Annotated in this window: 100 protein-coding genes and 3 pseudogenes (1 of these 103 cut by a window edge); 46 read left to right on the forward strand and 57 right to left on the reverse strand. The window is 61.6% G+C overall.

Going from position 1 to position 114,199, the window contains the following annotated elements; genetic code table 11:
- A partial coding sequence (locus Q8O69_RS16720; RefSeq protein WP_305593354.1) for a metal-dependent hydrolase occupies positions 1-526 on the reverse strand: 526 nt, incomplete at its 3' end.
- Between the two features lie 390 nt (positions 527-916).
- On the opposite strand from Q8O69_RS16720, the gene Q8O69_RS16725 reads away from it, so the two are divergent.
- From Q8O69_RS16725 to Q8O69_RS16745, 5 genes are all read left to right on the forward strand, one after another.
- On the forward strand, positions 917-1,936 hold the full coding sequence (locus Q8O69_RS16725) for an AraC family transcriptional regulator (RefSeq protein WP_305593355.1): 1,020 nt from the start codon (positions 917-919) through the stop codon (positions 1,934-1,936).
- A 2-nt stretch (positions 1,937-1,938) separates the two neighbouring features.
- Positions 1,939-2,586: an MBL fold metallo-hydrolase gene (locus Q8O69_RS16730; RefSeq protein WP_305593356.1), complete on the forward strand. Its 648-nt coding sequence runs from the start codon at positions 1,939-1,941 to the stop codon at positions 2,584-2,586.
- A gap of 108 nt (positions 2,587-2,694) precedes the next feature.
- On the forward strand, positions 2,695-3,351 hold the full coding sequence (locus Q8O69_RS16735) for an OmpA family protein (RefSeq protein ID WP_275960849.1): 657 nt from the start codon (positions 2,695-2,697) through the stop codon (positions 3,349-3,351).
- Between the two features lie 171 nt (positions 3,352-3,522).
- Positions 3,523-7,287, forward strand: coding sequence for a response regulator (locus Q8O69_RS16740; protein WP_305593357.1), 3,765 nt, complete (start codon positions 3,523-3,525; stop codon positions 7,285-7,287).
- Between the two features lie 71 nt (positions 7,288-7,358).
- Entirely contained in the window at positions 7,359-9,509 is a 2,151-nt protein-coding gene (locus Q8O69_RS16745) for a bifunctional diguanylate cyclase/phosphodiesterase (protein WP_305593358.1), read from the forward strand.
- A 175-nt stretch (positions 9,510-9,684) separates the two neighbouring features.
- Here the strand turns inward: Q8O69_RS16745 and Q8O69_RS16750 are convergent, their stop codons facing one another.
- The 4 genes from Q8O69_RS16750 to Q8O69_RS16765 form a co-directional block, all read right to left on the reverse strand.
- The gene (locus Q8O69_RS16750) at positions 9,685-10,596 is read right to left on the reverse strand and encodes an acyltransferase (protein WP_305593359.1); all 912 of its coding nucleotides are present in this window, start codon (positions 10,594-10,596) and stop codon (positions 9,685-9,687) included.
- Positions 10,597-10,796: 200 nt separating this feature from the next.
- Complete coding sequence (gene pta / locus Q8O69_RS16755) at positions 10,797-12,890, reverse strand: phosphate acetyltransferase (protein ID WP_305593360.1); 2,094 nt, start codon at positions 12,888-12,890, stop codon at positions 10,797-10,799.
- A 59-nt stretch (positions 12,891-12,949) separates the two neighbouring features.
- Positions 12,950-14,137, reverse strand: coding sequence for an acetate kinase (locus Q8O69_RS16760; protein ID WP_305593361.1), 1,188 nt, complete (start codon positions 14,135-14,137; stop codon positions 12,950-12,952).
- Positions 14,138-14,509, reverse strand: coding sequence for a DUF3565 domain-containing protein (locus tag Q8O69_RS16765; RefSeq protein WP_305593362.1), 372 nt, complete (start codon positions 14,507-14,509; stop codon positions 14,138-14,140).
- Here Q8O69_RS16765 and Q8O69_RS16770 point away from each other — a divergent pair.
- The 3 genes from Q8O69_RS16770 to Q8O69_RS16780 all read left to right on the forward strand — a co-directional run bounded on the left by Q8O69_RS16770 (position 14,478) and on the right by Q8O69_RS16780 (position 16,428).
- Positions 14,478-14,963 carry a peptidylprolyl isomerase gene (locus tag Q8O69_RS16770; protein ID WP_305593363.1) on the forward strand — a complete coding sequence of 162 codons (486 nt, stop codon included), beginning with the start codon at positions 14,478-14,480 and terminating at the stop codon, positions 14,961-14,963. The genes Q8O69_RS16765 and Q8O69_RS16770 overlap by 32 nt on opposite strands.
- Before the next feature lie 149 nt (positions 14,964-15,112).
- Positions 15,113-15,595 (forward strand): glutathione peroxidase, encoded by a 483-nt coding sequence (locus Q8O69_RS16775; protein ID WP_275960857.1) that lies wholly within the window; start codon positions 15,113-15,115, stop codon positions 15,593-15,595.
- Between the two features lie 95 nt (positions 15,596-15,690).
- A complete protein-coding gene (locus tag Q8O69_RS16780; protein ID WP_305593364.1) occupies positions 15,691-16,428 on the forward strand; it encodes a nitroreductase family protein in 738 nt (245 codons plus the stop codon).
- 106 nt (positions 16,429-16,534) lie between these two features.
- Here Q8O69_RS16780 and Q8O69_RS16785 read toward each other — a convergent pair whose 3' ends face one another.
- From Q8O69_RS16785 to Q8O69_RS16815, 7 genes are all read right to left on the reverse strand, one after another.
- Positions 16,535-17,866, reverse strand: coding sequence for a DUF58 domain-containing protein (locus Q8O69_RS16785; RefSeq protein ID WP_305593365.1), 1,332 nt, complete (start codon positions 17,864-17,866; stop codon positions 16,535-16,537).
- Positions 17,867-17,906: 40 nt separating this feature from the next.
- Positions 17,907-19,001, reverse strand: a complete 1,095-nt coding sequence (locus tag Q8O69_RS16790) for a MoxR family ATPase (RefSeq protein WP_305593366.1) — start codon at positions 18,999-19,001, stop codon at positions 17,907-17,909.
- Positions 18,998-20,248, reverse strand: coding sequence for a DUF4350 domain-containing protein (locus Q8O69_RS16795; protein ID WP_305593367.1), 1,251 nt, complete (start codon positions 20,246-20,248; stop codon positions 18,998-19,000). The genes Q8O69_RS16790 and Q8O69_RS16795 overlap by 4 nt, the downstream gene beginning before the upstream one ends.
- Positions 20,245-21,822, reverse strand: coding sequence for a DUF4129 domain-containing protein (locus Q8O69_RS16800; RefSeq protein WP_305593368.1), 1,578 nt, complete (start codon positions 21,820-21,822; stop codon positions 20,245-20,247). Before Q8O69_RS16800 ends, Q8O69_RS16795 begins: the two co-directional genes overlap by 4 nt.
- Positions 21,809-22,789: a stage II sporulation protein M gene (locus Q8O69_RS16805; protein ID WP_305593369.1), complete on the reverse strand. Its 981-nt coding sequence runs from the start codon at positions 22,787-22,789 to the stop codon at positions 21,809-21,811. Before Q8O69_RS16805 ends, Q8O69_RS16800 begins: the two co-directional genes overlap by 14 nt.
- Positions 22,786-23,508, reverse strand: a complete 723-nt coding sequence (locus tag Q8O69_RS16810; RefSeq protein WP_305593370.1) for an RDD family protein — start codon at positions 23,506-23,508, stop codon at positions 22,786-22,788. Before Q8O69_RS16810 ends, Q8O69_RS16805 begins: the two co-directional genes overlap by 4 nt.
- 101 nt (positions 23,509-23,609) lie before the next feature.
- Positions 23,610-24,371, reverse strand: coding sequence for a hypothetical protein (locus Q8O69_RS16815; protein ID WP_305593371.1), 762 nt, complete (start codon positions 24,369-24,371; stop codon positions 23,610-23,612).
- 170 nt (positions 24,372-24,541) lie between these two features.
- Between Q8O69_RS16815 and sbcB the strand changes: the two genes are divergently transcribed.
- Entirely contained in the window at positions 24,542-25,972 is a 1,431-nt protein-coding gene (gene sbcB, locus Q8O69_RS16820; protein ID WP_305593372.1) for an exodeoxyribonuclease I, read from the forward strand.
- Between the two features lie 101 nt (positions 25,973-26,073).
- On the opposite strand, the gene mvaT is transcribed toward sbcB, so the two are convergent.
- Complete coding sequence (mvaT, locus tag Q8O69_RS16825) at positions 26,074-26,448, reverse strand: histone-like nucleoid-structuring protein MvaT (protein WP_305593373.1); 375 nt, start codon at positions 26,446-26,448, stop codon at positions 26,074-26,076.
- Between the two features lie 303 nt (positions 26,449-26,751).
- Here mvaT and purU point away from each other — a divergent pair, with 303 nt between their 5' ends.
- From purU to Q8O69_RS16840, 3 genes are read left to right on the forward strand one after another with little or no spacing between them, the layout of a single operon-like run.
- A complete protein-coding gene (purU, locus tag Q8O69_RS16830; protein ID WP_275960869.1) occupies positions 26,752-27,603 on the forward strand; it encodes a formyltetrahydrofolate deformylase in 852 nt (283 codons plus the stop codon).
- A gap of 45 nt (positions 27,604-27,648) precedes the next feature.
- Positions 27,649-28,074, forward strand: coding sequence for a CBS domain-containing protein (locus tag Q8O69_RS16835; protein ID WP_160013327.1), 426 nt, complete (start codon positions 27,649-27,651; stop codon positions 28,072-28,074).
- 27 nt (positions 28,075-28,101) lie between these two features.
- Entirely contained in the window at positions 28,102-28,287 is a 186-nt protein-coding gene (locus Q8O69_RS16840) for a hypothetical protein (protein WP_305593374.1), read from the forward strand.
- A gap of 43 nt (positions 28,288-28,330) precedes the next feature.
- Here Q8O69_RS16840 and Q8O69_RS16845 read toward each other — a convergent pair whose 3' ends face one another.
- Positions 28,331-30,208: a methyl-accepting chemotaxis protein gene (locus Q8O69_RS16845; RefSeq protein ID WP_305593375.1), complete on the reverse strand. Its 1,878-nt coding sequence runs from the start codon at positions 30,206-30,208 to the stop codon at positions 28,331-28,333.
- A 129-nt stretch (positions 30,209-30,337) separates the two neighbouring features.
- On the opposite strand from Q8O69_RS16845, the gene Q8O69_RS16850 reads away from it, so the two are divergent.
- Positions 30,338-31,837, forward strand: a complete 1,500-nt coding sequence (locus tag Q8O69_RS16850; RefSeq protein WP_305593376.1) for a helicase HerA-like domain-containing protein — start codon at positions 30,338-30,340, stop codon at positions 31,835-31,837.
- Between the two features lie 58 nt (positions 31,838-31,895).
- On the opposite strand, the gene Q8O69_RS16855 is transcribed toward Q8O69_RS16850, so the two are convergent.
- Both Q8O69_RS16855 and Q8O69_RS16860 read right to left on the reverse strand, forming a co-directional pair.
- A complete protein-coding gene (locus tag Q8O69_RS16855; RefSeq protein WP_304863260.1) occupies positions 31,896-32,108 on the reverse strand; it encodes a hypothetical protein in 213 nt (70 codons plus the stop codon).
- A gap of 243 nt (positions 32,109-32,351) precedes the next feature.
- Positions 32,352-33,107 carry an ABC transporter substrate-binding protein gene (locus Q8O69_RS16860; RefSeq protein WP_305593377.1) on the reverse strand — a complete coding sequence of 252 codons (756 nt, stop codon included), beginning with the start codon at positions 33,105-33,107 and terminating at the stop codon, positions 32,352-32,354.
- A gap of 363 nt (positions 33,108-33,470) precedes the next feature.
- On the opposite strand from Q8O69_RS16860, the gene Q8O69_RS16865 reads away from it, so the two are divergent.
- On the forward strand, positions 33,471-33,767 hold the full coding sequence (locus Q8O69_RS16865; protein ID WP_305593378.1) for a hypothetical protein: 297 nt from the start codon (positions 33,471-33,473) through the stop codon (positions 33,765-33,767).
- Between the two features lie 9 nt (positions 33,768-33,776).
- On the opposite strand, the gene Q8O69_RS16870 is transcribed toward Q8O69_RS16865, so the two are convergent.
- Positions 33,777-34,319 (reverse strand): tetratricopeptide repeat protein, encoded by a 543-nt coding sequence (locus Q8O69_RS16870; protein WP_305593379.1) that lies wholly within the window; start codon positions 34,317-34,319, stop codon positions 33,777-33,779.
- A 229-nt stretch (positions 34,320-34,548) separates the two neighbouring features.
- On the opposite strand from Q8O69_RS16870, the gene Q8O69_RS16875 reads away from it, so the two are divergent.
- Positions 34,549-35,682, forward strand: coding sequence for a M14-type cytosolic carboxypeptidase (locus Q8O69_RS16875; RefSeq protein ID WP_305593380.1), 1,134 nt, complete (start codon positions 34,549-34,551; stop codon positions 35,680-35,682).
- 92 nt (positions 35,683-35,774) lie between these two features.
- On the opposite strand, the gene gcvT is transcribed toward Q8O69_RS16875, so the two are convergent.
- From gcvT to gcvH, 5 genes are all read right to left on the reverse strand, one after another.
- On the reverse strand, positions 35,775-36,896 hold the full coding sequence (gene gcvT, locus Q8O69_RS16880; RefSeq protein WP_305593381.1) for a glycine cleavage system aminomethyltransferase GcvT: 1,122 nt from the start codon (positions 36,894-36,896) through the stop codon (positions 35,775-35,777).
- 112 nt (positions 36,897-37,008) lie between these two features.
- Positions 37,009-38,385, reverse strand: coding sequence for an L-serine ammonia-lyase (locus tag Q8O69_RS16885; protein WP_305593382.1), 1,377 nt, complete (start codon positions 38,383-38,385; stop codon positions 37,009-37,011).
- A 123-nt stretch (positions 38,386-38,508) separates the two neighbouring features.
- Complete coding sequence (gene glyA, locus Q8O69_RS16890; protein ID WP_305593383.1) at positions 38,509-39,762, reverse strand: serine hydroxymethyltransferase; 1,254 nt, start codon at positions 39,760-39,762, stop codon at positions 38,509-38,511.
- A gap of 118 nt (positions 39,763-39,880) precedes the next feature.
- Complete coding sequence (gene gcvP, locus Q8O69_RS16895; RefSeq protein ID WP_305593384.1) at positions 39,881-42,733, reverse strand: aminomethyl-transferring glycine dehydrogenase; 2,853 nt, start codon at positions 42,731-42,733, stop codon at positions 39,881-39,883.
- A gap of 9 nt (positions 42,734-42,742) precedes the next feature.
- Entirely contained in the window at positions 42,743-43,126 is a 384-nt protein-coding gene (gene gcvH / locus Q8O69_RS16900; protein WP_090248917.1) for a glycine cleavage system protein GcvH, read from the reverse strand.
- 572 nt (positions 43,127-43,698) lie between these two features.
- Between gcvH and Q8O69_RS16905 the strand changes: the two genes are divergently transcribed.
- The 5 genes and pseudogenes from Q8O69_RS16905 to Q8O69_RS22260 all read left to right on the forward strand — a co-directional run.
- Positions 43,699-45,450 carry a DUF1302 domain-containing protein gene (locus tag Q8O69_RS16905; RefSeq protein WP_305593385.1) on the forward strand — a complete coding sequence of 584 codons (1,752 nt, stop codon included), beginning with the start codon at positions 43,699-43,701 and terminating at the stop codon, positions 45,448-45,450.
- A gap of 29 nt (positions 45,451-45,479) precedes the next feature.
- Positions 45,480-46,850 (forward strand): DUF1329 domain-containing protein, encoded by a 1,371-nt coding sequence (locus Q8O69_RS16910; RefSeq protein ID WP_305593386.1) that lies wholly within the window; start codon positions 45,480-45,482, stop codon positions 46,848-46,850.
- 927 nt (positions 46,851-47,777) lie between these two features.
- Positions 47,778-49,232: pseudogene (locus Q8O69_RS22250) on the forward strand (helix-turn-helix transcriptional regulator); the annotation flags it as partial.
- A gap of 35 nt (positions 49,233-49,267) precedes the next feature.
- Positions 49,268-49,321: pseudogene (locus tag Q8O69_RS22255) on the forward strand (hypothetical protein); the annotation flags it as partial.
- A 40-nt stretch (positions 49,322-49,361) separates the two neighbouring features.
- Positions 49,362-49,547, forward strand: a pseudogene (locus Q8O69_RS22260) (response regulator transcription factor); the annotation flags it as partial.
- A gap of 269 nt (positions 49,548-49,816) precedes the next feature.
- Here the strand turns inward: Q8O69_RS22260 and Q8O69_RS16920 are convergent.
- On the reverse strand, positions 49,817-50,620 hold the full coding sequence (locus Q8O69_RS16920; RefSeq protein ID WP_305593388.1) for a transglutaminase family protein: 804 nt from the start codon (positions 50,618-50,620) through the stop codon (positions 49,817-49,819).
- A gap of 152 nt (positions 50,621-50,772) precedes the next feature.
- Between Q8O69_RS16920 and Q8O69_RS16925 the strand changes: the two genes are divergently transcribed.
- Complete coding sequence (locus Q8O69_RS16925) at positions 50,773-51,792, forward strand: Glu/Leu/Phe/Val dehydrogenase dimerization domain-containing protein (RefSeq protein WP_305593389.1); 1,020 nt, start codon at positions 50,773-50,775, stop codon at positions 51,790-51,792.
- 66 nt (positions 51,793-51,858) lie between these two features.
- Here the strand turns inward: Q8O69_RS16925 and Q8O69_RS16930 are convergent, their stop codons facing one another.
- Positions 51,859-52,119: a YebG family protein gene (locus Q8O69_RS16930; RefSeq protein ID WP_108485834.1), complete on the reverse strand. Its 261-nt coding sequence runs from the start codon at positions 52,117-52,119 to the stop codon at positions 51,859-51,861.
- A gap of 268 nt (positions 52,120-52,387) precedes the next feature.
- Here Q8O69_RS16930 and Q8O69_RS16935 point away from each other — a divergent pair, with 268 nt between their 5' ends.
- Complete coding sequence (locus Q8O69_RS16935; protein WP_305593390.1) at positions 52,388-52,894, forward strand: phosphate-starvation-inducible protein PsiE; 507 nt, start codon at positions 52,388-52,390, stop codon at positions 52,892-52,894.
- Positions 52,895-52,901: 7 nt separating this feature from the next.
- Here the strand turns inward: Q8O69_RS16935 and Q8O69_RS16940 are convergent, their stop codons facing one another.
- The 5 genes from Q8O69_RS16940 to Q8O69_RS16960 form a co-directional block, all read right to left on the reverse strand.
- The gene (locus Q8O69_RS16940) at positions 52,902-55,538 is read right to left on the reverse strand and encodes a DEAD/DEAH box helicase (RefSeq protein WP_305593391.1); all 2,637 of its coding nucleotides are present in this window, start codon (positions 55,536-55,538) and stop codon (positions 52,902-52,904) included.
- A 175-nt stretch (positions 55,539-55,713) separates the two neighbouring features.
- Positions 55,714-56,592, reverse strand: coding sequence for a helix-turn-helix domain-containing protein (locus tag Q8O69_RS16945; RefSeq protein WP_305593392.1), 879 nt, complete (start codon positions 56,590-56,592; stop codon positions 55,714-55,716).
- A gap of 86 nt (positions 56,593-56,678) precedes the next feature.
- Positions 56,679-57,437, reverse strand: coding sequence for an ABC transporter substrate-binding protein (locus tag Q8O69_RS16950; protein WP_305593393.1), 759 nt, complete (start codon positions 57,435-57,437; stop codon positions 56,679-56,681).
- A gap of 174 nt (positions 57,438-57,611) precedes the next feature.
- Positions 57,612-58,685 (reverse strand): ACR3 family arsenite efflux transporter, encoded by a 1,074-nt coding sequence (arsB, locus tag Q8O69_RS16955; protein ID WP_305593394.1) that lies wholly within the window; start codon positions 58,683-58,685, stop codon positions 57,612-57,614.
- Between the two features lie 51 nt (positions 58,686-58,736).
- Entirely contained in the window at positions 58,737-59,810 is a 1,074-nt protein-coding gene (locus tag Q8O69_RS16960; RefSeq protein WP_305593395.1) for an ArsO family NAD(P)H-dependent flavin-containing monooxygenase, read from the reverse strand.
- A gap of 116 nt (positions 59,811-59,926) precedes the next feature.
- On the opposite strand from Q8O69_RS16960, the gene Q8O69_RS16965 reads away from it, so the two are divergent.
- The 7 genes from Q8O69_RS16965 to Q8O69_RS16995 all read left to right on the forward strand — a co-directional run bounded on the left by Q8O69_RS16965 (position 59,927) and on the right by Q8O69_RS16995 (position 65,747).
- Positions 59,927-60,700: a metalloregulator ArsR/SmtB family transcription factor gene (locus tag Q8O69_RS16965; protein ID WP_305593396.1), complete on the forward strand. Its 774-nt coding sequence runs from the start codon at positions 59,927-59,929 to the stop codon at positions 60,698-60,700.
- A gap of 24 nt (positions 60,701-60,724) precedes the next feature.
- Entirely contained in the window at positions 60,725-61,435 is a 711-nt protein-coding gene (gene arsH, locus Q8O69_RS16970) for an arsenical resistance protein ArsH (RefSeq protein ID WP_305593397.1), read from the forward strand.
- Between the two features lie 18 nt (positions 61,436-61,453).
- The gene (locus tag Q8O69_RS16975) at positions 61,454-61,948 is read left to right on the forward strand and encodes a cyclin-dependent kinase inhibitor 3 family protein (protein ID WP_305593398.1); all 495 of its coding nucleotides are present in this window, start codon (positions 61,454-61,456) and stop codon (positions 61,946-61,948) included.
- Between the two features lie 7 nt (positions 61,949-61,955).
- Positions 61,956-62,282 (forward strand): YnfA family protein, encoded by a 327-nt coding sequence (locus tag Q8O69_RS16980; RefSeq protein ID WP_104739579.1) that lies wholly within the window; start codon positions 61,956-61,958, stop codon positions 62,280-62,282.
- 24 nt (positions 62,283-62,306) lie between these two features.
- A complete protein-coding gene (locus Q8O69_RS16985) occupies positions 62,307-63,311 on the forward strand; it encodes an ArsJ-associated glyceraldehyde-3-phosphate dehydrogenase (protein ID WP_305593399.1) in 1,005 nt (334 codons plus the stop codon).
- Between the two features lie 168 nt (positions 63,312-63,479).
- Positions 63,480-64,700 carry an organoarsenical effux MFS transporter ArsJ gene (arsJ, locus tag Q8O69_RS16990; protein WP_305593400.1) on the forward strand — a complete coding sequence of 407 codons (1,221 nt, stop codon included), beginning with the start codon at positions 63,480-63,482 and terminating at the stop codon, positions 64,698-64,700.
- 147 nt (positions 64,701-64,847) lie between these two features.
- The gene (locus Q8O69_RS16995) at positions 64,848-65,747 is read left to right on the forward strand and encodes a DMT family transporter (protein WP_305593401.1); all 900 of its coding nucleotides are present in this window, start codon (positions 64,848-64,850) and stop codon (positions 65,745-65,747) included.
- 92 nt (positions 65,748-65,839) lie between these two features.
- Here Q8O69_RS16995 and Q8O69_RS17000 read toward each other — a convergent pair whose 3' ends face one another.
- Complete coding sequence (locus Q8O69_RS17000; protein ID WP_305593402.1) at positions 65,840-67,000, reverse strand: AAA family ATPase; 1,161 nt, start codon at positions 66,998-67,000, stop codon at positions 65,840-65,842.
- Between the two features lie 48 nt (positions 67,001-67,048).
- The gene (locus tag Q8O69_RS17005; protein ID WP_305593403.1) at positions 67,049-69,418 is read right to left on the reverse strand and encodes a DNA polymerase II; all 2,370 of its coding nucleotides are present in this window, start codon (positions 69,416-69,418) and stop codon (positions 67,049-67,051) included.
- A 153-nt stretch (positions 69,419-69,571) separates the two neighbouring features.
- Between Q8O69_RS17005 and Q8O69_RS17010 the strand changes: the two genes are divergently transcribed.
- The gene (locus Q8O69_RS17010) at positions 69,572-71,569 is read left to right on the forward strand and encodes a U32 family peptidase (RefSeq protein WP_305593404.1); all 1,998 of its coding nucleotides are present in this window, start codon (positions 69,572-69,574) and stop codon (positions 71,567-71,569) included.
- A 93-nt stretch (positions 71,570-71,662) separates the two neighbouring features.
- Here Q8O69_RS17010 and Q8O69_RS17015 read toward each other — a convergent pair whose 3' ends face one another.
- The 17 genes from Q8O69_RS17015 to yaaA all read right to left on the reverse strand — a co-directional run bounded on the left by Q8O69_RS17015 (position 71,663) and on the right by yaaA (position 92,185).
- Positions 71,663-72,622 (reverse strand): fatty acid desaturase, encoded by a 960-nt coding sequence (locus Q8O69_RS17015; RefSeq protein WP_305593405.1) that lies wholly within the window; start codon positions 72,620-72,622, stop codon positions 71,663-71,665.
- A gap of 96 nt (positions 72,623-72,718) precedes the next feature.
- Positions 72,719-73,105: a hypothetical protein gene (locus Q8O69_RS17020; RefSeq protein ID WP_305593406.1), complete on the reverse strand. Its 387-nt coding sequence runs from the start codon at positions 73,103-73,105 to the stop codon at positions 72,719-72,721.
- Positions 73,106-73,132: 27 nt separating this feature from the next.
- A complete protein-coding gene (locus Q8O69_RS17025) occupies positions 73,133-73,963 on the reverse strand; it encodes an SDR family oxidoreductase (protein ID WP_305593407.1) in 831 nt (276 codons plus the stop codon).
- Between the two features lie 33 nt (positions 73,964-73,996).
- Positions 73,997-74,461 carry a multidrug transporter gene (locus tag Q8O69_RS17030; RefSeq protein WP_305593408.1) on the reverse strand — a complete coding sequence of 155 codons (465 nt, stop codon included), beginning with the start codon at positions 74,459-74,461 and terminating at the stop codon, positions 73,997-73,999.
- A 110-nt stretch (positions 74,462-74,571) separates the two neighbouring features.
- Complete coding sequence (locus tag Q8O69_RS17035) at positions 74,572-76,011, reverse strand: mannose-1-phosphate guanylyltransferase/mannose-6-phosphate isomerase (RefSeq protein ID WP_305593409.1); 1,440 nt, start codon at positions 76,009-76,011, stop codon at positions 74,572-74,574.
- 166 nt (positions 76,012-76,177) lie between these two features.
- Positions 76,178-76,822 carry an alginate O-acetyltransferase AlgF gene (locus Q8O69_RS17040; RefSeq protein WP_305593410.1) on the reverse strand — a complete coding sequence of 215 codons (645 nt, stop codon included), beginning with the start codon at positions 76,820-76,822 and terminating at the stop codon, positions 76,178-76,180.
- A 61-nt stretch (positions 76,823-76,883) separates the two neighbouring features.
- A complete protein-coding gene (locus Q8O69_RS17045) occupies positions 76,884-78,026 on the reverse strand; it encodes an alginate O-acetyltransferase (RefSeq protein ID WP_305593411.1) in 1,143 nt (380 codons plus the stop codon).
- 11 nt (positions 78,027-78,037) lie between these two features.
- Positions 78,038-79,525, reverse strand: a complete 1,488-nt coding sequence (locus tag Q8O69_RS17050) for an MBOAT family protein (protein ID WP_305593412.1) — start codon at positions 79,523-79,525, stop codon at positions 78,038-78,040.
- 145 nt (positions 79,526-79,670) lie between these two features.
- The gene (locus Q8O69_RS17055) at positions 79,671-80,771 is read right to left on the reverse strand and encodes a mannuronate-specific alginate lyase (RefSeq protein WP_305593413.1); all 1,101 of its coding nucleotides are present in this window, start codon (positions 80,769-80,771) and stop codon (positions 79,671-79,673) included.
- Positions 80,772-80,788: 17 nt separating this feature from the next.
- Positions 80,789-82,213, reverse strand: coding sequence for an alginate O-acetyltransferase (locus Q8O69_RS17060; protein ID WP_305593414.1), 1,425 nt, complete (start codon positions 82,211-82,213; stop codon positions 80,789-80,791).
- 11 nt (positions 82,214-82,224) lie between these two features.
- A complete protein-coding gene (gene algG / locus Q8O69_RS17065) occupies positions 82,225-83,814 on the reverse strand; it encodes a mannuronan 5-epimerase AlgG (protein WP_305593415.1) in 1,590 nt (529 codons plus the stop codon).
- Positions 83,815-83,826: 12 nt separating this feature from the next.
- Positions 83,827-85,311 (reverse strand): alginate export family protein, encoded by a 1,485-nt coding sequence (locus tag Q8O69_RS17070; protein ID WP_305593473.1) that lies wholly within the window; start codon positions 85,309-85,311, stop codon positions 83,827-83,829.
- A gap of 14 nt (positions 85,312-85,325) precedes the next feature.
- The gene (algK, locus tag Q8O69_RS17075; protein WP_305593416.1) at positions 85,326-86,711 is read right to left on the reverse strand and encodes an alginate biosynthesis TPR repeat lipoprotein AlgK; all 1,386 of its coding nucleotides are present in this window, start codon (positions 86,709-86,711) and stop codon (positions 85,326-85,328) included.
- Between the two features lie 11 nt (positions 86,712-86,722).
- On the reverse strand, positions 86,723-87,889 hold the full coding sequence (locus Q8O69_RS17080) for an alginate biosynthesis protein Alg44 (RefSeq protein ID WP_305593417.1): 1,167 nt from the start codon (positions 87,887-87,889) through the stop codon (positions 86,723-86,725).
- 34 nt (positions 87,890-87,923) lie between these two features.
- Positions 87,924-89,411, reverse strand: a complete 1,488-nt coding sequence (gene alg8, locus Q8O69_RS17085; protein ID WP_305593418.1) for a mannuronan synthase — start codon at positions 89,409-89,411, stop codon at positions 87,924-87,926.
- 82 nt (positions 89,412-89,493) lie between these two features.
- Positions 89,494-90,804 carry a nucleotide sugar dehydrogenase gene (locus Q8O69_RS17090; RefSeq protein WP_305593419.1) on the reverse strand — a complete coding sequence of 437 codons (1,311 nt, stop codon included), beginning with the start codon at positions 90,802-90,804 and terminating at the stop codon, positions 89,494-89,496.
- Positions 90,805-91,405: 601 nt separating this feature from the next.
- Complete coding sequence (yaaA, locus tag Q8O69_RS17095; RefSeq protein WP_305593420.1) at positions 91,406-92,185, reverse strand: peroxide stress protein YaaA; 780 nt, start codon at positions 92,183-92,185, stop codon at positions 91,406-91,408.
- 244 nt (positions 92,186-92,429) lie between these two features.
- Here yaaA and dmeF point away from each other — a divergent pair, with 244 nt between their 5' ends.
- The 6 genes from dmeF (at position 92,430) to Q8O69_RS17125 (ending at position 97,650) form a co-directional block, all read left to right on the forward strand.
- On the forward strand, positions 92,430-93,434 hold the full coding sequence (gene dmeF, locus Q8O69_RS17100; protein WP_305593421.1) for a CDF family Co(II)/Ni(II) efflux transporter DmeF: 1,005 nt from the start codon (positions 92,430-92,432) through the stop codon (positions 93,432-93,434).
- Between the two features lie 301 nt (positions 93,435-93,735).
- A complete protein-coding gene (locus Q8O69_RS17105; RefSeq protein ID WP_275960946.1) occupies positions 93,736-95,127 on the forward strand; it encodes a PhoH family protein in 1,392 nt (463 codons plus the stop codon).
- 248 nt (positions 95,128-95,375) lie between these two features.
- On the forward strand, positions 95,376-95,852 hold the full coding sequence (gene moaC / locus Q8O69_RS17110; protein ID WP_275960947.1) for a cyclic pyranopterin monophosphate synthase MoaC: 477 nt from the start codon (positions 95,376-95,378) through the stop codon (positions 95,850-95,852).
- Positions 95,849-96,091, forward strand: a complete 243-nt coding sequence (locus Q8O69_RS17115; RefSeq protein WP_160013380.1) for a MoaD/ThiS family protein — start codon at positions 95,849-95,851, stop codon at positions 96,089-96,091. The genes moaC and Q8O69_RS17115 overlap by 4 nt, the downstream gene beginning before the upstream one ends.
- 46 nt (positions 96,092-96,137) lie before the next feature.
- Positions 96,138-96,596: a molybdopterin synthase catalytic subunit MoaE gene (gene moaE / locus Q8O69_RS17120; RefSeq protein ID WP_304864816.1), complete on the forward strand. Its 459-nt coding sequence runs from the start codon at positions 96,138-96,140 to the stop codon at positions 96,594-96,596.
- 277 nt (positions 96,597-96,873) lie between these two features.
- The gene (locus tag Q8O69_RS17125; RefSeq protein WP_305593422.1) at positions 96,874-97,650 is read left to right on the forward strand and encodes an ABC transporter substrate-binding protein; all 777 of its coding nucleotides are present in this window, start codon (positions 96,874-96,876) and stop codon (positions 97,648-97,650) included.
- Positions 97,651-97,690: 40 nt separating this feature from the next.
- On the opposite strand, the gene Q8O69_RS17130 is transcribed toward Q8O69_RS17125, so the two are convergent.
- From Q8O69_RS17130 to Q8O69_RS17145, 4 genes are all read right to left on the reverse strand, one after another.
- Positions 97,691-98,860 carry a GGDEF domain-containing protein gene (locus tag Q8O69_RS17130; RefSeq protein WP_305593423.1) on the reverse strand — a complete coding sequence of 390 codons (1,170 nt, stop codon included), beginning with the start codon at positions 98,858-98,860 and terminating at the stop codon, positions 97,691-97,693.
- Positions 98,861-98,991: 131 nt separating this feature from the next.
- The gene (locus Q8O69_RS17135) at positions 98,992-100,374 is read right to left on the reverse strand and encodes an aspartate aminotransferase family protein (RefSeq protein WP_305593424.1); all 1,383 of its coding nucleotides are present in this window, start codon (positions 100,372-100,374) and stop codon (positions 98,992-98,994) included.
- A gap of 65 nt (positions 100,375-100,439) precedes the next feature.
- On the reverse strand, positions 100,440-101,870 hold the full coding sequence (locus Q8O69_RS17140; protein ID WP_305593425.1) for an APC family permease: 1,431 nt from the start codon (positions 101,868-101,870) through the stop codon (positions 100,440-100,442).
- 157 nt (positions 101,871-102,027) lie between these two features.
- The gene (locus Q8O69_RS17145; protein WP_305593426.1) at positions 102,028-103,521 is read right to left on the reverse strand and encodes an aldehyde dehydrogenase; all 1,494 of its coding nucleotides are present in this window, start codon (positions 103,519-103,521) and stop codon (positions 102,028-102,030) included.
- A gap of 267 nt (positions 103,522-103,788) precedes the next feature.
- On the opposite strand from Q8O69_RS17145, the gene Q8O69_RS17150 reads away from it, so the two are divergent.
- The 4 genes from Q8O69_RS17150 to Q8O69_RS17165 all read left to right on the forward strand — a co-directional run bounded on the left by Q8O69_RS17150 (position 103,789) and on the right by Q8O69_RS17165 (position 107,325).
- Positions 103,789-104,703, forward strand: a complete 915-nt coding sequence (locus Q8O69_RS17150; protein ID WP_305593427.1) for a LysR family transcriptional regulator — start codon at positions 103,789-103,791, stop codon at positions 104,701-104,703.
- Between the two features lie 236 nt (positions 104,704-104,939).
- Positions 104,940-106,256 (forward strand): type II toxin-antitoxin system HipA family toxin, encoded by a 1,317-nt coding sequence (locus Q8O69_RS17155; protein WP_305593428.1) that lies wholly within the window; start codon positions 104,940-104,942, stop codon positions 106,254-106,256.
- A gap of 5 nt (positions 106,257-106,261) precedes the next feature.
- Positions 106,262-106,762 carry a helix-turn-helix domain-containing protein gene (locus Q8O69_RS17160; protein WP_305593429.1) on the forward strand — a complete coding sequence of 167 codons (501 nt, stop codon included), beginning with the start codon at positions 106,262-106,264 and terminating at the stop codon, positions 106,760-106,762.
- Between the two features lie 65 nt (positions 106,763-106,827).
- Positions 106,828-107,325 carry a hypothetical protein gene (locus Q8O69_RS17165; RefSeq protein WP_305593430.1) on the forward strand — a complete coding sequence of 166 codons (498 nt, stop codon included), beginning with the start codon at positions 106,828-106,830 and terminating at the stop codon, positions 107,323-107,325.
- Positions 107,326-107,344: 19 nt separating this feature from the next.
- Here Q8O69_RS17165 and Q8O69_RS17170 read toward each other — a convergent pair whose 3' ends face one another.
- From Q8O69_RS17170 to Q8O69_RS17185, 4 genes are all read right to left on the reverse strand, one after another.
- Positions 107,345-107,581 (reverse strand): cytoplasmic protein, encoded by a 237-nt coding sequence (locus Q8O69_RS17170; protein WP_305593431.1) that lies wholly within the window; start codon positions 107,579-107,581, stop codon positions 107,345-107,347.
- Between the two features lie 110 nt (positions 107,582-107,691).
- Positions 107,692-107,970, reverse strand: a complete 279-nt coding sequence (locus tag Q8O69_RS17175) for a Rho-binding antiterminator (protein ID WP_305593432.1) — start codon at positions 107,968-107,970, stop codon at positions 107,692-107,694.
- A gap of 10 nt (positions 107,971-107,980) precedes the next feature.
- Positions 107,981-108,235: a DUF2024 family protein gene (locus Q8O69_RS17180; RefSeq protein WP_305593433.1), complete on the reverse strand. Its 255-nt coding sequence runs from the start codon at positions 108,233-108,235 to the stop codon at positions 107,981-107,983.
- 57 nt (positions 108,236-108,292) lie between these two features.
- On the reverse strand, positions 108,293-108,523 hold the full coding sequence (locus tag Q8O69_RS17185; protein ID WP_305593434.1) for a thioredoxin family protein: 231 nt from the start codon (positions 108,521-108,523) through the stop codon (positions 108,293-108,295).
- A 116-nt stretch (positions 108,524-108,639) separates the two neighbouring features.
- Here Q8O69_RS17185 and Q8O69_RS17190 point away from each other — a divergent pair, with 116 nt between their 5' ends.
- The 3 genes from Q8O69_RS17190 to Q8O69_RS17200 all read left to right on the forward strand — a co-directional run bounded on the left by Q8O69_RS17190 (position 108,640) and on the right by Q8O69_RS17200 (position 110,989).
- Entirely contained in the window at positions 108,640-109,209 is a 570-nt protein-coding gene (locus tag Q8O69_RS17190; protein ID WP_305593435.1) for a MarR family winged helix-turn-helix transcriptional regulator, read from the forward strand.
- Positions 109,206-109,907: an MOSC domain-containing protein gene (locus tag Q8O69_RS17195; protein ID WP_305593436.1), complete on the forward strand. Its 702-nt coding sequence runs from the start codon at positions 109,206-109,208 to the stop codon at positions 109,905-109,907. Before Q8O69_RS17190 ends, Q8O69_RS17195 begins: the two co-directional genes overlap by 4 nt.
- 113 nt (positions 109,908-110,020) lie before the next feature.
- Positions 110,021-110,989, forward strand: coding sequence for a helix-turn-helix domain-containing protein (locus Q8O69_RS17200; protein WP_305593437.1), 969 nt, complete (start codon positions 110,021-110,023; stop codon positions 110,987-110,989).
- Here Q8O69_RS17200 and Q8O69_RS17205 read toward each other — a convergent pair.
- On the reverse strand, positions 110,976-111,359 hold the full coding sequence (locus Q8O69_RS17205; RefSeq protein ID WP_304864782.1) for a helix-turn-helix domain-containing protein: 384 nt from the start codon (positions 111,357-111,359) through the stop codon (positions 110,976-110,978). The genes Q8O69_RS17200 and Q8O69_RS17205 overlap by 14 nt on opposite strands.
- Before the next feature lie 227 nt (positions 111,360-111,586).
- Between Q8O69_RS17205 and Q8O69_RS17210 the strand changes: the two genes are divergently transcribed.
- The 3 genes from Q8O69_RS17210 to Q8O69_RS17220 all read left to right on the forward strand — a co-directional run.
- Positions 111,587-112,705 (forward strand): SMP-30/gluconolactonase/LRE family protein, encoded by a 1,119-nt coding sequence (locus Q8O69_RS17210; protein ID WP_305593438.1) that lies wholly within the window; start codon positions 111,587-111,589, stop codon positions 112,703-112,705.
- A 145-nt stretch (positions 112,706-112,850) separates the two neighbouring features.
- Positions 112,851-113,675 (forward strand): alpha/beta fold hydrolase, encoded by an 825-nt coding sequence (locus Q8O69_RS17215; RefSeq protein WP_305593474.1) that lies wholly within the window; start codon positions 112,851-112,853, stop codon positions 113,673-113,675.
- Between the two features lie 34 nt (positions 113,676-113,709).
- On the forward strand, positions 113,710-114,199 hold the 5' portion of the coding sequence (locus Q8O69_RS17220; RefSeq protein WP_305593439.1) for a cysteine hydrolase family protein. The gene runs 65 nt beyond the window's last position; only the first 490 of its 555 coding nucleotides appear in the window; the start codon lies at positions 113,710-113,712; its stop codon lies beyond the right edge, outside the window.

Raw genomic sequence — 114,199 nt, forward strand, 5'->3', positions numbered from 1 at the left:
CGAAGGACACCTCCTTGTGCTCAGTTTCCTCCATAGCGAGCCAGCGCCAAAGGCGCACCATGGTGGGGTGAGCGCCTTCCAGGAGTTTCGGGTACTTGAGCAGGCAGTCGGACATGATCGCGGTGATATGTTCCAGCGCGGCCGTGGCTGCCAGTTGCCTTTGCGGTGAGAACTTCTTCTGGGTGTAGCGAATCCGTGCCTGGGCGCGCTTTTCGATACGGGTGATGTTGTAACCCAGGTCGCGCAGGCGGTTGCTGTATTCCAGATGCTCGCGGCTGTGGTGGCCTTCCTGGCCGATAAAGCCGCGGATCTGCTCTTTCAGCACTGGGTCGTCGATCTGGTCGCGGAAGTGCCGCACCGAATCGATAAAGAAGCGTTCGCCGTCGGGGAATAGCACCGACATGGCATCGAACAGATGGCTTTTGAAGGCATCGCCGCTGTGCCAGTGACGCGGCAGCGGATTGGGGAAATCGAAATCCATATGCCGTGGACGAATCTGCAAACCTTCCGGGGTAGTGCTGACCATGCTGACTCCCTGAGTCTGTGACTAAAGCGTGACTTCACTATGGATTCGCCAAGCGCTTCGGCAAAGGTTCACAACAGCCAATATTTCGGTCATATATGGCCAATATTGCACGGGTGTACCAGGCTTTATGGCTTGTCAGCGCCGTGCCTGGGTTAGCAAATCTGCGTGCTAGAGCGCTTGCCTGGACGTGGAAGACACCCGCGCCATGCATGCGCCCAACCTTCGGTTGTGGTGATCGGCCGATTAAGTCCTGAGTATGGCTAAAGCCTTCGCACAAACTACGCAGGCGACTGACCTGGCCCTACGGTGCAGGGATGCCCTTGTCGGCTTTTGCCGAACAGGGTTATCGTCGCTGCCAGTGGTCATATCTGGCCAGATAATAAGAAGCCCATGAAGCCATCATTGAATTTCTCTGCCGAACTGGTTCCCGTCGCCTACGCCGCCGCCTTGCTCGACCTGGTCGAGGAGCTGGGCGTACCGCGCGCGCAGCTGTTTGCTGAGGCGCGGGTGCGGCCCGAAGTGCTGGGCAACCCGCAGGGACGCTTGTCCTTTATTGATTTCACCCAACTCACCAGCAGCGCCTTGCGCCTGTGTGATGAGCCGGCGCTGGGCCTGTTGCTCGGTCAGCGGCTGAATGTCTCAACCCACGGCATCCTCGGTTATGCGGTGCTGTCCAGCGCCAATCTGGGCAAGGCCATGCAGTTCGCCCTCAAGTACTACCGCGTACTGGGCCTGACCTATGAGCTGGAAATGGTCGAGCTGGGCACCCGGATCGAACTGCGCGCCAGTGAAACCATGCCATTGGGCCCGCTCAGTCGCTTCGCCGCCGAAGGTTTACTGACCAGCCTCTACACCATCGCGCGCTTTCTGGTCGGCGAGCGGCTGCAGGAGGTCGAGGTGGGCTTTGCCCATGCCGCGCCGCACTACGCCGAGCGCTACGAGCGGCTGTTTGGCGTAGCGGTAGCGTTTGATCAGCCTTATCACCGCCTGAGTATGCCGATCAGCTATCTGGACCGGCCGATGGCTTTGGCCAACCCGGCCACGGTGCAGATGTGCGAGCAGCAATGCGAGGCCCTGCTGGCCAGCCTAGATGTGCAGGACGGCCTGCTGACCCGCGTGCGCCGCTTGCTGTTGGCGCGCCCCGGTGACTTCCCCGACCTGGCCAGCGCCGCCGATGCCCTGCACACCAGTGGCCGCAGCCTGCGACGGCACCTGTCGAATATGGGCACCAGTTACCAGCAAGTGCTCGATGAAGTGCGCAAAAGCCTGGCCCTGCAATACCTCACCACCACCCACCTGCCGCTGTATGAAATCGCCTACCTGCTGGGCTTCAGCGACCCGTCGAATTTTCGCCGTGCGTTCAAGAAATGGACGGGTAAACTGCCCAGCGATTACCGCGCTGAGGAATAACCATGAGTTCTGCCGCAACCCCGACCCTGATCCGCGAAACCTTCCCCGTCGGGCCTTTGCAGTGCAACTGCACGATCATCGGTGACCCCGTTACCAAGAAGGCCATCGTCGTTGATCCGGGTGGCAACCCCGAGCTGATCATGGCGCGTCTGGAGGCGCACGGGTTGAAGGTGGTGAGCATCATTCACACCCACGCGCACCTTGATCACTTCCTCGCCTCCGGGCAGATGAAGGAGAAGACCGGCGCGACCCTGCACCTGCACAAAGAAGATCAATTTCTCTGGGATAACCTGGAGATGCAGTGCCGCATGTTCGGTGTGCCTTACACGCCGGTGCCGGCACCGGATCAGTGGTTGAGTGATGACGAGGAGCTGGCCTGCGGTTGCGGCGTGGCTTTGCATACGCCGGGGCATACCCCTGGCTCGATGAGTTTCTGGTTCCCCCAGGACAAGTTGCTGATCGCTGGCGATACCCTGTTCAAGCGCGGTATCGGTCGCACCGACCTGTGGGGCGGCGATTACTCGACCATCGAGCGCTCGATCAAGCAGCGCCTGTATACCCTGGACGAAGACGCCACCGTGGTGACCGGCCATGGCGCCGATACGCGCCTCGGTGATGAGATGCGTGATAATCCGTTTGTTCGTGCTTAGCAGGCTGTAGACCTGCTCAATCACCCCGGAAAATGAACTTTAACCACGTATCGGGCTCGAAAACCCAGGTGCAAACCTGTCCCGATCCGATATTCAAAGGAAGTACGCATGAAGCTGTGGCGAAATCTGGCTGTTGTTACCCTCGGTCTTGGCGTACTCGCCGGCTGTACCACCAACCCCTATACCGGTGAGCGTGAGGCAGGCAAAGCGGGCATCTACGGCGGTGTCGGCGCAGTGACCGGTGCGGTGATTGGTGCAGCCACATCGAGCAAGAAGGATCGCGGCAAAGGTGCCCTGATCGGCGCGGCAGTCGGTGGTGCGGCCGGTGGTGGTTACGGCTACTACGTCGACACCCAGGAAGCCAAGCTACGCCAGACCCTACAGGGCACGGGCGTGCAGGTGCAGCGCAATGGCGATGACCTGAAACTGATCATGCCGGGCAATATCACCTTTGCCACCAACTCGGCGGATATCTCCAGCGGGTTTTACCCAACCCTCAACTCCCTGGTTACGGTGTTCAAGGAGTTCAACAAGAACGGCATCGATATCGTCGGCCATACCGACAGCACCGGCTCGTTCGAGTTGAACCAGAACCTCTCCAACCGCCGTGCGCAGAGCGTCGCCTCTTACCTGAGCGCCAATGGCGTTCCGGCTTCGCGGCTGTCGTCTTATGGCGCCGGCCCGAGCCAGCCGATTGCCAGCAATGCCAATGAAGCAGGTCGCGCCCAGAATCGCCGGGTAGAAATCAACCTGCGTCCGTTGTAACCGCAGGCTGCAAAAAAGCCGCGCATTGGTTCGAATGCGCGGCTTTTTTATGCCTGCAATTTAGGTTCGGCCAGCGGTTCAAATCGTGACTAGACTGCTGGCAGTGGTTCCAATAACCCTGCCGCATCGGTGCGCCGCCCGCACCGGACATGGACGACAACTGGAGCAATCATGGACGACAGGCATGTTTCTTCCTCGCGTAAACCCTGGTTGCCGTTGTGGGTCACCCTGGCCTTGTCGCTTGGCCTGGGGGCGTTGATCGTCTGGCAATGGCAGGTCTTCGAGCAGCGTGAGCGCGAGCAGAACCAGCAGCGTTTCGAGCTGGAAGCTCAGGACATCGGCCAGCGTGTAAAAAGCCGCATGCGCGCTTATGAAATGGTGCTGCGTGGCGTTTCCGGGTTGATGACCGGCAGTGATCATGTGTCCCTGACCGAGTGGGATCGCGCCCTCGATCAGCTGCAGCTGCAGGACCGTTATCCGGGCATCCTGGCCCTGGCATGGTCGCGGTATCTGCGTACCGAGCAGCTCGATGCTTTTCTGGCTGCGCAGCAAAGCCAGGGGCGAGCGGACTACCAGATTTCCCCAGCAGGCGCGCGCGAGCATTACCTGTTGATCGATTACATCAGCCCGCTGGACTGGCGCAACCGAAGGGTGCTGGGTTACGACATGCTCAGCGAAGCCGTACGGAATGCCGCAGTTGAGCAGGCCATCGACAGTGGCCAGGCAATTCTCAGTGCGCCGGTCACCCTGCGCCAGGAAACCGAGGCCAATGTGCAGGGCGGGGTGCTGTTGTTTCTGCCGGTGTACCAGCCCGGCATGCCGCAGAGCACGGCCGAGGAACGCCGTACTGCCTTGCTCGGCATGGTGCATGGGGCGTTTCGCAGCCATGAGCTGATGGAAGGCATTCTCGGTGCGCAGAGCCAGCGCTTTGATGTGGTGATCAAGGATCAGCAGGCTCTGCAAACCCCCTTGCTAAGCGCCGAGGCGCAGGGTGTTGCCCTGCAGCCAGGCTTTCAGCATGAGTTGGAATTACCCTTGTATGGGCGCAACTGGGTGCTGCAGGTAACCAGCACGCCAGCCTATGAAGCGGCCTTTTCCAGCCGCGGCGGTATCAGTTTATGGATCGGCCTGGTGGCTGCGGCGCTGCTGGCCTTGCTGGTCGGTGGCTATCTGTATCTGCGCGAGCGCGAGCTGCACGCCAACCACCTGGCCACCGACAAACTGCGTGAGCGCGAAGAGCGCTTCCGCCTGCTGGTCGAGCGGTTGCCGGTGGCGACTTTGCTGTGCAACGCCCAGGGGCGGATCGAGATGGCCAACCGCAGCGCCGCCGACTTGCTCGACTCGACTCCCGAGGGCTTGGTCGGTGAACGGGTTAAACGCTTTTTACCGAGTGTTGAGCAGCTCAGCGCCCTGGCCATCGATCACGACACCTCTGAGCTGTCCAACGAATACCTGGCGCGCCGCGATCTTGGCGAGGAAGTGCCGGTGGCGCTGAGCCTGAGCGTGCTAGGCGATTCCGGCGGGGTCAATTACCTGATCAACCTGATTGACCTGCGCGCGCGCAAAGGCGCTGAAGAGCGCTTTCGCCTGGTGGTCGAAGCGTCGCCCAATGCCATTGTGCTGGTCGACAATCAAGGCTGTATCGCCATGGTCAACCGCCAGACCGAGCAGATGTTTGGTTATGGCCGCGAGGAGTTGCTCTCTCAGCCGGTAGAGATTTTGCTGCCCACGGCCTTGCGTGGCAGCCATGTGCCGATGCGCCAGGGCTACCAGAAAACCCCGGAACCACGGCGCATGGGCAATAACCGCGAGCTGTTCGGCCAGCACCGCGATGGTCGGCAGATTCCTCTGGAGGTGGGCCTGTCGCCGATCCGTGGTGGTGAAGATGCCCTGGTGCAGGCGGTGATTATCGACATCAGCGAGCGCAAGGCCGCCGAACAGCGCCTGCGCGACCAGGCCGAGCAACTGATTTTGGCCAACCGCTACAAGTCGGAATTTCTCGCCAATATGTCCCATGAGCTGCGCACGCCGCTCAACAGCATCCTGATTCTCAGCGACCAGTTGCGCCTGAACAGCGCCGGCAACCTGACCGAGAAGCAGGCCAAGCATGCCGATATCGTCCACCGTGCCGGCAGCGACCTGCTGCAGTTGATCAACGATGTGCTGGACCTGGCCAAGGTCGAGTCCGGGCGTATGCAGCTCAAGCTCGAACCGCTGAACATGCAGGATGTGCTGGTCGAGCTGGATGCCAGCCTGCGGCCGATGGCCGAGATCAAGGGCCTGCGCTTGCATACCCAGCTGGAGGCCGGGGTGCCGCGGGTGATTCACACAGACCGCATCCGCTTGCAGCAGATCCTGCGCAACTTGCTGTCCAACGCGCTGAAGTTTACCGAGCACGGTGAGGTCAGCCTGAGCGTGTCCTGCGCCAGTGGTGAGCCCGAGGAGGGCCATGAGCTGCTCAACTTCAGCGTGCGCGACAGCGGCATTGGCATTGCGGCCGAGCAGCATGAGCAGATCTTCCAGGCCTTCCAGCAGATCGACGGTTCCACCAGCCGGCGCTTTGGTGGCACCGGGCTGGGGCTGGCGATTACCCGCCAGTTGGTGTTGGCGATGGACGGCGAGATCAGCCTGCAAAGTGCGTTGGGTGAAGGCTCCTGTTTTACCGTGCAGCTGCCGGTGCGGGTGGTGGCGCAGGTGCAGGAGCATGCAGAACCGGCCGCCGACGCGCCGCAGCGCAGCGGCGAAGGTCCGGCGGTGCTGATTGTTGAAGACGATGTGAATTTTGCTGCGGTACTGGCCGAGGAGGCGCACGCTCACGGCTTTGCCAGCGTGCATTGCCGCTCTGGGGTGCAGGCGCTCAACCTGCTGCACAGCGAGCGTTTCAGTGCGGTGATCCTGGATATTCTGCTGCCGGATATCAGCGGCTGGCAGCTGTTTCGCCGCCTGCGCAGCCAGGCCAGCCACCGCAGCACCCCGGTGCATATCATCTCCTGCGTACCGCAACCGGTGGACTGGAGCGATGACGGTACGCGCTATCTGGTCAAGCCGATTCAGCGTGCGGACCTGGAGCAGGTGTTTGTCGACCTGCAACAGCTTGACCAATCGCCGGCGCAGCGCCTGTTGCTGGTCGAGGATGTTGAGGTTGAGCGCGAGCATTACCGTGAGCATCTGCAGCAGTTGGGCTTTGATGTGCAGGCCTGCGCGCGCGCCGATGAGGCGCAGCAGGCTTATGCCGCCGGGATGTTCAATGCATTGGTGATCGATCTTGATCTGCCCGATCAGGATGGCTTTGAGCTGCTGGAAACCCTCAACCGCCAGCGCCCGCTGAATGGCACGCGGGTGGTGATCAATACCGGTGTTGATGTCACCCGCCAGGCCCTGCAGCGCCTGCGCCGTTACAGCGCGGTGGTGGTGCACAAGCACGGCGAGGACATGCAGGAATTGAGCGAAGCGGTGCAGGGCTTTCTGGGCAGCGTGCGTGACCCCGCGCGGGCCGGAAGTCCGAGAATCGAGAATCCGCTGGAAGGCCGGCGCGTGCTGCTGGTGGATGATGACGTGCGCAATGTCTATGCCCTGACGGCTTTGCTGGATGAAGTAGGGCTGATCATCAGCTCGGCCAAGGACGGTCAGGAGGCCATCAACTGTTACGAGCGCGAACCGTTCGACCTGATCCTGATGGACATGGCCATGCCGACCATGGACGGCTACACCGCCACCCGGCTGCTCAAGACCGAGCACGGTTGCAGCATCCCGATCATCGCCCTGACTGCCCACGCGATGAAAGGCGACCGGGAGAAATGCATCACCGCTGGCGCTGATGACTACTTGGCCAAACCGGTCAGCCGCGAGGCCTTGCTTGAGCTGCTGGTGCGTTGGCTGGCCACTGCCGACCCGCATACGGGCTCATTCGGGGCATCCGCCGCAGCGCCGCAGTAGTTTCGCTGCGGCCTGCTAACCTCAACCGCAACAGGAGTCGCAAGGCGCTCGCCAGGGACAAGGGAGGAGATATGGCACATGTGCAGCTGAAGAGCGTGTCCAGCACGCAGATTCTGCTGGTGGTGGATGACCGCCCGGAAAACCTAGTGGCCATGCAGGCTCTGCTGGAGGAGGGTGACTGGCAACTGCGTTGTGTCGACTCGGGCGAAACGGCCCTGCAGTGCATGCTCGAAGAGGATGTCGGCCTGGTGCTGCTGGACGTGCAGATGCCGCACATGGACGGCTTTGAGGTCGCCCGCCTGATGCGTGGCAACCCGCGTACCCGCTTTACCCCGATCATTTTCGTCTCCGCCATCGCCCAGACCCAGGACTCGGTGATCAAGGGCTACGCCACCGGTGCGGTGGACTTTATGCTCAAGCCGTTCGACTCCAATGTACTGCGCCACAAGATTCACGCCCTGCTCGAACATGAGCGCAACCGCAGCGAGCTGCTGCAACTGACCCAGCAACTGGACACCGCGCGGGCGTTCAACGCCTCGGTGCTGGACAACGCCGCCGAAGGCATCATGGTGGTGGGCGAAGATGGCCGGATCAACTTCGCCAACCCGGCCATGGCACGCATGCTTGAGGGCTCGATCAGCGATCTGGAAGGCAGTGAAATGCTTTCCTATCTGGTCAGCCCGCAAGTCACCAGCGAATGGCGCCTGTCCGAGTTTTACCTGCAGTGGCGGCGCGGTGAAGCCTATCGCCTGCATGACGCCAACCTGCGCACGCTGAACGGCGGGCAGGTGCCGGTGGCGCTGTCCTGTTCCCCCTTGCCGCGCCTGCAGCACGCCATGGTGGTGATGGCCCTGGATATGTCGGTGGTGCGCCACCTGCATCAGCAGCTGGAGTCCCAGGCGATTACCGACGCCCTGACTGGCCTGCTCAACCGCCGTGGTTTTTATCAGGCGCTGGAGTCGGCGCTGTCGCGGATCAATCGCAGCGGCCAGCGCATGGCGGTACTTTATCTCGATCTGGATGGCTTCAAACGCATCAACGACTCCCTCGGTCATGACGTTGGCGACCGCTTGCTCAAACTGGTCGGCGAACAGCTTAAGGCCAGCCTGCGCCCCTATGACAGCCTGGCGCGGATTGGCGGCGATGAGTTCACCGCTTTGCTCGACAGCCTGGAACACCCGGAAGACGCCGCGCGCATCGCCGAGAAACTGATCGAGCAGGTGTCGGTGCGGCATAACCTCGACGGCATCGAGGTAACCCTGGGCGCGAGCGTAGGCATTGCCTGTTTCCCCGAATGTGGGCAAAGCGTGGAAGGCTTGCTGCGCGCCGCCGACATGGCCATGTACGAGGCCAAGCGCACGGGCCGCCAGCAATACCGCTTCTTCTCCCCGGAAATGAACGGCCGTGCACGCTCACGGTTGATGCTTGAGGAAAGCCTGCGCAACGCCATCGAGAATGATGATTTCGTCCTGGTCTACCAGCCGCAGATCTACCTGGAGAGCGGGCGCCTGCGCGGCTTCGAGGCCTTGCTGCGCTGGCAGCACCGGGTTGCCGGCACTGTGGCGCCGGGGGTGTTTATTCCGCTGCTGGAAGAGACCCGTCTGATCAACCGCCTGGGCAGCTGGATTTTCCAGGCTGGGATCGAGAAGTGCCAGCAACTGAGCCAGCAGTACGGCGACGAACTGGTGCTCAGCCTGAATGTCAGCCCGGTGCAGTTTGGTATGCCGCAGCTGGTTAATGACCTGCGCCGGGTGCTTGAAGAGCACCAGTTGAACCCCCGGCAGCTGGAGGTTGAAGTCACCGAAAGTGCGCTGATGCAGGACCTGGAAACCAGCCAGGAGCAGCTGCGCCAGCTGCGTCAGCTGGGGGTGAAGATCGCCATCGATGACTTCGGCACCGGTTACTCATCGCTGGCTTACCTGCGTCATTTCGAGCTGGATACGCTGAAGATCGACCGCCTGTTTATCTCCAATATGCTCGACTCGCCGCGTGATGCGGCGGTGGTTAGCACCATCATCGACCTGGGCCGCAACCTGGGCCTGGAAGTGATCGCCGAGGGCGTGGAAACCATGGCCCAGCGCGATTGGTTGGCGGCGCATAACTGCGCAATCATGCAGGGCTTTCTGGTCGCGCCGGGGCTAAGCGCCGAGCAGGTCAAAACCTTCCCCGCGCAGCTGGATTGGCACAATTTGCCGTCTGCCAATGAAAAGCCCGCCAGTTAGGCGGGCTTGAGGTTGCGGCGATACGACGTAGGGTGGATGACGCTCTTTTCATCCACCGCCCAGCCGGCATTCGGTTGTGGTGGATGGGTAAAGCGTCATCCACCCTACGGCTCAAAATGTAAAAAATGCCGCTTGCCTGTAACAGGCAAGCGGCATTTTTCTTAACCGAACAGTATTACGCTGGCTTGGCGGGATAGCGCTGCTTTAGCTCTTCGAGCTGCGCATCCTTATCCAGCCATAGCTGGTTGACCCACTGCTGGAACTGCAGGCGGTAGGCTTCGTCCTGATCGTAGTTGCCGCCAATAAATTCCTCGGGAATCTGCACCTGATCGAAACGCACCACCACCTGGTCAATCCGTCCGCACAGCAGGTCCCAGAATCCTGGTGTGCCCTGCGGGTAATGGATGGTGACGTTGACTAGGCTGTGCAGCTGTTCACCCATCGCATCCAGTACAAAGGCAATGCCGCCAGCCTTGGGCTTGAGCAGGTGCTTGAACGGTGACTGCTGCTGCGCATGCTTGGCGGGGGACAGGCGCGTGCCTTCGAGGAAGTTGAACACCGACACCGGGTTGGTCTTGTAGCGCTCGCAGGCCTTGCGCGTGGTGGCCAGGTCCTGGCCGCGTTTTTCCGGGTGTTTGGCCAGGTACTCCTTGCTGAAACGCTTCATAAACGGGAATTCCAGCGCCCACCAGCACAGGCCTATTACCGGCACCCAGATCAGCTCCTGCTTGAGGAAGAACTTGAGAAATGGGATGCGCCGGTTGAGCTGGTATTGCAGTACCAGGATATCTACCCAGCTCTGATGGTTGCTGGTCACCATGTAGGAGTGCTGCATGTCGAAGCCCTTGAGTCCTTCGACATTCCACTCGGTCTTGCCTACCAAATGCATCCAGAATTTGTTGACGGAAATCCAGAACTCGGCAGTCGCATGCATGGCCGCGCGTAGCGCGCGCTGCACTTTCGGAATGGGCAGCAGAAATTTCAGCAGGGCTCCGATAAATAGCGGCCAGCAGCAGATAAGGGTGTTGAGGGCGAGCAGCAGGCCGGCAAGCAGGCCGCGTAATGGAGCAGGCAGAAAATGCAGCATGGGGACAGATGCCTCCAAAAAGGGGCGTAGGCCCCGACTTATCTATGTCTGTGGTTTTCCACCACAGATCGGTCGGCGCACAGGTTAACGCCTGTGCACCGAACTGCAACCCCTCGAAATGCGGGTGATCGCCGTTGATCGCCACCTTTTGCCGCTATTTTTTGCGGCAGGCCGGTTTGACCCGGCCTGACAGGCGCGGCTTACTCGGGCAGGTTGGCAGCCTGGATCGCGGTCAGGGCGATGGTGAAGACGATATCGTCGACCAGTGCGCCGCGTGATAGGTCGTTCACCGGCTTGCGCAGTCCCTGCAACATCGGGCCGACGCTGACGCAATCGGCGCTGCGTTGTACCGCCTTGTAGGTGGTGTTGCCGGTGTTCAGATCGGGGAAGATAAATACCGTGGCGCGGCCGGCGACCGGGCTGCCAGGGGCCTTCTGCCGGCCGACGCTTTCAATCGCCGCCGCGTCATATTGCAGCGGGCCGTCGAGCAGCAGATCGGGATTGCTGGCCTTGGCCAGGCGGGTAGCCTCGCGGACTTTTTCGACCTCTTCGCCGCTGCCGGAATCGCCGGTGGAGTAGCTGAGCATCGCCACCCGAGGAATGATGCCGAAAGCGCTGGCCGAGGCTGCGCTTTGCAGGGCGATTTCCGCCAGTTCCACCGCTGTTGGGTCAGGGTTTACCGCGCAGTCGCCGTAGACCAGCACCTGGTCGGGCAGCAGCATAAAGAACACCGACGACACCAGCTTGTAGCCGGGCGCGGTTTTGATCAGCTGCAGCGCCGGGCGGATGGTGTTGGCGGTGGTGTTGATCGCCCCGGACACCAGGCCGTCGACCTCATCCAGGGCGAGCATCATGGTGCCCAGCACCACGGTGTCTTCCAGTTGTGCGGCGGCCATCGGTGCGTTCAGCCCTTTGCCTTTGCGCAGCTCGACCATCGGCTCGACATAGCGCTCGCGAATCAGGTCCGGGTCGAGGATTTCCAGGCCTTCCGGCAGGTCGATGCCGTGGGCATGGGCTACTGCGTGAACATCTTCCGGCTTGGCCAGCAGCACGCAGCGGGCGATGCCGCGCGCCTGGCAGATGGCGGCGGCCTGTACAGTGCGCGGCTCGCTGCCTTCCGGCAGAACGATGCGCTTATTCGCTGCCTTGGCGCGTTGCACCAGCTGGTAACGGAACGCCGGTGGAGACATGCGCAGCTCGCGCGGCGTGCCGCAGCGGGCGAACAGCCACTCGTGATCGATATGACTGGCGACAAAGTCGGCGACTTTTTCCGCGCGCTCCTTGTCGTCGACCGGGATTTCCTTATTCAGGCGGTTGAGGTTGGTGGCGGTGTCGTAGGAGCCGGTGCTGACCGTCATCACCGGCAAGCCGCCCTGCAGCGCGCCACGGCACAGCTCCATGATCCGCGGATCGGGGGCAAAGTCGCTGCACAGCAGCAGGCCGGCCAGCGGCATGCCATTCATCGCCGCCAGGCTGGCGGCGAGGATGATGTCGTCGCGGTCCCCCGGTGTCACCACCAAGGTACCGGGTTTGAGCAGTTGCACGGTGTTGGCCACGGCGCGGGCGCAGAGCACGATCTTCAGCATACGCCGCTGCTCGTAATCACCGGCATTCAGCACCCGCGCGCCGAGCAGGTCGGCGATATCGCGGGTGCGCGGGGCGTTCAGTTCGTCTTGCCAGGGGATGCAGCCGAGCAGGCGGAAGTCATCGCCCTTGAGCAGTGGCGAGAGTTCTTTCAGGCGATTGGCGAAGGCTTCGATACCATCGTCACTGCGTACCTTGTTGAGGATCACCCCGAGCACTTTCTCGTCTTTTGGCCCGCCAAACAGTTGGGCCTGAATTTCCACTCGGTCGCTCAATTCGCTGAGGCTTTCCTGTTCCGGGGCGGAAACCAGAATCACCTCGGCATCCACGCTCTTGGCCAGGTGGAAGTTGACCCGCGCGGCGTAGCTGGCCTGACGCGTCGGCACCATGCCTTCGACGATCACCACGTCTTTGCCTGCAGCCGCCTGCTGATAGAGGCTGATGATTTCTTCCAGCAGCTCATCCAACTGGCCGTCGCCGAGCATGCGCTCGACATGCGCCAGGGCCAGTGGTTTTGGCGAGTGCAGGCCATGGGTGCGGGCGATCAGCTCGCTGGAACGCTCCGGGCCCATATCGCCCTGATGCGGTTGGGCGATGGGTTTGAAGAAGCCGACCTTGAGGCCGGCACGCTCCAGTGCACCGACCAGGCCCAGGCTGATCGAGGTAAGGCCGACACCGAAACCGGTGGGGGCAATAAAGAAGGTGTGCATGCTGTCTCCATGTGTAGGTTGGCGCTGAGCGCAGCGAAGCCCAACGGGATGCGCGTCGCTCAGGCTTCTAGTAGCGCCAGGGTGTCGAGGGCAATCTGTCGTTCTTCATTGGTCGGTACGACCAGCACGCGCGGGTGCCCGTCAGCCTGGATCGGCCCAGCCGCACCGCGCACGGTGCGAGCGTTGGCCTGATCGTCGAGGGCCAGGTTGAGCAATTTCAGGTGGGCAACGGTCTTGCTGCGGATCAGTGCCGAGTTCTCGCCGATGCCGCCGGTAAAGACCAGGCCGTCGAGTTGTGGCAACGCGCAACTCATGGCCGCCAGGGATTTGGCCAGGCGGTAGCAGAACACCTCGATGGCCAAGGTGGCACCGGCATGGCCCTGCTCACGGGCTTGCTCCAGGGTGCGCATGTCATTGGACAGGCCGGAGAGGCCCTGCAGGCCGCTGTCTTTATTAAGCATCGTTTCGATCTGTTCCAGGCTCCAGCCCAGGGTGCGCGCCAGGTGGCTGTGCAGATTGGGGTCGACATCACCGCTGCGGGTGCCCATCACTACGCCTTCCAGTGGCGTCAGACCCATGCTGGTGTCGCGGCTCTGCCCATCGACGATGGCGCAGGTTGAACAACCGTTGCCCAGGTGCGCCACCAGCCAGCTGCTGGCGTTGACCGGCAGCCCGGCCATTTCCGCGGCGCGCTGGCTGACAAAACGGTGGCTGGTGCCGTGGAAGCCATAGCGGCGTACGCCGTGTTCGCGGTACAGGTGCTCGGGCAGGGCGTAGCGGTAGGCGTGTTCGGGCAGGGTCTGGTGAAAGGCCGTGTCGAACACTGCAACCTGAGTCAGGTCGGGGAACAGCTTGATCGCCGCTTCGATGCCCAGCAGGTTGGCCGGGTTATGCAGCGGAGCCAGCGGCGCGGTGGCGCGAATTGCGGCGAGGCTCAACGTATCCAGGCGACAGGCCGCAGTGAAATGCTCGCCGCCATGCACCACGCGGTGGCCGATGCCGTGCAATTGGCCGCCCGCGGCTGACTGCACCAGAGGCAACACCTGGGCGAGGGCGGTGCGGTGGTCGGCGTGGGGCAGAATCAGGCTGTCTTTGTTGTCGCCCTGCTGCCAGTGCACTTGCGCATCCGGGCTGCCCAGGCGCTCGGCCAGGCCGCTGAGAATAAAGGCATCTTGGTCTTCGTTGATCAGGGCAAACTTGATCGATGAACTGCCGCAGTTGATCACCAGAATATTGCGTGCGGGCATTTACCGCTCCTTGTGCAAATCTTTGTTCGGGCGCTCTGTCAGCGCCTCGCTTGCTGCATGTTCAGTTGCGCACCAGCCGCAGAGGAAGGGTTTTTCCAGCTGCGCCTGGCGTTGCTGCGCATCCAGCACCCAGGCGCGATTCTGCCAGGGCGGCTGGTGGCGCAGGTGCTGAGTATGGCCGCAGGACAATACTGCCAGCCAATCGCCGTGCTCATCCTGACGAAAATCAAGCACGCGCACTAAGGCCACGCTTGGCCGTCCGTCTGTGTGCGGTTCGCTTTCGCGCGTGCCCTTGGGTAAACTTGCCCGCTCTTTATTTCCAAGCAAAAGGTCTCGCCCCATGCTGATCGCCGCCAATAAGGCCGTCTCCATCGACTATACCCTGACTAACGATGCCGGTGAGGTGATCGACAGTTCTGCAGGCGGCGCGCCGCTGGCTTATCTGCACGGTGCCGGCAACATCATCGGCGGCCTGGAAAAAGCCCTGCTGGGCAAGCAAGCCGGCGACGAGCTGGAAGTTGCAGTCGAGCCGGAAGACGCCTACGGCGAATATAGCGCCGAGCTGGTAGCCACCCTCAACCGTTCGATGTTCGAAGGTGTGGATGAGCTGGAAATCGGCATGCAGTTCCACGCCTCCGGCCCGGACGGCGGCATGCAGATCGTTACCATCCGCGAACTGGAAGGCGACGACGTAATCGTTGACGGCAACCACCCACTGGCTGGCCAGCGCCTGCACTTCAAGGTCAAGGTCATCAGCGTGCGTGATGCCAGCGAAGAAGAAGTCGCGCATGGCCATATCCATGGCGAAGGTGGCCATCATCATTGATGGTTTAGCCTTATGTGGTCGCCACGAGTCGACTTATGGTCGTATCAACCACTGGCTCGACTGCTAAGCTGCAACAGAAGAAAGGCGCCTTCAGATAGGCGCCTTTTTTGTCCGCTACGTGTAACCCGTGTGTTCTCAAGGAGTTAGCCATGAGTGCCTTTCACGACCTCAACCTGCGTGCACTGGATGGCCATGAGCTGCCGCTGGCACCCTTCAAGGGGCAGGTGGTGTTGGTGGTCAATGTGGCCTCCAAGTGCGGCCTGACGCCGCAGTACGCCGGCCTGGAAAAGCTCTATCAGCAGTACAAGAGTCAGGGTTTCAGCGTGCTGGGCCTGCCGTGCAACCAGTTTGCCGAGCAGGAGCCCGACAGTGAGGAAGCCATTCGCGAGTTTTGCAGCCTCAATTACGGAGTGACCTTTCCCCTGGGCAGCAAGCTTGAGGTGAACGGCCCGGAGCGTCATCCGCTGTATCGCCTGCTGGCGGGCGAGGGTGCCGAATTTCCGGGCGATATCACCTGGAACTTCGAGAAATTTCTGGTTGGCCACGACGGTCGCGTGCTGGCACGCTTCTCGCCGCGCACCACGCCGGATGATCCGAGCATCATCCAGGCTATCGAAAAGGCCTTGGGCTAAGGTCATATACGCCAAGGCTGCGGACTAAGCTTGTACACGGCTTGTTCGCAGCCAGGCATCGCGGCTTAATCGGGCGACCTGCCGAGGATGCCCTGATGAGCCTGTTTCCCGCCGACCCCGCAATCTCTCCCGCTACCCCCGCCGCGCTGCGCGAGCTGATCGAGAGTCGCCGCGCGGTGCGTCGTTTTACTGCCGAAGCGGTGCCCGACGAGGTGGTGCGTGACTGCCTGGAACTGGCGGTGCTGGCGCCCAATTCCTGCAACCTGCAGCCCTGGAGTTTCCAGGTGATTCGCGACCCAGCGTTGCTGGCCCGCTTGCACCCGGTGTGCATGAGTCAGAACGCGGCCAAGGCGCCGCTGATTATTGCCGTGCTGGCGCGCCCGGACACCTGGAAACAGGCTTGCCAGAACATCATCGACTACTGGCCGGAGCCGGATGTGCCGGCGCGGATTCGCCGCTTCTACAACAAGACCGCACCCTTTCAGTACAACCAGGGACCATTCGGTCTGTTTGGGCTGTTCAAACGTCAGCTGCTGCGGGTGGCAGCCTGGCGCAAACCGTTGATGCGCGCGCCCAACAGCCAGGCCCAGATGCGCATCTGGGCTGTGAAGTCCACGGCGTTGGCGGCGCAGAACTTGATGCTGGCCTTCCAGAGCCATGGCTATGCCACCTGCCCAATGGAAGGCTTTGATGAAGTACGCCTGCGCAAAACCCTGAGCATCCCGCGCCAGGCGTTACCGATCATGCTGCTGGCGGTAGGTAAGCAGGATGAGAAGGGCGTGTACAACCCGCGCCTGCGCTTTCCGCTTGAACAGCACGTAACCTGGCTATAGCCGTAGGTTGGGTTGAGGAGCAAAGCGACGAAGCCCAACGAGACATGTCAATGCCTGTTGGGCTTCGCTGCGCTCAACGCCAACCTACCCATGCCAATACATGCTTTTACAGCACGCCGGCTTTTTTCCAGGCTAGATAACTGCTTACCAACTGCGGTCCCAGCTCGCTAGGCCGTGCATCGAGCACCGGCACCTTGTTGGCAATCAGGCGTTCGTGCAGGCCGGCGCGGGCGTTCAGGTAGTCCAGGGTGCCGCAGTAATCCAGGGCGCTGGAGAGGTCCTGCACCGGGGTGTGGCGCAGAGTATCCAGCACTTCCTCACGCAGGCTGGCGACCAGCACGCGGTGCTGGCGGCTCAGCCGTTTGACCGCACCGAGCAGTGCCTGATCATCCTCATCACGCAGGTTGGTCACCAGTACCACCAGGGCGCGGCGGCGCTGGCGGCTGAGCAGGTTTTCCACTGCGGCGGTGAAGTCCGCCGGTTGCTGGGTGCTGCGCAGGTCGTACAGCGCATTGAGCAGGACATTCAGCTGCGCCTGGCCTTTGACCGGAGCAAGGAAGCGGTTCTGCTCGCCGGCAAAGGTCGACAGGCCCACCGCATCGCCCTGGCGCAGCGCCACGTAGCTGAGCAGCAGCGAGGCGTTGAGAGCATGATCGAAATGCGACAGCTCGCCATCCTGGCTGCGCATGCGCCGGCCGCAGTCGAGAAGAAAGACGATCTGCTGGTCGCGCTCGTCCTGATACTCGCGGGCAATCGGTGTGCGTTTGCGTGCGGTGGCCTTCCAGTCGATCTGCCGCAGGGTGTCGCCGTCGCGGAATTCGCGCAGCTGGTGGAATTCCTGACCCAGGCCGCGACGTTGCTGCTGGCGCACACCAAGCTGGCTGAGCCAGTCATCCACCGCCATCAGTTGCGCGCCGTACAGACGGGCGAAATCCGGGTAGACGCGGGTTTCACCGGCCACTGGCAGATAACGTCGGGCACGCCACAAACCCATGGGGCTGGGCAGGCTGACTTCGCACTGGGGGAAGTGAAAGTGTCCACGCAGCAGCGGGCGCACCCGGTAACTGACCTGGGTCTGTTCGCCGGGATGCAGATCGACCTTGAGCGGCAGGTGCTCGAAGGCCATATCGCCGGGCAGATGGTCGAACACTTCCACCTGCAGCGCACGGGTGTAGCTGTGGTGAAGATTCAGCCGCACTTCGCTCCAGCGCCCCAGCGGCAGGTTGCCGGGTAGCTGGCGCTCGATGCGCGGCGAGGGCACTTGGCGCAGCAGCAGGGCGTCGATCAGTGTCAGGCCGAGCAGCACCAGCAGCAGGCCCCAGTAAATCGGGGTGAAGCTGCGCGGCACGGCAACGCCCAGGGCGCTGCAGATACCCAGAGCAATGCCGAGAACGAACAGGCCGGCGAGCAGCGCCAGCAGCGCGCGCGAGGGCTTCATGCGGGGGCGCCTTTCAATGCGGGCTTTTGCCGAGTACGGGTCATAGACGCGGTGCCGGAACCTGATCTAGCAGTTGTTGCAGCACCTGATCCACCGACAGGCCTTCGATATCCAGTTCCGGCGACAGGCGCACGCGGTGGCGCAGTACGGCCAGGGCGCAACCCTTGATGTCATCCGGTAGCACGAAATCACCGCCGCGCAGCAGGGCGCGGGCACGGCCGCAGCGTACCAGGGCAATCGAGGCGCGCGGCCCGGCGCCAATGGCCAGGCCTGGCCAGGTGCGGGTGGCGCGGGCAATGCGCACGGCGTAGTCGAGCACTTGTTCGTCAATCGGCAGGTCGCTGGCAATTTTCTGCAGCGCCAGTACATCGCGGGCCTGCAGCAAGGTGCGCAGTGGGGTGACTTCGAGCATGTCGGCTTTGCTCGAACGCGCCACCTGACGAACCATGTTCAGCTCTTCGCTCTGCTCGGGGTAATCCATGCGCAGCTTGAGCATAAAGCGGTCAAGCTCGGCTTCCGGCAGCGGGTAGGTGCCTTCCTGTTCGATGGGGTTCTGCGTGGCCAGCACCATAAAGGGCTGCGGTACATTCAGGGCGCGGCCTTCCAGGGTGACTTGGCGTTCCTGCATGACTTCCAGCAGCGCGGCCTGGGTCTTGGCCGGGGCGCGGTTGATTTCGTCCGCCAGCAGCAGGTTGGTGAACACCGGGCCCTTGCGCAGTTTGAACTGCTCGCTCTGCAGGTCGTACACGGCGTGGCCGGTGACGTCGCTGGGCATCAGGTCCGGGGTGAACTGGATGCGTGCGAACTCGCCGCCAAAGCAGCGCGCCAGGGCGCGTACCAGCAGGGTTTTGCCGAGGCCGGGCACGCCTTCGACCAGCACATGGCCGCCAGCGATCAGGGCGCTGAGCACGTCATCAATCACCGCCGTCTGGCCGATCAGGGCTTTCTGCAACTCCGCGCGCAGCGCCTGAGCCAATTGGCTGGCGCGCTGGCGCTGGGCATTCGGATTGGCCGCAGCGACTGCTGGTGCTGGTGCCGCAACGGGTGCCGCAGCCGGGGCCTCGGTGACGGGCTCAGTGGTTACGGCAGCAGGTTCGATTGCGCTTTCCGGTTGTTCGGGTGTGTGCTCGCTCATAGGGCATTCCTGAGGGTTTGCAGGTTGGCGACCTGGCGGGTGAAGTCGGCGGCGGCCAGTCGCTGTTTGGGCAACGGCCGCATGGCTTGGCTGATAACGCTGGAAGGCTGGCGGGTCAGGCGGCTAAGCACCTGCCACTGCTCGGCCACGGCGAGGCGTTCGAAACCGGGGTGACGGTGGCGCGCGCGGCGCTGAATATCTTGCTGCAGGCCTTGTAACAGGCTGTGCTGGCCGTTGTGGCGCAACAGAAAATCGGCACTGCCGCGCAGGTGTTCCTGCAATTGGCGGCGATTGCGGCTGGCGGGCAGCAGCAGCGGGCCCTGGCGCATGCCCAGATGCCATAGGCCGAATGCCAGCAACAGCGCCAGCGCGACCAGCGCCTGGGGGAAGTGTTCGAGCAGCAGGCTAAACAGGTCATCGCGGTCGGCGCGGTAGAGCAGGGTGACCTGGCTGTCCTGGGTCATGTACCAGAGCAGCCAGGCGTTATCGTATTCGCCGATGCCCTGGTTCTGCCAGATCCAGCTGTCGCTGACTACGCTGATCAAACCATCGCCATGGTAGAGCTGCAGCAGGTGGGTGGCGGCATCGCTGTTGGCCCAGGCGTGGGCGCGGTTTTCGGCATCGTAGAGGTGGAAGTCGGTGTCGAAGTTGAAGTAGGCCGGCGCCTCTTCGTTTTCCAGATACAGCTGGGTCAGTTCCGGGTAGGCGTTGCCTTCGTCTGCCGCGGCCTGGGCTTCTTCTGGCATGGGCTCGGTTGGCTGCTCGGCGTCGTGTTCGTCCTCTGCTGCGGCCTCTTCATCCGCCGCTTCGCTGGCGTCCTCATCGAGCTCTTCGCTCTCGTATTGCTGGATGCCCAGGCTGTCGAGCAGCAGATCGCCGCTTTTGCCTTCCTCTTCATCCCACAGCCGTTCGGCGACAAATAGCAGGTGGCCGCCCTTGGCGGTCCAGGCCAGCAGGCGTTCGGCCTGTTTGGGTGTCATGCGGTTGCGATCACCGAGCAGCAGCAGGGTCTGGCCGGCGCTCGGCAGGTCTTTTATGACTTCCAGGCCATCGGCGCGCTGCACCTGCAGGCCTTGCTTGCGCAGGAAGTGCTCGGCGGCGAGATAAGGGTTGGCCCGGGCCTCGGGATCGGGGCCGTGTTTGAGGGTTTCCTGATAGGGCGTGAGTTTGCCCAGCAGGTAGATACCGAGCAGGCCGAGTACCAGCAGCAGACCCGCGCCGAGGAAAAACTGGATGCGCCGGTTCATGCCTGCGCCCCTTGTTCGAACAGGCGCCGCCAGGCATTACACAGGCCCTGTTTGAGCGCCGCCGGCGGTAGGCGATGGCCGTAGGCGAGGTTCTGCCAGTGGCGAGTCAGGGCCTGGCTGAAGTGGCTGAGGTCTTTCTGCTGCAGTGCCTGCACCAGTTGCAGCACTTCGGCTTCGGTGTGCGAGCTTTTCAGCGGCAGGCGCTGTTCATGCAGCATGCGGCTAAGCAGGGCACGGTAGAGCAGGCCGAGGGCGGCGCGCGGCTGTTCATCCCAAAGCCGTTCAACCTCGCCTGGAATATCGGCGGGCAGGCTTTGTGGCGCGACTTCCAGGCCGAACAGCTGTTCTGGCGGCTGATAGGTGCGCGCTTGCGGCAAACGCAGGCGCCCGGCAAAGGTGCTCAACCAGTCGCGGTAACGCCACAGCAGCCAGGCGATCAGGCTGAACAGCGCGGCCCACAGCAGCACTTCGAAGAACAGCGCCACGCCATCGACGCTTTTCCAGAACTCGGTAAGTTTGAAGAATTTTTCCAGCAGTTCGATCAGGGCCTTGGCGTCTTCCTCGCTTGGTTCTTTGGGCTCTTCGCCGAGGCGCCAGCGGGTAACGGTTTCGCGGTGTTCGAAGGGCGGCTGGTCGAGCAGTTGGCCGATGCTTTCCTGCGCTTCCAGGCTGGTCAGCGGTTGTTTGAGCAGGCGTTCGGCCTCTGGCCCCATAGGGTCTTCAATCGGCAACGGGCAGCTGTTTGCGGTTGTGGCGGCCATGGCGCTGCTTGGCACTTGCATCAACAGCAGGCCGCAGCCCAGCAGCAGGGCATACGCCACGCCGGTCAGGCGCTGGCGCAAGCGGCGGAATACCAGTTCGATATCCCAGGCTTCCAGGGCGGTGCGGCGGTTCAGGTAGAGGGTGAAGCCGCAGGCGACGTAGATCGGCTCCCAGAGGATTAGCAGCAGGACATAAATCAGGTTGGACAGGTGCTCCAGCCACAGCCATTCGCCAGAAGCGGCATTGATCAGGCTTTCCCAGGTCCAGTTCAGCTCTATCTGTGCCGGCAGGAGCATGTAGAACAGGCTGATGATGCCGAACCACAGCGCCATTTCCAGGTGTACGCCGACGATGGTGAGCCAGCTGGCGCCGCCGGCATCGCGCTGGCCGAGGACGATCAGGCGTTGGCTACGGGCTTTGCCGGACAGCCCTTCGAGCTGCATCACCGGCAGGTCGAAACTGCGCGTAGGGCTTAGCCGGCGCCAGGTCAGGCTGGCCAGCAGTTGTGGTTTGAGCAAGCCGGGCAGGGCTTTCAGCGCTTGCTTGAGGCTCGGCGTGGCGCCGAACAGGGCGTGCGAGAGGATATACAGCGGCAGGCGCTCGTAAGCCGGTTTCAGCCACCAGAAAATCAGCAGGGCGATGCTTGGGTAATCCCACAGCAGCAGGCACAGCAGGGCAAAGATTGGCACGGTCACCAGCGCCCAGCTGGCCATTAGCAGGCCGGCGTGCTGCTTGGCCAATAACACGCCGAGGTCAACGGCTTCCCAGGCGCTGCGCGGGCGAATGGCGACGCTGGCATCAGTCAGGCGCATGCACACCTCGGCCAGCCAGCAACAGATAGCTCAGCACTAACAGCCAGAGTGCGCCGCCGACTGCGTATTTGATCGCGGGGCTGGCCAGGTCCATGGATGACCAGTAGGCCTCGATAAACGCCGCCAGCAGCAGAAACACGATCACCCCGCCGACCAACCGCACGCTGCTGCCAGCCGCTACGCGCAGGGCCTCGCCGCGTGGCAGGCGCCCCGGCACCAGCAGTGCCCAGCCGAGTTTCAGGCCCGCCGCACCGGCCAGAGCAATGGCGGTCAGTTCGAACGCGCCGTGGCCAACGACGAACGACCAGAAGGTTTCGCCATAACCAATCTGCGTCAGGTGGCCGGCTACTGCGCCAATCATCAGGCCGTTGAACAGCAGGAAGAACAGGCTGCCCAGACCAAACAGCAGGCCACTGGCAAAGGTCTGAAAGGCGATGCCGATGTTGTTCATGATGTAGTAGCCGAACATCATCCAGTCATCGCCGGAGTCGCGTTCGCTGAAGCGGCCGATGCGTCTGGCGTCGGGGTCGTACATCTTTTCCATCTCGGCCACTTGGTCGGGCGCCATCACCCCGTAGACCAAGTCGGGGAAGCAATACACCAGCGTGCCCATCAGCAGCAGGCTGCCGAAGAACAGCAGGCTGGCGGCCACGACAAAACGCCACTCGGCGCGCACCAGGCGTGGAAATCCGGCGAGGATAAACCCGAGTAGTTGCGCCCCCAGCGGGCTGCGGTGGCGATAGAACTGCTGATGGCCGCGCATGGCCAGCAGCTGCAACTGCTCGATCAGGTGGCTGCTGTAGCCGCGGCTCTGTGCCAGGGCCAGGTGCTGGCACAGGCTGCGGTAGTCGGCGGCAAAGGCCTTGCACTGCTGGCTGTCGGCCTTGCCGCGCTCAAGCGCTTCGAGCTGCGTATTAAAGGCTTGCCAGTCGGCCTGGTGCTGGTTCTCAAACAGGCTCTGTTTCATGTCGGCCCCAACAAACCACGGGCAATACCGTGGATCTGCTGCTCGGCCTGCTCGGCAGGTACCTGCAAAGGTTCAGCAAGGATGCTTGCCAGCTCCTGACGCCGTGCACTGGACAGGCTCTGCGCGCGCTCGGCAAAGCTGAGCAGGGCGCGCTGTTCACTCAGGCTCATGCTGAAGGGCGCGCGCAGGGCTTCAGCTTGCGGCAGTTCTGGGGTTGTTGGGGCGTTATCGCGATAGACCACCAGCGTGCCCGCGGCGATATCACCCAGGCGTTTGAACGCCGGGTGATTAAGGCAGCTGAGAATGCCCAGGGTGTAGCCAAACGGCAGGATGTCGACGAAACGCAGCAGATTGCGCGTCAGTGAGGCGGCCCAGCCAATCGGTGTACCGTCGTCATGGATCACCCGCAGGCCCATCATCTGCTTGCCGGGCGAGCGGCCCTGGTTGAGCACTTCAAACAGCACCATGTACCACCAGGTCACAAGAAACAGCAGGATGGTGCCCAGGCCCATACCGAACTGGCCGAGCAACGCCAGCACGGCAAACATCGCGCCGAGCAGCGCACCGCGAATCAGCAGGTCAATGCTGAATGCCAGCGCGCGCGGCACTACACCCGCCGGGCGCAGGATCAGGTCGATGCCTTCCGGTGTTTCCACCTTATAGCGGGTATCCAGCAGCGGGCGAGCGGCGACTGAAGCAGGGGTTGGCGTGGGCGACATCGGCAGACTGCGTCGAGGAAAGCCCGATGCTAGCCAGCAGCAGGCAGGGAAGCAACCGGCTCAGTGATCTGAACCGGCGCAACGGGGCTATTTAGTGAGGATTATTGCGGCGCGGGCAATACGCCGAAGATGGTGCGATAGAGCACACCCATGGCGATGACAAACAATGGAATGGTCCAGACCAGGCCAACCCCCAGCGGGATTGCGCTGACCAGTGTGATCAGGCCGAGCAGCAGGAACAGGCCAAAAACCTTGAACCAGCGCTGGGTAATCGCCTTGCGCGAGGCCTCCAGGGCTTGCCACGGCGTCAGGCCGCGTTCAACCACCAGCGGAATGGCCAACATATAGGCGATGGCCAGGTACATGCCGGGGATGATCAGCAGGAACATGCCGAGATAAATCAGCAGCATGCTGATAATCGCGGTAATCACCAGCGGTACGGTGCGACCGAAGTGGCTGAAGATGTCATTGAAGCTGATCGGTTGGTCGGCGGCGCGACGGATACCGATCATGTTGATCCCGGCCATAAAGGGGTAGGCCAGGGCCGAGGCCAGAATGCCGATGACCAGTTCGGCCACGACCGCGAGCATCGGGCTGTCGCTGACCACGCCCAGCAGGCCGAAGAATCCGCCAATCAGGAAGGATGCCGTCAGTAGCACGGCGTAGAACACCAGAAAGCCGCCGATTATGATGCCTTTGGTGCCTTTTACCCGCTGCCAGGCTTCGCTGAGCAGGTCGCTGATGTTGAAGTCGTAGCCACGGCTCAAGGCTTCTTCGATGCTTGGCACCTGGCTGTCGCGTGGCGCTTCCTGCAGTGCGCTGGCAGGGGCTGCGTAGGGATTGCTGGGGTTGATATCACTCATGGGGCGTCCTTGTGCAGAGTGGTTATTCGAGTTTCCCACTTTAGTCGTCGCCAGGACACCCTACAAGGCGCGGACCCCACGTGGGGCGTGCGCTGGCGCAAGGTTTTGCGCTTATCTGCGTGATGTTGCAGGGTGGTAGACTGCCTGCGCCTCAGCATCAGGACATAACTGTGACTTCCAGCCTCTTTTGGTACGACTACGAAACCACCGGCATTGACCCGCGGCGCGACCGGCCGCTGCAAGTCGCGGGGATTCGCACCGATGAAGACCTCAATGAAATCGCTGAGCCGCTGAATATCTACTGCCAGCCCAGCGACGACATCCTGCCGCATCCGGCAGCCTGCCTGGTGACCGGGATTACCCCGAGCAAGCTGGCGCAGCATGGCCTGGATGAAGCCGAATTTATGAGCCACGTGCATGCTGAGCTGTCGCAGCCCGGCACCTGCGGGGTGGGCTACAACAGCCTGCGTTTCGATGATGAGGTGACGCGCTACAGCCTATACCGCAACTTCTTCGATCCCTATGCCCGTGAATGGCAGGGCGGCAATAGCCGCTGGGATCTTATCGATCTGGTGCGTACGGCTTATGCGTTGCGCCCGGAAGGGATCGTCTGGCCGGAAGAAGAGGGGCGGGTGACGCTCAAGCTGGAGCGCCTGACCGCGGCCAACGGCATCGAGCATGGCCAGGCCCACGATGCGCTGTCCGATGTACGAGCCACCATCGCCCTGGCGCGACTGCTGCGCAGCAAGCAGCGCAAGCTCTATGACTATCTGTATCAACTGCGCAGCAAACAGCGCGTGCAGGATCAAATACGCCTGTTGCAGCCTCTGGTGCATATCTCCGGGCGTTACGCCGGGGTGCGACATTATCTGGCGGTGGTGTTGCCGCTGGCCTGGCATCCGCGTAACCGCAATGCGTTGATCGTCTGTGACCTGCAGGCCGATATTTCGCCGCTGCTCAATGAATCCGCTGAGACATTGCGCACGCGCCTGTACACACGGCGCGATCAATTGGCTGAGGGTGAGTTGCCGGTGCCGCTGAAGTTGCTGCATATCAACCGTTGCCCGGTTGTTGCGCCGATGAATGTATTGCGCGCGGAAGATATTCAGCGGCTGCAACTTGATGTGCCGGCTTATCAGGCGCAGGCCGAACAATTGCGCGGTAATCCTGGGCTGTGGCAGGACAAACTTGCCCAGGTGTATGCCGAGGAGCAGTTCGCTGCCACTCAAGATCCTGAGCAACAGTTATATGACGGTTTTATTGGTGATCGTGATCGCCGGCTGTGCGAGCAGGTGCGACGTGCCGAGCCACAGCATTTGGCCGAGGCAGTTTGGCCATTTGATGATGGGCGTTTACCGGAGCTATTGTTTCGTTACCGGGCGCGCAACTTTGCCGCGAGCCTGAATGCGGAAGAGCAACAACGTTGGTGGACATTCTGCCAGCAGCGTTTGAGCCGGCCCGAATATGGTGCGCCGAACACGCTCGAACAGTTCAGCCAGGCGCTTGCCGCGGCACTTCCGGATATTGGTGCGGAGCAGCAAGCTGTTTTGCTGGAGTGGCGGGAATATGCAGAGCAGTTACGCCAGCGTTACGCCCTGTAATTTGTGGGGATAAATACCAAGTGCGCTGCTGAAACAGCGCCCATAAAAAACGCCAGCATCGCTGGCGTTTTTATTTAGAGCGTGTCGCTTGCGCGGCAGGCTTAGCCCAGCAGGGTTGCCCAGCCTTCAACGACGTCACCGCCCCACTTGGCTTTCCACTCTTTCAGAGTCTTGTGGTTGCCGCCGTTGGTTTCGATAACTTCACCGGTGTTCGGGTTTTTGTACTGCTTAACTTTACGTGCACGCTTGGTGCCAGTGGTTTTGGTGGCGCGTGTGGCTTTGCTGCCTTTGGCGTCCGGGTCGAGCATGGCAATGATGTCGCGCAGCGACTTCTGGTACTCACCCATCAGGGCGCGCAGTTTGCCTTCAAATTCCAGTTCTTTTTTCAGTTTGTCGTCTTGCGACAGGTTCTTCAGGCGGTCTTGCAGTTCTTTGATGGCTTCTTCGGTGGCGCGATATTCATTGATCAACGACATGTTGGGGTACCTGTATTCGGGATTGGCGATTAAGTGATAGCAATAGTAGTCAGGCACTTTTCACAAGTAAACCGCTTTATCGGTATTTTTTATGAATTGTATTGTTAAGTAACTTGTAGCAGGCCTTTTCTTTTGTTGTATGCCTAGTTATTCACCAGTTATCGCTGTGGTGTTTGCGCTATTTGCCTGGTGAGCACTGTTCGATCTTGCGCTATTGCTGTGCTGGCAAGCGCTGTTTGAGTACTGCAGTTTTTTCTGGCTGTGACTAGAATGGCCGACTTTATTTGAGTGCTGGAGCCGTTGATGCGTACTTTTCGATTGGTCATTGCCTGTCCGGACCGGGTCGGCATTGTGGCCAAGGTCAGTAACTTTCTGGCCACCTATAACGGTTGGATTACCGAAGCGAGCCACCACTCGGATAACCAGAGTGGTTGGTTCTTTATGCGTCACGAGATTCGCGCCGATTCGCTGCCCTTTGATCTGGATGGTTTCCGTCAGGCTTTTGCGCCGATTGCCCGTGAGTTCTCCATGGAGTGGCGGGTGACCGATTCGGCGGTTAAGAAGCGTGTAGTGCTGATGGCCAGTCGCGAATCGCACTGCCTGGCCGATCTGCTGCACCGCTGGCACAGCGATGAGCTGGATTGCGATATCCCCTGTGTGATTTCCAATCACGACGACCTGCGCAGCATGGTCGAGTGGCATGCCATTCCGTACTTCCATGTACCGGTTAACCCGCAGGATAAGCAGCCAGCATTTGATGAAGTGGCGCGCCTGGTGAAAGCCCATGCGGCTGACGTGATTGTGTTGGCGCGTTATATGCAGATTCTGCCTGCGCCACTTTGTGCGGAGTTTTCCCAGCGGGTGATCAATATTCATCACAGCTTTTTGCCGTCGTTTGTCGGGGCCAAGCCGTATCACCAGGCGTCGCTGCGTGGGGTCAAGCTGATTGGTGCGACCTCGCATTACGTGACCGAGGAGTTGGACGCCGGGCCGATCATCGAGCAGGACGTGGTGCGCGTCAGCCACCGCGATAGCATCGAAGAGATGGTGCGCCTGGGGAAGGATGTAGAGAAGATGGTGCTGTCGCGTGGTCTACGCTATCACTTAGAGGACCGAGTGCTGGTGCACGATAACAAGACAGTGGTGTTCGACTGAGGTGCATGTTGCGGTTCGGTTCAGTACAGAAAGAGGGATTTACTGATGCTCAAGTCAATCAAAGTACGTGATTACATGACCCGCAATCTGGTGACTTTCCGTCCTGAAATGAACCTGTTCACCGCCATCAATCGTTTGCTTGAACACCGTATCTCCGGCGCGCCGGTGGTCGATGGGCAAGGGCATCTGGTGGGTTTGTTGTCGGAGGGCGATTGCTTGCGCGGCATTCTCTCCGGCGCTTATTACGAGTCGGCGGGCGGTGATGTCAGTGCCTATATGACCACCGAGGTGGAAGTGATATCGCCCGAGGCGGACATTATCGAAATCTCCGAGCGCTTTCTGCGCGGTCGGCGTCGGCGTTTGCCGGTGGTCGAAGAGGGCCGTTTGATCGGGCAGGTCAGCCGCAGTGATGTACTGCGTGCGGTCAAGGAGTTTGCCCAGCATGATGAAGGCCACCTGGCGCTTAACTGAAGACTGGCGAAGCACGTTGGAGGTGTTATGACAGATCCGCTTGCGCGTGGAACATCCAGCGCGCCACCGGTGCTCGGCGAGGGTTGTACGCAGCGCTATGACCCCCAGGCGCTTACCCCCGAGGACGGCACCGAATTTGCCGAGGCCGCCGAGCTGTGGCGGCAATTGCAGCAAGACCAACAACCGCGAGTGAATAGCGACAAGCAGAAATAAAAACGGGGCGCTCAGTGAGCGCCCCGTTTGTTTACCGCTGGGGTTAAATGCGGAAGCTATCGACCAGTTGTTTCAACCGGCTGGCCTGTTGCTCCAGATCACCACATGCACGCAGGGTGGCATTAAGGTTTTCCACGCCTTCCTGATTGAGGGTGTTGATTTCGGTGATGTCGACGTTGAGCGATTCGATCACCGAGGTCTGTTCCTCGGTCGCGGTGGCCACTGACTGGTTCATGCCGTCGATCTCGCCGATACGTTCGGTCACGCTGCTCAGGCGCGCGCCGGCCTGGTTGGCGATCTCCACGCTTTCTTCGCTGTAACGCTGGCTTTCGGTCATGGTGGTGACCGACTCGCGGGAGCCGACTTGCAGCTCCTCGATCATCTTCTCGATTTCTTGCGCCGACTCCTGGGTGCGGTGGGCCAGGTTGCGGACTTCATCGGCAACCACGGCGAAACCACGGCCGGCTTCACCGGCGCGCGCGGCTTCGATGGCGGCGTTGAGCGCCAGCAGGTTGGTTTGCTGGGAGATGCTTTTGATCACCTCAAGAATCTGTCCGATGTTCACCGTCTTGCTGTTGAGGGTTTCGATATTGCTGCAGGAGGCGCTGATCTTGCCGGACAGTTCATTCATCGCCTGGATGGTTTTTTCCACAACCTGGCGGCCGTCTTCAGCTAGGTGACGCGCGTCAGAGGCTTGATTTGACGCGTCGGCAGCGTTGCGCGCGATCTCCTGAGCGGCGGCGCCCAGTTCGTTGATCGCTGCGGCCACGCTGTTGGTGCGGCTGGCCTGCTCGTCGGAGTTGATCATCGACGAGTTGGAGGCGCCGACCACCAGTTTGGCCACTTCATTGACCTGGCTGGTGGCGGATGACACTTCGCGGATCGAACTGTGGATACGTTCGACGAACTGGTTGAACGCGCTGGCCAGGCGGCCGAACTCGTCGTTGGACTGAATGGTCAGGCGCTTGGTCAGGTCGCCCTCGCCCTGGGCGATGTCCTCCATGGCTTTACCCATGACATTCAGCGGTTGCATCAGCACGCTGATCAGCATGCTCAGCAGCAGCATGATCAGCACTACGGCGATGATGGTGGCGACGATAGCCGAGGCGCGGAACTCGCTGAGCATCGAGTAGGCCTTGGCTTGGTCGATGGACAGGCCGACATGCCAGTTGACCGAGGGTAGGCCTTTGACCGGAGCGAAGGTGAGAATGCGCGTCTCGCCATTGAGCTCCGCCTCGCTGAACTCGCCGCTGATCCGTGGCGTGTTTTTCGGGTAGACCTCGCTGAGGTTCTTCATCACCAGGGACTTGTCCGGGTGCACCAGGATCTTGCCGTCAGCGCTGATCAGAAAGGCATAACCCATGCCGGCAAAGTCCAGCGAGTTGATGATCTCGACCAGGGTATTGAGGCTCAGGTCGCCACCGACCACCCCGGCTGCTTTGGCGGGCGTGGCGATAGTAATGATCAGTTCGCTGGTGGCGGCGTCGACATAGGGCTCGGTGAGGGTGCTACCGCCTGCGGCCATGGCGTCCTTGTACCAGGGGCGCTGGCGTGGGTCATAGCCATCGGGCATGTCTTCGTTCGGGCGCATGGTGAAGCTGCCGTCGGCGCTGCCCAGGTAGGTGAAGGCAAAGGTGGAGGCCAGCACCTTCTGTTCCAGCAGGCCGGTCAGGGCGTCGCTGGAAGAGTCACGGGCGACCGATTGGGCGACGTTTTCCACCAGCAGGATGCGACCTGACAGCCAGTTGGCGATGTTGCTGGCGGTGACATTGCCCATTTCGTGCAGATAGCTTTCCAGATCATCACGGATGGCGTTGCGTTGCAGGTAATCGTTGTAAAGCGTGAACAGCGAGAATGCGGCAATCACCACCAACGAGGCGGCGAGCAGAATCTTGTGGCTGAACTTCAGGTTGTTGGTCATGGCTTCTTGCGTCCGGTGAGTTCTGGCATCAGTCTTGAGCTGATGTAAGGCAATGGCACCGCCGACAGTGCGGCGATGCTGACTATGTCGGCTTAGTTGCAGTAAAGCTTTAACCATGGAGATAACAAGATGGCGCAAACCGATCAGTTTGTTGTAGGGGCCGATCTTGAGGGGCTACCGGTGGGGCAGGCGTTGCGCCTGGCGAACCGTCACGGGCTGATTGCTGGCGCGACGGGCACTGGCAAAACGGTGACTCTGCAACGCTTGATCGAAACCTTCAGTGATGCCGGTGTGGCGGTGTTTGCCGCTGATGTAAAGGGCGACCTCTGCGGCCTGGGTGCTGCCGGCGCGCCGCAAGGCAAGGTGGCCGAGCGTATCGCCAGCATGCCCTGGCTTAACCATCAGCCCATGGCCTACCCGGTAACCCTGTGGGATGTACATGGCCAGAGCGGCCATCCGCTGCGCACCACGCTCAGTGAGATGGGGCCTTTGCTGCTCGGCGCGCTGCTGGAACTGACCGACAGCCAGCAGGCGGCACTCTATGCCGCGTTCAAGGTGGCGGATCGCGAAGGTTTGTTACTGCTCGACCTGAAAGACCTCAAGGCGTTGTTGGCTCATCTGAAAAGTCACCCCGAGGTGCTGGGCGAAGACAGCGCGTTGTTTACCTCCACCTCATCGCAGGCCTTATTGCGCAAGCTGGCCGGTCTGGAGCAGCAGGGCGCCGAGGCGCTGTTTGGCGAGCCAGCATTGCAGCTGGAAGACATTCTGCATCCGGACCGCGATGGTCGTGGTCGCATTCACCTACTCGACGCCAGCCGCTTGGTGCATGAAGCGCCGAAGGTCTACGCGACCTTCCTGCTCTGGCTGCTGGCTGAGCTGTTCGAGCAACTGCCGGAGCGCGGGGATGCCGACAAGCCGCTGCTGGCGTTGTTCTTCGATGAGGCGCACCTGTTGTTTGCCGGAACGCCGAAGGCTTTGCAGGAACGCCTGGAGCAGGTGGTGCGGTTGATCCGCTCGAAAGGCGTGGGGGTGTACTTCGTCACCCAGTCGCCGGGCGACTTGCCGGACGATGTGCTGGCGCAGCTTGGCCTGCGTATTCAGCACGGCTTGCGCGCTTTTACCGCCAAAGAGCAGAAGTCGCTGCGTGCGGTGGCTGATGGCTTCCGGCCCAATCCGGCCATCGACACGTTGACGGTGCTCACCGAGCTGGGTATCGGCGAAGCCCTGGTTGGCGCGCTGGAGGCCAGAGGCACACCGGCCATGGTGCAGCGTGTAGCCGTTGCGCCGCCGCAATCGCGTATCGGCCCGCTGAATGATGCTGAGCGCGCCGCCTTGATTCAGCAATCGCCGTTGCGGGGACGCTACGACAAGCCGATTGATCGTGAGTCCGCCTATGAATTGCTGACCGCCCGCGCTGAGCAGGCTGCGCAACAGGCAGGGCCAAGCAAACCGAGCGCTGCCGGCAAGCAGGCAGAGGCAGGCGGTGGGATTGGCGGTGCGGCGGGTGAGTTGCTTGGCGGCCTGGCCAGTCAGGTGATGAAAACAGCCATGCGCCAGGCGGCCAATCAGATCGGTCGGCAACTGGTGCGTGGTCTGTTGGGTTCGCTGATGGGCGGTAAGGGGCGCTGAGTCAGCGGCCATCCCGATCTGGGATGGCCGCCTGCTCTGACATCAAGGTTGCGGGGCGTCAGCCAGAGGCCTCGTCGGCCTTGGTTTGCAGCTCTTTTTCGATTTTTACCAGCTCTTTTTCAAACGCTTGGTCGAGAAGGTTAGCCTTCTTGCGCCACGGCTTGCGCTCGGGGTCCGGTTGAGCGGCGTAGGTAATTACTTCCCCGCCGTATACATCCTTGTAACGCTGCGCCTGGCGCTCGAGTTCGGCGCGCAGTTCGTCTTTCGTCACGTAGTTACCCATGGTCTTGAACAGAATATTGGCTGGATGCCAGGCATATGACCTGGGCACCTGAGACGGCCAAACATTTTTAGCTCACGCATTTATTGCGCGTGGCGAATAGTTTCAATGACTATTGCCGCGCTGGTTTGCCCTTTAATTGTGGATTACCTGAACGAATTGTCAGGTTTGTTAAAGGGCTAATTAGGTTGCGCCCGGCAATTATGGCGAAGCCAAGTTAAATGTCCAGCCTGCTTAATTGGCAGGTTGTAGACCGTAGCGCTGCAAAATGGTTGCAAGCTGGCCGTTATTGCGCAGCGTACCCAGCCCGCGATTGAATGCCTGAAACTGCGCAGGGCTGACTTTCTTGCGGGAAAAACCAATGCCGTATGAAATTGACGTCAAATGCCCGGCGTTGCGCAGCGCATAGAGGTATTCATGCTCAATCAAATGCCGGGCAACATCGCGGTTAAGCACCACAACACCTTGTTCACCAAAACGCCCAGCATTGAGCATCAATAACAGCCGATGGTTATTGGTCACCAGTTTAACCTCGACATCCGGTGTGTTTTTCAGGCTTTCCTGGAGTACGAATGAGGTGCCTGACGGGCCATACACGCCGACTTGGCGGCCGCGTAAATCCTCTGGTTGGCGGTAATGGAAGTTATTCGAGCGCAGGGTGTAGAAGTCGTAACCGGAGGTCACCAGCATGGGCGTAATCAGAAATGCCTGATGCCGCGCAGGAGATTGAATCACGGTGAAGATGCCATCCACTTCGCCATCTTCGGCCTGCTGCAGCGCGCGGCGCCAAGGCAGTACTTCAATTCGGCAGCGCCACTGCAAGAGTAGGCAGGTGGCGTCGACTATTTCCGGTAGGGCGCCGCTGGCAATTGCTCCGCGTGAATAACTGAAGGGTGGGAACTCCTCGGTTACAAAGTGCAGGTTCTCGGCCGCTGAGTTACTGGCCGCAATCAAGGCCGTCAGTGCGAACAGTGCATGGCGTAACAACACGACTTAATCCTTTAGTTGCGATGAACGCTTGCAGGGGCTGCATGACCGGAGTGTGGCTAATTGGTCTGCACGGTGCTCGTTATTATTAGCCTTGTGTCAGCCTATTTGCCTAGTAGCTGTTTGCGCCTGGTGGCGTGCATGCAGGTTGTGCTCAGAGCGCCTTGCGTTTTCAGTGCGCGCGCCCGCCTGCTCGGTAATACCTTGCAAACTCTATGCAATTGAGTAAACCAGCGTGCCTCCCTACATTTGCGCCCGCAGCGGTGAGACCTCTGCACGGTTGATTAGCTGGGTTGCTCAATCATGGCGGTGGTCACTGGGCCGCTGCTGCCAATCAGGCCGCCAACGGCTGTTACGGAGAACGTTATGCGTAAGTCGATGCAAATGGGTGTACTGGGGTTGGTACTGATCGGCCTGGTCGGTTGCGAGGCGGCAGAGCAGTCGGCGCAGAAACTCGCTGAGAAGGCCGAACAGGCAGTGGTGGACGTCGCCCGCGAAGCGATTGATGAAACCGTGAAAGAACTCAACAAGCAGGTGGACGAGGTGCAGCAGTCGACCAATGAGTGGCTGGGCAAACCCACTGAAGAGGCTGAGTCGCAACAGCCCGAGCAGCCGCAGGCAGAGCCGGATGACCAGGCTGCTACCAAGTCCATCGAGACCTGATTCGAGGTTTCAGGGCATTTCCTGCAGCGCTGTGCAGCTGGCGCTGTAGTTCTGCTGGCAGGCGCTGGTGAACAGGCGCCGGGCCTGGTTGGCGTCCAACGGCACGCCTTGTTCGCCGCGTAGGTAGAGGTTGCCGAGGATGTGCTGGGCCATCGGGTTGCCGCCGGCGGCGGACTGGTTGAGGTACTTGAGCATCTGTTGCGGGCTGTTGAAATCCGGGTTGTCGCGCCCGGTATACAGGTAGGCCAGGCTGACGGCGGCCATGGCGTGGCCTTTGTCGGCGGCGAGCTTCCACCAGTACTCGGCCTGTTTGAGGTCCTTGTCTGGCTTGCCGACGAAGTACAGGCTGCCGAGCTGGAACTGGCTATCGAGGTCGCCGCGGTTGGCCTGGCTGCGCAGGTTGGCCTCGGCTGCGTTGTTTTCGCGGGGCGCATCGGCTTGCTGGGCGGGCTGTTCGGTCTGGCTTTGTTCCGGCTGGCTGGCGCAGCCGCCCAGCAGCAGGCCTGCGCAGAGCAACAACAGTGGGCGGTGGCGTAGTGGCGCAATATTCATGCGGATTGCTGCTCCCTTGATATGGCGTTGAGCGTTAAGTCGAATCTGTAGCGGGTACACACAAGACTACAGGCATGCTGGCAAGTTGCGCGGCGGTCGAGCTGTCGGCAGCCCGGGGGGGCGCAGAATCCATATCAGTTTGTCGCCTGCAGCGTTTCGCCCGCGCGCCAGAGCTGCGATTCTTGCTCATCTTCGCGTCTCTCCATGCATCCAGGCCTTCGAGGTATCCATGCAGATCAGCTCCAACTTCGACAGCGGCAATATTGAGGTCATCGACGCCAGCAACCCGCAGCAGGTGCAGCTGACGATTCGTCCGGACCTCAACAGTGGGCATTTCCAGTGGTTCCACTTCAAAGTTGAAGGTTTGCAGCCTGGGCAGCGTTACGGCTTTAGCCTGGGCAATGCCGGGCAGTCGTCTTACCCGAATGCCTGGAGCGGTTACCACGCCGTGGCCTCTTACGATCAGCGCGATTGGTTTCGGGTGCCCAGCCGCTTTGCAGAGGGCGCGCTGAGTTTCGATATTGAGCCGCAGCACGGGCAGATCTGGTTCGCCTATTTCGAGCCCTACAGCCGCGAGCGTCATGCTCTGCTGATTGAGGATGCGCAGCGCCTGGCCGGTGCCGAGCTGTTTGCCACGGGTAAGAGCATCGAGGGCCGACCTATCGAGTTGCTGCGCATCAGCCGTAACCCGCAGGCGCAGCACAAGATCTGGCTGATCGCCCAGCAGCATCCCGGCGAGCATATGGCCGAATGGTTTATCCAGGGGCTGCTGGAGCGTCTGCAGCTGCGTGATGATGCCGAGCTAAATAACCTGCTGGAGCAGGCCGATCTGTACCTGGTGCCGAATATGAATCCGGACGGCGCCTTCCGTGGCCATCTGCGTACCAACGTCGCTGGGTGTGACCTTAACCGCGCCTGGCAGTCGGCTAGTGAGACGGACAGCCCCGAGGTGTATTTCGTCCAGCAGCAGATGCGCGCGGTGGGCGTCGATCTGTTTCTGGATATCCACGGCGACGAGGAAATTCCTCATGTGTTTGTCGCCGGCTGTGAAGGCAACCCCGGCTATAGCCCGCGTCTGCAACGTCTGGAAAACCAGTTCAAGCAGTTGCTGATCGATAACGGCGCCGAGTTCCAGACCGCCTTCGGCTACACCCCCGATCAGTTCGGCCAGGCCAACACCAGCCTGGCCTGCAACGCCGTCGGCATGGAGTTCGATTGCCTGGCCTTTACCATCGAAATGCCGTTCAAGGATCACGATGATCGTCCCAACCCGCACACCGGCTGGAGTGGTGCGCGTTCGATGCAGCTGGGCAAGGATGTACTGAGCGTGGCCGCCGCCATGGTTGGGCAGCTGCGCGAGTAGCGAAGCGGTTAACGAGTAGCCCGGATGCAATCCGGGGATGGCCGAATGGCCACCACCGATGCCCCGAATTGCATCCGGGCTACGTGCGAGCTTTAGCCGCGGTAGTAACGCTGCGGCACAAACGGGGTTTTGGCTACTTTCATCGCCACGCGCTTGCCGCGCACCATGGCCCATACCTCGGTATCCAGGGCGATATGGCTGCTCTGCAGATAACCCATGGCCACTGGGGCTGCGAGAGTTGGGCCGAAGCCGCCGCTGCAGACGGTGCCGATCACCGTGCCGTCGGCATCGACGATTTCTGCGCCTTCACGTACCGGTACACGTTCCTGCGGCAGCAGGCCGACGCGCTTGCTGGCAACGCCTTGCTGTTGCTGGGCGAAGATTCGCTCTGCACCGGGGAAGCCGCCAGCCCGTGCACCATCGGCGCGGCGGGCCTTGGAGATGGCCCACAGCAGGCTGGCCTCGATCGGCGTGGTTCTGGTGCTCATGTCGTGGCCGTACAGGCACAGACCTGCTTCCAGACGCAGCGAGTCGCGCGCGCCGAGGCCGATGGCGGCGACTTCCGGTTCGGCCAGCAGGCTGCGCGCCAGGGTTTCGGCGTGGGCGGCCGGCACCGAGATTTCGAAGCCGTCTTCGCCGGTGTAGCCGGAGCGGCTGACGTAGCAGTCGACGCCCAGCAGACGCACCGGGGCGAATTGCATAAAGGTCATCTTGGCCACTTCTGGAGCCAGGCGCGTCAGTACGTCGACGGCTTTCGGGCCTTGCAGGGCGAGCAGGGCGCGGTCGAAACAGGCTTCGATCTGGCACTGGCTGGAGATCTGCAGTTGCAGGTGCATCAGATCCTTGTGCTTGCAGGCCGCGTTGACTACCAGGAACAGGGTGTCGTTACCCAGGTTGGCGACCATCAGGTCGTCGAGGATGCCGCCTTGGTCATCGGTGAACATGGCGTAGCGCTGCATGCCAACGGGCAGGTCGATGATATCCACTGGCACCAGGCGCTCCAGGGCCTGTGCCGCCTGCGGGCCGCGCAGAATGATCTGGCCCATATGCGACACGTCGAACAGGCCGGCAGCTTCGCGGGTGTGCAGGTGTTCCTTCATCACCCCGAGCGGGTATTGCACCGGCATGTCGTAGCCGGCGAACGGCACCATGCGCGCGCCCAGTTCGAGATGCAGGGCATGTAGCGGGGTTTTCGCCAGGGTTTCAGTGGTCATGCGGTTCTCCATGTTTGTGTAAATCGCTTTTGTAGGAGCGAGCTTGCTCGCGATTTGTTGCGAAAAGCATCGCGAGCAAGCTCGCTCCTACAGGGTTGTATGGTTGTTGGCTTTAGCACTCGACAATATTCACGGCCAGGCCGCCGCGGGCGGTTTCCTTGTACTTGTTGTTCATGTCGGCACCGGTCTGGCGCATGGTGCGGATCACCTTATCCAGCGAGACGAAATGCTGACCGTCGCCGCGCAGGGCCATGCGTGCGGCGTTGATCGCCTTGACCGAGCCCATGGCGTTGCGTTCGATACAGGGCACCTGCACCAGGCCGCCAATGGGGTCGCAGGTCAGGCCTAGGTTGTGTTCCATGCCGATTTCGGCGGCGTTCTCCACCTGGTTGACGCTGCCACCGAGCACTTCGCACAAGGCCCCGGCGGCCATCGAACAGGCCACGCCGACCTCGCCCTGGCAGCCGACTTCGGCACCGGAGATCGAGGCGTTTTCTTTATAGAGGATGCCGATGGCGGCGGCGGTGAGCAGAAAGCGCACCACGCCGTCGTCGTTGGAGCTGGGGATAAAGCGGCTGTAGTAATGCAGCACCGCCGGCACGATACCAGCCGCGCCATTGGTCGGTGCGGTGACTACGCGGCCGCCGCTGGCGTTTTCCTCGTTCACCGCCAGGGCGTAGAGGTTGACCCAGTCGAGTACGCTGAGGGCATCGCGCAGCGCGGCTTCGGGGTTCTTGCACAGTTGACGGTGCAGAGCGGCGGCGCGGCGTTTGACCTTGAGCCCGCCGGGCATGATGCCCTCGTTACGGCAACCGGCTTCGACGCAATCCTGCATCACCTGCCAGATATGCAGCAGGCGCGCGCGGGTCTCGGCTTCCGGCCGCCAGGCGGCTTCGTTGGCCAGCATCACCTGGCTGATCGACAGCTTGTGTTCGGCGCAGTGGGCCAGCAGTTGCTTGCCGGTGGTGAAGGGGTATTGCAGCACTGTGCTGTCTTCGACGATACGGTCGGCCCCGGCGGCCTGTTCATCGACGACGAAACCGCCGCCTACCGAGTAGTACTCGCGCGAACGGATCTGCAGGCCGGCGGCGTCGAAGGCGCGAAAGATCATGCCGTTGGGGTGAAAGGCCAGCGGTTTGCGGATCATTGCCAGGTGCTGCTTCTCGACAAAGCGGATGGCTTTTTCGCCGAGCAGATTAAGTTCGCCGCTGCTGCGAATCGCTGCCAGGCGTGCGTCGACGTTACTGGTGTCGACGCTGTCCGGCTGTTCGCCTTCTAGGCCGAGCAGCACGGCTTTGTCGCTGCCATGGCCCTTGCCGGTGGCGCCGAGGGAGCCGTATAGCTCCACTTTCACGGTATCGGTGGCGGCCAGTAGCTCATCGCGGCGCAGGCCTTCGGCAAAGCGCACGGCGGCCAGCATCGGACCGACGGTGTGCGAACTGGACGGGCCGATGCCGATCTTGAAAAGGTCAAAAACGCTAAGTGACATGCTTGCTCCGACTTCTGGTCTGATCGCGGTATAGCTGTGTGTAGGAGCGGGCCATGCCCGCGATACGCGGTGACATTCGCGGGCATGGCCCGCTCCTACGGTCCGTCTGAACCAGTGCGTTATCTAGTCAGCGTAGACCGGGAAGCTGGCGCATAGGTTCGCAACCTGACCACGAACGCGCTCAATCACCGCCGGATTTTCCAGGTCATCGAGGATGTCGCAGATCCAGCCAGCCAGGGTGCGGCACTCGCCCTGCTTAAAGCCGCGTGTAGTGACTGCTGGAGTGCCGATGCGGATGCCGGAGGTGACAAACGGCGACTGCGGGTCATTCGGCACGGCGTTCTTGTTCACCGTGATATGCGCTGCGCCCAGGGCTGCGTCGGCGGCCTTGCCGGTGAGGCCTTGCTTGATCAGGCTGACCAGCATCAGGTGGTTGTCGGTACCGCCGGAGACCACGTCATAGCCGCGGCCGACAAATACCTCGGCCATGGCCTGGGCGTTGTTGATCACCTGCTGCTGGTAGGCCTTGAAGCCAGGCTCAAGCGCTTCCTTAAAGCACACCGCCTTGGCTGCGATCACATGCATCAGCGGGCCGCCCTGGCTGCCGGGGAACACGGCGGAGTTGAGCTTTTTCTCGATCTCTTCATTGGCCTTGGCCAGGATCAAGCCACCACGCGGGCCTCGCAGGGTCTTGTGGGTGGTGGTGGTCACCACATCGGCAAACGGCAGCGGATTGGGATACAGACCAGCGGCCACCAGGCCAGCGACGTGAGCCATATCGACAAACAGCAGCGCGCCGACCTTGTCGGCGATGGCGCGGAAACGGGCGAAATCCAGGGTGCGCGAATAGGCGCTGAAGCCTGCGACGATCATCTTCGGCTTGTGTTCGATGGCCAGGCGCTCGACCTCGGCGTAATCGATCAGGCCCTGCTCGTCGATGCCGTACTGCACCGCGTTGTACAGCTTGCCGGAGGACGACACCTTGGCGCCGTGGGTCAGGTGGCCGCCGTGGGCCAGGCTCATGCCGAGGATGGTATCGCCGGCATTGAGCAAGGCCAGGTACACCGCGCTATTGGCGGAAGAACCGGAATGAGGCTGCACGTTGGCGTAATCCGCACCGAACAACTGCTTGGCGCGCTCGATGGCCAGGGCCTCGACCTTGTCGACATGCTCGCAACCGCCGTAGTAACGCTTACCCGGATAGCCTTCGGCGTACTTGTTGGTCAGGCCGCTGCCCTGGGCCTGCATCACCCGCTGGCTGCAATAGTTCTCCGAGGCGATCAGTTCGATATGGTCTTCCTGACGCTGCTCTTCGGCGTTGATCGCGGCGAGCAGGGCGTCATCGTAGCCTTGCAGTTGGTCGTGCTTGCTAAACATGGTGAGGCCCTCTGGTTTTTATATGAGGTGCAGCTAACCCGCCTCGGGTAGAGGTGAGTCGAAAATTGGGGAGAAAGCAGTCCCGCGGCCCGGAGGTGTTCCGGGCCGCGGGCTGTTATCACGCGTCCTGATACGCCTCGATGGACGGGCAGGCGCAGATCAGGTTGCGGTCGCCGAACACGTTGTCCACGCGGCCGACCGGCGGCCAGTACTTGGCCTCGATCAGGCTGGCCACTGGGTACACGGCTTGCTCGCGGCTGTAGGCGTGGGTCCACTCGCCGACCAGTTCCAGGGCGGTGTGTGGGGCGTTTTTCAGCGGGTTGTCGTTGGCATCCAGCTGGCCAGCTTCCACCGCACGAATCTCGTTGCGGATGGCGATCATGGCGTCGCAGAAGCGATCCAGTTCTTCCTTGGATTCGCTTTCGGTCGGCTCGATCATCAGGGTGCCGGCGACCGGGAAGGACATGGTCGGGGCGTGGAAGCCGAAGTCGATCAGGCGCTTGGCCACGTCGTCGACGCTGATGCCGCAGCTGTCCTTGATCGGACGGATATCCAGAATGCACTCGTGCGCCACCAGGCCGTTGCTGCCCGAGTACAGCACGGGGTAGTGCTCTTCCAGGCGGCGGGCGATGTAGTTGGCGTTGAGAATGGCCATTTGCGAGGCGCGCTTGAGGCCTTCGCCGCCCATCATGCTGATATACATCCAGGTGATCGGCAGGATGCTAGCGCTGCCGAACGGCGCGGCGCTGACCGCACCTTCCTTGCGGGCCATATGACCGTGGCCGGGCAGGAACGGAATCAGGTGCGCTTTCACGCCAATCGGGCCGACGCCTGGGCCGCCACCGCCGTGCGGGATGCAGAAGGTCTTGTGCAGGTTCAGGTGCGACACGTCGCCGCCGAACTTGCCCGGGGCGCAGAGGCCGACCATGGCGTTCATATTGGCGCCGTCGATATACACCTGGCCGCCGTTGTCGTGGACGATCTGGGCGATCTCGCGGATGCCTTCCTCGAACACGCCGTGGGTCGACGGGTAGGTGATCATGATCGCGGCCAGACGCTCTTTGTGCTCTTCGGCCTTGGCCTTGAGGTCGGCAATGTCGACGTTACCGCTGCTGTCGCAGGCGGTCACCACCACGCGCATACCGGCCATGCTGGCGGTCGCTGGGTTGGTGCCGTGGGCCGATTGCGGGATCAGGCAGATATCGCGCTGATCATCGCCGCGGCTCAGGTGGTAAGCACGGATAGCCAACAGGCCGGCGTACTCGCCCTGTGAGCCGGCGTTCGGCTGCAGGGAGATGCCGTCGTAACCGGTGGCCGCGCAGAGCATGGCTTCCAGTTCGGTGGTCAGCTGGGTGTAACCCTCGCTCTGTTCGACCGGGGCAAAGGGGTGCAGGCTGCCGAACTCGGCCCAGGTCACCGGGATCATTTCGCTGGCGGCGTTGAGCTTCATGGTGCAGGAGCCCAGCGGGATCATGCTGCGGTCCAGCGCCAGGTCCTTGTCAGCCAGCTTGCGCAGGTAGCGCATCAGCTCGGTTTCGCTGTGGTAACGGTTAAACACTGGGTGAGTGAGGATTTCGCTTTCGCGCAGCAGGCCTTTTGGTAGCTGGGCGATTACACCGGCAGCCAGCTCGGCGAAGACTGGAACGGCCTTGCCTTCGGCGAATACTGCCAGCAGCGCTTCAACTGCGGCCTGGTCGCTGGTCTCGTCGAGGGACAGGCCCAGGCGCTCGCCATCGATTTCACGCAGGTTGATGCCGGCCGCACGGGCAGCTGCATGCAGGGCTGCCGTTTTGCCGCCGGTAGCCAGGGTCAGGGTGTCGAAGAAGAATTCCTGCTCAACCGTGTAGCCCAGAGCGCGCAGGCCCTTGGCCAGAATTGCAGTGAACTGGTGCACGCGCTGGGCGATCTGGGTCAGGCCTTTCGGGCCGTGGTACACGGCGTACATGCTGGCGATGTTGGCCAGCAGTACCTGAGCGGTACAGATGTTACTGGTGGCCTTCTCGCGGCGGATATGTTGCTCGCGGGTCTGCATGGCCAGGCGCAGGGCCGGCTTGCCGAAGCGATCAATGGACATGCCGACCAAGCGGCCCGGCATATCGCGCTTGAACGCATCGCGGGTAGCGAAATAGGCGGCATGCGGGCCACCGAAGCCCAGCGGCACACCAAAACGCTGCGCGCTGCCCAGGGCCACGTCGGCACCGAACTCGCCCGGCGGTGTGAGCAGGGTCAAGGCCAGCAGGTCAGCGGCGACGGCAACCAGGGCACCGGCGGCGTGGAAGCGCTCGACCAGTTCGCGGTAGTCGAAGATGTCGCCATTGCTTGCCGGGTATTGCAGCAGCGCACCGAAGTAGGCGCTGGCGTCGGTAATCGCAGCTTCGTCGCCGATCACCACTTCGATGCCCAGCGGCTCGGCACGGGTGCGCAGCACGTCGAGGGTTTGCGGGTGGCAATGCTGGGAGGCGAAGAAGGCGTTGCTGGCCTTGTTCTTCGACAGGCGTTTGCAGAAGGTCATGGCCTCGGCAGCGGCGGTGGCTTCGTCCAGCAGGGAGGCGTTGGCGATCTGCATACCGGTGAGGTCGCTGATCAGGGTCTGGAAGTTCAGCAACGACTCCAGGCGGCCCTGGGAAATCTCTGGCTGGTACGGGGTGTAAGCGGTGTACCAGGCCGGGTTTTCCAGCAGGTTGCGCAGAATCGGGCTCGGCGTGTGGGTGCCGTAGTAGCCCTGGCCGATAAAGGTCTTGAGCTGCTGGTTTTTGCCGGCGATGGTCTTGATCTTGGCCAGGGCGTCGGCTTCCGACAGGCCCGGCTGAGCACCCAGCACGCTGGTGCCCTTGATGCTCTCGGGGATGACGTTATCGGTCAGCGCGTCGATGCTGGCGTAGCCGAGCAGTTCGAGCATGGCCGCGGTATCGGCGTCACGTGGGCCGATATGGCGGGCGACAAATTCGTTCTGGGTGGTCAGCTTGGTCATCACAATCTCTCAGGCGTCAGCATTGGCGTTGAGCAGGCGCTCGTAGGCGGCCTGGTCGAGCAGGTCGGCTACCGCGCTGGCATTGGCCGGACGGAAACGGAAGAACCAACCCTTGCCCAGGGGATCTTCGTTGACCAGCTCAGGGCTGGATTCTAGCTCGCCATTGACCTCGACCACCTCACCGTCCAGCGGCATGGCGATATTGCTCGCAGCTTTTACCGATTCCAGCACGGCCACTTCGTCACCCTCGGCGTAGCTCTGGGCTTCCGGCAGCTGCACGAACACCACGTCACCCAGGGCTTCCTGGGCATAGGCGGTGATGCCCACGGTAACCAGACCATCGGCATCCTGACGCAGCCATTCGTGCTCAACGGTAAAACGCAATTCGCTCATGTGAACTCCTCAAGGGTGGTGACTCGCCCTTTCTGCTGGGGGCGATGTGCTGGACGCACGTGCTGGGCACGAGCGGAAGGTGAAAAGACCATAGCAAGGTAGGTGCCATTGTTATTTTTATCAATAAAAACAATAACTTAACTTGTTTTCATGTGTTCGTCTTTGCCGCTTATGTAGCGATTTCGATACGCACATGGTCGATTCATCCATAAGGCACAGCGCAAAGGCTCTGGCGCCGCGGGCTGAACGCTTTGTGTCGCTTTCATTACGGTGTATTTAAATCGATACGATGTCTTGGCGGAGCCGGCGATCAGGCCCGGCGCAGCTGCTGTAGCGCTGCCTTCGTTGCAACGCCTGCAGCGGCCAATTGCCTTGCTGAGCCGCCGTGGCCATTCACCCACCCTATAAAGCGCCATTGAAACGGTCCATGGGCCGGCGGGAGAGCGGCTTTCCAGAGGCGTATTCACTCTTTCGGCTGACAGGGCAAATACCTCTTTCGGGCGCTTATCCGCTGGCGGGGGGCTGGGTAGCGTGTGGGCCTCAACACGAAACCCGCTTTCCAGGAGAGCCGCATGAGAACAACAACAAGACATGCCATCTTCCAGCCCAGCGTTTTGGCGATTGCCATTGCTGTTGGCTGTGTCGCGCCTGTCCAGGCTATTACATTCAATATCGGTGAGGTCGAAGCGCAGTTCGACTCATCGCTTTCTGTGGGGGCCAGTTGGAGCGTGCGCGGTGCCGATCCTGACTTTATCGGCACGCGCAACGGTGGCAAGGCGTCTTCTCAGACCAACGATGACGGCCGCCTGAACTTCAAGAAAGGTGAAACCTTTTCGAAGATCTTCAAAGGTATTCACGACCTTGAATTGAAGTACGGCGATACCGGCGTGTTTATTCGCGGCAAGTATTGGTACGACTTCGAGACCAAGGACGAAAGCCGGCTGCTGTATGACATCGATGACCACAACCGCAAGACTGCGGCACAAGCCTCCGGCGCGGAAATTCTCGATGCCTTCATCTATCACAACTACAACCTGGGCAGCATGCCGGGCAGTGTGCGGGTCGGTAAGCAAGTGGTCAGCTGGGGTGAAAGTACCTTTATCGGTAACTCGATCAACTCGATCAATCCCGTGGATGCTGCAGCGTTCCGCCGGCCTGGCGCAGAGATCAAGGAGGGGCTGATCCCGGTCAACATGCTCTATGTGTCGCAGAGTTTGACCGACACCATCAGCATGGAGGCGTTCTACCAGCTGGAGTGGGATCAGACCGTTATCGATAACTGCGGAACGTTCTTCGCGCCCAGCGACACGGCTGCCGATGGCTGTAATGACCGCCTGGTTGTAGCCGGGGCTGATGTTGCGCCGGACGCGTCAAACAACACCGGTGCGCCGGGCAATCCCGTCTTCATTCCTCGCGCGGGCGACCGTGATGCTCGTGACAGCGGTCAGTTCGGCGTTGCCTTGCGCTGGTTTGCCGAGTCGTTACATGACACTGAGTTCGGCCTGTACGCGATGAATTACCACAGCCGTACCCCGAGCGGCAGCATCATTGTAGGCACCGGGGCGCCACAGGCTGCCCGCTACTTTCTGGAGTACCCGGAAGATATCCGTCTGTATGGCGTAAGTTTCCAGACCAATATCGAAGGTACGGCGTTGTCGGGTGAACTCAGTTACCGGCCGAACATGCCAATCGGCATTAACTCCACTGACATGACCTTTGCATCCCTGCGCCAGGGTTTTTCACCGGTATTTACCAGCGGTCATGGACGCAATGCGGTGGGTGAGGAAGTGGCCGGCTACGTGCGCAAGCCGGTGACCCAAGCGCAAGTATCGGCGGTGCAGTTTTTCGACCGAGTGCTGGGGGCCAGTCGCCTGACCCTGGTGGGCGAGGTGGGGTACAACCATGTCAGCGGTATCAATGATGATGTTGGTGAGCTGCGCTTCGGTCGCGATCCGGTCTATGGCATTGGTCAGCTCAACCCCAACACGACCTGTACTGCAGGGGTGAACGCTGCCAACCCAGATCAGTGTAATGACGATGGCTTCTTCACCAGCAGCTCCTGGGGCTACCGCCTGCGTGCTAGCGCCGAGTACAGCAACGTTTTCGCCGGGGTCAACCTGACGCCGAGCATTGCCTGGTCGCATGACGTCGATGGTTATGGCCCCAACTTCAGCGAGGGCAGTAAGGCGGTGAGCCTAGGCCTGAACGCTGACTACCAGAACACCTATAACGCCAGCCTCAGTTACACCGACTTCTTTGGTGGTGATTACAACACCAACGTCGACCGTGACTTTGTTGCCCTGAGCTTTGGTGTGAACTTCTGATCAACGCAGTGCAAAAGGATCCGTACACCATGAAAAACACAAGAATCCTGCAAACTGGTGCGCTGCTGCTGACTTTGTTAGCCAGCAGCGTGATGGCCGCAGTCTCTGAACAAGAAGCGGCTCAGTTGGGTACCAGCTTGACGCCGCTGGGCGGGGAAATGGCCGGCAATGCTGATGGCAGTATCCCTGCCTGGGATGGCGGTCTGTCTACCAGTGCCGCGACTGTCGATGGCAAGGGGTTTCTCGCTGATCCGTATGCCAGTGAGCAGCCTCTGTTTACGATTACCGCAGCCAATGCCGAGCAGTACAAAGACAAGCTCTCAGCCGGTCAGATGGCCATGCTCAAACGGTACTCGGATAGCTACAAGATCCCGGTTTACCCCTCGCATCGAACCACCGCCGTGCCTGCAGCGATTGGCGATGCCGCCAAGGTCAGTGCGGTCAATACCACGCCCGTAGACGGTGGTAACGGCCTGCAGAACTTCAATGCCAGCCGTTACTACGCCTTTCCAATTCCCAAGACAGGCGTTGAGGTGATCTGGAACCACATCACCCGTTACCGGGGTGGTAACACCCGACGCGTGGTGACTCAGGCGACGCCGCAGACCAATGGCTCTTACAGCCTGGTTAAGTTCGAAGATGAAGTGGCCTTCCCGGCGGATATGCCTGATCTTGATCCGGCCAAGGGCAGCAATGTCTTGCTGTACTTCAAGCAGCGGGTGACTGCACCGTCGCGCCTGGCCGGTAACGTGCTGCTGGTCCACGAGACTATCGACCAGGTCAAGGAGCCGCGCCTGGCGTGGATTTACAACGCCGGTCAACGCCGCGTGCGCCGTGCTCCGCAGGTGGCCTACGATGGGCCGGGTACCGCCGCTGACGGCATGCGTACGGCCGATAACTTCGATATGTTCTCCGGGGCGCCTGATCGCTACGACTGGCAACTGGTCGGCAAGAAGGAAATGTACATCCCCTATAACAGCTACAAGCTGGATTCGCCGTCACTGAAGTACGACGACGTGCTTAAAGCCGGGCACATCAATCAGGACCTGACGCGCTACGAGCTGCACCGGGTTTGGGAAGTGGTTGCCACGCTGAAGAGCGGTGAGCGGCATATCTATGCCAAGCGCCACATGTATGTCGACGAGGACAGCTGGCAGATAGCGCTGGTTGATCATTACGATGGCCGTGGTCAGCTTTGGCGTGTTGCCGAAGGTCATGCGCAGCACTACTACAACCATCAAGTGCCGGGCTACACCCTTGAAGCGCTGTATGACCTGGTGGCGGGTCGTTACCTGGCTCTGGGTATGAAGAACGAAGAAAAATCGGCTTATAACTTCGGCTTCAAGGCGACGGCTGCAGACTACACGCCAGCCGCACTGCGCAGCTCCGGCGTTCGCTAGGCCAATAACCTGCACGTGTTACTCCGTAATTGGGCGGCCTTCGGGCCGCCTTTTTTATCGCCCGGCATCACCTGTGGTGATAGAGCTGTGAGCGATAGGCATTGAGGTTTAGCCTGCAATGATCCGGTTCCTGCAAGAACAATAAATCGAGCCGTCATGAACGCATTAGCGCCTTTCCCGCAAAGCGCCGCAGCGTCGTCCTGTGGCAGCGTACAGCGCCCGCCGCCTGGGCATATCTCCCGGCTATCCCTGCAACAGCGACTGCTGGCGCACGACTGTCGCCTGCGTTTGCTGGTTGGCCCGGCCGGTTTTGGCAAAACCGTGTTGTTGGCCGACTGTGCCCGCGAATGCCCGGCCAATTACCGCCTGCTCTGGCTGAACTGCGCTGCTGAAGGCCTGCATGCCGAGCAGCTGGCTCAGCAGCTGGGCAAACTGCTCGATTACCCCACAGGCCTCAGCAGTGGCGAGCTGCTGGCGACCCTGGCGCAGGAGTCGCGGCCGCTGTGGATCATGCTCAATGACTACCCGGCGCAGCCGAATCACGCCCTCGATGGCTTTCTCAATCAACTGCTGATGGTCACCCCGCCTGGCATCTGCTGGTGGCTGGGTAGTCGGCGGAGGCCAGCGTGCAACCTCTCGCGCCTGTTGTTGGAAGGCGAGCTGCTCGAACTGGGCACCAGCGAACTGGCCTTTAGCGAAGCAGAAGTGCTGGCCTGGCTGCAGCAGCTGGACCCAACCCGCAGCACCTGGGCGCACGATCTGCATGAGTTAACCCAGGGCTGGCCAGCGGCTTTGCGCCTGCGTCTGTTGGCGGCGCAGGCCGAGCCGGCTGCGTTGAGCGCGCCGCAGGATGGTGAGCATGATCAGCTGCTCGCCGAGTATGTCGAACGCGAAGTGCTGCAAGGGCTGCCCGATGAGCTGTTGCAGATGCTCCAGCAACTGGCCCAGCTGCCACGCTTTAACCCGGCGCTGTGTGATCACCTGTTTGGTGTGGGCGAAGGTGCGCAGTGGTTACGCGCGCTGATCGAGCGCGGCGTGTTTATCCAGGAGTTGGACGCGGCCAAGGGCTGGTATGTGCTGTTTCCGCCGCTGGCCCGGCTGCTGCAGCGACAGTCGCAACACCTGCCGTGCAGCGCCCTGCATGTGCATGCCAGCCAGTGGTTTGCCGGCTATGGCGATATTCGTGCGGCGGTGGAGCACGCCTTGTTGGCGGAACAGCCGGAAGTGGCGGGCAGTTTTCTTGAGCGTTTTACCGAGGAGCAGGTGCTGCAGGGGCAGGACCTGGCACTGATTCTGCGCTGGCGCAGCGAGTTGCCGGACAGCCTGCTGTGCAGCACGCCGCGGCTGATTCTGCTCAACGCCTGGGTGTTGCTGCTGGTTGGCCGCCTGGATGAAGCACAGAGCTGTATTAACCAGCTGGCACGCTTTCAGCCGCGCAGTGATGGTGCGCGGACTCGCGAGCTGTTCGCTCACTGGCAGGCCATCCAGGGCATTATCGCCTACGGCCGAGTCTGTGCCGTGGATGCCCGCAGCCATCTGCATGACGCCCTGCAGGGGCTGCCACAAAGCGCGTGGGCGCAGGCGCTGCTGTGTCGTTCGGCTTTGACCCTGGTGGCCATTGGTGAAGGTCAGCTGGAGGTGGCGCAGAAGCTGAGTTTCGAAGCCTTGAAGCAGGCGCGCCTGCATGGCAATCCGGTGTTTGAAGCCTTATTGGAGCTGGACCATGCCTTACTGCTGGAGACGCGTGGCGAGTTTGCCCGCGCTGAAGCGCTGCTGCAGCGGGTGCTGACGGCAACCGCGCCGACTGCCTTGCGCAATACGCCGGTACTGGCACGCCTTGAACTGCGCCTGGGGCGTCTGCAGCTGCGCCAGGGCCGTGCGGATGCGGCTGCTACGGTGCTGCAGCGCGGGCTTGAGCATGCACTGGCCTGTGGTGATCCGGGGGCGTTTCATGGCTACCTCGGTTTGGCCGAGTTGGCGATGGGGCAGGGCGATATGGCCACAGCCTTTGCTCATCTTGGACACGCCGAACGGCAGATGCAGCGCCAACGCGTCAGCGAAACCCTGTACCGCGGCACTCTGCTGTTGGCCAGCAGTCACCTGTGGGTTGCTCAAGGCCACCATGCGCGGGCGCGCGTCGCCGCGACGCGGGTATTGGGCTACGAGCAGCGGGTTAAAGCGGTGCTGCCGACGCCGAATTTCCCCGAGCTGATTCCGCGTTTTCAGGCGCTGTTGCTGCAATTGGATCGTGTGCAGGGCGAAGATGTGCGTGAGCCTCTGCGCCAGTTGCTGGAGCAAGTATCAGCTCAGGGCCGGCAGGCGTTGCTCAGCGACTTGTGGCTCAGCTATGCCGAAGCCTGCGCAGCCTGTGACGATAAAGTGGGTGCCGAACAGGCCCGACAAACCGGCCAGGCGCTGCAGCGGCGCTTGGGTTATCTGCGCCCGTGGTTTCGCGTCGCCAGCCAGGTTGACAACGCGGTGAATGCGCCGCCTACCGCCAGCGCCAATGCTTTGAGCAGTCGCGAACTGGCGGTACTCGGTTTGATCGCCCAGGGGCTGTCCAATCAGGAAGTGGCCGAGCAGCTGTTTATTTCTCTGCATACGGTGAAAACCCATGCCCGCCGGATCAACGGCAAACTGGGCGTGGCGCGGCGCACTCAGGCGGTGGCCAAGGCCAAGGCGTTGGGATTTTTCTAGGCTATGTACCCGTTATGTGTTGAGTCGTTCCGAGCAGCTATAAGATGCATGAGGCGTGGTAATACCTAGGGTGGGTTAGGCGCGAACCGGGATCAGACAAACACCATCGACTCTCAACGCGCCGTAACCCACCATGGCGGTCTACCGGCAAGCCGCAATGGTGGTTTAGGCGGCGCTCGAATTGCGTGGCGTCCCCATAACCGCCCCCCCGCGCCGCTAACCCACCTTACAAAAGCGGCTCGCAACACATAATCGGCACATAGCCTTTTCTAATGCAGCGCTGGGCTGGCGCTGAGCAGGCGTAGACGCTGGCTGAGTTGCAGGTGCTGCGCCGGGTCATCGCTGAGCAGTAGGGCGCACTGCAGGTCGAAGCGCTCGCCCTGCGGACAGTCAAGCACTTGATAAATCTCCGCGCGGGCCAGGTGGTCATGCAGGGTCGGCGTGCCGAGCAACAGCACACGCTCGGCATCGCGCAGCGCGGCCAGCGGCTCATCATCCAGTTGATGCAGTTGCCGCAGGTTGCGCGACAGGCGCTGCAGCATGCTGCGCGCATCGCAGGGCTGCAGCTGGCTGGCGCTCAATTCGGCAGTCGGGCCGAGATGGCGCTGCAGCAGCTCGCGGCATTCACGGGTGTACAGACGGCGGCCGCTGCACGGGTCGAGCAGGTGATCGGCGCCCGGCACGCGCAGCAGAAAATGCCCCGGGAAATTCACTCCCTGCAGCGGAATCCCTAAGCGCCTGGCCAACTCCAGCGCGAGCAGGGCCAGGGATAGCGGCTGGCCACGGCGGCGCAGCAACAGCTGATCAAGCAGCGCCGCCCTCGGCCGCAGCGGACGTTCATCGTCCTCGTGAAAGTCCAGTTCGCTGAGTCTGCGCAGCAGCGGTTGCGCCAGTTCCGGCAGCGGCAAATTGGGCAAACCCTGGCTGACCTGCTGCTGCAAACCGTTAAGCCGTTGCAGCACTTCGGCCGGTTGCAGCGTTGGCTGGTGCTCCACGGCAATCCACAGCGCTGCCTCGAACAGCGCAGGCGGTTGTTGCTCCAGGCAGGCAAGGCAGGCGGCGCGTGGGTCCATGGCAATCTCCAAGTCTCTCTGGCTTTGTAGTCAAGCGCCGGTGCTTCGTCCAGTGGATTGTTTTGTGGGCGCCATGGCGCAACTGACCGCCGGAGGGGTGCGGGCAAAGCCACTGCCTATACTGATCTGCAAATCAGTACGGGAGCCACAGCATGTTCGCCATGATGGAAACCGCCCGGCTGGAGTCGTTGCACTTCGCCGTGGACCCGCTGACTGGCCTGCAGGCCATTATCGCCATCCACAACAGTCGTCTCGGTCCCGCGCTGGGCGGCTGCCGTTACCTACCCTACGCCGACACGCAAAGCGCGATTGAAGATGTACTGCGCCTGGCCAAGGGCATGAGCTACAAGGCGGCGCTGGCCGGCCTGCAACAGGGCGGCGGCAAGGCGGTGATTATCCGGCCCGCGCATGTCGACAATCGCGGCGCGCTGTTTGAAGCCTTCGGACGGTTTATTGAAACCCTTAACGGCCACTACATCACCGCCATGGACAGCGGCACCTCCAGCGTCGATATGGACTGCATCGCTCAGCATACTCAGCATGTCACCAGCACCACGGCCGAAGGTGATCCGTCGCCGCACACGGCGCTGGGGGTGTTTACCGGTATTCGCGCCACCGCTCTGGCACGCCTCGGCAGTGACAACCTGGAAGGCTTGCGGGTGGCGATTCAGGGCCTGGGCAATGTCGGTTATGCGCTGGCCGAGCAACTGCATGCCGCGGGTGCCGAGCTGCTGGTCAGCGATCTGGATCATGGCCGCGTACAGCTGGCAGTCGAGCAATTGGGCGCGCGGCCGGTGGCCAGCGATGCCTTGCTCGCCACCCCGTGCGACATTCTCGCGCCGTGCGGGCTGGGCGGTGTGCTGAACCACACGACGGTCGGCCAGCTACGCTGCTCGGCGGTGGCGGGTGCGGCAAACAATCAACTGGCCAGCGCCGATATCTCCGACAGCCTGCAGGCACGGGGGATTCTTTATGCGCCGGATTATGTGATCAATGCCGGCGGCCTGATCTATGTGGCGTTGAAACATCAAGGCGAGCCACTGCCGGCAATCACCGCGCATCTGACGCAGATCAGCCGTCGCCTGACCGAAATCTTCGGCCATGCTCAGGCCGACAAGCGTTCGCCAGCGCGGGTCGCCGATGCCATTGCCGAGCGCTTGCTGTATAGCTGAGTTTGACCGCTGCTAGAAAAACAAAACCCCAGTCATTGGCTGGGGTTTTGTTTATCGCGGCCGGGGTTACTCGGCAGCAGGTTCGCTCAGTTCACTCAGGGCATCCGGCTGGTTCTTAAACGCCTTGGCGAAGATGTCACGGTTCTTCGCCATATAAATCCCCAACTCTTCACCCTGGGTTTCATTCAGCGATGGCACGGCTTTTTGCAGTACCTCGGTGAGCAACTCGGCCAGTTCGAGCATTTTGTCATGACGGTCGGCTTCGGCTTTATCCATGAATAAACGCTCCAAATCCCGGCTGCTGCGGTACACCACTTCGACGGCCATTCATCACCTCTACGCCTTCACGCTGATGGGTTGCAATAAACTGTTTATTTGTACAGTGGTTGCGAGCATAAAGAACTCGCCTGCATTTGGCCAGCAGCAATTGCCATGCCGGCTAACAACATAGCCGATTCTTCAGGCTGCAACAGCCAGCCGCCAGCATGGCGCGGCGGTTGCAGGTGCTTTTTCGCCCGCAGCAAGCTTCTTCTACTGACACTGTTAGCTGATGACGCGCGGTGCTGTCGTCATTTTCGATCTATTAGGAGCTTTTATGGGTAAACCAAACTGGGCTGAGCTGATGCGCGAGCGCATGCATGGGCTGGCGGAGTCGCTGGGCAATCTGTTGATGGAGGCGTTCCACTACCTGGCGCTGTTTGCCATCGGCGCGATCACGGCTTGGGCGGCGGTGATGGCCTTTCTCGGCATGCTGGAAAAGGGCCACATCACGGTCGATGACATCCTGCTGCTGTTCATTTATCTGGAATTGGCGGCGATGGTGGGGATCTATTTCAAGACCAACCACATGCCGATCCGCTTCATGATCTATGTGGCGATTACTGCGCTGACCCGCCTGATGATTTCCGACATTTCGCACAACCATAAACCCGACATGGGCGTGGTGATGGTCTCCGGGGCGATTCTGTTGCTGGCGGTGGCGATTTTTGTGGTGCGCTATGCCTCCTCGCGCTTTCCGGCGGTGCAGGCTGACGGTCAACGCCGCAAACGCAATTCGGCCGATGATGCGGCTGAGAAAGACGATACGCAGAGCGATGACTAAGAGCGGGTCAGTCGCTTAACGGCGCAAACAGCGCCTGCAGGTCGTCTTCGCTGAGCTGCAGCTGGGTCTGGCTGCCGCCTTCCAGTACGCCGCGGGCCAGGCTGGCCTTGGCCTTCTGCAGCTGCTGGATCTTCTCTTCAACGCTGCCACGGGCGATCAGTTTGTAGACGAACACCGGCTTGTCCTGGCCGATGCGGTAGGCGCGGTCGCTGGCCTGGGCTTCGGCGGCGGGGTTCCACCAGGGGTCGAAGTGGATCACCGTATCGGCGGCGGTCAGGTTCAGGCCTGCGCCACCGGCCTTGAGGCTGATCAGGAAGATCGGCAGCTCGCCAGCCTGGAATTGCTGCACCGGGGTGCGGCGGTCCTGGGTGCTGCCGGTGAGCTTGGCGTAGGGAATGTTGCGCGCCTTCAATTCGACTTCGATCAGCGCCAGCATCGAGGTGAACTGCGAGAACAGCAGCACCCGCCGGCCTTCGGCAAACAACTCTTCAAGCATTTCCAGCAGGCCGCTGAGCTTGCCAGAGTCCGCGCTGGTCAGGCTGCTGTCGCTTTCATCACCGAGCAGGCGCAAGTCGCAGCAGGCCTGGCGCAGGCGCAGCAGCGCTTCGAGAATCACGATCTGGCTGCGTGCCAGACCCTGGCGGGCGATTTCCGCACGGACCTTCTGGTCCATGGCCAGGCGCAGGGTTTCGTAACGGTCGCGCTGCGCCGCGCTGAGTTCGACCCAGTGGGTGATTTCGGTTTTCGGCGGCAGCTCGCTGGCCACCTGCTCCTTGGTGCGGCGCAGGATAAACGGCTTGATCCGCCCGGTCAGGTGGGTCAGGCGCTGCTGGTTGGCGTTCTTTTCAATCGGCGTGCGGTAGTCGCGGGTAAAGCTTTTGCTGTCGCCCAGCCAGCCGGGCATAAGGAAGTTGAACAGCGACCACAGCTCGCCGAGGTGATTTTCCAGCGGCGTGCCGGTCAGGCACAGGCGCTGTCCGGCGTGTAATTGCCCGGCAGCGACGGCGGCCTTGCTGCGCGGGTTCTTGATGTTCTGCGCTTCATCGAGAATCAGCAGGCGATACCGATAGGCGCTCAATGCCTTGAGATCGCGTGGCAGCAGGGCGTAGGTGGTGAGGATGATCTGGTGCTCGTCGATCTGCTTGAACAGCGCGCGGCGCTTCGGCCCGTGCAGGGCCAGTACCTTGAGCTGCGGGGTGAAGCGCGCGGCTTCATCCTGCCAGTTGGGAATCAGGCTGGTGGGCATGACGATCAGCGCCGGCTGCTGCAAACGTCCGGCGTTGAACTCGCAGAGGATATGGCCGAGGGTCTGCAGGGTTTTGCCCAGACCCATGTCATCGGCCAGCAGGCCGCCGACTTCCAGCTCGGCCAACCCCTGCATCCAGGCCAGCCCTTGCAGCTGATAGGGCCGTAGCTCTGCTTCTAAGCCGGCAGGCGCTTGCAAGGTGGCGCTGTCCAGGCGCTGCAGGCGTTCGGCGAAGTCGCGCAACTGGTCGCCGCCTTGCCAACTGAGTGCCGGGCCTTCTTGCAGGTGGTTCAGCCGCGCGGCATCCAGACGCGACAGGCGCAGGCGCTGGCTGGACTCGCCCGGCTCGCGCACAAACAGCTCGCCGAGGGTCGCCAACAAAGGTTTCAACCGCGCCAGCGGCAGGGCCACGCGCTTGTGGTTGTGCGGCAGGCTGACCAGCAGCACCTCATCGTCATCGCGCTTGTTCAGCGCTTCGCCATTGAGCAGCCAGGGTGCGCGGCGGATGGCCTGCAGCAGAATTGGCAGCAGGCTGATGCGCTGGCCTTCGACCTCGATGCCCAGCTCCAGGTCGAACCAGTTCTGCTCGGGGTCTTCCTCGACTTCGGCGTACCAGTCATCGACCTGGGTCAGGTTGAACTGGAAGTCCGGTTGCATGCGGATCTGCCAGCCTTCCTCGCGCAGCAGCGGCAATTGCTCGCGGACAAACAGCAGCCAGGCGGCCTCATTGGGTTGCTCGTAGGCTTCGCCGGCGCTTTCCGGTAGCGCTTCGCTCTGCCGTAGCGCCACTTGCAGGCCGGTCTGCTCCAGGCGCTTGCGCAGTTGGGTTTCAGCGCTGATGTCACGCACGATGCGCAGGCTGTGCTGGGCGCTCTGCTTGATCAGCAGGTCCTTGCCCTGTTTGCCCGCCGCCAGATGGCCCTGGTAGTCGAAGGCCAGGGCGGCGCGGTGCTGGGTTTGTTCCTGCATACGGCCCTTGCGTGCATCAAAGTGCACGCGCACCAGGCTGCCGAGGCTCAGTACCGGGCTGGGCTGCAGGTTTTCCAGGCACTCTTCGCGGGCCTGCGGGCTGCTGACGATCAGCGGCGAGAGGTCGACGCCTTGTTCCTGCTGGGTTTGCAGGGTGAGCAGGGCGCTGGCCACGTGTTTGCAGTTGAAGCCCACTGGGCAGCTGCAATGGCCGGTCACGCCCCAGCCCTGGCCGTAATGGTGCAGGGTGATGCGCTGTTGATAGGTTTGCGCACCGGAGCCACGGCAGCTGGCCAGCAGGGTGCTGTCCTTGAGGCTGAGCAAACGGCTGCGGCCTTGCGCGGCATAACCCTGGCCGCGCTGCAGATCGCCCACGCCGAATTCCGCGCGCCAGTCTTCCTGGCGTAGATGCAGGATATCGAGGGCCATCAGTGGCACCGGGCTGGCGAGTGGATGAATCGTGGCATGGGCAGCTTTCTCGAAGGCAGCCGATGATTCTTGCACAGCCAGCGCGGGATTAGCAGGCTGTTTTCAGGCGCAGGGCGCGCAAGCTGCGTTGCCTGATAGGCGGGTATGCGGCGGGCTGATGCTGCTTGGGGTGAAATCAGGGGCGTTGCAGGGCGGCGCGGTATTGCCCCGGCGTGGCACTGAAGGCCTGGCGGAAACGGTTGTTGAAGTGGCTGGCGCCGGCAAAGCCGCAGGCCAGGGCCACTTCAGCCAATGGCAGGGTGCTGTGTTGCAGCAGCTGTTGGCCATGGCGCAGGCGCTGCGCCAGCACATAGCGGTGTGGCGGCAGGCCGAAGCTGAGCTGGAACATCCGTGCGAAGTGGTATTCGGACAGCGCGCATACGCCGGCCAACTGGCCCAGGCTGAGCGCCTCACTGAGGTTGGCCTGGATAAACTCGCGTATCCGTCGGCGCTGGCTAGGGGCCAGACCGCCGCTCAGGCGCAGGCCTTCGCGGCGGCCGACCTGGGACAGCAGGGCGTGGTTGATCAGGCCATGGGCCAGGCTGCTGCTGAGCAGGCGTTCGGCCGGCTCGAACCAATCCAGCTGGCTGAGCTGGCGAAAGCGCTGGGCCTGCTGTGGGTCGTCGAGAAAGGTGCCTTCGCGCAGTTCCAGTTCCCGTGGTTCACGGTCCAGCAGATTGACGGCCGCCAGGGCGAACTGCTCCTGGCTGATATACAGATGGGCCAGCTGGATTTCACCGTTGATCACCCATTCCGACTGATGCCCGGCCGGGAGGATGCACAGCTTGTCCGGCGCGCCTTTGCTGTGCGGGCTCTCGCGGCGGAAGGTGCCGGTGCCGCCGGCCAGGTAGCAGGACAGCGTGTGATGGCTGGGCGCCTGATAGTCGCGCGCATCATGGCGGTTGCTCCACACGGCCGCCGCCAGCCCATCGCCCAGCTCGGCACTGCGGTGCAGGCGGGTGTTGGGCGAGCTGTGCATGCTCTGGAAAACCTGTAGGTGCTCAAGTTGCGACATAAATCCTCCGTCGCCCCATGCTACGCCTGGCCTGCCGGCGTGCCAGCCCCCACAGGTGGAAAAGCGCAAGATTATGCAAGGCGTGGCTATTTATAGCTGTCGAGAATTTCCAGGTAGCGCGGCTGCTGCTTGAGCGCGTTCAGGCTGTTCTGCAGACGGGTAAGCTGCACCGCGTCGGTGTCCAGACTGAAGGCGTAATACATGGCGCTTTCCTTGAGCACATGCACCGGGGTGAAGTCGTGGCTGTGCATGTCCAGGTTGCGGATAAACCAGTAGGCGGTGGTTTCGTCGTAGGCCCAGAGGTCGATGCGGCTGTTGTGCAGCAGATTGGCCAGTTGAATCGCGCTGGCGGATATCTGCAGCTGATGGTCTTTGATGCCCAGGCTGTTAAGTAGGTGATGGCCGACATCATCGCGAATCACTCCGATGCGCTGCGCGCTAAGGTCTGCCGGTTGCTTGATCTGTATCTGGCGATCCCGGCGCGCCAGCAGCACGATGCGGCTGGGCATGATCGGCCCGACCCATTTGAACTGCGGGCCGCGCTCCTCGGTGCGGGTCATGGAAAACAGCATCACCCCTGGGCCTTTGCGCGCCATCTGATATCCGCGCGCCCAGGGCAGCGAGCGAATATCCCGGCGCGCGATGGGCAGCCCGGCGCTGGCAGCCGCTTCCAGCAGAATATCCACGGTAATGCCGCGGGCGATGCCGCTTTCGGTGTAGTTGTAGGGCGGGAATTCTTCGGTGATGAAGTCCAGCGACTCCCACTTGGCTTCGGCATGCAACAGCGCAGGGCAGATCAGGCAGAGGGCAATAAACGCGAGCACGTGGCCAAGTCGAGCGGGCATGCGGCATACCTCAGGCTACAGGTACGGCCCGGTGACCCAGGCCGGATGCTGCTGGTGCATCCTGTATTGACGCTAGCCTGCTGGGCATAGGCTGTCGACCCGCCGCATATACCGCTCTGGATGGTCATTTTCGGGCATGCGAGTGAATGGCTATTAACCGTTGGGATCGAGCAGTCAGCCCTGCGCGCGCTCGTACCAGCCCTTGCTGTTATTGACCATGCGCACCAGCCAGAGCATGACCGGCACCTCGATCAGCACACCGACCACCGTGGCCAGCGCGGCGCCGGAGTTGAAGCCGTAGAGCACGATGGCCACGGCCACGGCGAGCTCGAAGAAGTTCGAGGCGCCGATCATCGCCGCTGGCCCGGCGATATCGTGGCGCACCTTGAGTTGGCGGCACATCCAGTAACCCAGTGCGGCGATAAACAGGGTCTGCAGCAGGATTGGTACTGCCAGCATGGCGATGATCAGCGGCTGCGCAACTATGGTCTGGCCCTGGAAGGAGAACAGCAGCACCAGGGTGGCGAGCAGGGCGAGGATAGAAAACGGGCCGATGCGTGCCAGCACCGCTTGCAGCGTCGCATCCCCCCGGCGCAGCAGGCGCGCGCGGATAAATTGGGCGATGGCCAGAGGGATGACGATATACATCACCACCGACAGCAGCAGGGTGTCCCACGGCACCGGGATCGACGATACGCCGAGTAGTAGGGCGACGATGGGCGCGAAGGCGAGCACCATTACCAGGTCGTTGATCGCCACCTGAGTCAGGGTGAAGTTGGCGTTGCCCTTACACAGGTTGCTCCAGACGAACACCATGGCGGTGCAGGGCGCGGCGCCGAGCAGAATCAGCCCTGCCACGTAGCTGTCGATCTGCTCGGCCGGCAGCCAATCGGCGAAAACATGGCGCAGAAACAGCCAGGCCATAAAGGCCATGGTGAAGGGTTTGATCAGCCAGTTGATGCTCAGGGTCACGCCAAGACCGGCGCGCTGCTGGTAGACCTCGCCGATGGCGCGAAAGTCGATCTTTATCAGCATGGGGATGATCATCACCCAGATCAGCAGCCCCACCGGGATATTCACCTGGGCGATTTCCAGCGCGCCTACAGCCTTGGCGGCCTCAGGCGCATACAGGCCGAGCAGGGTGCCGCCGATAATGCAGAGAAATACCCAGAGCGTCAGGTAGCGCTCGAAAAACCCCAGCGGGGCACCTGCGGCTTGCTTGCCGATCACTTCACACTGGCTGGACATCGCAGTTTCCTTGCGGCTGAGCGACCAGTCTAGTGGCGCTCGGGTAATGGATTATTGATCCAGATCGCCCTGCAGGGCGTCGGCTATTTCACTGACCGTGCTGCGCGCGGTGCGGGTGACGCCGATCAGAGTGGCTGAGGCCGCGCCGGTCCATTCGCCATAACCGACCAGCCACAAGCCGGGTTGCTTGCAGGCGCGGGTGCCATCGACGGCGATCTTGCCATCGGCTTCCAGCACACCCAGGCCTTGCAGATGATCCAGCGCCGGGCGAAAGCCGGTGCACCAGATCACCGCATCCACCGCCTCGCGGCGACCCTCGGCCCATTCCACTCCATCTGCGGTAAAACGCTGGAACGGCCGCTCGGCCACCAGCACGCCACGCTCGCGGGCCTCACGTACCGGCTCGACCATGACGATATCGCCCAGGCCGCCCACCGGCTGATCGATCACCCGGCCTTCCTGCTGAGCCTTCCAGCGCTCGGTGGCGCGTTCGAACAGCACCCGGCCATCGACCTCATCGGGCAGAAAGGCTGGCGGCTCCGGGGTGATCCACAGGGTGTCGGCGACTTTCGACACCTCGGCGAGAATTTGCGCCCCGGAGTTGCCACCACCTACCACCAGCACGCGTTTGCCAGCAAAGGCCTGCGGGTTGCGGTAATGCGCCGAGTGCAGCTGCTGGCCAGCAAACTGGGCACTGCCGGGGTAAACCGGGATAAAGGGTTTGCTCCAGGTGCCGGTGGCGCTGACCAAGGCCCGGCAACGCCATTGCTGGCTGCCGGCCTGGACCACAAACAGCTCGCCTTTTCGCGTCACCGAATCGACATGCATCGGCCGCACAATTGGCAACTGATAGCGCGCCTCGTACTGCGCGAGGTAGTCAATCACCGCATCGCGGTGCGGGTAGCCGGGCTCAGGGTTGGGCATCTGCCAGCCGGCGATGGAACTCCAGGTGGCGGGGGAGAACAGCCGTAGCGAATCCCAGCCATGCTGCCAGGCGCCGCCGGGTTGCGCCTGATCATCCAGCAGCAGAAACGACAGCTGGGTGCGCCGTAGAAAGTAGGCAGTCGCCAGCGCGGCCTGACCACCGCCGATAATCAGAACATCCACTGGGGCTTGCGTGGGCATGCAGTCGCTCCTTGGTTGCTCGCTTGTGGCGAGTGCCGGGCTGTGAAGATATACGGTTTACAAGATATACGGATATCAATATATTCGCCAAATCGTATTTGTCGGGCACCACTGCCATGAGCCAAAAAATTCGCGTGCTGTTTCTCTGCGTTGCCAACGCCGCCCGCTCGCAGATGGCTGAAGCGCTGCTACGTCATACCGACCCCGAAGGCTATGAGGTTTTTAGCGCCGGCACTCTGCCTGGTGAGGTTGATCCGCGTGCACGCCAGGCCCTGGAGCAGTTGGGCGTGAGCGCAGAGGGCCTGCACAGCAAGCCGCTGGAGAGCTTCGACGGTCAGCAGTTCGACTACGTGATCACCCTGTGCGACAAGTCCGCGTTCGAGTGCAGCACCTTGCCAGGGGCCGGCGAATACATCGCCTGGGACTTCGAGGACCCGGCCAGCAGTCGGCAGAAGAATGCCTACAAGCACTGTCTGCAGCAGATCCACGAGCGCATCAAGATGTTCGTGCTGGTCAAGAGCAAGGCCCAGGCTCCGCTGCAGATGCTGGCGCCGGTCACCTTGTTCAAATGCCTGGCCGACGACACCCGCGCGCGCATGACCCAGCTAATTGCCCAGGAAGGCGAGCTGTGCGTCTGCGAGCTGACCGCTGCCCTGCAGGAAAGCCAGCCGAAGATCTCCCGCCACCTGGCCCAGCTGCGCAGTAGCGGCCTGTTACAGGACCGCCGCGCCGGGCAGTGGGTCTACTACCGGCTGCACCCACAACTGCCGGCCTGGGTTGGCCAGATCCTGGCGCAGGTGCTCCAGGCTGAAGATCCACAACTGGCCGAGGATCGCTTGCGTCTGCACGGCATGCGTGACCGCCCTGATCGCGCCTCACTGTGCGGCTGAGCCACTGTTTTCTGGAGAAAGGCCATGAGCCCCGAACTGCCGAATATCGACCCCGAACTGCTCGATCTGCCGGGCCAGAAGCAACTGGCCAAACCGCCCGTCACACACAAGCCACGCATTCTGCTGCTGTATGGCTCCAACCGCGCACGCTCCTACAGCCGTCTGCTGACTGAAGAAGCCGCACGCCTGCTTGAGCAGTTCGGTGCCGAAGCGCGCATCTTCAACCCCAGCGGCCTGCCGCTGCCGGACGATGCCCCCGAGGATCACCCCAAGGTGCAGGAGCTGCGCGAGCTGGTGCTGTGGAGCGAGGGCATGGTTTGGTGTTCGCCGGAGCGTCATGGCGCGATGACCGGGGTGTTCAAATCGCAGATCGACTGGATTCCCCTGAGCATGGGTGCGGTGCGCCCGACTCAGGGCAAGACCCTGGCGTTGATGCAGGTCAGCGGCGGCTCGCAATCCTTCAATGCGCTGAACCAGATGCGCGTGCTGGGGCGCTGGATGCGCATGTTCACCATCCCTAATCAGTCCTCGGTGGCCAAGGCATTTCTCGAATTTGACGACGCTGGGCGGATGAAGCCTTCGGCCTATTACGACCGGGTGGTCGATGTGATGGAGGAGCTGGTCAAGTTCACCCTGCTGCTGCGCGGCCAAACGGACTACCTGGTGGACCGCTACTCCGAGCGCAAGGAGTCGGCCGAGCAGCTGAGCAAACGGGTCAATCAGGCTTCCATTTAATTCTCAGGATTACTTCGCATGTCTCATCCTTTTGACATTCTCAGCATTGCCAATCGTCCCGGTCGGTTGATCTTCACGCCGTGCCCAGGCACCAAGGACAGCAGCCTCGACAGCGCCTTGAACACCCTGCAACAGGCCGGCGCCGATGCCGTGCTGACCTTGATGCCGTCCGCCGAGCTGGAACTCAATGCCGCCAGCGAGTTGCCCGCGCTGTGCGCCGCGCAAGGTTTGCTCTGGCTGCACTTGCCGGTGGCCGACGAGCAGGTGCCGCAGGCGGATTTCGACGCCGCCTGGCCGGCGGCCATGGCGCAGATTGCTGAGCTGCTGGCCGCCGACAAGGCCATCGCCATTCACTGCAAGGGCGGCTCCGGGCGTACCGGGCTGATTGCTGCGCGCATCCTGATCGAGTTGGGTATTGAGCGCAGCGAGGCCGTTAGCCTGGTGCAGGCGCTGCGGCCGAAAGCCATTCAGCATCCGGCCCATGTGGGCTGGCTCGCCCAGTTCGACAACTGAGGTGAGCATGCTCAACACCCTGGGCCTGTTCGCCCTCACGGCGTTGGCCGAAATCATCGGCTGTTACCTGCCGTACCTGTGGCTCAAGCAGGGCAAGAGCATCTGGTTACTGGTGCCGGCCGCCGCCGCGCTGGCGTTGTTCGCCTGGTTGCTGACCTTGCACCCGACCGCCGCCGGGCGGGTGTATGCCGCTTACGGCGGGGTGTATGTGGCGATGGCAATCATCTGGCTGTGGCTGGTGGACGGCATTCGCCCGACCCATTGGGACCTGCTGGGCGCGGCTGTGGCCATGCTCGGTATGGCGATCATTATGTTTGCGCCGCGTAGCGCCTAATCACGTTGTAGAGGGAATTGGTTTATGGCTATCAAGGTAGGTATCAACGGTTTTGGTCGTATTGGTCGCCTGGCGCTGCGCGCTGCCTGGGGCTGGTCGGAACTGGAGTTTGTGCAGATCAACGACCCGGCAGGTGACGCCGCGACCCATGCGCATCTGCTGAATTTCGACTCGGTGCACGGCCGCTGGCAGCATGAGGCGAGCAGCGAAGGCGAGTGCATCCTGATCGACGGCAAACGCATCCAGGTCACGGCCAACAAGACCATTGCCGATACCGACTGGAGCGGCTGCGATCTAGTGATCGAAGCCAGCGGCAAGATGAAAACCGTTGCGGTGCTGCAAGGCTATCTCGACCAAGGCGTGAAACGCGTGGTGGTCTGCGCGCCGGTAAAAGAGTCGGGCGCGCTGAATATAGTCATGGGCGTCAACCAGCAGTTGTTCGACCCGGCGCAGCACCGCATCGTCACTGCCGCCTCCTGCACCACCAACTGCCTGGCCCCGGTGGTTAAGGTGATCCACGAACACCTTGGCATCCGCCACGGTTCGATCACCACCATCCATGACCTGACCAACACCCAGAGCATCCTCGATACGCCGCACAAGGATCTGCGCCGGGCCCGCGCTTCGGGTATGAGCCTAATCCCCACCAGCACCGGCTCGGCCACGGCCATCGCGGAAATCTTCCCCGAGCTGCGCGGCAAGCTCAACGGCCACGCGGTGCGCGTACCACTGGCCAATGCCTCGTTGACTGACTGCGTATTCGAGGTGGAACGCGCCACTTCGGTGGAGGAGGTCAACGCACTGCTTAAAGCTGCCGCTGACGGTCCGCTCAAGGGCATTCTCGGTTACGAGGAGCGGCCGCTGGTATCCATCGACTACCGCACCGACCCGCGCTCTTCGATTATCGATGCGCTGTCGACCATGGTGGTCAACGGCACCCAGGTGAAGCTCTACGCCTGGTACGACAACGAATGGGGCTACGCCAATCGTGCGGTGGAGTTGGCGCGGATGGTGGGCGCAGCCGATTGATCCTTAGGGCGAGCACCGCCAAACCTCGTAGGGTGGATGGCGCTTTATCCATCCACCGACAGCAATGGTGGATGAAAAAGGCGTCATCCACCCTACGGGCTACCTCGCTTAAAACTCGCCCCTTTGGGGAGAGGCCAAAGGCACCGCGAATGATCAGGGAATAAACTCATGCACGCCTTATCCCGCCTAGCCCCCGAAGTGCGCCAATACCTGCTGGTAACCGGCAACTACTGGGCCTTTACCCTTACCGACGGCGCGTTGCGCATGTTGGTGGTGCTGCATTTCCATAGCCTGGGTTATACGCCGCTGCAGATCGCCGCGTTGTTTCTGTTCTATGAGATTTTCGGTGTGGTGACCAATCTGGTTGGCGGCTATCTGGGCGCGCGGCTGGGGCTTAATCGCACCATGAATATCGGCCTGGGCCTGCAGGTCGCGGCCTTGCTGATGCTTACCGTACCGGCCCCCTGGCTGACGATTCCCTGGGTGATGGGCGCACAGGCGCTGTCCGGTATCGCCAAAGACCTGAACAAGATGAGCGCGAAAAGCTCGATCAAGCTGCTGGTGCCGGACAGTCAGCAGGGCACGCTGTACCAGTGGGTGGCGATCCTGACAGGCTCGAAGAATGCGCTCAAGGGCGTGGGTTTCTTTATGGGCGGTGCGTTGCTGGCGCTGCTCGGTTTTTCCGGCGCGGTGCTGGCCATGGCGGCCGTGCTGGCGCTGATCTGGCTGGCCAGCCTATTGCTGCTCAAGAAGGACTTGGGCAAGGCCAAGGCCAAGCCGAAGTTTCGCGACATCCTGTCCAAGAGCCGGGCGATCAATATTCTGTCGGCCGCACGCTTGTTCTTATTTGGCGCGCGCGATGTGTGGTTTGTCGTCGCGTTGCCGGTCTATCTGTCCAGCGTGTTTGGCTGGGATTTCTGGCTGGTCGGCGGCTTTCTCGCTGCCTGGGTAATTGGCTATGGCATGGTGCAGTCCTTCGCCCCGGCCATCACCGGCAAGGCCAGCGGCCAGTTGCCGGATGGCCGCGCGGCATTCGCCTGGGCTGCCGTGCTAGCCGGGTTGCCCGCCGCAATTGCCTTGGGTCTGAACAGTGACTTGCCGGCGCAGTGGGTCTTGCTCGGCGGGCTGATGGTGTTTGGCGCGCTGTTTGCGGTGAACTCCTCGCTGCACAGCTACCTGATTGTCAGCTACGCCAAGGAAGACGGCGTGTCGCTGGATGTCGGCTTCTATTACATGTCCAACGCCCTTGGCCGGCTGATCGGCACGCTGCTGTCGGGCTGGGTCTATCAGGCCTATGGCCTGGAGGCATGCCTGTGGGTGTCATCGGCCTTTGTCCTGCTGGCGGCATTGATTTCTATTGGACTACCCAGGCATCGGGCGGCGGATTAAAAAATTTCCGGGAGCAATTTTTAACGTCGCGTAGCGACGGCCCGTAGGGTGGCCGCCAGGGATGGCAGGCCATAAAAGCGCAAGTTTGTGCAAGAACACTCAGGCTGATCGGGCGCAGACTCTCAACCATCTACTGGGAGTCTGTTGATGAACCTGTCGCTCTATCTGTTGACCGTACTGATCTGGGGCACCACCTGGATCGCCCTCAAGCTGCAACTGGGCGAGGTGGCTATTGCTGCGTCCATCGCCTATCGCTTTGCCCTGGCGGCTGCCGTGCTGTTTGCCGTCCTGCTGCTAAGCGGCCGCCTGCAGAAGCTCGATAAGCGCGGCCAGCTGATCTGCCTGGCGCAGGGGCTGTGCCTGTTCTGCATTAACTTTATGTGCTTCTACACTGCCAGCCAGTGGATACCCAGCGGCCTGGTGGCGGTGATCTTTTCCACAGCAACGCTGTGGAATGCGATCAATGCGCGGCTGTTCTTCAAGCAGAAGATCGCCGCCAATGTTCTGGCCGGTGGTGCGCTGGGGCTTGGTGGTCTGGCCTTGTTGTTCTGGCCTGAGCTGGCCGGGCAGGAGGCCAGTCATGAAACCCTGCTGGGCATCGGTCTGGCATTGATTGGCACCCTGTGTTTCTCCGCCGGCAATATGCTTTCCAGTCTGCAGCAGAAGGCTGGGCTCAAGCCGCTGACTACCAATGCCTGGGGCATGCTCTATGGCGCCCTGATGCTGGTGGCGATCTGCCTGGTCAGCGGCACGCCGTTCGGCTTCGAGTGGAATACGCGCTATATCGGCACCTTGCTGTACCTGGCGATTCCCGGCTCGGTGATCGGCTTTACCGCCTACCTGACTCTGGTCGGACGCATGGGCCCGGAGCGCGCCGCCTACTGCACCGTGTTGTTCCCGGTGGTAGCGCTGAATATCTCGGTGTTTGCCGAGGGCTATCAATGGACGGCGCCGGCGCTGTTCGGCCTGCTGCTAGTGATGCTCGGTAACGTGCTGGTGTTTCGTAAGCCCAAAGCCATACCGATGGCAGTGGCGCGTGAAGCGTAGGGTGGATGACGCTTTTTTCATCCACCATGGGATCGCAAGCGGTGGATGGGTGAAGCGTCATCCACCCTACAAACTGCCCTGACCGCCAAGGGTTAACTCGGCCACTTCCAGGCCGGTTCATCGAGCATGCCCTGACCCTGGATCACGGTTTGCCCCAGCTGTTTTTCCAGGACGATGGCGTTGCATTCGGCGTGTTGCTCCAGGGTGGCGATCAGGCGGCTGGCGTGGGATACCACCCAGACCTGGGTGTGCTGCGAGGCGGCGATAATCAGCCGGCCGAGTGCGGGCAGCAGATCGGGGTGCAGGCTGGTTTCCGGCTCGTTCAGCACCATTAGCGACGGCGGTCTGGGCGTTAACAAGGCGGCCACCAGCAGCAGATAACGCAGGGTGCCGTCCGACAGTTCGCTGGCTGATAAGGGGCGCAAAAGCCCCTCCTGTTGCAGTTCGACGGCGAAGCGCCCACCGGCCTGTATATCGATGCGCAGACGTGCGCCGGGGAAGGCGTCGCTGATCGCCGCATCCAGCGCGGCGGGATCGCCGATTTCACGAATGGTCTGCAAGGCCGCCGCCAGGTCGCGGCCGTCGTGGTGCAGCACCGGGGTGCGGGTGCCCAGTTGCGGTAGGCGCGCGGGCGCTTCGGCATCGCTGCGAAAGTGATCATAGAAGCGCCAGCGGCGGATATGTTCGCGCAGCTGGAACACTTCCGGGCAGGAGGGATCATTGCCGATCTGATCGAACAGACTGTCGAAACTCGGCAGATGCTGGGCCATCACCTGCCAGTTGCGCTCTTCACGCATGCGCACCATCGGCCCGGCGCGGTCCACCAGCAGTGACGCGGGGCGATAGCTTGCCCCGGCCCAGATGCATTCACGCTTGATCTCTGGGTCCAAGGCGAAGGCGGACAGGCTGGGTTCCGGCAGCCCAAGGGAAATGGCATAGCTGAAGTCATCCCCGGCAAAACCCAGGCGCAGACGCCGGGCTTCCTTGCGCGGGCCGCCTTGTACCGGCACCTCGCCGCTGAGCATGCGCCGGCTGATGGTTTCCGGCCCGGCCCAGAAGGTGGAGTCCAGCCCACCTTCGCGAGCCAGGGCATTGACCACGCCGCCCTGGGCGGTTTCCGCCAGCAGGCGCAGGGCGCGATAGAGGTTGGACTTGCCGCTGCCGTTGGCCCCGGTAACCAGATTGAGCCGCCCCAGCGGCAGTACCAGGGTGTTGATCGAGCGGTAGTTGGCGACGGCGAGGGTGTGCAGCATGGGTGTCGTCCTGACAATTAATGAAGGGTTTTTAGCGGCGCGGCTTGCCTAGAACAAGCCTAGTTGGCCGCCGATCAGCGTGGCGAAGTCATCCTCGACAAACGGCAGGATGGCATCGGCCACCGGCTGTAGTTGCCGGGTCAGGTAGTGGTCGTAGTCGATGGCGGCGCTGCGCGCTTCCAGCGGTTGTGGGCCGGCGGTGGTGATCACATAGCTGATCCAGCCGCCACTCTGGTATTGCAGCGGGCGGCCGTGCAGGGCGTTGTATTCGTCGGCCAGGCGCGCGGCGCGCACATGCGGCGGCACGTTGCGCTCGTAGTCGGTGAGCTTGCGACGCAGGCGTTTGCGGTAGATCAGCAGTTCATCCAGCTCGCCATTCAGGGTGCGCTCGACATAATCACGCACATAGCTCTGGTGCGGCTGGTGCAGGAAGATCCGCTCGTACAGCTCACGCTGAAACTGCTGGGCCAGCGGTGACCAGTCGCTGCGTACGGTTTCCAGGCCCTTGTAGACCATCTCATGGCTGCCGTCGGCGTGCGCCACCATCCCGGCATAGCGCTTCTTGCTGCCTTCTTCTGCGCCGCGAATGGTCGGCATTAGAAAGCGCTTGTAATGGGTTTCGAACTGCAGTTCCAGGGCGCTTTCCAGGCCGTACTCATTGTGCAGATGCTCGCGCCACCAGGCGTTGACCTTGGCCACCAGGGCGCGGCCGATCTGCGCGGCATCCTCCTGGGCGTGCGGGCGCTTGAGCCAGACAAAGGTGGAGTCGGTATCGCCGTAGATCACCGCATAGCCCTCGGCCTCGATCAACGCGCGGGTGCGGGCCATGATCTCGTGGCCGCGCAGGGTGATGGAGGAGGCCAGGCGCGTGTCGAAAAAACGGCAACCGCTGGAGCCGAGCACGCCGTAGAAGGCGTTCATGATGATCTTCAGCGCCTGCGACAGCGGCGCGTTGTGCTCACGTTTGGCCGCCTCGCGACCCTGCCACACGCGCTCGACGATGGACGGCAGACAATGCTGGCTGCGGGAGAAGCGCGCGCCGCGAAAGCCCGGCACCGAGTGCTCATCGTCCGGCTGGCGCAGGCCTTCGATCAGCCCCACCGGGTCGATCAGAAAGCTGCGGATAATCGACGGATACAGGCTCTTGTAATCGAGTACCAGCACCGACTCATACAGCCCCGGCTGCGACTCCATCACAAAACCGCCGGGGCTGGCTTGCGGCGGGTTGTCACCCAGGTTCGGCGCGACAAAACCGCGGCGGTGCATCAACGGCATATACAGGTGCTCGAAGGCCGCCACCGAGCCACCGTTGCGGTCGGCGGGCAGGCCGGTGACCGTGGCGCGCTCCAGTAGAAAATCGAGGATTGCGGTTTTGCCGAAGATCCGCGTAACCAGCTCGCAGTCGCGCAGGTTGTAGCGCGCCAGGGCTGGCTTGTCCTCGCGGAACATGCGGTCGATTTCGTCCATGCGCTGGTAGGGCGTGGAAATATCCTTGCCCTCGCCGAGCAGGGTCTGCGCGACGTTTTCCAGGCTGAATGAGGGAAAGCTCCAGGTCGCCGAACGCAGCGTCTCTATGCCGTCGATAATCAGCCGTCCGGCGGCATCGGCGAAATAGTGGCCGTTGCGGCTGCCATGCTCGCGCCACTGCATCTCGCTGCCATCTCGGCCCAAACGCAGCGGAATAGCCAGGCTACGCGCATGTTCGTGCAGCACGCGCAGGTCGAACTGCACCAGGTTCCAGCCGATGATCGCGTCCGGGTCGTGTAGCGCCATCCACTGATTCAGGCGTTCGAGCAGCTGGCCACGGCTGGCGCAGTACTCCAGCTGAAAATCCACATCCGGCGGCTGTTCCGGCGTGCGACCGAGCATATACACGTTGCGCTGGCCGCAGCCCTCGATGGCGATGGAGTACAGCTCGCCGAAGGCATTGGTTTCGATATCCAGCGAGGCCAGCTTGAGGCTTGGCCGGTAATCTGTGCAGGGCTTGATCTGCGCATCCAGCAGCAGGCCATTGCCACTCGGCTCGGGCGTGCCGGCAAACAGCACCGGCGCGGTGATAAAGCGCTCCATCAGGTAGCGCTCCGGCGGGCGCACATCGGCCTCGTACACTTCAACGCCAGCACGGCGCAGCAGCTTGTCGAGGTCCATCAGCTGGCGGTGCTGCTGGCAATACAGGCCCAGCACCGGGCGCTGGTGAAAGTCCTTAAGGCCCAGCGGGCGCAACTCGACGCCGCGCTCTTTGCTTAGCAAGACCTCGGCTTGCTCGCGTTGCGCCGCCGGAATAAACGCCACCGAGGGCTGATAGGGCAGGCGGATATGCCGTGGGCCGTTATCGGTGGCCAGCCAGAACTCCACCTGCGTCCCTGCCGGCGTATCACGCCAGTGCCGGGTCAGCAGAAAGCCCTGTTGTAAGTCCACCGCGCTGCTCTCTAGTGATTTTTGATCGGCCAATTCTACGCGGGCTTTTGTCTGTATGCCTATACAGTGTTTTGGCGACTGCCAAGCGGGCACAGACAAATCCGCCTTTAGGAGTAAAATGCCCGCCCTGATTGACTGCCTGATACCCAAACCATGTCCCTGCCCAAGCACCACCTCGAACTACTGAGCCCGGCGCGCGATACCGCGATTGCCAAGGAAGCCATCCTGCACGGCGCCGATGCGGTGTATATCGGCGGGCCAGGCTTTGGGGCGCGGCATAACGCCAGCAACAGCGTGGCGGAGATTGCCGAGCTGGTGCAGTTTGCCCACCTGTTCTATGCGCGGGTGTTTGTCACCCTCAACACCATCCTGCATGAGGATGAGCTGGAACCGGCGCGGCAGATGATCTGGCAGCTGTACGAAGCCGGCGTCGATGCGCTGATCGTGCAGGACATGGGCGTGATGGAGATGGATATTCCGCCCATCGAGATCCACGCCAGTACCCAGTGCGACATCCGCACCCTGGAAAAAGCCCGCTTCCTCGATGGCGCCGGCTTCTCCCAACTGGTGCTGGCCCGCGAGCTGAACCTGGAAGAGATCGGCAATATCTGCCGCAACGTCGATTCGGCGGTCGAGTTCTTTATCCACGGTGCGCTGTGCGTGGCGTTTTCCGGTCAGTGCAATATCTCCCACGCGCAGACCGGGCGCAGTGCCAACCGTGGTGACTGCTCCCAAGCCTGCCGCCTGCCGTACACCTTGAAAGACGATCAGGGCCGCGTGGTGGCATTTGATAAGCACCTGCTGTCGATGAAGGACAACAACCAGACCGACAACCTGATCTATCTGGTGGATGCCGGCGTGCGCTCGTTCAAGATCGAGGGGCGCTACAAGGACATGAGTTACGTGAAGAACATCACCGCGCACTACCGCCGCGAGCTGGATGCGATTCTCGAGCAACGTCCGCACCTGGAGCGCGCCTCCAGTGGGCGCACTGAGCACTTCTTCACCCCCGATACCGACAAGACCTTCCATCGCGGCAGCACCGATTATTTCGTCACCGACCGCAAGGTGGACATCGGCGCGTTCGACTCGCCAACCTTTACCGGGCTGACCGTGGGCGTGGTGGAAAAGGTCAACAAGCGCGACCTGATCGCCGTCACCGATACGCCGCTGTCCAACGGCGATGGCCTTAACGTGCTGATCAAGCGTGAGGTGGTGGGTTTCCGTGCCAATATCGCCGAGCTAAAAGGTGAGTTCGAGGAAGAGGGCGAGAAGCGCTACCGCTACCGTGTCGAGCCCAATGAGATGCCCGAGGCCATGCACCGCGTGCGTCCGCTGCAGCCGCTGCATCGCAACCTCGACCATAACTGGCAGCAGGCCCTGCAGAAAACCTCATCCGAGCGACGCATTGCGGTCAGCTGGCAGCTCAGCTTGCGCGGCGAGCAGCTGAATGTAAGCGTCACCAGCGACGACGGCATCAGCGCCAGCGTCAGCCTGGCCGGCCCGTTCGCCGCCGCCAAGGACGCCGAACAGGCCCGCGAGCAACTGGCCGATGGCTTGAGCAAACTGGGCACCACTATCTATTACAGCGCTGGCGTGCAGATCGACTGCGAGAGCGTGCCGTTTATCCCGGGCTCGCAACTCAAGGCCCTGCGCCGCGAAGCCATCGAAGCCCTGACCCAGGCCCGTATCGCCGCTCACCCGCGTGGCGGGCGCAAACCCGTCAGCGTGCCGGCACCGGTCTACCCTGAGTCGCACCTGACCTTCCTCTCCAACGTCTACAACGACAAGGCCCGCACCTTCTACAAGCGTTACGGCGTGCAACTGATCGACGCCGCCTACGAGGCCCACGAAGAGTCGGGCGAAGTGCCGGTGATGATCACCAAGCACTGCCTGCGTTTCTCCTTCAACCTGTGCCCGAAACAGGCCAAGGGCGTCACCGGCGTGCGCACCAAAGTCTCGGACATGCAGCTGATCCATCAGGATGAAGTGCTGACCCTGAAGTTCGACTGCAAGCCGTGCGAGATGCACATCATCGGCAAGATGAAGGGCCATATCCTGCATCAGCCGCAACCCGGCAGCGCCCAGAGCAAGGGCGGCGCGGTGGGCTATATCACCCCGGATGATTTGCTAAAGACCATCAAGCGCTAGGGTGAAGCGGCACTCTTAGGATGGGGCGGGCCGCGCAGGTTGAGCGCGGCGATACCCATCAGGTTTTCCACCAGGGAGACTGGCTGTGTTGACTCACGATTCTTGATGGGTATCGCGTTGCTCAACCCATCCTACGGGCTTTGCCTGGGTGCAGGCTCGCCAGCGCGCTAGGATGGTGTTTGTATAGGACGTCGAGCGTTCAATCGGCTGACCTTGCTCTACCAACCAACGTGATAGGGCAGGTAGATTCCTGCTGGGCACGCGCGGATAGCGGTGGTGTTCGCCGTGATAGTTATAGTTGAGGTAGTGGATAAAGGGGCGTTCGAAGGGGTTGCTGGTGTGACTGCGTAGCCTCATAACGCCCGACTCGCCAGGCATAGGCACGTGTTCGCAGAAGCCGCGAATCTGTGACATAAGCAGGCCGACTGTGGCCGCCGAGAGCGGAAAGATAAGTCCGAGCCACAACTGCTGGCCTCCTCCTGTTGCCAGTAGGAAGAATGCCCCCTGTACCGAGATTAGGCCTGCGCACTCACCGAGAGTTATGCTCCAAGGACGAGGCATGCTCAGCCGTTGTTTGAGTAGCGTTGCCATGTGAATCATGTTCCAGCCCAACAGCGGTCTTAGCAGGTGCCAGGTTAGCTGGGTGCGAGTGGCGGTTTCGAGCGCACCGTAGTCGAGCAGTTGCGGGTCGTCATCGTCCCCAACTGAGCTGTGATGTTTTTTGTGCAGGGCATCGAAAGCGATGAAGTCGACTACGGTCCACCAGCCAGCAATGCGTCCAACAATGCGATTAAAGGCAGGTGTGCGGAACAGTGAGCCATGCACGGCTTCGTGCACGAGAAGGGTTGTCTTAGATATCGCTATGCCCAGCGGCACCAGCGCTGCGATTGCTAGCCAGGGCGAAAGGCTGGCCCAGAAAGGCAACATGGCAATATGAATCAGTGGAACCCCAAGTAGTCGGAGGGTCGCGCGTAGCCCCCACGCATCGGAGGTTTCGAAGAAGTATTTAGGAATGATTAGCTTGGCCTGCATGGTTTTTACGTGTCCTTCCATAGCGCTTATCCCATTTGGTTGTTCTTGATAGTACCTAGGATGGCTCAGGCGCAGCGCTAACCATCAAGTTCTTCACTCTGCCTATTTGCGTACTCACTAATGTCGCTTGCCAAAACCCTTGGCGAGAAACAGCCACGCCATCAGCGGATAACAAAAGTAATGCAGGCCAAAGATCAGCAACCCCATCGGGCTGGGATCGTCTTGCAGCGCCATCATTGCCAATAAACCCAGATAGAGCAGGGCCAGGATGCCGCCATAGAGCGCGAGCAGGCGGCGGCGTTCGCCTTGCAGGGGGCGGCGCTGGTGGCGCCAGGAGAACCACAGGGCCATGCCGCCGGCCACTGCGCTGGCGATCAGCAGGGTGGTGAGTGGGCCGCCGAGTTTGACGAAGGTGCGCAGCAGCAGGTTGAGCATAACAACCGCCACCACGCCGCCAAGGGCCAGGCGGGTGAGCGGGACGCTGCTGGCGCTGGGCGAGTTCATCGGCTGCGCTCCTGATAGTGGATGTGATTAGAGGGTGCGGTTTAGACCGAAGCGTTTTTTCAGCACTTTTTCCAGTAACGCCTTGGGCAACAGTGCGGCCAACAGCGGCATGCTGCGACTGCCATTGCCCAGGCGTAGCAGGCGCGGGCGATTCTTTTGCTGGACTGCGGCCAACAGGTTACGGGCGAAATGGCTGGTAGGGGTGGGGTTGTCTTGTGAGGCGTTGGCGCGGGCGCGGATGCCGTCGCGGATTGGCCACCAAGGCGAGGCTTCGTCGATTAGCTGTTCGGCCTGCTGGCTGGCATTGGCGCCGAAGCTGGAGGCAATCGCGCCGGGCTGCACTTCCATCACGTCGATAGAGAAGGGCGCCAGCTCCAGGCGAAGTGCATCGGTCAGGGCATGTACGGCGGCCTTGGAGGCGCAGTAGGCGCCGGCAAATGGGGTGACCAGCACGCCGGAGACGCTGCCGATATTCACCACCAGGCCCTTGTTCTGCCGTAGCAGTGGAAACATCGCGCGGGTGACGCCGATCAGCGAGAACACGTTGGTTTCGAACTGCTTGCGCATGGCTTCGACGCCGCCATCGAGCAGTGGGCCCATGGCGCCGTAACCGGCGTTATTGATCAGCACGTCGAGGCCACCGATCTCAGCTTTCAGGCGTTCGGCCAACTGACCCAGGGCCAGGCCATCGTTGACGTCCAGTTGCACGGCGTGAAAGCCGGCAGCGTTCAGGGCCGCGAGGTCCTCGGCTTTGCGCGCAGTGGCCCAGACCTGGTAACCGGCCTGCTGGAACACCTCGGCCAGGGCGCGGCCAATACCGCTAGAGCATCCGGTGATCAGTACGCTGGGCTGGGTCATGCAGCTTTCCTTGTTGTTTTCATGGGGCAACGCTCAACGGCTAAAGCTGCCTTGCAGGCGCTCTGCGCGAAATTCTAATGTGCTGGCGCGGTAGCCGCTGCGCAGGGTGGGCAAGGGTAGACAGGTTTGCCAGTCGGCGTCAGGCAGTAATTCGCCGGGGCCGCTGTAGCGCGGGGTTTCATACAGGCGCTCGGCCAGGTTGACGCTGTCGCCGGGGCGGTAGGCGGCGATCTGCCAATGCAGCTCAAGCAGCGCGGCCTGGCTGCCGTTTTTCAGATTCAGGGCCAGCGGGCGATCCGCTGGGCAGCGCTCCGGGGCGTAGTCGAGGCGTAATTCGAGGTGGGCCAGGTGGCGGTTTTCGCGGCTTTCCTGCCAGAGCACCCAGCTGGCGACCAGGCCCAGGCCGATCAGCGCGCCGAGGGAAATCGGCAGTGCCTTGCTCGGGTAGCGGATCAGCAGGATCAGCCAGCTGAGTACCAAGATTGCACCGAATAACATGATCAAAAACGGCCTTGTGTGGGATCAACAGGCGTTCATCCTACACAAGGCCGGGCGGCTGGGTACATGCTTTGCCCCGCCAGCCCATGTGCAGGGCTGGCGGTTGTGCATCAACCGGCTGCGAGACTCAGCTTGGCGGTTTGGCTGCGGCCGTAGACATCATCCAGACGCTGGATGTCGTCTTCGCCCAGGTAACTGCCCGATTGCACTTCGATGATTTCCAGGGGGATCTTGCCGGGGTTGCTCAGGCGGTGCACCGAGGTCATGGGGATGTAGGTGGACTGGTTTTCGGTGAGCAGGAACACCTTGTCATCACAGGTCACCTCGGCGGTGCCGGATACCACGATCCAGTGCTCGGCGCGGTGGTGGTGCATCTGCAGCGAGAGGGTGGCGCCGGGGTTGACCGTGATGTGCTTGACCTGGAAACGCCCGCCCATGTCCACCGAGTCATAAGAGCCCCACGGGCGATAGACCTGGCAGTGGTTCTGGGTTTCGCTGCGGCCGTCGGCATCGAGCTGGTTGACCATGGCCTTGACGTCCTGCACGCGGTCCTTGTGCACGATCATGGTGGCGTCCTTGGTTTCCACCACCACGATGTCCTGCACGCCGATCACCGAGACCAGTTTGCCGTTGCCGTGTACCAGGCAGTTGTGGCTATCGTGGATCACCACATCGCCGGACAGCACGTTGCCCTGGGCGTCCTTGGGGTGTACGTCCCAGATCGAGGACCAGCTGCCGACATCGTTCCAGCCAGCATCCAGCGGCACCACGCAGGCGCGGGTGGTTTTTTCCATCACGGTGTAGTCGATGGAGTTGTCCGGGCAGCAGGCGAAGGTGGCGGCATCGATGGTCACCTGGCTGCCGTCGATCTGGCTGCGTTCGAGCGCCAGCAGGCAGGTGTCATAGATGTCGGCATCGTGCTTTTTCAGCTCTTCGAGGTAACGGCTGGCGCGGAACAGGAACATGCCGCTGTTCCAGTAGTAGTCGCCGCTGGCAACGAACTCGCGGGCACGGGCCTCGTCAGGTTTTTCGACAAATTGCGCAACGCGGATGATGCCCTCGGGCAGGCCTGGGTCCGCGACGGACTTGATATAGCCATAGCCGGTTTCCGGACGGCTGGCGGGGATGCCGAACAGCACCATTTCGCCTTTCTCGGCGGCTCTGCTGGCGAGCTGCAAGGCCGTCTGGAAGGCCTGCTGATCGGTCAGTACATGGTCGGCGGGGAGGATCAGCAGCAGTTCATCGCGGCCTTCGGCGAGCAGCTGCATGGCGGCGATGGCCACGGCCGGCGCGGTGTTGCGGCCGAAGGGCTCAAGCAGGATGGTCTGGGTTTCCAGCAGCTGGGTGTTGAGCTGCTCCTGCACGATAAAGCGGTGCTCCAGGTTGCACACCAGCACCGGCGCCTGCATGCCGGCGAAGCGCAAACGCTTGATGGTTTGCTGGAACAGCGTGTCGCTGCCGGTGAGGGCGAGAAACTGCTTGGGATACTGCTTGCGCGAGAGCGGCCAAAGGCGCGAACCGCTGCCGCCGGAGAGAATTACTGGAATCATTGCATGTACTCCTAAAGCACTTTTGGTCGGGTTGGGTTTACGGCCTGCAGGCCGTGCCCTGTTGCCCAGGCTGGTGAACGGCGCTGGGGGATCACTCCAAAACGCCTGCCACTGCAGGCGCTGCTTTGCCGTGCCGGTCATTGCCAGCACTTGTACTTGTCAGGGGTTATTCCGTTTGCGCCGGGCGTTTGACCCATACGGGCGAGAGCGCCTTGCCGCTGCCGGTGATGTACAGACACACCACTTCGCCACGGGCCAGGGTGACGGGTTTGAGGTCGCTGACTTTGCGCTCGCCGTCGAACAGCGCCAGGCTGACCTTGACCGGGTTGACTTCGCGCTGGCCGTTGGCGTCCGGCGCTACGGCGTCGACCACTGGTTTGCCGTCGGCGGTTTTCAGGCTGAGGGTGCTGTCCGAGAGGTTCTGCACCCGCAGTAGCGCCTTGCGCTTGTTATTGAAGGGCGCCTCGGCCACCAGCTTGGGCGGTTCACCGACCTGGCTGACCAGGGTGTAGAAATGCTCGGCTTCGAGTTTTACCGGCAGGCTGCTGCTGCCGACCTGAGCGCTGTAGCTACCGGCCGGGAGAAAGCTGAAGTCGCTGGAGGCCAGCGGCGCGATGTCGTTCAGCTCGGTGTTGCCGACGCTGAAGTTCTGCTCGCTGTTGCTGGCGTTGTAGCCGCGAATAAAGGTCGAACCCTTGGGCGCGTTGGGCGCATACAGGCCGCCTTCGCCCGCAGTGGCAGTGAGGCTGGTGAGGCTCAAGGCCAGCGCGCAGGCATAGAACATTCCGAAGGTTGAGGTGGGTCTGTGCATGGGTAGAACTCCCTGTGGGTTAATAAAGCGGTACGCAGTACCGCGGTTGCGACGGCAGGCTTTAATGCCTGTCGCTGGCGGCTAGGCGGCGGTTGCCGCTGGGGTGTTTGAGGGCGCTTAGCCACTGCGCGTCGAAGGCGCTGAGGTCGTTGGTCATGGGCAGGTAACGCTCGGGGAACTCCCAGATCACCAGCTGCGGCGGGGCGTCCTGCAGTTCATCGCTTTGCAGGTACTTGAGCATCGGCACCAGCGGGCCCTGGCCATCTTCGGCGTGGTTGCTGAGGTCGCGTTGCAGGTGCTGGCGCAGAGCCCCGGCAAAATTCCACGAGGGATTGGCGCTGTAACTGGTGCCAACCAGGGCCACCGGCATTTCGCTGTCGCTGAACAACGCATCGGCCCCCGCAGCCTGCTCGGCGGCCTGGGTTTCGTTGCGGCGCAGCTGATCGGGTGGTGGCAGCAGGTGGCCGAACAGTGGCTCCAGCGGCAGAAAGCGGGTGAGGTCGCCGTTGTAGGGCTTCGCCGGGCTGGCTTGGGTGACAAATACCTGCGGCTCGCCCGCCAGGGTGATGGTGCTCTTCAGCGTACTGCTCAGTTGCTGGGCAACCAGGTCTGCGCCCTCGGGCGTCCAGTGGGTGTCGGTGCGCAGGAACATGGCGCCGCTGGCTTTGCCGGCCTGCAAGGTGCTGAGCAGGTCCGGCGCGGCAATATCGGCGTCGCGCACCTCGTTGAGGAAGCGCTGGTAAAGCCCCTGGCGCAAGCTGCTGACCGGGTTGTCACCGACAAATTCCGGGTACAGCCGCGACTTGCTCGGCACGATGGCCAGCAACAGCATCACGTCGTGCTGCGCCAGCTCATCGCGTACACCCTTGATCAGCGCCAGGTTCTCGCGCACCTGCTGCGGGCCGTCGACTTCCGGTTTGAACTCTTCACTGGAGTACAGCCAGCCCTGCTCACCAATCTGCACGCCAGGGCGGCCTGCGTTGAACAGTAGAAAGTCCAGGCCGGCCCACAGACTGGTGCCGAGGGTCTTGATCGGGAAGTGCTCGTCGTAATGACTTTCGAAGGTCTTCGCCAGGCCACCGTCGATGATGCTGAACTGCTTGGGCAGCTGATAACTCAGCACCCCGCGCATGGACCAGACAAACAACAGGCCCAGCACGCCGATAAACAGCGCGACATAGAGTGTGCGTAACGGGCGCGTCATGGTCGGCCTCCTCAAAACTGGAAGTACAGAAACGGCGAGTAGCTTTGCGCCGAGAGCTTGAGCAGCGAGGCGCAAAACAACAGCAGCAAGGCGCCGCGCATCAGGTAACGGGGCAGGGCGATGCTCGCGCTGGCTGGTGCCAGCAGCAGGGCGCCGCTGTTGGGAATCAACCCGTTGCCAGCGCTTTGCGCGCGCTGTCGGTAGAACTGGCGCAGGCCGCAGAACGCCATCACTGCGTAGGCCAGCAGCAGGGTGGCGATCTGCAGGTCGCTGATGCTGGCGCGGTTCAGTTCACTCAGGGCCCAACCCTGGCTGCTGAACATCGCCGGGCTGAACATGGCGCTGTACATGCGCCAGGCCACGTCGAGGTTCTCGGCGCGGAAGATCACCCAGCCGAGCATTACCAGGAGGAAGGTGAACAGCCATTTCAGCGGGTTGATCAGCGTGGGTGCAGCGTTCACCCCCAGCGCTCGCTCAATGGCCAACCACATGCCGTGCCAGGCGCCCCAGATCAGGAACGTCCAGTTGGCGCCGTGCCAGAAACCGCCCAGCAGCATGGTCAGAAACAGGTTGCGGTAGGTGTTGAAGGTGCCACCACGGTTGCCGCCCAGCGGCACGTACAGGTAGTCGCGCAGCCAGGTGGAGAGGCTGATGTGCCAGCGTCGCCAGAACTCGGTGATCGACTGGCTGATATAGGGCTGGTTGAAGTTCTCCATAAAGCGGAAACCCATCATCAGACCCAGGCCGATGGCCATGTCGCTGTAGCCGGAGAAGTCGAAATACAGCTGCGCGGTGTAGGCCAGCATGCCCAGCCAGGCGTCGCCGGTGCTGGGGTTCTGCAGGGCGAAAATATGGTCCACCAGCGGTGCCAGGCTGTCGGCGATAAACACCTTCTTGACGAAGCCCTGCATAAAGCGCGTGGCGCCTTCGCTGAACTTGTCGAGGCTGTGGCTGCGCTCGGTGAACTGGTCGGCCAGGTCCTTGTAGCGCAGCACGGGCCCGGCAATCAGCTGCGGGAACAGGGCGATAAAGGCGGCGAAATTAACCAGATTTTCTGTGGGTTTGGTGTCGCCGCGGTACACGTCGATCAGGTAGCTGAGCGACTGGAAGATATAGAAGGAAATACCGATTGGCAGGATCACATGGGTCAGCAGGAACGGCTCCAGGCCGGCTGCCTCCATCACCTTGTTGATGTTCGCTACGCCGAAGTTGGCGTACTTGAAGTAGCCCAGGGTCGCCAGGTTGCCGACTATCCCCCACAGCACCCAGCGCTGCGCCGCCTTGCTACGGACTCCAGCGGCATGAATGCGCAGGCCGAAGATGTAGTTCCACAGGGTGACTGCGACAAACAGCAGGAGGAAATCCACCCGCCACCAGGCGTAGAAGGCATAGCTGCCGATCAGGATCAGCAGGTTGCGATAGCGATTACTGCTCAGGTAATACAGGCCGAGAAAGATCGGCAGAAACAGGAACAGGAATACGTTGGATGAAAACACCATCCGTAGATCTCCGTTGAGTAGCAACTCTTCCGGGGCTCGCAAGCCCCCCTTTCCCCCCGCGAGCAGGAGGTTTGTTTCACCCCGTCACCGGACGGGTTTACCGACGTAGCAGCGCCTGGGCTAAACGCTCAGCCCAGTGCGCGAATCAACTGCCCTTGGCGTGCTTGGGCTCGAATACCTGGCTGACGTTGCCGCCGAGGCGGAAGGTCTTGAACGGGCCCATCGTCTGCTGCAGCGCCTGGGCGTCGGCCGAGCAGGCATAGAGCACGCAATAGGGCGCGAGCCAGGCGTATTTGTTGGGTTTTTTCAGGTCGTCCATGTCCTGTTTGTCGCCGGTTTTGCCGACGAAATCGTCCGGGTCATCCACCCCGTTCAGTACCCGTTCGGCCAGGCGCTGCAGTGCGCCGTGGTTCTCCGCGCGTAGATCGACGCCATTGGCCTGGGCGAAGGCGGCGATCATCACCAGCGGCGGCAGGCTGTAGTTGTGGTAAGCCAGGGCGCGCTGGCTGCGTTTCAGCTCGTTGGGCAGGTAGCCGTCGGCGTCAACCTGGTTGGCACCTACGCGAAACTGCGCCACGGCCCAGTCGAACAGGTCGCGGCGATCGGTGGCGATGGCCGTGGCCATTACCGACCAGGCGGACCAGTAACTGTGGTTATTGATTTTCTTCAGCGGCAGATCGCTCCAGTCCTGCACGGTGTGCTCGGCCAGCGTGCTGAACCAGGCTTCGATGCGCTGGGTTTGTTGCGCATAAGCGGCCAGCGGTTGCGAGGCTGAAAACTTCAGGCGCAGGTAGGCCGAGGCCAGGCTGCCCAGCGCCCATTTGCGCACCGATTTGCCGGTGTGGTTGTACTCGCTGCTGAGCAGGGCGTCGGCTTCTGCCCAGTCGTTCAGCCACTGCAGCGCGCATTCAAGCTGCGCAGGTTGGCCATCGCGCATGTAGTGCATGATCAGCCGGTTGACCCCGCGTTCCATCTCGGTGATGGCGGCGGTCCTGCTACGAAAGGCCTTTTCCGAGTCGAGATTGAGGGTGGCGCGGGCCTTGCCAGAGCCTTCGTATTTGCTGCGAAACACCAGTTTTTCGGTGTAGGGCGGCGGCGTTGCCGGGCAGGCTTGGGCCTTTTTCGCGGTAACCGGCACGGGTGCGTAGTAGCCCGGCGGCGGCACCAGGCTGGCGGCGAACAGCGCTTGGCTGCACAGGGCTGCGCCGAGCAGGCAGGGTGCGAGGAACCAGCGGGTGCGTGGCATCAAACCTCCTGGGCGGTTCATTGCGCGCGCGCCGTAAGGGCTTTGTTGTCAGCGCTGGGGCGCTTGCACAACGTGGCCTCGACGCTGAGATTGGCCGGCATGTTTTCCGGGCTCTGAATGTCCAGGGCGAGCAGGTTGAGATCGGCCCAGTCGGCGTCGTTGCGCAGTTCGAAGACGTAGCGGCCGTCGGTAGGGGCGCGGTCGCTCTGTTCGAGCTTGAAGTTTTCGCGCCGCCCTGTGAGGTACCAGAGGGTGGCCTGGGCCTGATGTATGCCGGGGTCGCTGAAGGTCAGGTCGATCTGGTAATCACCGCCGCGCAGGTCCTGCACGGCGCGTTTTTCGCCGTTGACCAGCACCTGGTTGGCCCCGGGCTTGAGGGTGACCTTATTCTTCATCACTGCCTTGTGGCCCGCACAACCGTTGTCCACCAGTGGCACGGCCTGGCGGTAGAAGCTTTGCTGCGCCAGGTCGTAATGGGTGGCGAATTCCCAGAGCAGAATCTGCGGCGGGTTGTCGTGAAATTCCTGGCTGGTCATGTACTGCAGCAGGGCGCTGTCGAAGCCGCCGCCACTGACCGAGCGGTTAAGCACTTCGGCGCCGCTGTGCTGTTGCAGAAAACCGGCGAAGTTGTAGGCCGGACCGCTGTTGCTGGTACCGACCAGGGCAATCTGCGGGTCGGCTTCGTCGCCGAACAGGCTGTCGCTGTCGGCTTCACCCTGCATGGTGGTCTCGAAACGCGGCACATACTCGGTGGCGTAGGTGGTGCCACAGAAGTGTGCGGCGGTCTTGTGCAGGGTGCCGGCCTTGGGCAGCAGGCCGGTGATGTTGCTTTCGAACTGCTGCTGGGGGATCTCGTCGAACCCCGGGATTTCGTTGAGCGTTGCGGCCACCAGTTTGGCGGTGCGCTCGGCACCGGCGGGCGTCCAGTGGTGGTCGGCCTTGAAGTAGTAGTCGGTGTCCACGCCCTGTTCGTCAAACAGCGGCGACAGGTCGGTGGTCCAGATTCCGGCATGGCGAAAGCCCTCGATGGCCTTGAGGTAGTTCTGCTTGGCCAGATCGAAATTGAACTTGGCTTTTTCCTCGGCGGTGAGCTTTTCGCGGTTTACCAGGCCGCGAGTCGGTTGATAAACGATCAGCAATTCCACGCCTTTGCGCTTGAGCGCATCGCGCAGGCGTTTGAACTGCCGATAGCCGTCGGGTGTGGTGCCAAAGTCGGTGCGCAGGTCATAACGGCTGCGAAACAGCCAGTCACCTTCGCCCTGCACCAGGGCGGTGAAAAAACTCAGGTACTTGGTGTTGTACTGGCTGGGGTCCTGGGCAGCGGGGCACAGCGGGCCGACCCGCTGCACCTGATAGTGCGGTTCGGCCTGCGCGGCAGCGGCGACACCCAGCAGGGTGCAGGCGAGGGCCAGTTGGCGGAATTTGAAAGGCTGTGTGTTCACGTTGTCGTTCCTCAATCCTGGAGTTCGGCCTGGCTTTCCACGGGGTCGATCAGCACGGCCAGTTGGCGGCGCACCATCAGATCGAGGATTTCTTCCTGCTTTTCACCGAGGATGCCGCTGAAGCTGATACCGGTGCTTTTGCTCGGCGCGAGCATTTCCACGCGGTACAGCTCAACCGATAACGGCGAGTCGATAGACAGCGGGCCGGAGCCGTTGGCCGCGAGGGTGCCGCCGACCACGATCATCGAGACCTCGGTGTCGAAGGGGTCGAGCTGGATATTGCGGTCGGTGTCGGAGAGATCCTTGATATGCCCGTACACCCCGCTCAGGCCGTTGGCGGCGGCGACGTTCTCGTACAGGCGGATATTCAGGCTGTTGCGCAGGCGAATGCCGTGGCGGGCATTGTTCAGGACCTGATTGCCCCAGAGCAGGTTGTCCGAACTTTCATAGAGGGTGATGCCGTCGGCATGGTTACCGTACACCTGGTTGTAGGCCACCAGGTTGTTCACGCTGTTACGGTCGATAACGATGCCGGAGAGCTTGTTGTCGTAGCTCTTGTTATTGAAGATCCAGCTGTTGTCGACCTCGCGGGAGATGATGATGCCGTGCTTCTTCTGGGTGCCGTGCACGCGGTTCTCGGCGATGATCAGGCCGTGGGAACGGTCGTGCGGGTCGATGCCGTAGACGATGTTGTCGCGGTAGGTGTTGCCCTTGATCACCACGTTTTCGGCTTCATAGCAGTAGAAGCCGTACCAGTGGTCGACGAATTCCGAATCGATCAGCCAGCCAGTCGGCTCCGGTCGTTTCAGGCGCGCCTGCATGCCGGGGGTGTACTGGGTGATGCTGACGCCGTAGGACTTGCTGGTGTTGTAACCCAGGCTGGTGAATACGCTGGAGGCGATATACAGCTCGCTGCCGCCCCAGGACACCAGAAAGGGGCGGAACTCATCGGCGCTGCGAAAGCTCGCCGGGGCGTTGTCGGCCTCGCGCCAGGCAGTGAGTTTTGTTTCGGTGAAAAACAGCTGACCGTCATTGACCACAAAGCTGCCGCGCTCCTGCGACAGGCGCAGCTCTTTGGTGCTTTTATCGACATGCAGGGTGGCGCCCTGGGCCACCACGATGGGCAGGCGCGCCAGGTAGACGCCCGGTTCAACTTCGCTGAATTGACTGTCCGGCAGGCTGCGCGCCAGATCCTTGGGCGTCACGTAGCCGCCTTCGATAAAGATCGCCTGGGGCATGCCGTTCTGCCGCGTGACCCACTCGCGTATACGTTCGTTACCGCCGATAAAGTCCTTCAGCGCATCCTGCTGCAGCATGCGCCGCACCACCACCTTGCCGCCTGGTGTGCGCTGGATCTTGGCTTCGACGGCCGCAGTGGTGTAGCCGCTGAGGTCGGGCAGTTGCGGTGGGTCCAGGTGCAGCTCGGCAATCGGCGCGCTGGTTACCGTGTAGTTCTGCGTCGGTTTGACTGTTTGCTGCGCTTCGCCGGCTGCTGCCGTGGCTATCCAGGGCGCGGCCGGTTGCAGCGCGCCGAGCAGCATGCCGCTGCACAGCAGGGCAATGCCGATGGCGCGTTTGAGTTTGCTAGGGCGTGGCGTCATGGCGCGGGGTCCTTAGAATTTCCAGATAACATCGATAAAGGCCCGATGCATAAGCGAGTCGGTGTCGCTGCCGTAGGCATCGCCAGGCTTGAATACGCCACCACGGAAACGCACCAGGGCTGCGGGCTCGTCGATGGCTTCGCTCATCGCCGCAGGCAGCAGGCCTTGCTTGAAGTACTTGGTGACGACCAGATCAAGCTCCTGGCCGAGCGCCTTCTCACCGTCCACCAGGGCTACCTGCGGGGCAGGGCTGAGATCGGCGAGTGGATCATCGAAACGCGCGTTGATACCGCTGCGGCCGATCTGCTGGTGCGCATCGACGCGCCAGAAGTGGTGGTAGACCAAGCTGGCGTCGTAGTCGTCGGCCAGCTGCCAGGAGCCGAACAGGGTGGCGGCCTGCAGGTTGCTCAGCTCGCCGCGGAAGGCCTCGCCGAAGCGCTGCACACTGCTACGGGTGCCGGTAAAGGTGGAGCGGTTGCTGTGCAGGCCGGTCTGCCGGTAGTTGTCGTTACCACTGCCGTCGGCATCGCCGCCGCCACTGCCACGGGCGTAGGCCGCACCAATCTGCCAGTGGGGATCAAGGCGCAGACGCAACCCCAGGTCAGTGGCCCAGGCATTCAGATGAGTGCTGCTCTGGCCGCCGGCAACGCTGTCATCCAGGCTGCCGTTGAGGCTGTTACGTTCGCCCGTCAGCGAGGTGAGGCTGGCCCAGTAGTTGAGGCGCTGCTGGTTGCGAAAGTTGTACGCATCGCTGTGCGCGTGCAGGCCCAGCCAGGTGAGGTTGCCGTTGGCGCGTTTGTCCAGGGCATCGATGGGCTGATTGGGGTCGGCCAGCGCGCCGTCGTCGCGTGAGTGATGCGCGCGAAAACCGAGCCAGTGCCCTGGCTGCCACTGAGCGGCAATATCGCCGAACAGGTGCAGACGGTCTTCGTCTTCCGGGGCCAGTTCGTCGAGGTCGCTGCGGTACTCGCTGAAGCGCTGCGCGGCGCCCAGGCTGGCTTGCAGCAGGGTGGTGTCGAAGCGCCAGTTCAGTGCTTCGATATTTGTGTCGCGCCATTGCCCGTCTTCGTTGTGCAGGCGTTGGCGACCCAGGCGCAGGTGTTCGCCGGGGTAGTCGGTGAGGCCGGCGTAGTCGACCCAGAATTCGCGCAGTGCCAGGTAGTTCTTCTTGCGGGTGCGGCCATCGGTCTGGCCGGACTCCGGCTGGTCTGCGGACGACTCCAGGGTATCGGTCTGGATGATGTCGCTGGCCATTACCGCCTGGCCCATGGCGAAGGCACTCCAGTTACCGCGTTGGACGCGCAGCCAGGGACGCAGGTCGAGGGCGATGCCGTTAGCGTCGCCGCCGCCGCGGGTGCCGAGGTCGCGGTCTTCTTCCGATTGCGCGGTGATCTTGATGTCGGCGCCAAAGTGCATGGCGTCCATCTGTACGGCCCAGGCCTGGCTGCTGCAGAGCATGGACAGACCAAGGCCGAGGCTGATCGGGTTGAGTTGCAGCAATGCACGGCGCTTCATGGATGGTGCGCCTGCAGAGTGGCTTGATCCTGCCAGGCCGTGCCGCGCAGTTGGCGCTCATCGGCGAGCAATTGCGCGGCCTTGATGCGCTCGCTTGGGCTCAGTTGCTGTTCGCTGGCGCGCGCCAGTTCGCTGGCCTGCGGGGTATTCTTCGGCAGGGCCAACTGGCTGAAGACATAGGCGTTGACCGGGTCTGGCTGGATGCCTTTGCCTTGCGAATACATCTGCGCGAGGGCGAAGTCGGCGTTGATCTGGCCGTTGCGCGCGGCGCTGAGCAGGTGATCGAGGGCCTGTTGCGGGTAGATGTCGCCGAGGTAACCGCGCAGGTAGATCTGGCCGAGAAAGTAATTGGCGCTGGGTTCGCTGGGCGCGGCCTTGCGCAGGTGCTCTTCGGCTTTGTGCGGGTCTTGCGGCAGCAGCTTGCCTTCGTAGTACAGGCGCCCGAGCAGTAGCTCGGCACGCGGCAGGGCGGCGGCGCGGCCTTGTTCGAGGTAACCGAGCATCTGCTCGATATCACCCAGTGCTGGGTAGTCGTAAAGCAGGCGCGCCAGGCTCACCCAGGCCGCGGGATAGTTCGGCGCAATGGCTTCGAGCATGGTCTGCGCCTGGCTTTCGTCCGGCTTGCCGAGTTCGGCGTCGGCCAGCACCTGGGCCACGGCATCCACCCGTTGCGCGGGGATCGCCTCGCTGTGGTAGCCGGCCATCAGGCGCTGGATCAGGGCTTGCTGCTGTTTGCTCTTGCCTTGCTTCTGGTACACGGTGGCCAGCTCGACATAGCAGACATCGGTTTGGCTGATCAGGCCCTGGCAGATCTGTTCGATCTCATCCAGGTGCTGGTCGTAGTTGCCCTGGCTGCGGTACAGCAGGATCTGCGCCAGATCGGCCTGGGTATGGCCTTGTTGGCGCCAGGTGGTGAGGCGTTGTTGTACGTTCATATCGGGATAATCCTGTGGGTATTGCAGGTACAGCATCACCAGCGGCAGCAGGCTGTTGGCTTCCCCAGCAGCGAAGGCCTGCTCCAGTAATTGCGCGGCTTCGCGGCGTTCGGCAGGGCTGGCGGCGGGTTTGCGGGCGAGCAATTTGCCCAGCCGCGCCTGTGCCCGTGGCGAGCCGTCGAGGGCGCTGCGGTAGGTCTGCTCGGCTTGCTCCAGGCCTTCTGCAGAGCCGCTGGCCAGTTGCAGATCGGCCAGGCCGATTTGCGCGTCGACATAGCCCAGCTCGGCCAGCTGGCGGAAATGCTGCTCGGCGGTGGCGTGGTCGCCCTGCTTCAGCGCTGCCACGGCCAGACGCTGGTCAGGCAGGTTGGCGCAGGCGCTTAGGCCCAGCGCCAGGGTGAGCGTGAGCAGTGGCGTGGCCAGCGGGCGGGCGTTGCGGTTCGACATGCGCCTGCTCCTCAGAGACCAGCCGCCAGGGCTTTGTCGATCATCCAGTCGAGCGACGGGCCGCGGTCGAGCAGCACTTCCACGGGTTGCCCGGCCAGGTTGCTGCTCAGGGTCTGCTCGGGTTCGATCACCACGCGGATATCCGCTGCCAGGCCACCTTCATGCAGGCTGCTGCTGACGATCTTGCCGTAGCGCGGGGTTTCTTCGCCGGCGACCATAAAGCTGGCGCGGCTACCGATGCGGGCCTGGGCAAAGTTGCGGTAAGGGAAGCTCGCCAGCACCGTGGCGCGGGTGTTTTGTGGCACCAGTTCGAAGATCACATCGCCCTTGCTGGCGAACTGGCCGTCGGCCACCAGCTGACGCGCCACCTTGCAGTCGCAGGGGCTGGTCAGGGTGCCTTTGATCTGTTTGCCGAACAGGGTTTCGATGTTCGCCGTGCTCAGCTGCTCGTCGTTCAGGTGACCTTTGAGCATTTCCAGCATGCTGGCGGAGAATGAGGCAATTGGCGCGCCTTTGGCCACGCTGCCGTCTGCGCCGATCAGGCTCTGCACCGTGCCTTCGCGTGGCATGGTGACCTGCAGACTAGGCACGTTGACCAGGGCTGACTGGGCATGCGTGACGAAGTACAGGCCGTACACCGACTTGAAGATAAAGCCGAAGGCCGCCAGGCCCACCAGAAAGATCGCCAGGCTGAACGTCACGGCCTTGAGACGGCCGAGTACGCTCATGGCGGTGCCGCCGTTGGCCTGCTTGCGCGCCTTGGTGAAGTTGTCGCGTTGCAAGGTACTCAGCAGGTCGCCGGCGCTGACCAGCTCACCGCCCAGGTAGGCGCTGATCAGATGGCGCAGGGTGGCCTGCTCGCGCGGTTTGAGGTTGTGCAGCTGGCAGCCGATACGCTTGCTGTCGCTATCCACCGAGCGCACCTGGAATTCGATGTCGATACCCAGGTTGAAGCTGTCGAGCTTGAATTGCAGGCGGCCTTTGTGGAAGTCACCGATCTGCATCGCCTGCTGGTTGTCGATCACGCTGAAACCACCTGCCGAGATATCGCAGAGCTGTAACTCGATACGCTCGCGGCTCTTGTTCAGGTAGTGCACCTGGGCCGGGATCTTCACCCGGGCATGCTGGCGCTGGGCTTCGGACTCATGCACCACGTTGACGTTGACGGCTGTATTCATGCTTGCAAATTCCTGTTCAAAAGGGTCGCGCTCGTCACACCAGCACCAGCAGGGTGGCGACGAATAGGCTGGCGGCAGAGAAGGTCATGGCCCGCGAGGACCAGGTGTTGAACCAGCGCTGAAAACTCACCAGGCCGCGATCGAGCTTGGTGTTCTGGCGGGTCCAGGACTGCTGGTCGAGACGGAAGAACACGTAGATCTTCACCAGCGCGCCGACGATCTGGTTGTAATAGAGAATCAGTGGGTAGGCCGGGCCGATGTGGTGCCCGGTGACGCTCAGCAACAGGGTCAGAATCAGCCGGGTCAGGCCGATCCACAGCAGGTAGGCCAGGAAGAAACCGAGGCCGTATTTGATACTGGCGATGATCGCCACGCTCAGGCCGAGCAGGCTGGTCCACATCGACACGCGTTGGTCGAACAGCACCAGGCTGGTGAAACCACCCAGGCGTTTCATACCCAGGCGTAAGGCGCGGGCGTTCTGCCGCAGGTTGTTGCCGTACCAGCGGAACATCAGTTTGCGGCTGGCCTTGATAAAGCTCTTTTCCGGCGGATGCTCGACCGTATTGATCGCCGCATCCGGCACGTAGAAGGTGTCGTAGCCCAGGCGCATCAGGCTGTACCAGCTGGACTTGTCATCGCCGGTGAGGAACTGGAAGCGCCCCAGGCGCCAGTGGTCGAGGTGATCGCTTTCCACATCGGCGATAAACGCCGGGTCAGTCACCACTTCGGCGCGGAATACCGACATGCGCCCGGTCATGGTCAGCACGCGTTTGCTCAGGGCCATCGAGCACATATTCAGGTGGCGCTGGGCGAAGCGCAGCTTGTGCCATTCGCTCATCACATAGCTGCCGCGTACCTCGCAGAACTCATTGGTGGTGAGGCCGCCGACATTGGGGAACAACTTGAACCAGGGCACGGTTTTGCGCACCACCCCTGCGCCGAGCACGGTGTCGCCATCGATCACCGCCACTACTGCATCGGTATCTGGCATCTGCCGCGATATGGCGCGAAAGCCATAGGCCAGGCCATCCCGTTTGCCCGTGCCGGGAATGCGCACGAAGTCCAGGGAGACGTGTTCTGGCGGCTGCATTTGCGCCCAGAGGCTCTTCACCAGTAGCTCATCGGAAAGCTCAACGATGGAGCAGACCACGGTTGTCGGGTAGCCGCAGTCAATCGCTTCGCGAATCACCGAGCGGTACACCTGGGCAGTGGTCAGGGCATCGATGCGAAAGCTGGTGACCAGCAGAAACACCTGGGACGGATCGGCGGCTTTGCCGAGCTTGGCCACCTGGCGCCGGTAGTAAGGGAACACCAGATAGAGAAACAGCATGCCGCGCACGAAATGCACGGCGCCCATGGAATAACGCCAGATGCCTACCGCGCCGATCAACAGGAGGTAGTCGCGCGACTCGGGGTCGAACACGCTCCTGGGCAATGCCAGCGCCAGCAGCATCAGCAGTGATAAGTAGAACAGCCAGCCAGCGGCCTGGTTGAGGCCGCTTTTCAGCGTGTGGGTTTGCATAAACATATCCATCGTCTGTGCCAGATAGCCCTGGTCGGCGCTTGGCCGCCCAGGGCTTGCCTCAGCTCACAAGCTGCAGGGGTTACCAGCAGATGCCTTCGCTGCCGGCACGCGATGCCGTTGGCATAAAGCCCACCAGGTCGACCACGTGCTTGCCGTGCAGGGCCTGCTGCGCCAGTGGGGCAAAGTGCATGTCGCTGTTGCCCAGTACGATGATGTCGGCACCGTCCACCACGGCATCGAAGTCACTGCTCAGCAGTGAGGAGACGTGGGGGATCTTCGACTCGATGTAGTCCTTGTTCGCCCCATAGACGCGGGCGTACTCGACGTTGCGGTCGAAGATGCTCAGGTCATAACCCTTGCCGATCAGCATTTCTGCCAGCTCCACCAGCGGGCTTTCACGCAGGTCATCGGTGCCGGCTTTGAAGCTCAAACCGAGCAGGGCCACCTTGCGTTTGTCGTAGCTGGCGATGATGTCGAAGGCGTTCTGCACCTGGATGGCGTTGCTGCGCATCAGCGAGCCAATCAGCGGTGCATCGACATCCATGGCCCCGGCGCGGTAGGACAGGGCGCGCACGTCCTTGGGCAGGCACGAGCCGCCAAAGGCGAAGCCGGGTTTCATGTAGTACTTGGAGAGGTTGAGCTTGTGGTCCTGGCAGATCACGTCCATCACATCGCGGCCATCGACGCCGGCAGCCTTGGCGATATTGCCGATTTCGTTGGCGAAGGTGACCTTGGTGGCGTGCCAGACGTTGCAGGTGTACTTGATCATCTCGGCGACATCGATGCTCTTGCGGATGATCGGCGCATCCAGCTCGCTGTAGATGCTTTCCAGCAGATCACCGGAGGCCTGATCCAGCTCACCGATCACCGTCATGGGCGGGAAGTCGTAATCCTTGATCGCAGTGCTCTCGCGCAGGAACTCCGGGTTTACCGCCAGGCCGAAGTCGACCCCGGCCTGCTTGCCCGAGCAGTCTTCGAGGATCGGCAGCACCACGTTCTTGGCGGTGCCCGGCAGGACTGTGCTGCGGACCACCACGGTATGCCGTTCGGTTTTGTCGCGCATGGCCAGGCCGATTTCGCGGCACACGCCCTCGATGTAATTGAGCTCCAGATCGCCGTTCTTCTTGCTCGGCGTACCCACGCAGATAAACGACACGTCGCTGTTAAGCACCGCATCGATCACATCGGTGGTACCGCGCAAATTCCCCGAAGCCAGCCCCTGTTGCAGCAGTTCTTCCAGGCCGGGTTCGACGATTGGCGATTTGCCATTGTTAATCAGATCAATCTTGCTGGCGGATACATCCACGCCAATCACTTGATGACCGCGCGCTGACAAACAGCCTGCACAAACTGCCCCGACATAACCTAAACCGAAGATGCTAATTCGCATCGCATTCACCTCGTCCATTTATTGCGTAATTAATTAGTGGCGATTAGCCACGGTTATTCGTTAGTTCGGCAGGCAAAGCTGCGTGAACTAATGCAGGCATAAAAGTTGGTTGGTAGCGTGGCGCTACCGGAGCCGGGCTTTGTATGTAGCACGCCCGTTCTGTATGTCTGGCCAGTGGCGCGATAGGCTCTGGCCTGTGGCTTTCAGTGAGTCATCGAATTCTTGATAGTTCCACCTTGTATTTGTCCGTAACTTTCTTTGGGCTGAGTTTCTGCGCCGGATATAGATCCGGTATTAATCGCAGATATAGTCACGCGGAAAGTTGCATGAAGAAAAACATCGTGTCGCTATGAGTCCGATGTTTTTCTGATGGTTCCTACCGTCCGTCATCTTTTGCAATGAAATGAGAACTGCTTGGTAGTTGCACTTTGATGGCACTTTTCAACTGTCTGGCGGAGTAATTCGCGCGGTGTATATGGGCGCTGGAAAGTTCAACAGTAAAGTTGAGCTTTAATAAAGCTGACTGTTTGAATAGGTATTGAACGGCGCGGGAAATAGCGGGCAGCGGGCCGTTGGCGCGGCCCGCAGGGTAGGGCGGGGGTCAGTCCTGGGGGTGGTCGCGAAGGAAAACCAGGGTGTCGGTTTTCGAGTTTTCCGCCGAGTAGCGGTAGCCCTCGTAGGTGAAATCCTTGAGGCCGGCCGGGTTGGTCAGACGCTCCTTGATCACATAGCGCGCCATCAGACCGCGGGCTTTTTTCGCGTAGAAGCTGATGATCTTGTACTGGCCGTTCTTCAGGTCCTTGAATTCGGTGTCGATGATCCGCGCATTCAACGCCTTGCGTTTCACCGCGCTGAAGTATTCGTTGGACGCCAGATTGAGCAGCACCTCGTCGCCCTGAGCGGCCAGCGCTTCATTCAGCCAGCCACTGATGCGTTCGCCCCAGAAGTCATAGAGGTTATTGCCACGCGGGTTGGCCAGCTTGGTGCCCATTTCCAGGCGATAGGGCTGCATCAGATCGAGCGGGCGCAGTACGCCGTACAGGCCGGAAAGCATACGCAGGTGGGTTTGCGCGAAGTCGAAGTCGGCCTCGCTGAAATCCTCGGCATTAAGCCCGGTGTACACGTCGCCCTTGAATGCCAACAGCGCCTGCTTGGCGTTGGACGGATTAAACGGCCGCTCCCAGCTGCCGAAACGCGCGGCGTTAAGGCCGGCGAGTTTGTCCGAGAGGTGCATCAGCTCGGCGATCTGCGCCGGGGTGAAGTCGCGCAGCTGCTGGATCAGGTCCTGGGCGTGGTCGAGGTGTTCGGGCTGGGTAAAGCGCGGGGTCGCAGGCGGCGTCTCGTAATCGAGGGTCTTGGCCGGGGAAATCACCATCAACATAAGCTGTGCTCCTGAAAGTCTGCGGCGATTTTAGGCCGAGCGGTGGTCGCGGCTCTAGCTATTATGCCGATGGATTGTTTTGTGACCTGCTGGGCGTAGGAGCGGGCCATGCCCGCGATGTAGTTTGCACGCGGCCATTTTCGCGGCCATGGGCCGCTCCTACTGATCGTTCTGGCTAGGCGCTTGACCCAGGGGCCGCCACGGGGTTGTAGTCTGCCCAGGTCGAATCCTCCAAGGAGCTGCCATGACCGCCTGCAATCACTCGCGCTGGGAACCGTCCCACGATTACCGTCCACTGGAAACCACTGCTGAGCGTCAGGCCTGGCGCGTTGCTGCGCTGACCGGGGCAACCATGCTGGTGGAGATTGTCGCCGGCTATGCGTTCAACTCCATGGCCTTGCTCGCCGATGGCTGGCACATGGCCTCGCATATGCTCGCCATCGGCCTGACTGCGCTGGCCTACCTGCTGGCGCGGCGCTACGCCCACGACCCACGTTTTGCCTTTGGCACCTGGAAGGTCGAGGTGCTGGCGGGTTTTGCCAGCTCACTGATGTTGCTGGTCGTAGTGGCGATGCTAGCCTTCGAGTCCTTCTGGCGTTTGTTGCAGCCCCAGGTAATCGCATTCGAGATGGCCCTGTGGGTGGCGGTGATCGGCTTGCTGGTCAACCTGGTCTCCGCCTGGTTACTGCGCGATAGCCATGATCACGGTCATGCTCACGGCCAGGGTCATAGCCACGCCGGCGCACATGATCATGCCGATCACGATCACGATCACGATCACGATCACGCAGCGCCAGCGGGCAAGGACCTTAATCGCCATGCCGCCTTTATCCATGTACTGGCAGATGCGCTGACCTCGGTGGCGGCCATCGTCGCCTTGCTTGGCGGCTTGCTGTTGGGCTGGGATTGGCTCGACCCGCTGATGGGGGTGATCGGTGCGGTAATTATCGCGGTATGGGCCAAGGGCCTGTTGATCGAGACCGGCAAGGTACTGCTCGATCGCGAGATGGACAGCCCGGTGGTCGAGCGCGTGCGCACTGCTTTGGCCCAGGAGGTGGACACCGAACTGGCCGACCTGCACCTCTGGCGTGTGGGCCGGGCGCAGTTCGCCTGCATCGTCAGCGTGGTGACCCATGGCAATGGTTCGGCAGATCGCTATAAGGCACGGCTGGCGGGGATTGCGGAGTTGGTGCATGTGACCGTGGAGGTCAATCGCTGTGCCGATGAGCACGGGGCGGAGCGGGGCTGAATGGAAAAATCTGCGCAGCTCGAAAGCCGGTGCGACTTCCGACTTTAACGGCGCTTGCGTGGTGCGCCAAGCGCTATTTGTCGCTCCGATAAATAAACCTGAAAAACTCAAAAAATACGTTTTTCTGTCATCTTTTTTGGAGTATCTAAAAGGCAAGACCGCCGAACCCTGCAGACAGGTGGCGGCCATTGGCCCTCACCTTTTTGCAGCCTTCTCAGCCCCGGCACTGAGGAGTCGACGGCCCCTCCGCGGCGCAGACTCGCCCCTGCGTTGCTTGGCTACTACAAGAAGGTGACCGAGTATGGATGACCACGGACGCTCCAAGCCCACCGCCCCAACCCTGTACGCCCTCGATACCAATGTGCTGATCCACGACCCCAACGCGTTGCTGAATTTTCAGGAGCACCACGTTGCCATCCCGATGACCGTACTGGAGGAGCTGGACAAGCTTAAAACCGGCAAACAGGGCGTGGCCGCCGAGTGCCGCCAGGCCATCCGTCTGATCGACAAGATTCTCGGTAGCGCCAACCCCGAAGAAGTGGAACACGGCGTCGCCATCCAGCGCGACAAGAGCGGCCCTTGCGGCTTTCTGTCGATTCTTATGAGCAAGAGCGCCACCCCGGTCACCTGGCTGCCGGAAGACCTCAACGACAACAAGATCATCAACCAGCTGGTCGAGCTGAAGTCCCGCCGCCCCGGTCTCAACGTGGTGCTGGTGACCAAAGACATCAACATGCGCCTCAAGGCGCGCGCCTGTGGCATCGACTCCGAGGATTACCACACCGACCAACTGGTCGACGACGTGTCGCTGCTGTCGCAGGGTTACCACAACATGGACGGCTCCTTCTGGGATCGTGTGAATAAGGTGGAAACCCGCCAGGATCACGGCCGTACCTGGCATCGCGTGCAACTCACCGACAACCTGCCAGCGGTGCACGTCAACGAGTTCATCATCGACGAGCAGGGCTTTGTCGGCTGGATCAAGGGCATCAAGCACGGCGAACTGCTGATTCTCGACATGCACCAGGAACCCTTGATGCATCAGGAAGCCTGGGGCCTGCGGCCACGGGATATCTACCAGTCACTGGCGCTGTTTGCCTTGCTCGATCCGGATATCCACCTGGTCAACCTGTCCGGCGCGGCCGGTTCCGGTAAAACCATCCTGGCCCTGGCGGCGGCCATCGAACAGACCATGGTCAGCAAGCGCTACCGGCGCATCATCGCCACCCGCAGCGTGCAGGGGCTGGATCAGGAGATCGGTTTCCTGCCCGGCACCGAAGCCGAGAAGATGGAGCCCTGGCTTGGCGCGATCACCGACAACCTTGAAGCCCTGCATATGGACGACGAGAACACCCACGGCAGCGTCGACTACATCCTGCAAAAGGTCCCGTTGCAGTTCAAATCCCTCAACTACATCCGTGGCCGTAGCTTCCAGCAGAGCCTGATCCTGATCGACGAATGCCAGAACCTCACCCCGCACCAGATGAAAACCATCATCACCCGTGCCGGCAGCGGTTCCAAGGTGGTGTGCCTGGGTAACCTGGCGCAGATCGATACCCCTTACTTGTCAGCGCCCAGCTCGGGCCTGACCTACCTGACGGAGCGCTTTAAAGACTTCGAGCACGGCGTGCACATCACCCTGCAGGGTGTGCCGCGCTCGATCCTCGCCGAGTACGCCGAAACCCATATGTAAAGGTGTGACTACCCTGCAGCCTTGAGTGCTGCAGGGTGTTTACCTGTAGCCCGGATGCAATCCGGGGATCACTACAAACCGTAGGATGGGTGATAACCCCGCAATCGCAGCGATGGGTTGTCACCTACGCGGCCCGCCCCATCCTACGTGCTGGTGCATAACCTCCCGTCTGAATCCCCTGGCATTCACAGGTGCCGAAACCTGACCCCTGGGTTTACAATCGCCGGACACTTGCCTGGAGCCTGTCCGTGTTAACCCATCTCGATTCCCAAGGCCGCGCCAATATGGTCGACGTCAGCGACAAAGCTCAGACCGTCCGTGAAGCCGTGGCTGAAGCCTTGGTGCGCATGCGCCCAGAAACCCTGCAGATGATTGCCCAGGGCGATCACCCCAAGGGCGATGTGTTCGCCGTGGCACGTATCGCCGGCATTCAGGCAGCGAAGAAAACCAGCGACCTGATTCCGCTGTGCCACCCGCTGATGCTCACCAGCGTCAAGGTTGAGCTGACGCCTGAAGGGGCGGATGCCGTGCGCATCACCGCGCGCTGCAAGCTGACTGGGCAGACTGGCGTGGAGATGGAAGCCCTGACCGCCGCCAGCGTCGCCGCGCTGACCATCTATGACATGTGCAAGGCGGTGGATCGCGGCATGGTGATTGAAAGTGTGCGTCTGCTGGAGAAAGTCGGCGGGAAAAGTGGGCACTTCAAGGCCGAGGACGAAGCATGATCCGCGTGCAGTATTTCGCCCGTTATCGCGAAGCCCTGGGTCTGGATGGCGAGCAGCTTAGCGGCGAGTTCGCCAGCCTTGATCAGTTGCGCCAGCACCTGCTGAGTCGCGGCGGCGTGTGGGATGTGCTGGCCGAGCAGAACCTGATGTGCGCGCGCAATCAGGAACTGTGCAGCCTGGATGAGCCGCTGGCAGCTGGCGACGAAGTGGCGTTTTTCCCCACTGTGACCGGCGGTTGAGCATGTTGTCGTCGCGGCTAAAGCCCCTCCCACAGAGAGCATTTGCATGAGCATCCGCGTCCAGTCGCAACCCTTCGATCCGGGCGTTGAGCTCAACGCCCTGCACGCCGCCAACCTGGGTATTGGCGCGGTGGTCAGCTTTGTCGGCTATGTGCGCGACTTTAATGAAGGCCGCGAAGTTGGCGGCATGTTTCTCGAACACTTCCCCGGCATGACCGAAAAGGCCCTGGGCAAGATTGCCGAGGAAGCCGCCCAGCGCTGGCCGTTGCTGGGGATCGAGATCATCCACCGTATCGGCCGCCTGGAACCGGGCGAGCCGATTGTGTTTGTCGGCACCACCAGCGCCCACCGTCAGGCAGCCTTCGATGCCTGCAACTTCGTGATGGACTACCTGAAAACCCGCGCGCCGTTCTGGAAGAAGGAAGACACCGCCGAAGGCCCGCGCTGGGTTGAAGGGCGTTGCTCAGATCAGGCTGCGGCTGAGCGCTGGAAACAGCAACCTTAAGCACGTTTTCTACATGTCGCCTGCGCTGATCGTTCAGTCGCAGCGATGACTGTTGCCCGGTTGACGGTTTGTACATATAAGTCCAGTATGGAATTTAAAGTATAAATCGAGACTGGCATATGACCCGTCCACGCGTGCTACCCAGCCATCGCTTTTCGCTCAGGTGTACACCTGACGCGCCTTTCTTCTGTCTTGCAGCAACCGTCGTTGTCCGCTCTTCCTGCGCAGCAATGCCAGGTGGCGTGGGCCTGTCCATCCCTCAGCAGGAATCCACAGCATGAAGAAAATCGTCCTGGCGGGCGGCATCGCCCTGAGTCTGATCGCCTCCAGTCTGTTCGCCGCAGACAAACCCTTGCGTCTGGGTATTGAGGCCGCCTATCCACCCTTTGCCTATAAAGAGGCCAGCGGGCAGATCGCCGGTTTTGACGTGGATATCGGCAATGCCCTGTGCGCCGAGATGAAGACCGAGTGCCAATGGGTCGAGCAGGAGTTCGATGGCCTGATTCCCTCGCTCAAGGTGAAGAAGGTCGACGCCATTCTGTCGTCCATGACCATCACTGATGAGCGGCGCAAGTCGGTGGATTTCACCGGCAAGTACTACTACAGCCCGGCGCGTCTGGTGATGAAGGCCGGTAGCGAGGTTGCCGCCGATTTCAGCAACCTCAAGGGCAAGCGCATCGGCGTGCAGCGTTCGAGCACCACCGACCGCTTCGCCAGCGAAGTGCTGGCCGCGCAAGGGGTTGAAGTGGTGCGTTACAGCTCGCAGAACGAAATCTACCTGGACATGATTTCCGCGCGTCTGGACGGCACCCTGGCCGACGCCATTCCGGTGGATGAAGGCTTTCTGAAAACCGATAACGGCAAGGGCTTCGCCTTCGTCGGCCCGGCCTTTACCGACCCGAAATACTTCGGTGAAGGCGCCGGCATCGCCGTGCGCAAGGGCGATGCGCAACTGCTGGGCAAGCTCAACGACGCTATCCAGGCGATTCGCGCCAGCGGTGAGTACCAGAAGATTCAGGCCAAGTACTTCACCTTCGATATCTACGGCGACTGAGCCGTCCGGCAATGAGAAAACCGCGCGCTGGCGCGGTTTTCTAGCTAGGCGCAGCCACCTTCACGCGATTACGGCCATCTTGCTTGGCGCTGTACAGCGCGCGGTCACTGGCCACATAGAGGCTGTCGTAAGTGCCTGACTGGCCTGCGTCCAGATAGCTCATGCCGATGCTTACGGTGACGGCAACGTCTTTACCGTCCACCTCCTGTAACTGCGTCTCCACCAGCTGGCGCAGCTTCTCGGCGATCTGCAGCCCCTGCTCGCGGTCGCAGTTCACCAGCAATAACATGAACTCCTCACCACCCAGACGTGCCAGGCTGTCGAGGCCTCGTACCTGGCTGGAAAGTAGCGCAGCGATGCGCTTGATAACGACATCGCCCAGTGGATGACCGAAGCGGTCGTTGACGGTCTTGAAATGATCGAGATCGAGCAGCAGCAAGCACAATGGCTGTTGCGTGCGCTGACAACGCAGCAATTCACGCTCGACGATGCCATTAAACGCGCGGCGATTGAGCAGGCCGCTCAGTGGGTCATGTTCGGCAAGGTAGCTGAGTTTGTGGTTCTGCTCTTCAAGCAGCTGTGCCTGGTCTTGCAGCCGCTGTTTCTGGGTGTTGATCTGTACGAAGTTGCTCCACTGCAACCACGCCAACAGCAGGCCAATGGAGCAACTGGATAGACCATTGACTTGATTGCTCAACAAGACCGCTGGGGTGCTCTGGGTTTGTTGGATGCCAAACAGAAACAGCGCCAGGGTCAGGCTAAACAGCCAAAGGGCGGAAAGTGGGCGGTGCAAAAAAACCAGCGCCGTCAAGCTACACCCCACCAGTAGCGGGGTGATATTGCTGGTGACTAATTGATCGATAGCGCTAATCAGAGCGGCGAAGCACAGCGTGCCGAGTACCGCCACGTTGACGCTGATCTGGCGTAAGCGAACTAACTCTGGCCGGGAGGCTAAATACCAAGCCGCTAACGCCAGCGCCCCGAAGAACACCAACATGCCGGTGTGCGCGGCGAGAATGCCCTGCCGCCATAAGGCTTCATTGGCGGACTCGGGCTGTCGTTGCCAGAACAGCCAGATGTGCATCAGGTTGAGGGGTGGAATCCAGGGCGCAGCAAGCCGCAGGCGCCGTATGTTTTGCTCAAGCAACTGTGGCGCAAAGGCTCGGTTCTTTTCAGCAATGGTTTGCCAGTTAATACGCCAAGCACGCAATGCCCATAACTCCTTTAACGGTATCAGTGCAGGGCCCAGAGAGTTCGAGCCTTGTTGATAGACGTTACACAAGTTCAGCCTGCCGGGCGACTGAGTTATCCCGGCAGGCTGTGGGCACACTAGAACAGGCTTTACAGCAGGCCCAACTCCATCGCCGTGCGATCCACTGCGAGTTTGGTTTTGGCCACCAATTCGTCCAGCTCAGTGCGCCCAGCCACCAGGGCCGGCGCCATGATCATGCGTCCCTGGGTGGAGCGGATAATCACGCCTTCCTCGAAGCCGATGGTGCGGCAGCGCCAGGCTATGTCGCCTTCATTGGCGAAGCGCTTGCGGCTGGTTTTGTCCTCGGCAAACTGCAGGGCGGCGACCAGGCCGGTGCCCTGGATATCACCGACCAACGGGTGGTTGCCGAACACCTCACGCAGGCATTGCTGCAAATAAGGGCCGGTGTCGTCCTTGACCTGATTGACCACGCCTTCATCGCGCAGCGCCTTGATATTGGCCAGGGCCACGGCGGCTGCAACCGGGTGGCCGGAATAGGTCAGGCCGTGGGCGAATACGCCGCCTTGTTCCACCAGCGTCTCGGCGATGCGCTTGGAGAGCACCAGGCCGCCCATGGGCACATAGCCCGAGGTCAGGCCCTTGGCGATGGACAGGGTGTCCGGCTGGAAGCCGAAGTGCTGGTGGGCAAACCATTCGCCGGTACGGCCGAAGCCACCGATCACTTCGTCGGCGCACAGCAGCACGCCGTACTGGCGGCAGATGCGCTGGATTTCCGGCCAATAGCTTTCCGGCGGGAAGATCATGCCGCCGGCACCCTGGAAGGGTTCGGCAATAAAGCCGGCGACGTTTTCCGCGCCCAGTTCGAGAATCTTCTCCTCCAGCTGCAGGGCACAGCGGCGGCCGAATTCGGCCGGGGTCAGCTCACCGCCGTTGGCGTACCAGTAGGGTTCGTCGATGTGCTCGATATCCGGCAGCATGCCGCCCATCTCATGCATAAATTTCATCCCGCCCAGGGCGGTGCTGGCCAGGGTGGAACCGTGGTAGCCGTTCCAGCGGCCGATCATCACCTTCTTCTCGGGCTTGCCGAGAATCTGCCAGTAGCGGCGCACGGTGCGGATCAGCACCTCGTTGGCCTCGGAGCCGGAGTTGGTGTAGATGGCGTGGCTGTAATGGGCGGGCAGCAGGCTGAACAGGGTTTCCGACAGCTCGACCACGGCCGGGTGAGTGGTGTGGAAGAACATGTTGTAGTACGACAGCTGCTCCATCTGCTTGCTCGCGGCGGCGACCAGGTCCTTGCGGCCGTAGCCGAGGTTGGTGCACCAGAGCCCGGACATGCCGTCGAGGTAGCGCTTGCCGTCGTTATCCCAGAGGTACAGGCCCTCGCCGCGCACCATCACGCGTGGCCCTTCGGCATTCAGCGCTTTCTGGTCAAGAAAGGCGTGGATATGGTGGGCGGCATCCAGCGCCTGGTAGTCCTGAGTCTGGCGGTTGGGGGTGTTTGGGACTGTCATTTTCAGCAACCTCGGTGATTACCTGTGGTGTTCGAGTAAGCCGGAGGCACGCCCCCGGCGGGACTTCATTTGCGTGCCAGCACCTTGTCGATGGGCTCCGGGGTGAACAGGGGTTTGCGCATCACCAGTTTGATCCACAGTACGGCGATCACCGATACCAGGCCGAGCACCGCACCGGCGCTGTAGAAGATCGAGGCGGTCATCTCCGGGGTGGGCGACACGTAGTAGATCGATACCAGCATACCGGCGATGCCGAGGATCTGCGGCAGCGGGTAGAAGGGCGTCTTGAACGGGCGGGCCAGATCAGGATAGCGGCGGCGCAGGGCGATCACATCCAGGTGGCAGATGATGTAAGCCAGCAGCCAGGCCACCGCCGCAGCCAGCAGCAACAGGCCAATGGCCGCCGGGTCGTCGCCCATAAACACCACTGGCAGGCCGGTAATGGCGGCCACGAACAGCACGGCGACCCAGGGCGCCTGGTACTTCTTGCTGAGCATTTTGAACTGCGGGAAGGCCTGGCCGTTGACCGCCATGCCGTAGAGCATGCGCGGGATGGCCGCCAGCGAGGTGTTGACTGTGCTGCAGGTGGCGGTGATGGCAGCGACTACCAGGAAGATTTTCCCGGTTTCGCCGAACAGCGCGGTGGCGAACAGGTAGTGCGGCAGAGCCGAACCGGCCAGTTCATCCTGCGGCACATAGAGCAGCGCACCGACGCAGTAGAGGGCGATGGTGATAAAGATTACCGTCACGCCGAGGATCATCGACCAGGGAATAGTGCGCTTTGGATTGCGCGACTCTTCCACCAGCGGGCAGACGAACTCGGCGCCTACAAAGCCCCAGATGGCCAGCGCCACCAGGGTCATCACGCTGGCGCCCATGGGGTTCCAGTCGCTGGTAATGGCCGTGCTCAGCGCCGGCTCGCTGCCGCTGCCGGTCACCGCCGCCAGGCCCAGGGCCAGCAGCACGACCACCATGATCAGCGCCAGGGCCGATTGCAGGCGCGCGAAGATGTCGATGCCCAGCAGGTTGAGCAAGGTAAACACCACCAGCACGCCATAGGCGATCAGCATGCTCGGGAAGGCACCGGGGTAGACCTCGTTGATGATCAGATCAAGCAGCAGCAACTCCGCCGATAGGGCGAACATCGCCACCACCACATAACCGGAGAAGGTCGCCAGAATCGCCGGAAAATGCCCCAGGGCCACCTCGGTGTAGCTGCTCAGGCTGCCGGCGCGGGGGATCATCAACGCCAGTTCGGCGAACGACAGCACATAGCTCAGGGCCAGGAGGAAGGCCAGCGCCAGGGGGATCAGAAAGCCCAGGCCGGCGATGCCCGCGCCTTGCAGCATCAACACCATCACGCCCTGTGACACCACCAGGCCGATGGCCACGGCGAGCAGGGCGGTCAGGCCCAGGCTGGGTTTGCGAGTGCGCGCGGCTGCGCTTGCTTGAGCCAGGCCAACGGGAGCCGCAAGGCTGATATTGGGGTCGTGCATGGGAGTTCTCCTGCAATCTTGTTGTTGTGTCAGGTGAGCCACACGCGGCAGGGGCCGCAGTTATCTGCTGCGCTTTTGCGGGCGCAGCTGTCCATTGCGCCTTACAAGCAGCGCAGTTGTCTGGGGTGTTCTGAGGGCAGCCGTTACCGGCTGCGCATTAGCTGCGCAGCTGGAACCAGGTGGTCTTCATCAGGCTGTACTTGTCGAAGGCATGCAGTGACAGGTCGCGGCCAAAGCCTGATTGCTTGCAACCGCCGAACGGCACGCAGACATCCAGGGCATCCACGGTATTTACCGACACAGTGCCGGCGCGCAGGCGTTTGGCCACGCGGTGAGCGCGGTGCAGGTTGTCGGTCCACAGCGAGGCGGCCAGGCCGTACTGGCTTTCGTTGGCCAGGCGCACGGCCTCGTCCTCGCTGTCAAAGGGGATAACCGCCAGCACCGGGCCGAATACTTCTTCGCGGGCCAGCTGCATCGTCGGGCTGACGTGGGTGAAGATGGTCGGCTGGATAAAACTATCCGAGCCATTGAAACTCAGGCGCTGGCCACCACAGGCCAGCGTGGCGCCCTGGCTCTGCGCCCGGTCGATAAAGCCCATGATGCGCTCGGCCTGGCGCGCATCGACGATGGCGCCGGCGCGGCTGGTCGGGTTGAGTGGGTCGCCCGGTTGCCACTGTTGGGCCTTGGCGATCAGACGTTGGACAAATTCATCGTGAATCTCGCGCTGCACCAGCAGGCGCGAGTTGGCCGAGCAGACTTCGCCCTGGTTGAAGAATATGGCGAAGGCAGCTTTTTCCGCGGCCAGGTCGAGATCCTGGCAGTCGGCGAATACCAGGTTGGCGCTCTTGCCGCCGCATTCCAGCCATACCTGCTTGAGGTTGGACTGCGCCGCGTAGGCCATAAAGTATTTGCCCACCTCGGTGGAGCCGGTAAAGGCCAGGCAGTCCACATCCATATGCAGGCCCAGGGCCTTGCCGGCCGTTTCGCCCAGGCCTGGCAGCACGTTCAGCACCCCGGCCGGCACGCCAGCTTCCAGGGCCAGCTGAGCCAGGCGCAGGGCGGAGAAGGGCGATTGCTCGGCCGGCTTCAATACCACTGAGTTGCCCACAGCCAGGGCCGGCGCGAGCTTCCAGGCGGCCAGGTCCAGGGGGAAGTTCCACGGCACCACAGCGCCGATCACGCCTAACGGCTCGCGGGTGATGGTGGCCAGGACGTCGCTGGCGGTCGGCGCTACTTCGTCATAGCGCTTGTCCAGGGCTTCGGCGTACCAGCTGAAAACCTGGGCGGCGCCGGGTACGTCGATGGTGTAGGCATCCATCACCGGCTTGCCCATATTCAGCGAGTCGAGCAGCGCCAGCTCCTCGCGGTTGGTCAGGATCAGCTCGGCCAAACGCAGCAATACCTGCTTGCGCTCGCGCGGTGCCATGCGCGCCCAGAGGCCGTGCTCGAAAGCCTGGCGGGCGCTGGCCACGGCGGCATCGACATCGGCTGCATCACAGGCGGCTACATGGGCCAGCAACTGGTGGGTGGCCGGATTGATCGACGCGAAGGTCGCGCCGCTCTGCGCTGGGCGCAACTGGCCATCGATCAGGGCCTGGGTGATAAAGCCTTGCGCGGCGGCGCGCTTCTGCCAATCGCTATGGTCCAACATCGCCTTTATCCTCATTCCTGGGCCGCTAGCGGCATACCGGGGCCGTAAACGGCTGGTCGGGTGCCGTGAGCGGCATGCCTGATGCCGTGAACGGCTTCTTGTGGTTGTTGAGGGTGATGGTGGCGCAGGTCGGGCAGAAGGAAAATTAGTAAATTTATACTCGCAGGCTATTAAAAAACTGGGCAGCCCCAGTGCCGGGCCTGGGGTATGTTGGCTGCATAAAATCAGTACAAGACGGCCAGGAAGCCGCTATTAAGGAGGTACCGCATGGCCGCCTATACCCTGCGTCAGCTCAAGTATTTCGTCACCACCGTGGAGTGCGGCAGCGTCGCCGAGGCCTCGCGCAAGCTGTATATCGCCCAGCCATCGATTTCCACGGCGATCAAGGGCCTGGAAGAGAGCTTCGGCTTGCAACTGTTTATCCGCCATCACGCCCAGGGCGTTTCCCTGACCCCCGGCGGCGCGCGTTTCTACAAGAAGGCTCAAGAGCTGATCCGCATGGCCCGCGAGTTCGAGCAGAACGCCCTGGCCGATAACGACGTGGTGGCCGGGCAGATCGATATCGGCTGCTTCGAGACCGTGGCGCCGCTGTATCTGCCGCGACTGATTGCCGGCTTTAATGCGCTCTATCCAGGCGTGGAAATCCGCATCCGCGACGGTGAGCAGCAGGAGCTGATTCAGGGCCTGACCGCCGGGCGCTTCGACCTGGCCATCCTCTACGACCATGACCTCGATGCGACCATCGTCAGCGAACCGCTCATGACCCCACAAAAACCTTACGCCCTGCTGCCCGAAGGCCACCGCTTTACCGGTCAGGCCCAGGTGTCACTGCGCGACCTCTGCCTGGAGCCGATGATCCTGCTCGACGTGCAACCGAGTCGCACCTACTTCGTCAGCCTGTTCGAGGAGCTGGGCCTTGCGCCCAATATCGTCTTCAGCTCGCCGTCCATTGAAATGGTGCGCGGCATGGTCGGCCAGGGCTTCGGCTTCTCCCTGCTGGTGACCCGCCCGCACTCGGAATGCACTTACGACGGCAAGAAGGTGGTGACCGTGGATATCAGCGAACCGGTAGCCAGCTCCGGCCTAGCCGCCGCCTGGCTCAAGCGTGCACCGCTGACCAAGCCGGCGCAGTTGTTTGTTGAGTTCTGTAAGGAACAATTGGCGGGGAGCGTGGCGAAATAGTGGATCGCGGGAAGGGGGCGGCCAGAAGCAATAATTCACCATGGGCTGCTTTCGCCCCACGGGGGATGCCAAGGCCCATGCGGATAAGCTATCGCTACAGCCCCATTAAATAAGCATTCGTCGGTATTAAAGTGCCGATTAGTATCAGGCTTTACCTTATTTAAAGATTTATATTGCTGATTAATTGATGGTGATCCAAGATAATCAGCATCTTAATGCCGGTTTATGGTGCTGCCATGTACGACGCGCTGACCATACAAACCTACGTAAACGGCCAATGGCACGACGCTCTCGATTTGAGTTTTGCGGATGCGCAACAGCTTGCGGGTACGCGCAGTACGGCTTCGTACAGCACGAAATATCTGTCCACCTTTTACGATGTGACAGAAAACATCTTCGAATATGCCGTCAGCGTTAACTTGCCAGTCAACTGGGCTTCTGACGATAGCAAAGGCTTTCCTGCCTTCGTTTACGACATCATTCCGGCTGGTCATGCAAAGCAGTCGCTGCTCAAGCGTTTTAATGATGAAAAGCCCGATGGAATGGATATTGATCTGTTCTTGTTGGGCAGATGCACCCCATCGCCTATCGGCAATCTGCGTGTGAAAGAGTCTGTTGAGGCCCTTGAGGACTCGGGTGCCGAAGCATTTGCTCGCCAGGAAGTTATTGAGCGCACCAATGATTTCCTTGAGTACGCCTACGAGGCTGGCGCTGCCCTAGGCGGCGCGACAGGTGCGCAAGGTGAAGCCCCAAAGCTATTGCTGGCAGAGAGTCGTGACGGACAGTTTTATGCGGATGCCATGCTCGATGACTCGTTCGTGCAAGCACACTGGCTAGTTAAGTTCGCCCGGAACAAGGTGACTGAGAACGACAAGAACATTCTTCGCGCCGAATATCAGTACTACAAAGCGGTGTCGAGCCTAGGCCTGAATACCGTTTCGACTAATGGGTTGAGCTTGGAAGAAGCCGAAAAGCCCAGCCTTTGGATGCCACGGTTTGACCGTATCGTGGATGGCGAGAGCGTCGAGCGGATCGCGGTTGAATCGGTCTACTCCTTACTGGGTAACACAGAGCCTGGATCGAGGCTCAAGCATGAAGCTGTGCTGTCGAAGCTGATTGAGTTGTGGTGCATAAGCGGGCAAAACGATGAGGTGCCAGAGCTGATCTTTGAGTACATCCGCCGAGACCTGCTTAACCGAATCCTTGGCAACAGTGACAACCACGGTCGCAACACATCCATTTTCCGCTACAGGGGAAGGTTTGATTTGGCCCCGATCTATGACCTGGCCCCGATGGTTCTGGATGCAGATGGGGTAACAAGGGCAACGAAATGGCAGGCCGAAAAGAAAGGCAGCCCGAAGTGGCGTGATATTTGTGCCTGCTTCCCGCAGTGGTATGCCCCAGATGATCTGTACGAGCGTATCCGTGATGCCGCCAAAGCATTCAGAGCGCTGCCGGATTTACTCGTAGGTATGCCGCTGGATATCCGCCAATCCAATGCGCTGCCAGTGAACGATCTGGATAGGCACCTTGGATATTGGGAGCTGCGATGAGGACCATGACCGGAGCACAGCGTAAGCAACTGATCGACGAGATCATTCAGCTACACACGAATGGTGAATTAACCCTGGGCATGGCTATCCGTAGGCTCCGTTTGGAGGTCACAGGTTTTGATCAGGAAACCTTTGCCCAAATGTGTGGCATGTCCACCAGAGCGCTGTACCAGCTGGAAACGGACAAAGGCAATCCGACCTTGAGCACCGTCGATTCAATATTGCGCAAATTTGGCCTGCGGATGGGGCTGATGATGGCCATTGCACCCAGCAAAAGACCATCGTTGGCGGCTGCGCTGCCCTCAAACACAAGGCGTGTTACTGCGGTTAAACGCAATGGCGTACCTGCAGTCGTTAAGTCTGATGATTCAAGCCGCAAGGTCACCCATGTCATCTCAAGGGGGGCAAAGCCTAAAGGGACGGCTGGGAGCAGACCTGCCTCTGGCAAGTCGCACAAAGTCGCCCAAAAAGAGATCCCTGGGGCCGACGATTCCGGCCAAGACTGAATACACTATGCGCCAGACTATCCCGCGCCATCCCTATGGCTGCCTCGAACAAGGACCGCGCCTCCATGGCTTCCCCAGATAAACAGCAAAAACGCGCCCAGCGGGCCAAAGCCAAGGCCAAGCAGAACCGTTCGGGCAAGGCCAAAGCTCATGTGGTGCATCCGCTGCTGGCCAATCCGCTGATCAACGAGCCGTTCGATGATGTCGAAATCGACCTGAGCACCTTCGATTTCAAAGACATCGAAGAGCACGGTTTCGACCCGGCGCACTTCGACGATCTGTTCCAAGCGATGAAGGTCGGCGAAGGCATCAGTCTGTTGGCGATGTGCCTGATATTCCTGCAATACCCGGTGTTGGAGTTGGTAGTCGCGGAGGAAGCGGAAGATGCTGCCACGGACTTTATGATGGGGCTGCTGATCGTCTATCGCGGGATCTTCCACGATGAAGACGAAGACACGGCAGTTGAGTGGATCGGCAGCGATGCCTTCCAGCATGCCTACAACGAAGCCTCGATGATCCTGCAGAAGAAGAACGCGCGCGGCACCCCGGGCGCCCGCGCATAGGTGTGGGGCTTGTTTAGCGTTAACCGTGCAAGGTTTTCGCCTTGAAGATCGGTTCGCTACTCAGTATTCGAATCCCGTCCGGGCCGCTGTCCAGCAGGCGGCGCTCGCTATCGGCGATTAGGAGTTCAAGGTCGTAACCGGCGTTGGCGAGACACTGCGCCATTTCCTGCACGGCCTCCTGCGCCCAGGGGGCGGCGGAGTCGAAATGTCCCAGCAACCTGGCGCCTCTACGCACCACAAGTCGGTATCTGTTCATCCTGCGTTCTCAATAGCGGAGTGTTGCTCTGTGCTGCAGCGCTACTCGGTGATAAATGCTCGGTGGCGATAACTGAGGCTGCTGGCAAGCTTCGGCCAGCAGCCCAGGATTCAGAATGCGCAGTAACTTCCCGCCAGTTCGATACGGCCGAAACTGGCATTGGGATCGAGCGGGGTGATGGCCAGCAAGTGGTCGAGGCGCACCTCGAACTGGCCGTTGTCGTTCTGCAGCACAAGAAACTCTTCCTTGCTCGGTGCCGTGCGCGTGGTCAGCGCCCTGGCTGCGAAGCTCTGCCCGTCGATCATTTCGATCTGCAGGCCGTAACGGTGCATACAGGCGATCTCCAGGTAGTCGTGCAAATCGCAGTTCAGGGGCTGATACGCGTTCATGGTGGGTCTCCTAGCAGCCTTGCAGCGGGATGATGTAGTAGCCCTGCCCGGTGACGGCAGCGGCGATTTCGGGGTGGGCCGGTTCGCTGTGGCAGAACTGGCAGCGGCTCTGTTCGATGTCGGCATCCTGCACGCCGCGCTCACTCATCCAGTCACGGGCGTACTGGGTGGCGCGAGCCTGGTCGTTACCTTCGATCAGTACATCGAAGTGCAGATAACGGCCGTCGCGGGTGCGCACATGGGTGTCGAATACATTTACGTTCATCACTGATCCTCCTTCCAGGTAGCCGGCAGCGCAAAGGGTGAGAATGCGCGAGGCTCCTTACTTCAAGTCGTCGATGGAAGCGCCGAAGTTCAGGTGCAGCACCTGGCCTTCGTAGACAAATGCAGGCACCGACTTGACCCCGGCCAGCTCGGCCTCGGTGACGCGCTGTGGTTGTTCGCCAAGGTGAACCACCTCGACCTTCAGCGCTGGGTCCAGCAGGTTGAGCAGGGTCTGTTCGGCCGAAATACAGACAGGGCAGCCGGCGTGATAGAAGCGTGCGTTGGTCATTACGAGTCTCCTTAAGTCAATTTGGTATCGATTCGATACTTGCGCAAAGATTACGCTTGATCTTGCCTTTGTCAATATGGTTTTTGATCGATACTATGTGTCGACAGGAGTGATATATGACCGGCACAACCCTTTTCGATCTGCTTGAACGGCTCTCCAGCCTCAGCCGCATCTGGTTCCGCCAGCACCCGCTGCTGGCCGAGTTGCAACCCATCCAGTTGAGCGCGCTGATGTACCTGGCGCGCTGCAACCACTACTCCAATACGCCGCTGGGGGTGACCGACTACCTGGGCCTGACCAAGGGCACGGTGTCGCAGTCGCTCAAGGCGCTGGAAGCCAAGGCGTTGATCGTCAAAGTTCAGGATGCGCGCGATAAACGCAGCGTTCACCTGCAGCTGACCGATACCGCCCGAGAGCTATTGCAAGCGTTGCTGCCGCCGGCTTTTCTCGCCGAAGGAGAGGCGCGCATGGCTGAGCGCGGCGTACAGCTGCAGGCGCTGCTGGGTGAGCTGCTCTGCGAGGTGCAGCGCAGCGCGGATGTGCCAAGCTTTGGTCTGTGCCGCAGTTGTCGTTTTCATCAGCAGGTCGATGATCTGCCGTTCTGTGGCTTGACTCAGGAACCCCTGGCGCCGAGCGATGCGGCGCTGATCTGTCGCGAACATCAAGCCCTCGAGGTCGCCGCATGAGCCTGCCCAGTGTTCGTCTCGACGCGCTGCTTACCGGTCACGTACGGCCGTTCAGCCGGCCGGGTTCGCACAGCGCCATCGACAAGCAGCCGCAACAAGGCCTATTGGTGGTGAACCCGCTCGGCCTGGGCGGTGATGAACAGGGCGATCTGCGCGTGCATGGTGGGGTGGAGAAAGCCATTCATCATTATCCGTATGAGCATTACGCCGCCTGGGCCGCCGAATTGGGCGCGCATCCACTGCTGGCGCAGCCGGGGGCCTTTGGCGAAAACTTCAGCAGCAGCGGCTGGACCGAACATGACGTTTGTCTCGGCGACCGCATTCGCGTGGGTACGGCGCTGCTGGAGGTGTCGCAGGGGCGTATGCCGTGCTGGAAGCTCAGTGACCGCTTCGGCGTGGCCGAACTGGCCCTGCGAGTGCAGCAGTCCGGGCGCACCGGCTGGTACTACCGGGTGCTGGAGGAAGGCGTGGTCAGCGCCGGCGACAGCCTGCAACTGGTTCAGCGGCAGTTTGCCAACTGGTCGCTGACGCGTTTGTCTGCAGTGCTGTTCGACAAACGGGTGGAGAGCGAGCTGTTGCGTGAATGCCTGGCCCTGCCATTGGTGCCGTCGTGGCGGCGCACCCTGGAACGGCGCCTGGAAAAAGGCCTGATCGAGGATTGGGCTCCCCGCCTGCAAGGCAAAGACGCGGCAGAATAACGCAGCATTATCCTTTGGTCGTAAGTGCAGCAGATGCGAATGCTTCTACACTGGATTCGCGCGTTGATCTACGGCTGTCCAGTACCGGCGTAGGGCGCTTTTCTGGGGGCGATATGAGCCGGCTGATCTGCGCCGACTTCGACGAGTTCGAAGAGGCTTTGTACGGGGTCGAGGGGCATTACGTGCTGCGTTCGCGGCAGCAGCGCGACTGGCGTCTGCGCGTCGTCGAACTGGACGGCGTGGCCCTGATGTTCGGCCGTGAGGGTGCAGGCACCGTTTACAGCGGCGTTGGCCTGCCGGGTTTCTTCAATATCTTCCTGCCGCTGAGCCGCCACGAGTGCACCGTGCTGGGTGGTCAGCGCCTGGACCGGCGGCTGATCGGCTGGATGGTGCCCGAGACGATGTTCCATATCGACGCCAGTCAGCCGGCGAGCTGGATGACCGTGGCCATGTCCTGCGAACTGGTATTGCGTTGGGCGCAGCAGCATGAGGACGAATTCGACGCGTCGATCCTTTCGCGCAACCTGATCTGCCGAGCCCAGCATGACTTGGCACCGCTGGTCTGGCTGGCGCTGCGCCTGCTGCGTATCGATCATTGCGCACCGCAGGAGCTGCATGCTCCGGCGGCCGAGAACGCAGCGCGCAACGAGCTGATGGCGCTGGTGTTCCGCAGCCTGCTGCCGGTGACTCCCGCATCGCGTAACCCGGCCGCCCAGCCCAGCCATCAGCAGATTCTGCGGCGGGCCCTGGAGCTGCTGGACGTTATGCCGGATGCTCCGTTGCATATGGTCGACCTGTGTCTGGCCTGCAGCACCTCGGAGCGCACGCTGCGCAACCTGTTTACCCGCTACCTGGGCATGAGCCCGCACCGCTACCTGATGCAGCACCGCTTGCATGCGATTCGCCGGGCCATTTTGCGCGCGGCGCCGGGGGAGACCATCACCGATATCTGTGCGCGCTTTGGCGTGTGGGATTTCGGCCGTTTCGCCGGCCTCTACCGCAGCTACTTTGGCGAATTGCCGTCGCATTCGCTGCGCAGCCGGCGGCCTGTGCCACAGGCTTTGTCGATCAGTCACCGTTGACCCCACGCTGCAAGGTAGCGCTAGGGTATTCGCCGAATAGCGCGTGGTAATCCGCCGCCATGCGGCCGCAGTCGGTGTAGCCGAAACGTTGAGCGACCTCTGCAACGCTGGCGTGGCTCTGGTCGGTCACAGCCAAAGCGGCACGTAGCAGATGCAGGCGGCGCAGACGTAAGTAACGCGCCGGAGCCATACCCAGAGTGGCGACGAAAGCGCTGCGCAGGGTGCGTTCGCTAACTCCTACTGCGCGGCATAACTCAGCCAGGCGAGGCGTACGGCCGCTAGTGATCGGTAGCAGCTGCAGCACCTGGCTTAGCAGGCTTTCGTAAGTGGCTTGGCGAGCACGCTGGCGCGGCGTGGTGCGTAGTGACATGGCGGCGTCCTGGCCTTGGGTGATGGCGCCAGGCTGCGCCGAGCCGCGCGCTGGCGATACGTAAAACAGGCAAATCGTACGCGTTGAGCAGCTTTGCCGATTTTACGTATCGGCTACTGCTGAATACCGCCAGCATCCGACCATCGCTCGCCACCCGCTGCCCCGCATTCGGCGCCCTGACGAGCCCCCAGAAGCGTTCGAGCATCATCGACGCGAGTGGAGGCTATATGAGTCTGTCGAAGCGCAGTATGGGCATCCTCTGTCTGGTTTTGGCTGGCGCATCTGCCTGTGCATGGGCCGAGGCCCAGGGGCCGCAGTTACTGGAGGTCGAGCCGTTTGTCGAGCTGCCAGCCGGTGTGCGCTATCCGGAAGGGCTCGCCGTTAATCCGCACAACGGCGAAATCTACGTCGGCACCTTCGATGCCCGGCAACCCGCCAGCACCCGCAATAACCAGTTGTTGCGTTATGCGGCGGACGGCCGGCTGCTGGCGCAACGTGCGTTTGCCGCGACGCCGCTGACCGGTCTGGGTTATGCAGACGGGCAGATTTACATCCTCAATTTTGGCGCGGGCAAGCTGCAACGTATCCCGACCGAGTTCGGGGCGAACACCCCGGTCGAGGATCTGCTTGATTTCCCCCAGCTGAAGCCAGCCGCACTGGCAGCGCGCACAGTCGCCAACCCGGATGGCAGCCAGGATCAGATCCACTTCGGCTCCAGCGGCATGCCCGCACCCAACGGTCTGGTGTTCGCCGGCAATGGTGACCTCTACGTTTCCGACTCCTTCCAGGGAGCGCTGTATCGCATCGCCAACGTCACCCGTTGCAAGCCCTGCGCGCTAGAAGTGTTGTCGCGCGATCCGCTATTGGCCACGGCGGGTTCTCTGCCCTTCGGTGCCAACGGCCTGGCCTTCAACGCCGACGAAAGTCAGCTGTATATCAATAACGCCGGTGACGGCCGCTTGCTGCGTATGCGCCTGCCGAACGGTGAAGTGCAGGTGCTGGCAGAGAGCCTGCCGGGGGCCGACGGTTTGTTATTTCACGACGGCCTGTTGTGGCTGCTGGCCAATCAGATCGACCAACTGCTCGGGCTCGACGAGCAGGGCTTGATTCGCGTACGTGCAGGCGGCTTTCAGGGCATCGCCAGCAACGGTGCGCCGCGTGGCCTGCTGTTTCCCGCCAGCAGTGTGGTGCAGGGCGAGTGGATGGTGGTCAGCAACCTGGCCCTGCCGCTGACGCCTGCCGAGGGCGATGAGTGGGAAGAGCGGGTGAGCACCTGGAACCTGATGCGCGTGCGCCTGCCGCAGCCGCCAACCAAGGGAGAGTCCGCCAATGCCGCACAACCTTGAGCAACCTTTGAATAAAGGCCGTCGCCGCCTGATGTTCGGCTCGGCCGTGCTGGCCACAACGATGTTGTTACCCCTAGGCGGTTGTATGCGCGGCAGTGGCTCCGCAGCAACCCGTCCGCAACCTGAGAATGGAGAGCGCAAGACCATGGGCACTATTACCACTCGCGACGGCACCGAGATTTATTACAAGGACTGGGGCACAGGCCCGGTTGTGGTCCTCAGTCACGGCTGGCCACTCAATTCCGATAGCTGGGAGGCGCAGATGTTCTTCCTGGCCAGCAACGGTTATCGGGTGATCGCCCACGACCGGCGTGGCCACGGCCGCTCCAGCCAACCCTGGAACGGCAATGAGATGAACACCTACGCCGATGATCTGGCTCAGTTGCTTGATCACCTGGATGTACGCGGTGCTGCGCTGTTTGGCTTTTCCACTGGCGGCGGTGAGGTGGCGCGTTATATCGGCAAGCACGGCACGGCGCGGGTGGCCAAGGCAGGGCTGATCTCGGCTGTGCCGCCGCTGATGCTGCAGACCGAGGCCAATCCGGGCGGCCTGCCACTCTCGGTGTTCGACGGCATCCGCGCCGCTTCAATCGCCGACCGTTCACAGCTGTACAAGGATGTCGCCAGTGGCCCGTTCTTTGGCTACAACCGCCCCGGCGCTAAACCCTCGCAGGGGGTGATCGATGCGTTCTGGATGCAGGGCATGCTGGCCGGGCACAAGAACGCCTACGACTGCATCAAGGCCTTCTCCGCAACCGATTTCACTGAAGACCTGAAGAAGTTCTCCATCCCCACGCTGATCCTGCATGGCGATGACGACCAGATCGTTCCCGTGGATGCCGCTGCGCGAGCCTCGGCCAAGTTGGTGCCGCACGCCAAGCTGGTGATCTACCCCGGTGCGCCCCACGGCATCACCGATACCCACAAGGAACAACTGGGCGCGGACATGCTGGCCTTTCTGCGCAGCTAAGCGGCCGGTTCACACCTATTGAGAGGACAGACACATGAGCAGCAAAACAGCTTTGATCGTGGTGGATATCCAGAACGACTACTTCCCAGGCGGCCTGTGGACCCTGAGCAAGGTCGAGGCGGCTGCCGCCAAGGCGGCGCAGGTGATCGCCGCATTTCGCCAGCGTGGCGATCTGGTGGTGCATATCCGCCATGAGTTCACCAGTGCCGACGCACCGTTTTTCCGCCCCGGCAGTGAGGGTGCGCAGTTGCACCCCAGCGTGATCAATCAGCCTAACGAGCCGGTGGTGCTCAAGCACTACATCAACTCGTTTCGGGAAACCGAGCTCAAGGCCGTGCTGGATAAGCACGGCATAGAGGCCGTCGTGGTGGTGGGCAATATGAGCCATATGTGCGTGGACGGCATCACCCGCGCCGCCGTGGATTTCGGCTACGCCACCACGGTGCTGCACGACGCCTGCGCCACCCTCGACCTGGAGTTCAACGGCGTGAAAGTTCCCGCCGAGCACGTCCATGCGGCCTTTA

Origin of the sequence: Pseudomonas sp., from assembly GCF_030690725.1 — a bacterium.
Taxonomy (GTDB): Bacteria; Pseudomonadota; Gammaproteobacteria; order Pseudomonadales; family Pseudomonadaceae; genus Aquipseudomonas.

Bases quoted from the DNA above. Each gene is read 5' to 3' on its own strand.
- Q8O69_RS16725 (WP_305593355.1), top strand. From the start codon at position 917: ATGAAGCCATCATTGAATTTCTCTGCCGAACTGGTTCCCGTCGCCTAC.
- Q8O69_RS16730 (WP_305593356.1), top strand. From the start codon at position 1,939: ATGAGTTCTGCCGCAACCCCGACCCTGATCCGCGAAACCTTCCCCGTC.
- Q8O69_RS16735 (WP_275960849.1), top strand. From the start codon at position 2,695: ATGAAGCTGTGGCGAAATCTGGCTGTTGTTACCCTCGGTCTTGGCGTA.
- Q8O69_RS16740 (WP_305593357.1), top strand. From the start codon at position 3,523: ATGGACGACAGGCATGTTTCTTCCTCGCGTAAACCCTGGTTGCCGTTG.
- Q8O69_RS16745 (WP_305593358.1), top strand. From the start codon at position 7,359: ATGGCACATGTGCAGCTGAAGAGCGTGTCCAGCACGCAGATTCTGCTG.
- Q8O69_RS16750 (WP_305593359.1), bottom strand. From the start codon at position 10,596: ATGCTGCATTTTCTGCCTGCTCCATTACGCGGCCTGCTTGCCGGCCTG.
- pta (WP_305593360.1), bottom strand. From the start codon at position 12,890: ATGCACACCTTCTTTATTGCCCCCACCGGTTTCGGTGTCGGCCTTACC.
- Q8O69_RS16760 (WP_305593361.1), bottom strand. From the start codon at position 14,137: ATGCCCGCACGCAATATTCTGGTGATCAACTGCGGCAGTTCATCGATC.
- Q8O69_RS16770 (WP_305593363.1), top strand. From the start codon at position 14,478: ATGCTGATCGCCGCCAATAAGGCCGTCTCCATCGACTATACCCTGACT.
- Q8O69_RS16765 (WP_305593362.1), bottom strand. From the start codon at position 14,509: ATGGAGACGGCCTTATTGGCGGCGATCAGCATGGGGCGAGACCTTTTG.
- Q8O69_RS16775 (WP_275960857.1), top strand. From the start codon at position 15,113: ATGAGTGCCTTTCACGACCTCAACCTGCGTGCACTGGATGGCCATGAG.
- Q8O69_RS16780 (WP_305593364.1), top strand. From the start codon at position 15,691: ATGAGCCTGTTTCCCGCCGACCCCGCAATCTCTCCCGCTACCCCCGCC.
- Q8O69_RS16785 (WP_305593365.1), bottom strand. From the start codon at position 17,866: ATGAAGCCCTCGCGCGCGCTGCTGGCGCTGCTCGCCGGCCTGTTCGTT.
- Q8O69_RS16790 (WP_305593366.1), bottom strand. From the start codon at position 19,001: ATGAGCGAGCACACACCCGAACAACCGGAAAGCGCAATCGAACCTGCT.
- Q8O69_RS16795 (WP_305593367.1), bottom strand. From the start codon at position 20,248: ATGAACCGGCGCATCCAGTTTTTCCTCGGCGCGGGTCTGCTGCTGGTA.
- Q8O69_RS16800 (WP_305593368.1), bottom strand. From the start codon at position 21,822: ATGCGCCTGACTGATGCCAGCGTCGCCATTCGCCCGCGCAGCGCCTGG.
- Q8O69_RS16805 (WP_305593369.1), bottom strand. From the start codon at position 22,789: ATGAAACAGAGCCTGTTTGAGAACCAGCACCAGGCCGACTGGCAAGCC.
- Q8O69_RS16810 (WP_305593370.1), bottom strand. From the start codon at position 23,508: ATGTCGCCCACGCCAACCCCTGCTTCAGTCGCCGCTCGCCCGCTGCTG.
- Q8O69_RS16815 (WP_305593371.1), bottom strand. From the start codon at position 24,371: ATGAGTGATATCAACCCCAGCAATCCCTACGCAGCCCCTGCCAGCGCA.
- mvaT (WP_305593373.1), bottom strand. From the start codon at position 26,448: ATGTCGTTGATCAATGAATATCGCGCCACCGAAGAAGCCATCAAAGAA.
- purU (WP_275960869.1), top strand. From the start codon at position 26,752: ATGCGTACTTTTCGATTGGTCATTGCCTGTCCGGACCGGGTCGGCATT.
- Q8O69_RS16835 (WP_160013327.1), top strand. From the start codon at position 27,649: ATGCTCAAGTCAATCAAAGTACGTGATTACATGACCCGCAATCTGGTG.
- Q8O69_RS16840 (WP_305593374.1), top strand. From the start codon at position 28,102: ATGACAGATCCGCTTGCGCGTGGAACATCCAGCGCGCCACCGGTGCTC.
- Q8O69_RS16845 (WP_305593375.1), bottom strand. From the start codon at position 30,208: ATGACCAACAACCTGAAGTTCAGCCACAAGATTCTGCTCGCCGCCTCG.
- Q8O69_RS16850 (WP_305593376.1), top strand. From the start codon at position 30,338: ATGGCGCAAACCGATCAGTTTGTTGTAGGGGCCGATCTTGAGGGGCTA.
- Q8O69_RS16865 (WP_305593378.1), top strand. From the start codon at position 33,471: ATGCGTAAGTCGATGCAAATGGGTGTACTGGGGTTGGTACTGATCGGC.
- Q8O69_RS16870 (WP_305593379.1), bottom strand. From the start codon at position 34,319: ATGAATATTGCGCCACTACGCCACCGCCCACTGTTGTTGCTCTGCGCA.
- Q8O69_RS16875 (WP_305593380.1), top strand. From the start codon at position 34,549: ATGCAGATCAGCTCCAACTTCGACAGCGGCAATATTGAGGTCATCGAC.
- gcvT (WP_305593381.1), bottom strand. From the start codon at position 36,896: ATGACCACTGAAACCCTGGCGAAAACCCCGCTACATGCCCTGCATCTC.
- Q8O69_RS16885 (WP_305593382.1), bottom strand. From the start codon at position 38,385: ATGTCACTTAGCGTTTTTGACCTTTTCAAGATCGGCATCGGCCCGTCC.
- glyA (WP_305593383.1), bottom strand. From the start codon at position 39,762: ATGTTTAGCAAGCACGACCAACTGCAAGGCTACGATGACGCCCTGCTC.
- gcvP (WP_305593384.1), bottom strand. From the start codon at position 42,733: ATGACCAAGCTGACCACCCAGAACGAATTTGTCGCCCGCCATATCGGC.
- gcvH (WP_090248917.1), bottom strand. From the start codon at position 43,126: ATGAGCGAATTGCGTTTTACCGTTGAGCACGAATGGCTGCGTCAGGAT.
- Q8O69_RS16905 (WP_305593385.1), top strand. From the start codon at position 43,699: ATGAGAACAACAACAAGACATGCCATCTTCCAGCCCAGCGTTTTGGCG.
- Q8O69_RS16910 (WP_305593386.1), top strand. From the start codon at position 45,480: ATGAAAAACACAAGAATCCTGCAAACTGGTGCGCTGCTGCTGACTTTG.
- Q8O69_RS16920 (WP_305593388.1), bottom strand. From the start codon at position 50,620: ATGGACCCACGCGCCGCCTGCCTTGCCTGCCTGGAGCAACAACCGCCT.
- Q8O69_RS16925 (WP_305593389.1), top strand. From the start codon at position 50,773: ATGTTCGCCATGATGGAAACCGCCCGGCTGGAGTCGTTGCACTTCGCC.
- Q8O69_RS16930 (WP_108485834.1), bottom strand. From the start codon at position 52,119: ATGGCCGTCGAAGTGGTGTACCGCAGCAGCCGGGATTTGGAGCGTTTA.
- Q8O69_RS16935 (WP_305593390.1), top strand. From the start codon at position 52,388: ATGGGTAAACCAAACTGGGCTGAGCTGATGCGCGAGCGCATGCATGGG.
- Q8O69_RS16940 (WP_305593391.1), bottom strand. From the start codon at position 55,538: ATGGCCCTCGATATCCTGCATCTACGCCAGGAAGACTGGCGCGCGGAA.
- Q8O69_RS16945 (WP_305593392.1), bottom strand. From the start codon at position 56,592: ATGTCGCAACTTGAGCACCTACAGGTTTTCCAGAGCATGCACAGCTCG.
- Q8O69_RS16950 (WP_305593393.1), bottom strand. From the start codon at position 57,437: ATGCCCGCTCGACTTGGCCACGTGCTCGCGTTTATTGCCCTCTGCCTG.
- arsB (WP_305593394.1), bottom strand. From the start codon at position 58,685: ATGTCCAGCCAGTGTGAAGTGATCGGCAAGCAAGCCGCAGGTGCCCCG.
- Q8O69_RS16960 (WP_305593395.1), bottom strand. From the start codon at position 59,810: ATGCCCACGCAAGCCCCAGTGGATGTTCTGATTATCGGCGGTGGTCAG.
- Q8O69_RS16965 (WP_305593396.1), top strand. From the start codon at position 59,927: ATGAGCCAAAAAATTCGCGTGCTGTTTCTCTGCGTTGCCAACGCCGCC.
- arsH (WP_305593397.1), top strand. From the start codon at position 60,725: ATGAGCCCCGAACTGCCGAATATCGACCCCGAACTGCTCGATCTGCCG.
- Q8O69_RS16975 (WP_305593398.1), top strand. From the start codon at position 61,454: ATGTCTCATCCTTTTGACATTCTCAGCATTGCCAATCGTCCCGGTCGG.
- Q8O69_RS16980 (WP_104739579.1), top strand. From the start codon at position 61,956: ATGCTCAACACCCTGGGCCTGTTCGCCCTCACGGCGTTGGCCGAAATC.
- Q8O69_RS16985 (WP_305593399.1), top strand. From the start codon at position 62,307: ATGGCTATCAAGGTAGGTATCAACGGTTTTGGTCGTATTGGTCGCCTG.
- arsJ (WP_305593400.1), top strand. From the start codon at position 63,480: ATGCACGCCTTATCCCGCCTAGCCCCCGAAGTGCGCCAATACCTGCTG.
- Q8O69_RS16995 (WP_305593401.1), top strand. From the start codon at position 64,848: ATGAACCTGTCGCTCTATCTGTTGACCGTACTGATCTGGGGCACCACC.
- Q8O69_RS17000 (WP_305593402.1), bottom strand. From the start codon at position 67,000: ATGCTGCACACCCTCGCCGTCGCCAACTACCGCTCGATCAACACCCTG.
- Q8O69_RS17010 (WP_305593404.1), top strand. From the start codon at position 69,572: ATGTCCCTGCCCAAGCACCACCTCGAACTACTGAGCCCGGCGCGCGAT.
- Q8O69_RS17015 (WP_305593405.1), bottom strand. From the start codon at position 72,622: ATGGAAGGACACGTAAAAACCATGCAGGCCAAGCTAATCATTCCTAAA.
- Q8O69_RS17020 (WP_305593406.1), bottom strand. From the start codon at position 73,105: ATGAACTCGCCCAGCGCCAGCAGCGTCCCGCTCACCCGCCTGGCCCTT.
- Q8O69_RS17025 (WP_305593407.1), bottom strand. From the start codon at position 73,963: ATGACCCAGCCCAGCGTACTGATCACCGGATGCTCTAGCGGTATTGGC.
- Q8O69_RS17030 (WP_305593408.1), bottom strand. From the start codon at position 74,461: ATGTTATTCGGTGCAATCTTGGTACTCAGCTGGCTGATCCTGCTGATC.
- Q8O69_RS17035 (WP_305593409.1), bottom strand. From the start codon at position 76,011: ATGATTCCAGTAATTCTCTCCGGCGGCAGCGGTTCGCGCCTTTGGCCG.
- Q8O69_RS17040 (WP_305593410.1), bottom strand. From the start codon at position 76,822: ATGCACAGACCCACCTCAACCTTCGGAATGTTCTATGCCTGCGCGCTG.
- Q8O69_RS17045 (WP_305593411.1), bottom strand. From the start codon at position 78,026: ATGACGCGCCCGTTACGCACACTCTATGTCGCGCTGTTTATCGGCGTG.
- Q8O69_RS17050 (WP_305593412.1), bottom strand. From the start codon at position 79,525: ATGGTGTTTTCATCCAACGTATTCCTGTTCCTGTTTCTGCCGATCTTT.
- Q8O69_RS17055 (WP_305593413.1), bottom strand. From the start codon at position 80,771: ATGCCACGCACCCGCTGGTTCCTCGCACCCTGCCTGCTCGGCGCAGCC.
- algG (WP_305593415.1), bottom strand. From the start codon at position 83,814: ATGACGCCACGCCCTAGCAAACTCAAACGCGCCATCGGCATTGCCCTG.
- algK (WP_305593416.1), bottom strand. From the start codon at position 86,711: ATGTCGAACCGCAACGCCCGCCCGCTGGCCACGCCACTGCTCACGCTC.
- Q8O69_RS17080 (WP_305593417.1), bottom strand. From the start codon at position 87,889: ATGAATACAGCCGTCAACGTCAACGTGGTGCATGAGTCCGAAGCCCAG.
- alg8 (WP_305593418.1), bottom strand. From the start codon at position 89,411: ATGCAAACCCACACGCTGAAAAGCGGCCTCAACCAGGCCGCTGGCTGG.
- Q8O69_RS17090 (WP_305593419.1), bottom strand. From the start codon at position 90,804: ATGCGAATTAGCATCTTCGGTTTAGGTTATGTCGGGGCAGTTTGTGCA.
- yaaA (WP_305593420.1), bottom strand. From the start codon at position 92,185: ATGTTGATGGTGATTTCCCCGGCCAAGACCCTCGATTACGAGACGCCG.
- dmeF (WP_305593421.1), top strand. From the start codon at position 92,430: ATGACCGCCTGCAATCACTCGCGCTGGGAACCGTCCCACGATTACCGT.
- Q8O69_RS17105 (WP_275960946.1), top strand. From the start codon at position 93,736: ATGGATGACCACGGACGCTCCAAGCCCACCGCCCCAACCCTGTACGCC.
- Q8O69_RS17115 (WP_160013380.1), top strand. From the start codon at position 95,849: ATGATCCGCGTGCAGTATTTCGCCCGTTATCGCGAAGCCCTGGGTCTG.
- moaE (WP_304864816.1), top strand. From the start codon at position 96,138: ATGAGCATCCGCGTCCAGTCGCAACCCTTCGATCCGGGCGTTGAGCTC.
- Q8O69_RS17125 (WP_305593422.1), top strand. From the start codon at position 96,874: ATGAAGAAAATCGTCCTGGCGGGCGGCATCGCCCTGAGTCTGATCGCC.
- Q8O69_RS17135 (WP_305593424.1), bottom strand. From the start codon at position 100,374: ATGACAGTCCCAAACACCCCCAACCGCCAGACTCAGGACTACCAGGCG.
- Q8O69_RS17140 (WP_305593425.1), bottom strand. From the start codon at position 101,870: ATGCACGACCCCAATATCAGCCTTGCGGCTCCCGTTGGCCTGGCTCAA.
- Q8O69_RS17145 (WP_305593426.1), bottom strand. From the start codon at position 103,521: ATGTTGGACCATAGCGATTGGCAGAAGCGCGCCGCCGCGCAAGGCTTT.
- Q8O69_RS17150 (WP_305593427.1), top strand. From the start codon at position 103,789: ATGGCCGCCTATACCCTGCGTCAGCTCAAGTATTTCGTCACCACCGTG.
- Q8O69_RS17155 (WP_305593428.1), top strand. From the start codon at position 104,940: ATGTACGACGCGCTGACCATACAAACCTACGTAAACGGCCAATGGCAC.
- Q8O69_RS17160 (WP_305593429.1), top strand. From the start codon at position 106,262: ATGACCGGAGCACAGCGTAAGCAACTGATCGACGAGATCATTCAGCTA.
- Q8O69_RS17165 (WP_305593430.1), top strand. From the start codon at position 106,828: ATGGCTTCCCCAGATAAACAGCAAAAACGCGCCCAGCGGGCCAAAGCC.
- Q8O69_RS17170 (WP_305593431.1), bottom strand. From the start codon at position 107,581: ATGAACAGATACCGACTTGTGGTGCGTAGAGGCGCCAGGTTGCTGGGA.
- Q8O69_RS17175 (WP_305593432.1), bottom strand. From the start codon at position 107,970: ATGAACGCGTATCAGCCCCTGAACTGCGATTTGCACGACTACCTGGAG.
- Q8O69_RS17180 (WP_305593433.1), bottom strand. From the start codon at position 108,235: ATGAACGTAAATGTATTCGACACCCATGTGCGCACCCGCGACGGCCGT.
- Q8O69_RS17185 (WP_305593434.1), bottom strand. From the start codon at position 108,523: ATGACCAACGCACGCTTCTATCACGCCGGCTGCCCTGTCTGTATTTCG.
- Q8O69_RS17190 (WP_305593435.1), top strand. From the start codon at position 108,640: ATGACCGGCACAACCCTTTTCGATCTGCTTGAACGGCTCTCCAGCCTC.
- Q8O69_RS17195 (WP_305593436.1), top strand. From the start codon at position 109,206: ATGAGCCTGCCCAGTGTTCGTCTCGACGCGCTGCTTACCGGTCACGTA.
- Q8O69_RS17200 (WP_305593437.1), top strand. From the start codon at position 110,021: ATGAGCCGGCTGATCTGCGCCGACTTCGACGAGTTCGAAGAGGCTTTG.
- Q8O69_RS17205 (WP_304864782.1), bottom strand. From the start codon at position 111,359: ATGTCACTACGCACCACGCCGCGCCAGCGTGCTCGCCAAGCCACTTAC.
- Q8O69_RS17210 (WP_305593438.1), top strand. From the start codon at position 111,587: ATGAGTCTGTCGAAGCGCAGTATGGGCATCCTCTGTCTGGTTTTGGCT.
- Q8O69_RS17215 (WP_305593474.1), top strand. From the start codon at position 112,851: ATGGGCACTATTACCACTCGCGACGGCACCGAGATTTATTACAAGGAC.